At 48.6% G+C, this 113,991-nt stretch carries 111 protein-coding genes, 2 tRNA genes and 4 pseudogenes (1 of these 117 only partly in view); 66 read left to right on the top strand and 51 right to left on the bottom strand.

Annotated features, from left to right (window positions below; genetic code table 11):
• Positions 1-1,741: the 5' portion of a 5'-nucleotidase C-terminal domain-containing protein gene (locus tag AC1S5B_RS25840; RefSeq protein WP_482038532.1), read on the bottom strand. Its footprint begins 338 nt before the window's first position; the window shows 1,741 of its 2,079 coding nt (coding positions 1-1,741); it begins with the start codon at positions 1,739-1,741; the stop codon falls past the left edge of the window.
• Between the two features lie 405 nt (positions 1,742-2,146).
• Here AC1S5B_RS25840 and leuD point away from each other — a divergent pair, with 405 nt between their 5' ends.
• Positions 2,147-2,740: a 3-isopropylmalate dehydratase small subunit gene (gene leuD, locus AC1S5B_RS25835; protein ID WP_482038531.1), complete on the top strand. Its 594-nt coding sequence runs from the start codon at positions 2,147-2,149 to the stop codon at positions 2,738-2,740.
• Between the two features lie 28 nt (positions 2,741-2,768).
• Here leuD and AC1S5B_RS25830 read toward each other — a convergent pair whose 3' ends face one another.
• Positions 2,769-3,380 carry a Uma2 family endonuclease gene (locus AC1S5B_RS25830; RefSeq protein WP_482038530.1) on the bottom strand — a complete coding sequence of 204 codons (612 nt, stop codon included), beginning with the start codon at positions 3,378-3,380 and terminating at the stop codon, positions 2,769-2,771.
• Between the two features lie 172 nt (positions 3,381-3,552).
• Here AC1S5B_RS25830 and AC1S5B_RS25825 point away from each other — a divergent pair, with 172 nt between their 5' ends.
• Both AC1S5B_RS25825 and AC1S5B_RS25820 read left to right on the top strand, forming a co-directional pair.
• A complete protein-coding gene (locus AC1S5B_RS25825) occupies positions 3,553-3,954 on the top strand; it encodes a hypothetical protein (RefSeq protein WP_482038529.1) in 402 nt (133 codons plus the stop codon).
• A complete protein-coding gene (locus AC1S5B_RS25820) occupies positions 3,954-5,693 on the top strand; it encodes a caspase, EACC1-associated type (protein WP_482038528.1) in 1,740 nt (579 codons plus the stop codon). The genes AC1S5B_RS25825 and AC1S5B_RS25820 overlap by 1 nt, the downstream gene beginning before the upstream one ends.
• A gap of 59 nt (positions 5,694-5,752) precedes the next feature.
• Here AC1S5B_RS25820 and fumC read toward each other — a convergent pair whose 3' ends face one another.
• The 3 genes from fumC to AC1S5B_RS25805 are packed head-to-tail and all read right to left on the bottom strand — an operon-like array spanning position 5,753 to position 8,446.
• Positions 5,753-7,171 carry a class II fumarate hydratase gene (gene fumC, locus AC1S5B_RS25815; RefSeq protein ID WP_482038527.1) on the bottom strand — a complete coding sequence of 473 codons (1,419 nt, stop codon included), beginning with the start codon at positions 7,169-7,171 and terminating at the stop codon, positions 5,753-5,755.
• A gap of 39 nt (positions 7,172-7,210) precedes the next feature.
• Positions 7,211-7,726 (bottom strand): DUF456 domain-containing protein, encoded by a 516-nt coding sequence (locus AC1S5B_RS25810; RefSeq protein ID WP_482038526.1) that lies wholly within the window; start codon positions 7,724-7,726, stop codon positions 7,211-7,213.
• 57 nt (positions 7,727-7,783) lie between these two features.
• Positions 7,784-8,446: a cofactor assembly of complex C subunit B gene (locus tag AC1S5B_RS25805; protein WP_482038525.1), complete on the bottom strand. Its 663-nt coding sequence runs from the start codon at positions 8,444-8,446 to the stop codon at positions 7,784-7,786.
• Positions 8,447-8,543: 97 nt separating this feature from the next.
• Here AC1S5B_RS25805 and AC1S5B_RS25800 point away from each other — a divergent pair, with 97 nt between their 5' ends.
• On the top strand, positions 8,544-9,854 hold the full coding sequence (locus AC1S5B_RS25800) for a D-alanyl-D-alanine carboxypeptidase (RefSeq protein ID WP_482038524.1): 1,311 nt from the start codon (positions 8,544-8,546) through the stop codon (positions 9,852-9,854).
• Positions 9,855-9,944: 90 nt separating this feature from the next.
• Here the strand turns inward: AC1S5B_RS25800 and AC1S5B_RS25795 are convergent, their stop codons facing one another.
• A complete protein-coding gene (locus tag AC1S5B_RS25795; protein WP_482038523.1) occupies positions 9,945-16,139 on the bottom strand; it encodes a M10 family metallopeptidase C-terminal domain-containing protein in 6,195 nt (2,064 codons plus the stop codon).
• Positions 16,140-17,089: 950 nt separating this feature from the next.
• Between AC1S5B_RS25795 and AC1S5B_RS25790 the strand changes: the two genes are divergently transcribed.
• Together AC1S5B_RS25790 and AC1S5B_RS25785 are read left to right on the top strand one after the other, a co-directional pair.
• Positions 17,090-17,407, top strand: coding sequence for a hypothetical protein (locus AC1S5B_RS25790; RefSeq protein ID WP_482038522.1), 318 nt, complete (start codon positions 17,090-17,092; stop codon positions 17,405-17,407).
• Positions 17,408-17,733: 326 nt separating this feature from the next.
• Positions 17,734-23,187, top strand: coding sequence for an AAA family ATPase (locus AC1S5B_RS25785; protein WP_482038521.1), 5,454 nt, complete (start codon positions 17,734-17,736; stop codon positions 23,185-23,187).
• 5 nt (positions 23,188-23,192) lie between these two features.
• Here AC1S5B_RS25785 and AC1S5B_RS25780 read toward each other — a convergent pair whose 3' ends face one another.
• From AC1S5B_RS25780 to AC1S5B_RS25770, 3 genes are all read right to left on the bottom strand, one after another.
• A complete protein-coding gene (locus AC1S5B_RS25780; RefSeq protein WP_482038520.1) occupies positions 23,193-23,348 on the bottom strand; it encodes an HNH endonuclease in 156 nt (51 codons plus the stop codon).
• A 206-nt stretch (positions 23,349-23,554) separates the two neighbouring features.
• On the bottom strand, positions 23,555-23,950 hold the full coding sequence (locus AC1S5B_RS25775; RefSeq protein ID WP_482038519.1) for an ACP S-malonyltransferase: 396 nt from the start codon (positions 23,948-23,950) through the stop codon (positions 23,555-23,557).
• A complete protein-coding gene (locus AC1S5B_RS25770; RefSeq protein ID WP_482038518.1) occupies positions 23,947-24,321 on the bottom strand; it encodes a DUF433 domain-containing protein in 375 nt (124 codons plus the stop codon). Before AC1S5B_RS25770 ends, AC1S5B_RS25775 begins: the two co-directional genes overlap by 4 nt.
• 496 nt (positions 24,322-24,817) lie before the next feature.
• Between AC1S5B_RS25770 and AC1S5B_RS25765 the strand changes: the two genes are divergently transcribed.
• The 8 genes from AC1S5B_RS25765 to AC1S5B_RS25730 all read left to right on the top strand — a co-directional run bounded on the left by AC1S5B_RS25765 (position 24,818) and on the right by AC1S5B_RS25730 (position 34,457).
• A complete protein-coding gene (locus AC1S5B_RS25765) occupies positions 24,818-25,243 on the top strand; it encodes a hypothetical protein (RefSeq protein ID WP_482038517.1) in 426 nt (141 codons plus the stop codon).
• Positions 25,244-25,320: 77 nt separating this feature from the next.
• Entirely contained in the window at positions 25,321-25,872 is a 552-nt protein-coding gene (locus AC1S5B_RS25760; RefSeq protein WP_482038516.1) for a hypothetical protein, read from the top strand.
• A gap of 141 nt (positions 25,873-26,013) precedes the next feature.
• Positions 26,014-26,187 (top strand): hypothetical protein, encoded by a 174-nt coding sequence (locus tag AC1S5B_RS25755; RefSeq protein WP_482038515.1) that lies wholly within the window; start codon positions 26,014-26,016, stop codon positions 26,185-26,187.
• 9 nt (positions 26,188-26,196) lie between these two features.
• A complete protein-coding gene (locus AC1S5B_RS25750) occupies positions 26,197-26,841 on the top strand; it encodes a Uma2 family endonuclease (RefSeq protein WP_482038514.1) in 645 nt (214 codons plus the stop codon).
• A 138-nt stretch (positions 26,842-26,979) separates the two neighbouring features.
• Positions 26,980-29,739 (top strand): FkbM family methyltransferase, encoded by a 2,760-nt coding sequence (locus AC1S5B_RS25745; protein ID WP_482038513.1) that lies wholly within the window; start codon positions 26,980-26,982, stop codon positions 29,737-29,739.
• 204 nt (positions 29,740-29,943) lie between these two features.
• Positions 29,944-31,656: an iron uptake porin gene (locus tag AC1S5B_RS25740; RefSeq protein ID WP_482038512.1), complete on the top strand. Its 1,713-nt coding sequence runs from the start codon at positions 29,944-29,946 to the stop codon at positions 31,654-31,656.
• Positions 31,657-31,807: 151 nt separating this feature from the next.
• Positions 31,808-33,469 (top strand): hypothetical protein, encoded by a 1,662-nt coding sequence (locus tag AC1S5B_RS25735; RefSeq protein WP_482038511.1) that lies wholly within the window; start codon positions 31,808-31,810, stop codon positions 33,467-33,469.
• 163 nt (positions 33,470-33,632) lie between these two features.
• Entirely contained in the window at positions 33,633-34,457 is an 825-nt protein-coding gene (locus AC1S5B_RS25730) for a hypothetical protein (protein WP_482038510.1), read from the top strand.
• Here the strand turns inward: AC1S5B_RS25730 and AC1S5B_RS25725 are convergent.
• Together AC1S5B_RS25725 and AC1S5B_RS25720 are read right to left on the bottom strand one after the other, a co-directional pair.
• A complete protein-coding gene (locus AC1S5B_RS25725; protein WP_482038509.1) occupies positions 34,435-35,616 on the bottom strand; it encodes a cupin domain-containing protein in 1,182 nt (393 codons plus the stop codon). The two genes, AC1S5B_RS25730 and AC1S5B_RS25725, sit on opposite strands and share 23 nt — an antisense overlap.
• A gap of 389 nt (positions 35,617-36,005) precedes the next feature.
• Complete coding sequence (locus tag AC1S5B_RS25720) at positions 36,006-36,461, bottom strand: hypothetical protein (RefSeq protein WP_482038508.1); 456 nt, start codon at positions 36,459-36,461, stop codon at positions 36,006-36,008.
• Positions 36,462-36,516: 55 nt separating this feature from the next.
• Between AC1S5B_RS25720 and AC1S5B_RS25715 the strand changes: the two genes are divergently transcribed.
• On the top strand, positions 36,517-36,732 hold the full coding sequence (locus AC1S5B_RS25715; RefSeq protein WP_482038507.1) for a hypothetical protein: 216 nt from the start codon (positions 36,517-36,519) through the stop codon (positions 36,730-36,732).
• Between the two features lie 16 nt (positions 36,733-36,748).
• On the opposite strand, the gene AC1S5B_RS25710 is transcribed toward AC1S5B_RS25715, so the two are convergent.
• The 6 genes from AC1S5B_RS25710 to AC1S5B_RS25685 form a co-directional block, all read right to left on the bottom strand.
• Positions 36,749-37,270, bottom strand: coding sequence for a phosphohydrolase (locus tag AC1S5B_RS25710; RefSeq protein ID WP_482038506.1), 522 nt, complete (start codon positions 37,268-37,270; stop codon positions 36,749-36,751).
• A 6-nt stretch (positions 37,271-37,276) separates the two neighbouring features.
• Positions 37,277-38,452 carry an HhoA/HhoB/HtrA family serine endopeptidase gene (locus AC1S5B_RS25705; RefSeq protein WP_482038505.1) on the bottom strand — a complete coding sequence of 392 codons (1,176 nt, stop codon included), beginning with the start codon at positions 38,450-38,452 and terminating at the stop codon, positions 37,277-37,279.
• A gap of 228 nt (positions 38,453-38,680) precedes the next feature.
• Positions 38,681-38,830 carry a hypothetical protein gene (locus AC1S5B_RS25700; protein ID WP_482038504.1) on the bottom strand — a complete coding sequence of 50 codons (150 nt, stop codon included), beginning with the start codon at positions 38,828-38,830 and terminating at the stop codon, positions 38,681-38,683.
• Between the two features lie 166 nt (positions 38,831-38,996).
• Complete coding sequence (locus AC1S5B_RS25695) at positions 38,997-39,728, bottom strand: alpha/beta fold hydrolase (protein ID WP_482038503.1); 732 nt, start codon at positions 39,726-39,728, stop codon at positions 38,997-38,999.
• 2 nt (positions 39,729-39,730) lie between these two features.
• Positions 39,731-40,111, bottom strand: coding sequence for a hypothetical protein (locus AC1S5B_RS25690; protein ID WP_482038502.1), 381 nt, complete (start codon positions 40,109-40,111; stop codon positions 39,731-39,733).
• A 321-nt stretch (positions 40,112-40,432) separates the two neighbouring features.
• A complete protein-coding gene (locus AC1S5B_RS25685) occupies positions 40,433-40,582 on the bottom strand; it encodes a hypothetical protein (protein WP_482038501.1) in 150 nt (49 codons plus the stop codon).
• Positions 40,583-40,778: 196 nt separating this feature from the next.
• Between AC1S5B_RS25685 and msrA the strand changes: the two genes are divergently transcribed.
• Complete coding sequence (gene msrA, locus AC1S5B_RS25680; protein ID WP_482038500.1) at positions 40,779-41,441, top strand: peptide-methionine (S)-S-oxide reductase MsrA; 663 nt, start codon at positions 40,779-40,781, stop codon at positions 41,439-41,441.
• 117 nt (positions 41,442-41,558) lie between these two features.
• On the opposite strand, the gene AC1S5B_RS25675 is transcribed toward msrA, so the two are convergent.
• On the bottom strand, positions 41,559-42,266 hold the full coding sequence (locus tag AC1S5B_RS25675) for an EcsC family protein (protein ID WP_482038499.1): 708 nt from the start codon (positions 42,264-42,266) through the stop codon (positions 41,559-41,561).
• Between the two features lie 307 nt (positions 42,267-42,573).
• On the opposite strand from AC1S5B_RS25675, the gene AC1S5B_RS25670 reads away from it, so the two are divergent.
• The 6 genes from AC1S5B_RS25670 (at position 42,574) to AC1S5B_RS25645 (ending at position 46,379) form a co-directional block, all read left to right on the top strand.
• Complete coding sequence (locus AC1S5B_RS25670; RefSeq protein WP_482038498.1) at positions 42,574-42,885, top strand: RNA recognition motif domain-containing protein; 312 nt, start codon at positions 42,574-42,576, stop codon at positions 42,883-42,885.
• Between the two features lie 186 nt (positions 42,886-43,071).
• Complete coding sequence (locus tag AC1S5B_RS25665) at positions 43,072-43,716, top strand: antibiotic biosynthesis monooxygenase (protein ID WP_482038497.1); 645 nt, start codon at positions 43,072-43,074, stop codon at positions 43,714-43,716.
• A gap of 6 nt (positions 43,717-43,722) precedes the next feature.
• Positions 43,723-44,436: a deoxyribonuclease V gene (nfi, locus tag AC1S5B_RS25660; protein ID WP_482038496.1), complete on the top strand. Its 714-nt coding sequence runs from the start codon at positions 43,723-43,725 to the stop codon at positions 44,434-44,436.
• Between the two features lie 71 nt (positions 44,437-44,507).
• Complete coding sequence (locus AC1S5B_RS25655; RefSeq protein WP_482038495.1) at positions 44,508-44,945, top strand: DUF4079 domain-containing protein; 438 nt, start codon at positions 44,508-44,510, stop codon at positions 44,943-44,945.
• Positions 44,946-44,997: 52 nt separating this feature from the next.
• A complete protein-coding gene (locus AC1S5B_RS25650) occupies positions 44,998-45,588 on the top strand; it encodes a hypothetical protein (protein WP_482038494.1) in 591 nt (196 codons plus the stop codon).
• Entirely contained in the window at positions 45,552-46,379 is an 828-nt protein-coding gene (locus AC1S5B_RS25645) for an ABC transporter ATP-binding protein (RefSeq protein ID WP_482038493.1), read from the top strand. Before AC1S5B_RS25650 ends, AC1S5B_RS25645 begins: the two co-directional genes overlap by 37 nt.
• Before the next feature lie 174 nt (positions 46,380-46,553).
• Here AC1S5B_RS25645 and AC1S5B_RS25640 read toward each other — a convergent pair whose 3' ends face one another.
• Both AC1S5B_RS25640 and AC1S5B_RS25635 read right to left on the bottom strand, forming a co-directional pair.
• The gene (locus AC1S5B_RS25640; protein WP_458651150.1) at positions 46,554-46,901 is read right to left on the bottom strand and encodes a P-II family nitrogen regulator; all 348 of its coding nucleotides are present in this window, start codon (positions 46,899-46,901) and stop codon (positions 46,554-46,556) included.
• 175 nt (positions 46,902-47,076) lie between these two features.
• A complete protein-coding gene (locus AC1S5B_RS25635; protein ID WP_482038492.1) occupies positions 47,077-47,655 on the bottom strand; it encodes a hypothetical protein in 579 nt (192 codons plus the stop codon).
• Positions 47,656-47,839: 184 nt separating this feature from the next.
• Here AC1S5B_RS25635 and queF point away from each other — a divergent pair, with 184 nt between their 5' ends.
• From queF to hpxZ, 3 genes are all read left to right on the top strand, one after another.
• Positions 47,840-48,298 (top strand): preQ(1) synthase, encoded by a 459-nt coding sequence (queF, locus tag AC1S5B_RS25630; RefSeq protein ID WP_482038491.1) that lies wholly within the window; start codon positions 47,840-47,842, stop codon positions 48,296-48,298.
• A gap of 118 nt (positions 48,299-48,416) precedes the next feature.
• The gene (locus AC1S5B_RS25625) at positions 48,417-49,211 is read left to right on the top strand and encodes a cobyrinic acid a,c-diamide synthase (RefSeq protein ID WP_482038490.1); all 795 of its coding nucleotides are present in this window, start codon (positions 48,417-48,419) and stop codon (positions 49,209-49,211) included.
• Positions 49,208-49,591, top strand: a complete 384-nt coding sequence (gene hpxZ, locus AC1S5B_RS25620) for an oxalurate catabolism protein HpxZ (protein WP_482038489.1) — start codon at positions 49,208-49,210, stop codon at positions 49,589-49,591. Before AC1S5B_RS25625 ends, hpxZ begins: the two co-directional genes overlap by 4 nt.
• 31 nt (positions 49,592-49,622) lie before the next feature.
• On the opposite strand, the gene AC1S5B_RS25615 is transcribed toward hpxZ, so the two are convergent.
• A complete protein-coding gene (locus AC1S5B_RS25615) occupies positions 49,623-50,081 on the bottom strand; it encodes a GNAT family N-acetyltransferase (RefSeq protein ID WP_482038488.1) in 459 nt (152 codons plus the stop codon).
• A gap of 166 nt (positions 50,082-50,247) precedes the next feature.
• Here AC1S5B_RS25615 and AC1S5B_RS25610 point away from each other — a divergent pair, with 166 nt between their 5' ends.
• Entirely contained in the window at positions 50,248-50,955 is a 708-nt protein-coding gene (locus tag AC1S5B_RS25610) for a hypothetical protein (RefSeq protein WP_482038487.1), read from the top strand.
• A 124-nt stretch (positions 50,956-51,079) separates the two neighbouring features.
• Here the strand turns inward: AC1S5B_RS25610 and AC1S5B_RS25605 are convergent, their stop codons facing one another.
• Together AC1S5B_RS25605 and AC1S5B_RS25600 are read right to left on the bottom strand one after the other, a co-directional pair.
• Positions 51,080-51,244 carry a hypothetical protein gene (locus AC1S5B_RS25605; RefSeq protein ID WP_482038754.1) on the bottom strand — a complete coding sequence of 55 codons (165 nt, stop codon included), beginning with the start codon at positions 51,242-51,244 and terminating at the stop codon, positions 51,080-51,082.
• A 271-nt stretch (positions 51,245-51,515) separates the two neighbouring features.
• The gene (locus tag AC1S5B_RS25600; RefSeq protein ID WP_482038486.1) at positions 51,516-52,475 is read right to left on the bottom strand and encodes a 50S ribosomal protein L11 methyltransferase; all 960 of its coding nucleotides are present in this window, start codon (positions 52,473-52,475) and stop codon (positions 51,516-51,518) included.
• 176 nt (positions 52,476-52,651) lie between these two features.
• On the opposite strand from AC1S5B_RS25600, the gene AC1S5B_RS25595 reads away from it, so the two are divergent.
• From AC1S5B_RS25595 to AC1S5B_RS25580, 4 genes are all read left to right on the top strand, one after another.
• The gene (locus AC1S5B_RS25595; RefSeq protein WP_482038485.1) at positions 52,652-53,095 is read left to right on the top strand and encodes a retroviral-like aspartic protease family protein; all 444 of its coding nucleotides are present in this window, start codon (positions 52,652-52,654) and stop codon (positions 53,093-53,095) included.
• 10 nt (positions 53,096-53,105) lie between these two features.
• Complete coding sequence (locus AC1S5B_RS25590; RefSeq protein ID WP_482038484.1) at positions 53,106-53,516, top strand: single-stranded DNA-binding protein; 411 nt, start codon at positions 53,106-53,108, stop codon at positions 53,514-53,516.
• 59 nt (positions 53,517-53,575) lie between these two features.
• A complete protein-coding gene (locus AC1S5B_RS25585; protein ID WP_482038483.1) occupies positions 53,576-54,403 on the top strand; it encodes a TPM domain-containing protein in 828 nt (275 codons plus the stop codon).
• A gap of 100 nt (positions 54,404-54,503) precedes the next feature.
• Entirely contained in the window at positions 54,504-55,967 is a 1,464-nt protein-coding gene (locus AC1S5B_RS25580; RefSeq protein WP_482038482.1) for a phosphoglucomutase/phosphomannomutase family protein, read from the top strand.
• A gap of 168 nt (positions 55,968-56,135) precedes the next feature.
• On the opposite strand, the pseudogene AC1S5B_RS25575 reads toward AC1S5B_RS25580, so the two are convergent.
• The 3 pseudogenes from AC1S5B_RS25575 to AC1S5B_RS25565 all read right to left on the bottom strand — a co-directional run.
• Positions 56,136-56,476: pseudogene (locus AC1S5B_RS25575) on the bottom strand (IS1 family transposase); the annotation flags it as partial.
• Positions 56,477-56,797: 321 nt separating this feature from the next.
• Positions 56,798-56,950, bottom strand: a pseudogene (locus tag AC1S5B_RS25570) (IS5/IS1182 family transposase); the annotation flags it as partial.
• Between the two features lie 60 nt (positions 56,951-57,010).
• Positions 57,011-57,809: pseudogene (locus AC1S5B_RS25565) on the bottom strand (IS1 family transposase).
• A gap of 219 nt (positions 57,810-58,028) precedes the next feature.
• Here AC1S5B_RS25565 and AC1S5B_RS25560 point away from each other — a divergent pair.
• Positions 58,029-58,481, top strand: coding sequence for an ISAs1 family transposase (locus AC1S5B_RS25560; RefSeq protein ID WP_482038481.1), 453 nt, complete (start codon positions 58,029-58,031; stop codon positions 58,479-58,481).
• 116 nt (positions 58,482-58,597) lie between these two features.
• Here AC1S5B_RS25560 and AC1S5B_RS25555 read toward each other — a convergent pair.
• Positions 58,598-59,484 (bottom strand): annotated as a pseudogene (locus AC1S5B_RS25555) (IS982 family transposase).
• Positions 59,485-59,590: 106 nt separating this feature from the next.
• Between AC1S5B_RS25555 and AC1S5B_RS25550 the strand changes: the two are divergent.
• Positions 59,591-59,664 (top strand) — tRNA-Val (locus AC1S5B_RS25550).
• Between the two features lie 431 nt (positions 59,665-60,095).
• Here AC1S5B_RS25550 and AC1S5B_RS25545 read toward each other — a convergent pair.
• A complete protein-coding gene (locus AC1S5B_RS25545) occupies positions 60,096-60,788 on the bottom strand; it encodes a transposase (protein WP_482038480.1) in 693 nt (230 codons plus the stop codon).
• On the opposite strand from AC1S5B_RS25545, the gene AC1S5B_RS25540 reads away from it, so the two are divergent.
• Positions 60,755-61,585: a transposase gene (locus AC1S5B_RS25540; protein WP_482038479.1), complete on the top strand. Its 831-nt coding sequence runs from the start codon at positions 60,755-60,757 to the stop codon at positions 61,583-61,585. The genes AC1S5B_RS25545 and AC1S5B_RS25540 overlap by 34 nt on opposite strands.
• 318 nt (positions 61,586-61,903) lie before the next feature.
• Here AC1S5B_RS25540 and AC1S5B_RS25535 read toward each other — a convergent pair whose 3' ends face one another.
• A complete protein-coding gene (locus AC1S5B_RS25535) occupies positions 61,904-62,101 on the bottom strand; it encodes a hypothetical protein (RefSeq protein ID WP_482038478.1) in 198 nt (65 codons plus the stop codon).
• A 97-nt stretch (positions 62,102-62,198) separates the two neighbouring features.
• On the opposite strand from AC1S5B_RS25535, the gene AC1S5B_RS25530 reads away from it, so the two are divergent.
• The 3 genes from AC1S5B_RS25530 (at position 62,199) to AC1S5B_RS25520 (ending at position 62,945) form a co-directional block, all read left to right on the top strand.
• Positions 62,199-62,324, top strand: a complete 126-nt coding sequence (locus AC1S5B_RS25530; protein WP_482038477.1) for a hypothetical protein — start codon at positions 62,199-62,201, stop codon at positions 62,322-62,324.
• Positions 62,325-62,334: 10 nt separating this feature from the next.
• Positions 62,335-62,541, top strand: coding sequence for a hypothetical protein (locus AC1S5B_RS25525; RefSeq protein ID WP_482038476.1), 207 nt, complete (start codon positions 62,335-62,337; stop codon positions 62,539-62,541).
• Positions 62,542-62,618: 77 nt separating this feature from the next.
• A complete protein-coding gene (locus AC1S5B_RS25520) occupies positions 62,619-62,945 on the top strand; it encodes a hypothetical protein (RefSeq protein WP_482038475.1) in 327 nt (108 codons plus the stop codon).
• A 116-nt stretch (positions 62,946-63,061) separates the two neighbouring features.
• Here AC1S5B_RS25520 and AC1S5B_RS25515 read toward each other — a convergent pair whose 3' ends face one another.
• The 5 genes from AC1S5B_RS25515 to cas12k form a co-directional block, all read right to left on the bottom strand.
• Positions 63,062-63,862: a tyrosine-type recombinase/integrase gene (locus tag AC1S5B_RS25515; protein WP_482038474.1), complete on the bottom strand. Its 801-nt coding sequence runs from the start codon at positions 63,860-63,862 to the stop codon at positions 63,062-63,064.
• Positions 63,863-63,898: 36 nt separating this feature from the next.
• The gene (locus AC1S5B_RS25510; protein ID WP_482033698.1) at positions 63,899-64,645 is read right to left on the bottom strand and encodes a transposase; all 747 of its coding nucleotides are present in this window, start codon (positions 64,643-64,645) and stop codon (positions 63,899-63,901) included.
• 29 nt (positions 64,646-64,674) lie between these two features.
• Entirely contained in the window at positions 64,675-65,232 is a 558-nt protein-coding gene (locus AC1S5B_RS25505; protein ID WP_482033699.1) for a helix-turn-helix domain-containing protein, read from the bottom strand.
• A gap of 89 nt (positions 65,233-65,321) precedes the next feature.
• Positions 65,322-66,441 (bottom strand): IS630 family transposase gene (locus tag AC1S5B_RS25500; protein WP_482038473.1). Its coding sequence is split into 2 segments (ribosomal slippage): positions 65,322-66,027 and positions 66,026-66,441, totalling 1,122 coding nucleotides; the frame shifts between segments, so codons are not numbered across the junction.
• A 70-nt stretch (positions 66,442-66,511) separates the two neighbouring features.
• A complete protein-coding gene (gene cas12k / locus AC1S5B_RS25495) occupies positions 66,512-67,207 on the bottom strand; it encodes a type V CRISPR-associated protein Cas12k (protein WP_482038472.1) in 696 nt (231 codons plus the stop codon).
• 170 nt (positions 67,208-67,377) lie between these two features.
• On the opposite strand from cas12k, the gene AC1S5B_RS25490 reads away from it, so the two are divergent.
• Together AC1S5B_RS25490 and AC1S5B_RS25485 are read left to right on the top strand one after the other, a co-directional pair.
• Positions 67,378-67,722 carry a hypothetical protein gene (locus AC1S5B_RS25490; RefSeq protein ID WP_482038471.1) on the top strand — a complete coding sequence of 115 codons (345 nt, stop codon included), beginning with the start codon at positions 67,378-67,380 and terminating at the stop codon, positions 67,720-67,722.
• Between the two features lie 12 nt (positions 67,723-67,734).
• Positions 67,735-67,980, top strand: a complete 246-nt coding sequence (locus tag AC1S5B_RS25485) for a double zinc ribbon domain-containing protein (protein WP_482038470.1) — start codon at positions 67,735-67,737, stop codon at positions 67,978-67,980.
• Between the two features lie 118 nt (positions 67,981-68,098).
• Here AC1S5B_RS25485 and AC1S5B_RS25480 read toward each other — a convergent pair whose 3' ends face one another.
• Positions 68,099-68,338 (bottom strand): transposase family protein, encoded by a 240-nt coding sequence (locus tag AC1S5B_RS25480; RefSeq protein ID WP_482038749.1) that lies wholly within the window; start codon positions 68,336-68,338, stop codon positions 68,099-68,101.
• A 116-nt stretch (positions 68,339-68,454) separates the two neighbouring features.
• On the opposite strand from AC1S5B_RS25480, the gene AC1S5B_RS25475 reads away from it, so the two are divergent.
• The 5 genes from AC1S5B_RS25475 to AC1S5B_RS25455 all read left to right on the top strand — a co-directional run bounded on the left by AC1S5B_RS25475 (position 68,455) and on the right by AC1S5B_RS25455 (position 72,646).
• On the top strand, positions 68,455-69,255 hold the full coding sequence (locus AC1S5B_RS25475; protein WP_482038469.1) for a sensor histidine kinase: 801 nt from the start codon (positions 68,455-68,457) through the stop codon (positions 69,253-69,255).
• An 86-nt stretch (positions 69,256-69,341) separates the two neighbouring features.
• Positions 69,342-70,988 carry a mucoidy inhibitor MuiA family protein gene (locus AC1S5B_RS25470; RefSeq protein WP_482038468.1) on the top strand — a complete coding sequence of 549 codons (1,647 nt, stop codon included), beginning with the start codon at positions 69,342-69,344 and terminating at the stop codon, positions 70,986-70,988.
• A gap of 5 nt (positions 70,989-70,993) precedes the next feature.
• Positions 70,994-71,248 carry a TIGR03643 family protein gene (locus AC1S5B_RS25465; protein WP_482038467.1) on the top strand — a complete coding sequence of 85 codons (255 nt, stop codon included), beginning with the start codon at positions 70,994-70,996 and terminating at the stop codon, positions 71,246-71,248.
• A gap of 110 nt (positions 71,249-71,358) precedes the next feature.
• Positions 71,359-71,538 (top strand): 30S ribosomal protein S21, encoded by a 180-nt coding sequence (gene rpsU, locus AC1S5B_RS25460; RefSeq protein ID WP_171573204.1) that lies wholly within the window; start codon positions 71,359-71,361, stop codon positions 71,536-71,538.
• A gap of 265 nt (positions 71,539-71,803) precedes the next feature.
• Entirely contained in the window at positions 71,804-72,646 is an 843-nt protein-coding gene (locus AC1S5B_RS25455) for a M48 family metallopeptidase (RefSeq protein WP_482038466.1), read from the top strand.
• A gap of 5 nt (positions 72,647-72,651) precedes the next feature.
• Here the strand turns inward: AC1S5B_RS25455 and AC1S5B_RS25450 are convergent, their stop codons facing one another.
• A complete protein-coding gene (locus AC1S5B_RS25450; RefSeq protein ID WP_482038465.1) occupies positions 72,652-76,767 on the bottom strand; it encodes an adenylate/guanylate cyclase domain-containing protein in 4,116 nt (1,371 codons plus the stop codon).
• Positions 76,768-77,018: 251 nt separating this feature from the next.
• On the opposite strand from AC1S5B_RS25450, the gene AC1S5B_RS25445 reads away from it, so the two are divergent.
• Positions 77,019-78,062 carry a hypothetical protein gene (locus AC1S5B_RS25445; protein WP_482038464.1) on the top strand — a complete coding sequence of 348 codons (1,044 nt, stop codon included), beginning with the start codon at positions 77,019-77,021 and terminating at the stop codon, positions 78,060-78,062.
• A gap of 161 nt (positions 78,063-78,223) precedes the next feature.
• Here the strand turns inward: AC1S5B_RS25445 and AC1S5B_RS25440 are convergent, their stop codons facing one another.
• Positions 78,224-80,434 (bottom strand): phosphoketolase family protein, encoded by a 2,211-nt coding sequence (locus tag AC1S5B_RS25440; protein ID WP_482038463.1) that lies wholly within the window; start codon positions 80,432-80,434, stop codon positions 78,224-78,226.
• A 349-nt stretch (positions 80,435-80,783) separates the two neighbouring features.
• Positions 80,784-80,856: transfer RNA gene (locus tag AC1S5B_RS25435), tRNA-Thr, on the bottom strand.
• 220 nt (positions 80,857-81,076) lie between these two features.
• Between AC1S5B_RS25435 and AC1S5B_RS25430 the strand changes: the two genes are divergently transcribed.
• Together AC1S5B_RS25430 and AC1S5B_RS25425 are read left to right on the top strand one after the other, a co-directional pair.
• Entirely contained in the window at positions 81,077-82,030 is a 954-nt protein-coding gene (locus tag AC1S5B_RS25430) for a tetratricopeptide repeat protein (RefSeq protein ID WP_482038462.1), read from the top strand.
• Positions 82,031-82,051: 21 nt separating this feature from the next.
• Positions 82,052-82,675: a YdcF family protein gene (locus AC1S5B_RS25425; RefSeq protein ID WP_482038461.1), complete on the top strand. Its 624-nt coding sequence runs from the start codon at positions 82,052-82,054 to the stop codon at positions 82,673-82,675.
• 71 nt (positions 82,676-82,746) lie between these two features.
• On the opposite strand, the gene AC1S5B_RS25420 is transcribed toward AC1S5B_RS25425, so the two are convergent.
• Positions 82,747-83,037 (bottom strand): DUF2288 domain-containing protein, encoded by a 291-nt coding sequence (locus tag AC1S5B_RS25420; RefSeq protein ID WP_482038460.1) that lies wholly within the window; start codon positions 83,035-83,037, stop codon positions 82,747-82,749.
• A gap of 274 nt (positions 83,038-83,311) precedes the next feature.
• Here AC1S5B_RS25420 and AC1S5B_RS25415 point away from each other — a divergent pair, with 274 nt between their 5' ends.
• The gene (locus AC1S5B_RS25415; RefSeq protein ID WP_482038459.1) at positions 83,312-83,542 is read left to right on the top strand and encodes a hypothetical protein; all 231 of its coding nucleotides are present in this window, start codon (positions 83,312-83,314) and stop codon (positions 83,540-83,542) included.
• Between the two features lie 14 nt (positions 83,543-83,556).
• Here AC1S5B_RS25415 and AC1S5B_RS25410 read toward each other — a convergent pair whose 3' ends face one another.
• A complete protein-coding gene (locus tag AC1S5B_RS25410) occupies positions 83,557-85,443 on the bottom strand; it encodes a phospholipase D-like domain-containing protein (RefSeq protein WP_482038458.1) in 1,887 nt (628 codons plus the stop codon).
• Between the two features lie 337 nt (positions 85,444-85,780).
• On the opposite strand from AC1S5B_RS25410, the gene plsX reads away from it, so the two are divergent.
• The 5 genes from plsX (at position 85,781) to AC1S5B_RS25385 (ending at position 90,861) form a co-directional block, all read left to right on the top strand.
• Positions 85,781-86,830 carry a phosphate acyltransferase PlsX gene (plsX, locus tag AC1S5B_RS25405; RefSeq protein WP_482038457.1) on the top strand — a complete coding sequence of 350 codons (1,050 nt, stop codon included), beginning with the start codon at positions 85,781-85,783 and terminating at the stop codon, positions 86,828-86,830.
• Positions 86,831-86,845: 15 nt separating this feature from the next.
• Complete coding sequence (locus AC1S5B_RS25400) at positions 86,846-87,877, top strand: beta-ketoacyl-ACP synthase III (RefSeq protein WP_482038456.1); 1,032 nt, start codon at positions 86,846-86,848, stop codon at positions 87,875-87,877.
• Position 87,878: 1 nt separating this feature from the next.
• Complete coding sequence (gene fabD / locus AC1S5B_RS25395) at positions 87,879-88,778, top strand: ACP S-malonyltransferase (RefSeq protein WP_482038455.1); 900 nt, start codon at positions 87,879-87,881, stop codon at positions 88,776-88,778.
• Positions 88,779-88,902: 124 nt separating this feature from the next.
• On the top strand, positions 88,903-89,541 hold the full coding sequence (locus AC1S5B_RS25390; RefSeq protein WP_482038454.1) for a lysophospholipid acyltransferase family protein: 639 nt from the start codon (positions 88,903-88,905) through the stop codon (positions 89,539-89,541).
• Positions 89,542-89,658: 117 nt separating this feature from the next.
• Positions 89,659-90,861 (top strand): NAD(P)/FAD-dependent oxidoreductase, encoded by a 1,203-nt coding sequence (locus AC1S5B_RS25385; protein ID WP_482038453.1) that lies wholly within the window; start codon positions 89,659-89,661, stop codon positions 90,859-90,861.
• A 321-nt stretch (positions 90,862-91,182) separates the two neighbouring features.
• Here AC1S5B_RS25385 and AC1S5B_RS25380 read toward each other — a convergent pair whose 3' ends face one another.
• The 5 genes from AC1S5B_RS25380 to AC1S5B_RS25360 form a co-directional block, all read right to left on the bottom strand.
• Positions 91,183-92,712, bottom strand: a complete 1,530-nt coding sequence (locus tag AC1S5B_RS25380) for a NupC/NupG family nucleoside CNT transporter (RefSeq protein WP_482038452.1) — start codon at positions 92,710-92,712, stop codon at positions 91,183-91,185.
• On the bottom strand, positions 92,700-93,491 hold the full coding sequence (locus tag AC1S5B_RS25375) for a polysaccharide deacetylase family protein (RefSeq protein ID WP_482038451.1): 792 nt from the start codon (positions 93,489-93,491) through the stop codon (positions 92,700-92,702). The genes AC1S5B_RS25380 and AC1S5B_RS25375 overlap by 13 nt, the downstream gene beginning before the upstream one ends.
• On the bottom strand, positions 93,484-94,404 hold the full coding sequence (locus tag AC1S5B_RS25370) for a glycosyltransferase (RefSeq protein ID WP_482038450.1): 921 nt from the start codon (positions 94,402-94,404) through the stop codon (positions 93,484-93,486). Before AC1S5B_RS25370 ends, AC1S5B_RS25375 begins: the two co-directional genes overlap by 8 nt.
• A 125-nt stretch (positions 94,405-94,529) precedes the next feature.
• On the bottom strand, positions 94,530-96,296 hold the full coding sequence (locus tag AC1S5B_RS25365; protein WP_482038449.1) for a DUF2079 domain-containing protein: 1,767 nt from the start codon (positions 96,294-96,296) through the stop codon (positions 94,530-94,532).
• Positions 96,297-96,397: 101 nt separating this feature from the next.
• Positions 96,398-98,065, bottom strand: coding sequence for a DUF2079 domain-containing protein (locus tag AC1S5B_RS25360; protein WP_482038448.1), 1,668 nt, complete (start codon positions 98,063-98,065; stop codon positions 96,398-96,400).
• A 319-nt stretch (positions 98,066-98,384) separates the two neighbouring features.
• On the opposite strand from AC1S5B_RS25360, the gene AC1S5B_RS25355 reads away from it, so the two are divergent.
• The 7 genes from AC1S5B_RS25355 to AC1S5B_RS25325 all read left to right on the top strand — a co-directional run bounded on the left by AC1S5B_RS25355 (position 98,385) and on the right by AC1S5B_RS25325 (position 101,477).
• Positions 98,385-98,678, top strand: coding sequence for a hypothetical protein (locus AC1S5B_RS25355; protein ID WP_482038447.1), 294 nt, complete (start codon positions 98,385-98,387; stop codon positions 98,676-98,678).
• A 39-nt stretch (positions 98,679-98,717) separates the two neighbouring features.
• The gene (locus AC1S5B_RS25350; RefSeq protein WP_482038446.1) at positions 98,718-98,984 is read left to right on the top strand and encodes a type II toxin-antitoxin system RelE/ParE family toxin; all 267 of its coding nucleotides are present in this window, start codon (positions 98,718-98,720) and stop codon (positions 98,982-98,984) included.
• Complete coding sequence (locus tag AC1S5B_RS25345) at positions 98,968-99,114, top strand: hypothetical protein (protein ID WP_482038445.1); 147 nt, start codon at positions 98,968-98,970, stop codon at positions 99,112-99,114. Before AC1S5B_RS25350 ends, AC1S5B_RS25345 begins: the two co-directional genes overlap by 17 nt.
• A 98-nt stretch (positions 99,115-99,212) precedes the next feature.
• A complete protein-coding gene (locus tag AC1S5B_RS25340; RefSeq protein ID WP_482038444.1) occupies positions 99,213-99,452 on the top strand; it encodes a hypothetical protein in 240 nt (79 codons plus the stop codon).
• On the top strand, positions 99,449-99,844 hold the full coding sequence (locus AC1S5B_RS25335) for a type II toxin-antitoxin system VapC family toxin (RefSeq protein WP_482038443.1): 396 nt from the start codon (positions 99,449-99,451) through the stop codon (positions 99,842-99,844). Before AC1S5B_RS25340 ends, AC1S5B_RS25335 begins: the two co-directional genes overlap by 4 nt.
• A 214-nt stretch (positions 99,845-100,058) precedes the next feature.
• Positions 100,059-100,550: a tetratricopeptide repeat protein gene (locus AC1S5B_RS25330; protein WP_482038442.1), complete on the top strand. Its 492-nt coding sequence runs from the start codon at positions 100,059-100,061 to the stop codon at positions 100,548-100,550.
• A 114-nt stretch (positions 100,551-100,664) separates the two neighbouring features.
• Positions 100,665-101,477: a tetratricopeptide repeat protein gene (locus tag AC1S5B_RS25325; RefSeq protein WP_482038441.1), complete on the top strand. Its 813-nt coding sequence runs from the start codon at positions 100,665-100,667 to the stop codon at positions 101,475-101,477.
• A 171-nt stretch (positions 101,478-101,648) separates the two neighbouring features.
• On the opposite strand, the gene AC1S5B_RS25320 is transcribed toward AC1S5B_RS25325, so the two are convergent.
• Both AC1S5B_RS25320 and AC1S5B_RS25315 read right to left on the bottom strand, forming a co-directional pair.
• A complete protein-coding gene (locus tag AC1S5B_RS25320) occupies positions 101,649-102,095 on the bottom strand; it encodes a hypothetical protein (protein ID WP_482038440.1) in 447 nt (148 codons plus the stop codon).
• A gap of 28 nt (positions 102,096-102,123) precedes the next feature.
• Entirely contained in the window at positions 102,124-103,623 is a 1,500-nt protein-coding gene (locus tag AC1S5B_RS25315; RefSeq protein ID WP_482038439.1) for a site-2 protease family protein, read from the bottom strand.
• A gap of 256 nt (positions 103,624-103,879) precedes the next feature.
• Between AC1S5B_RS25315 and AC1S5B_RS25310 the strand changes: the two genes are divergently transcribed.
• Together AC1S5B_RS25310 and recR are read left to right on the top strand one after the other, a co-directional pair.
• Positions 103,880-104,629, top strand: a complete 750-nt coding sequence (locus tag AC1S5B_RS25310; RefSeq protein WP_482038438.1) for an MBL fold metallo-hydrolase — start codon at positions 103,880-103,882, stop codon at positions 104,627-104,629.
• A 30-nt stretch (positions 104,630-104,659) separates the two neighbouring features.
• The gene (gene recR, locus AC1S5B_RS25305) at positions 104,660-105,253 is read left to right on the top strand and encodes a recombination mediator RecR (RefSeq protein WP_482038748.1); all 594 of its coding nucleotides are present in this window, start codon (positions 104,660-104,662) and stop codon (positions 105,251-105,253) included.
• Between the two features lie 168 nt (positions 105,254-105,421).
• Here the strand turns inward: recR and AC1S5B_RS25300 are convergent, their stop codons facing one another.
• Both AC1S5B_RS25300 and AC1S5B_RS25295 read right to left on the bottom strand, forming a co-directional pair.
• Positions 105,422-105,973 carry a response regulator gene (locus AC1S5B_RS25300; protein ID WP_482038437.1) on the bottom strand — a complete coding sequence of 184 codons (552 nt, stop codon included), beginning with the start codon at positions 105,971-105,973 and terminating at the stop codon, positions 105,422-105,424.
• Positions 105,974-106,144: 171 nt separating this feature from the next.
• Entirely contained in the window at positions 106,145-106,303 is a 159-nt protein-coding gene (locus AC1S5B_RS25295; protein WP_482038436.1) for a hypothetical protein, read from the bottom strand.
• Between the two features lie 53 nt (positions 106,304-106,356).
• Here AC1S5B_RS25295 and lipA point away from each other — a divergent pair, with 53 nt between their 5' ends.
• Both lipA and xth read left to right on the top strand, forming a co-directional pair.
• Complete coding sequence (gene lipA / locus AC1S5B_RS25290) at positions 106,357-107,316, top strand: lipoyl synthase (RefSeq protein WP_482038435.1); 960 nt, start codon at positions 106,357-106,359, stop codon at positions 107,314-107,316.
• A 123-nt stretch (positions 107,317-107,439) separates the two neighbouring features.
• Positions 107,440-108,222, top strand: coding sequence for an exodeoxyribonuclease III (gene xth / locus AC1S5B_RS25285; RefSeq protein WP_482038434.1), 783 nt, complete (start codon positions 107,440-107,442; stop codon positions 108,220-108,222).
• A gap of 4 nt (positions 108,223-108,226) precedes the next feature.
• Here xth and gshA read toward each other — a convergent pair whose 3' ends face one another.
• Positions 108,227-109,363, bottom strand: a complete 1,137-nt coding sequence (gshA, locus tag AC1S5B_RS25280) for a glutamate--cysteine ligase (protein ID WP_482038433.1) — start codon at positions 109,361-109,363, stop codon at positions 108,227-108,229.
• A 113-nt stretch (positions 109,364-109,476) separates the two neighbouring features.
• On the bottom strand, positions 109,477-109,842 hold the full coding sequence (locus tag AC1S5B_RS25275; RefSeq protein WP_482038432.1) for a DUF1830 domain-containing protein: 366 nt from the start codon (positions 109,840-109,842) through the stop codon (positions 109,477-109,479).
• A gap of 305 nt (positions 109,843-110,147) precedes the next feature.
• Between AC1S5B_RS25275 and AC1S5B_RS25270 the strand changes: the two genes are divergently transcribed.
• Genes AC1S5B_RS25270 through AC1S5B_RS25260 form a run of 3 tightly spaced genes read left to right on the top strand, consistent with a single transcriptional unit; the run spans position 110,148 to position 113,812 of the window.
• Positions 110,148-111,719 carry a photosystem II high light acclimation radical SAM protein gene (locus tag AC1S5B_RS25270; protein ID WP_482038431.1) on the top strand — a complete coding sequence of 524 codons (1,572 nt, stop codon included), beginning with the start codon at positions 110,148-110,150 and terminating at the stop codon, positions 111,717-111,719.
• 15 nt (positions 111,720-111,734) lie between these two features.
• Positions 111,735-113,129, top strand: a complete 1,395-nt coding sequence (locus AC1S5B_RS25265; RefSeq protein WP_482038430.1) for a DICT sensory domain-containing protein — start codon at positions 111,735-111,737, stop codon at positions 113,127-113,129.
• Positions 113,130-113,149: 20 nt separating this feature from the next.
• Positions 113,150-113,812: a pentapeptide repeat-containing protein gene (locus AC1S5B_RS25260; RefSeq protein ID WP_482038429.1), complete on the top strand. Its 663-nt coding sequence runs from the start codon at positions 113,150-113,152 to the stop codon at positions 113,810-113,812.
• The last annotated feature ends 179 nt before the right edge of the window (positions 113,813-113,991 follow it).

Genomic DNA, 113,991 nt, shown 5'->3' with positions numbered 1-113,991 from the left:
TTGTTGCCAAATCAAATAACGCTTGATTTGGATCAACCAGGAAACCGCCCTGCGCCACGTCATACAGGAATTGCCCGGTGCGATCGTTGTTGGGGTCGAGCAAAATACTGATGATTCGAGCGCCTTGTTGAGTGATTGCACCTGCTGCGGTGACGACTTGTGCAGCTTTGGTTACGTCATAGACCACTTCTAAGCCTGAGATCTGGAGAAACTGACCACCACCGCCTACTCCCGGAGTCGTTTGCCCGGAAACTGCCCGCTCCAAAATGGGCAACAGTTCGCTACCCGTAAGGTCTTTAACCACTGAAACAAAGTTGGAAAACGGCAGTACATCGAAGGTGTCAAACTCGGAGATGGTCTCGCCCGGAGCAAAACGGCGATCGTTGCGAATCCCGCCACCGTTTTGGATGCCCACCAAAATCTTGGCAGGATCTAGCCCGATCGCCGGTGCGCCATCTTGAGCAGCATCTCGAATCGCATCAGCAATCAAGCTGCCAAACAGCGTACTTTTCGCCCGAACTTCAGTCCGCACACTATTCAACGGCACATTGGCAACCCCCACAGGAGTTTGCCTCAGGTCAGCAACAAAGTCTCGCACCGGATTTTGCACTTGGCTAACTAAATCTGAACGACCCGTCAACCCATCCAGAGTGGCGTTGCGCTTTGGACCACTAGTCGGCTCCAAAATGCTGGAAACTTTGCCGTTTGCAAAATCTAGCTGCAAATTGCCCAGGTACTTATATTCACCATCCGTAGAAACGATCAATAACGGGGCAACTCCCGCAGGCAAAGCCGCCAAACTAGTAACTTGCTGACCCGTTTCGGAGTTGTAGATCAAGGGATAAGAAGGTACGGCTGTTTCACCCGTTAAAGGCAGAAGGGGATCGTCTGGGTTGGCTAAACGAGTGTCGCTACCCGCTGCCACAATCACATCTACATCCTTCAGCTTGCCCGCCAAACTCTTTTCTTCATTGATATCTTGCAAGTGAGAAACGAGAACCACCTTATCAACGCCTTGAGCAGTCAGCTTATCCACTTCTGCCTGAACCGTGCTGACCAGTACGCTAAAACCCGGTGTTGTGGATAAATCACCGATCGTACCAATATTGCCAGGGCTAGAAATGGAGCGCAGCAAGGGAGTTGTCACACCCACAACGCCAATTCTCTCTTCTACGCCGTTTACCACTTTGGTAACAACAGTGCTGGGCTGAATCAAACCTTTTAACGGGCTGCTGTCGGGAATCAGCAAGTTAGATGAAACAAAGGGACGGAATCCAGTGCCGTTGCCGTCCGGGTCGATGAACTGGGCTAAGACATCGGGTCCGAAGTCGAATTCATGGTTGCCAATACCGCCTACGTCAATGTTGAACAGTTCCAATGCCTTGGCATCATAAAACTGCTGCCCTGTAGGGAGACGAAGACTTGCTTCAAATTGAGGACCTGCCAAAAAGTTATCTCCAGCCGTGACCAATAGGTCAAAGTCCGTATTGCTGGCGTTGCGTTGGCGGTCTATTAGATTAGCAAACAAACTCACACCGCTGTAGTCGAAGTTTGGGGTTGTTGCAGTGCTGGGAGCGGTGCGGTTCAGCAGGGAAGATTCGCCATCGCTGAAGTGCAGCAAATTGAGCGTAAACGCCTGAGCCATGCTAGGCATAAAAGCACCGGTCAGGGTGAGAGTAGACGCAAACAGCCAGCGACGCAAGCGACAGCCTTGGCTGGAGTTAGAGTTTTTGGGTTGCATGATCATGGTTGGATGACTGACTGGGACAGATAAACACTGGATGAAATGCTTGTGGAAAATTATGCGAGATCAAACATTGGAGGCTGGGCGATCGCTTAGTTCAGTACATTTACTGTCTCGATCACGCTTAATTAGGACAGTTTCCGTAGACTTACTAAGATGCTTAAGACTGTAGCGATCGCGGGTTAAGAAGACTTCAAGAACTGGTAAGCAAACCTTAGAAAAATCAGCAAATTCACGTAATCTTCATCTATCTCACCAGCATTTAGTCACAGGGAGCAGTAAACAGAAAAAGCCGCTTTTATCCATCTACACAGAGACAGATTTAGCTTTTGTACAAGATGAGAGTTCGCTTCTTGCTAGATTCAGTGCGAAAATAAGCAAACGGGTCAGATTGGATAACTTATGAGTGAAGTGAAATCGGTTACGGGGCGCGGCATTCCGCTATTGGGCAATGATATTGATACCGATCGCATCATTCCGGCGCGGTTTTTGCGGTGTGTCACCTTTGATGGATTGGGTCAGAATGTGTTTGCAGACGATCGCAGTCAGCGCAACGGACAGCATCCGTTTGACTTGCCACAGTACCAGGGAGCAGAGGTGCTAGTGGTCAACGGCAACTTTGGCTGTGGCTCTTCGCGGGAACATGCGCCTCAAGCGATCGCTAAGTGGGGCATCCAGGCGATTGTCGGCGAAAGTTTTGCTGAGATTTTCTTTGGAAACTGCTTGGCAATGGGGATTCCGTGCGTCACAGCAACAGCGGATGTAGTGAAGAAACTGCAAGATGCGATCGCGGCAGATCCCCAGGTGGCAGTCACTTTAGATTTAGAAACTGGTCAGGTCGTCTGTGGTGATTTTTCTGCACCCATCACGATGAATGAAGGCGCTCGTTCTATGCTGGTGTCGGGCACTTGGGATGCCTGTGGACAGTTGGTTGCCCAAGCGGATCAAGTTCGGGCGATCGCTGCCCAGCTACCCTACATTCAATGGAGCAGCTAAATAAAACAGAAGTTCATGCTCTTGGTGATTACCAAATTCTTGCCATTTTGAGCGCAAACATTGGCAGTTCAGGTTCGCAACTGACTGATACAGGATTGTCCAAAATCTCTGGCAGGCGATTGGGTCGATAAACATGAACTTGACCATTCTTGCGGTCGATCAGCAATCCCAACCTCACCCCATTTGTCACATATTCCTCCATCTTTTCCTGTAAGCTCACCAACGTATCGCTGCTAGACCGTAATTCCACCACAAAATCAGGGGCGATCGCTGCAAAAGATGCCTGTTGTTCCGGTGCCAGAGCATTCCAGCGATCGCACAAAATCCACGCTGCATCCGGGGAGCGAATTGCGCCATTGGGTAAGGTAAAACCGGAACTGGAATCAAAGGCTTCTCCGGTCGCATCCGCTTCAGCCCAAACAAAAAGCTGTCCAAAGATTCTACCGTTGCGGTTTCCAGTATCAGCAAATGCTGGCGGCATAACGACAATTTCTCCATTCGCACTCCGCTCGATTCGCAAGTCGGGATTCGTTCGACAAAACTCATAGAACTGTTGATCGCTCATCTTCGACATGGGTGTCAGCGAAGAAAGATCAATCGGCAGTGACATCTGTTCGGATTTGATCAACAGGCTAGTCATCAGCAACCTAACTCCATCCAGAAAAGGCTTGCCTCATTGTAACGAGTCGCCAGCAGCCACGATGAAAGGTGGGCTAGGAAAACAACACTGCCGCGATCGCTGCCCAGTTGCCCTACATTCAGTGAAGCTAGTCAAGGTTAAAATCCTAATAACTTTATGTCAGCAAAATTTTATGCCAGACACCCTCGATCTCTTCATTGACCTGAACGAAGCCGGATTGGATCTAGAGCCTGAAGACTTGGAAGCATTTTCTCAACGCCTTGCTAACGAACTAAAAGATGGGTTAGCGGAGGATGCAACCTTAGTACGGTCAGCCGATGTACCCGAAGGCAGTAAGGCGGGAGAAGCCGGATTCAACCTGGGAATCCTGAAGGCAGAGGTAAACCTGAAGAATATTCTGGCAATATTTGGTTGGCTCAAAACCCGCATTGCAGGCGCAACGCTGAAAGTTGAGTATGGCGATGTCAAGCTGGAATATCGCACTCCAGAACAACTAGAAAAGCAATTGCAGGCATTAGAGAAAATCTCGCATTTGACGGTTAGAGTAGTGAAAAGCGATACCAGCAAGGGTTAATGGCAAGAGTTGCACTGCTAATTGGCACTGGGGCATATACAGAAGGCTTGAAACCATTACCTGCGGCTCCTAAAGATGTGGAGGCGATCGCAGCCGTATTACGCAATTCAGAAATGGGTGGGTTTGATGAAGTGAAAACTTTGATTAACGAACCCTACACAATAATTGCAGAAACGATTGAAATTTGGTTTCGAGAACAGCAAAAAGAAGATCTAGCATTGCTTTATATCTCTGGGCACGGCGTAAAAGATGCTCAATTGGATCTCTACTTTGCCGCCTGTAATACTCGCAAGCAAAAAGAGGAGTTAGTGCGCTCGACCGCCGTTGCTGCCAGTTTTGTCCGCGATCGCATTCGAGATAGCAAAGCTAAACGGCAGATCATTATTCTGGATTGCTGTTTTAGCGGAGCCTTTGGCGATCTGCTGTCAAAAGATGACGACACGATCAATCTCGAAACCTTGCTGGGTGCAGAGGGGCAGGTCGTCCTTACGTCTTCCAGTTCCATTCAATACTCGTTTGAGCAACGGGATGGAGAGCTTTCTCTCTACACTCGCTATCTAGTGGAAGGTATTCGTACTGGAGCCGCTGATATTGATGGAAATGGAGCCATTTCTGTCCAAGAACTGCACGACTATGCAAAGCGCAAGGTTCAGGAAGAATCGCCTGCGATGACTCCCAAAATCATTGTGTTAAAGGGTGAAGGCTATCAGATTCGGATTGCGAAAGCCCCGTTGGGTGATCCGAAAGTGAAATATCGCAAGGAAGTAGAGGCGATCATTCAGGAAGATGGAGATGAAATTGATGAGGTGTTAAGCCGTTCGCTGCTCGAAGAGTGGCAACGTAAACTCGGCTTGACCGATGCAGACATACAAACAATTGAAGCCGAAATTTTAGAACCCATTCGCCAGCGTCAAGTGAAGATCCAGCGATATAGAGACGTATTCACCCGTGCCCTTCAACACAAAAATCCGTTGGGTGAACGGGAACGCAAACGATTAAAGCAGCTTCAGCATGTTCTCGGCTTGTTGGATGAAAATGTGCAAGCGATTGAAACTGAGGTCATCCCAGAAAGTTTAGCTATTGAGAATGAAGACTTGCTACGCAAAGTTCAGGTTTTGAATGATGAGATAGATTTCATATCCAGCAAGATTGAGCAAGCAACACGTGGCTACGACCTTAATTTAGCAGCAGAATGGACGTACAGCAGACTCGACAAGCTAAAACTAGAACTTCAACCATTAGAAGCGGAAATTGCTCGTAGAGAACAAACTTCTGATCAAGTTGATGACCTCAGTTCAGAAAAAGGAATTGACTACACTCGACTGCGGGATTTGCTCAGAAAGTGCAGTTGGAGAGAGGCAGACCATGAAACTTACTTAGTGATGCTGCGCGCAATAGACAAAAAAGATGGTGACCATATCAGCAATGAGGAGCTTTTGCACTTTCCTCTTAGGGATCTCCTTACTGTTAATAGGTTGTGGATGAATTACAGCAATCGAAACTTTGGCTTTTCTATTCAAAAAGAGATTTATTTTGCTATTGGAGGTAGCGTTGAAGAGCGCCATCGTGGAGAAATATGGGAAAAGTTCGGCGATTATGTCAAGTGGAGAGTTGAAGGAATCTGGCTTGAGGATTCAGATATAAGATTTAGCACGTATGCTCCTAAAGGACACCTACCTTGGAAAATTTGGAGATCCCGTGGTTGGGTTTTAGGGGATTTAATCTCTTATGATTTTTAAGTTTGTCGTATTGATTTCATATAGTTGTACAGCACACATGAAAGCCATCGTTTTATTATTTATCCGGGACGAGTCATTTCCGCTGGCTTCACCCATTGATCAAACTCATCGCCTGTGACAAATCCTAGTTGCAGCGCGGCTTCTCTGAGGCTGATGTTTTCACGATAGGCAAGCAGCGAGATTTTGGCGGCTTTTTCGTAGCCAATGTGGGAATTCAGCGCCGTCACCAACATGAGGGAATTGTCGAGATGATCCTGAATGCGTGGCTGGTTGGGTTCTATGCCGATCGCACAGTGGTCATTAAACGAGCGACAGCCATCCGCCAAAAGCTGAATCGATTCCAGCACATTGTGCAGCATCACAGGTTTATAGACATTGAGCTGAAAGTTGCCCTGAGACCCAGCAAACGCGACGGCGTGGTCATTGCCAAACACCTGTACCGCCACCATCGTCAGCGCTTCGCACTGAGTCGGGTTGATTTTTCCTGGCATAATCGAGGAACCCGGCTCATTTTCAGGAATGTTGATTTCGCCAATGCCTGCCCGTGGTCCAGAGGCATACCAGCGGACATCGTTAGCAATTTTTATCACGGCTCCTGCCAAGGTACGCAGAGCTGCACTGACATTGACCATGGCATCGTGGGCAGAGAGGGCGGCAAACTTGTTTGGGGCAGAAACAAAGGGTTTGCCCGTTTCGATCGCGATTTTTTGGGCAGCCAGATCACCAAACTGGGGATGGGCGTTGATGCCCGTACCCACGGCAGTGCCGCCAATCGCCAGTTCGCACACGCCCGGAATAGATCGCTGAATTGTGGCGATCGCGTCATCCAGTTGCGCCACCCAGCTTGAAATTGCCTGTCCCAACGTGATCGGCGTGGCATCTTGCAAATGGGTGCGCCCCACCATGACGATGGCTTGGTAAGCTTCAGCCTTTGCTGCTAGCGTGTCTCGCAGAGCAATGACCGCAGGCATCAATTCTGCTTCCAACTGTTCCACTGTGGCAATGTGCATCGCCGTCGGAAACGTATCATTCGACGACTGGCAGCGGTTGACATGATCATTGGGATGAACGGGCTGTTTGGAGCCAATCACCCCACCCGCAAGCTGAATCGCTCGATTAGCAATCACTTCATTGGCATTCATGTTGGATTGAGTGCCCGATCCCGTTTGAAACACGACCAAAGGAAATTCCTCGTCCCACTGTCCCGCAATCACTTCATCCGCCGCCCGGACAATGAGTTTCACGGTTTCGACTGGTAATAAGCCCAGTTCACCATTGGCGATCGCCGCCGCTTTTTTCAAGATTCCCAAGGCTCGTATGACCGATCGCCCCCACTGAAACCGCTCTACCCCAATGGCGAAATGGTGCAGCGATCGCTCCGTTTGGGCACCCCACAACCGCTCCGCTGGAACCTGCACTACCCCCAAACTATCGCTCTCCTGCCTGGTTTGATTTTGATTCACGTCACTCACACTCATTTAGCTTCCTCTTCCCTTTTCCCTCTCACCTCTTCCCTTTTATTTATAAGGCCATGTTGTGATTAGAAATACTGCCACCGTTGCGATCGCCAATACTTCTTGAACCAAATTGCCCACTAGTGAACCGACCATTAGCCCAAGGGCAGCTTTAAGAGAAAGCATCAAATCCTTGGAGTACAAATACTCTCCCACAACTGCGCCGATCGCGGAACCAAGAATGATACCGATAAACGGACCTAAAGGGCCCCCGATGGGTAAGGTTGGCAAAAATCCAAATAGTCCTAACACTAGCCCAATCATCGCCCCAATTTGCCCCCATTTACTTGCGCCTGCTTGCTTTGCACCGATGTAGCCTGCCAAAAAATCAATGCCAATTCCCAGCAGCAATACGACCACCGCCACAATCAGCGCCGTGGTGCCGCTGGTGAAATTGCTGGCAAACGCCCAAATGAACGCGGCGATCGCAATCAAACTAATGCCAGGAATCCCTGGAACAATGGCACCAATGATGCCAACAACCATGACGAGAACGAGAGTCCAATAGAGATAAAGCATGGGAACAGGAGGTTAAAGGTTAGGGAAGAGGGCGGGGAAAGTTTTGAGTTTTGAGTTTTAAGTTTTGAGGTCGTCATTCGTCACTTTGCTGATTGTGTAGGCGAGTTTGTCTGCGATCGCGCTGATCCATTGTTCGTCTTGGCGGGTATAACTGCGGGGGGCATTGGCACCCAAAATCAGTACGCTTTTTTCGTCGATTGGCTGACAGATTACGCCTTGAGTGTTTTCTGGCAAATAATCAAACTCAATTTTGCCGGGATAAACCGCTAATGCGACTAAATAAATCGGTTTCTGTTTATCTAAGACACGCTGGAGGATAACTCCCGGTTTTATAGTTGCTTGTTCCGGTAAAATGCCTCGTCGCAGAAGGACTTTGCCGCCGTGCCAGACAATCAGCGATCGCGTTACCGTATTGGTTAGCAGCAGATGGGATGCCCACGCCAGCTCGGTTTGAAGTGTTTCTGACAAAGTGGGATCAAGGTCAAATACTTCTGTGCCCACTAATTCCACACTGTCGGGCGATCGCGGTTGCACTCGTTGCCAGATTAGCCCCGTCAAGATCAGCACGGCACAGACTATAATCCCTACCACGTCCGATCTCGCTTGAGCCGGAGTCAAACTGTCAGTCAGCAATCGGTTGACCAATAACAGTGTGCCTGCCACTCCCCCGACGGCAAATGGGATCAATCTTACTATCGAATTTGAATCAGATTTTGCCATTCCACACTTTAAAAGGCGCTATATTCAGAAGCTTTAATATACTGGTCTTGCCATTTACTCTAGCAAGTTCAGTCGCGCTAGTTAAAGGAAGATAACCGTGTTTGATGGGTTCAGTTCTACTTTGGTTTCGGTGTGGCTGTCAGCGTCAGGAATGCCGCAGTCGCTTAGTTCTGCCGTGGATGTATTGCAGACTACTCCTTGGGTAGTCAATGCTGCCAGTGCGGATGGTACGACCGATGCTTTATTGCAGCAATATTTAAAGGGATTAGCAGGGCAAGGCTTGCCAATTGAGGCGCAGGGTGTGTGGTTGCAATCAGGTCCGATGCTGTTGTCTAGCAATCAAGGGGCGACACCACTTCCCGCCGCATCGCTAACCAAAATTGCCACGACTCTCGTGGCTTTGGATACTTGGGGAGCGGATCATCGCTTTGAAACGGTGATTAGCACGACGGGGAAAGTGGAGCAGGGCGTAGTGAATGGCGACTTAGTGATTCAGGGCGGCGGCGATCCGCTGTTTGTGTGGGAGCAGGCTTTTTCAGTAGGCAATGCGCTGAACAAACTGGGGATCGCTAAAGTGACAGGCGATTTGGTGATTGTGGGCAATTTTCAAATGAATTTTGAAATAATGCCAGATAAGGCGGGAGAGTTGCTCAAGCAATCGTTGAATGCAAGCGCTTGGTCGGAAGACGCGATCGCCCAATATCAAAATCTGCCGCCTGGTACGCCCCGTCCTCAACTTGAGATTGCCGGAGCCGTGCGCGTCATTCCAGCAAGTTCGATGCCGCAAACTCAAGAGGTGCTGCGCCATCAGTCTTTACCGCTGGCGCAAATTTTGAAGTTGATGAATGTCTATAGCAACAACGTGATCGCCCAAACTTTAGCAGATCTAGCGGGGGGCGCGCCGATAGTTGCCCAAAAAGCGGCGGCGCTGTCAGGCGCTCCGGCTCAAGAGGTGTTGTTGTCAAACGGGTCTGGGTTAGGCGTTGAAAACCGGATTTCGCCTCGCGCCGTTTATGCCATGCTGTCAGCGGTGCAGCGCTATGCGATCGCCCGTAATTTGACGATTGCCGATCTATTTCCCATTGCTGGCAAAGATCAGGGCACCATTCAAGAGCGCCCAATCCCTGGTGCGTCGGTCGTCAAAACCGGGACGCTAAATGATGTCAGCAGCTTAGCAGGAGTGTTGCCGACTCGCGATCGCGGCTTGATTTGGTTTGTGATCATGAACCGGGGCAGCGATTTAGATGGCTTACGCGCCCAGCAAGATCAACTCCTGCAAGGCTTAACCCGGCAGTGGGGCGCGGTGGCTTCGATACCTTTGGCGATCGCCCCTCGTCGCCCAATTGATCCGGCTAGTGCGTTGTCAAAGCTGAGCGATCGTAATGAGGTGCTGCTAGCACCGCAATAACTAAGTTTTAAGGCTCGCTAACAAACTTGAGAGAGCTAAATCATAGTTGTGATATCACTCTCTCAATGTACGCATCCTCAGCGGGTCAGCTTATACGAAAGGGGCAGGTTGAAAAATTGAGGAAGAGGGCAGAAACATCGCAGTATTCAAAGCACTAGCTTGCACATTACTTAACGACATCAGGATTGACTCATCGCCTAGTATTTTAATCGATGTACTTCCAGCGTTAACTCCTGTTCCTTGCTCAATGTTGAGTTGCTCAAAGGTGAGGCCATCAGATAATCCGATGAAGTCTTGTCCCAGTGTGAAGTCATTGATGAAGCTGGAGCCACCTAGTGATAGCACAAAGGTATCAAACCCAGCATTCCCTGTGAGGATGTTGTTGCCATTGCCGCCGATCAAGACATCATTGCCAATGCCGCCACGCAGAATGTCATTGCCACTCAAACCTAGGAGAATATCGTTGCCGCCCTGACCGTTGATCACATCATTGGAGTGGTCAAATCCCATCGTGTCGTTGTCAAGGTCATTAAGGAAGGTGACGGTGTTCGATCGCAGCACTTGATCCATTACCCAATCGGAGTTGAAGACATCAAAGCTGTCTTGGATGGTGGTGTCGCCGTCGAACTGGAACAGGATGTTACCAATAGGCATTCCGGCTGAATTTAGAGTGGACAGATTATCTAGATTTTCCATTGCAAAGTTAGTCAGTTTGACCGTGGTGTCTGTAATGCCTTCAAAGGTAATGACCAGGCTGTTGCCAGTGATTGGCTCGTAGTCGGTTTGAGTCAGAATCATGTTTTTGGCAATCAGTCCTGTGCCCAGAAATTGAATAATATCGGCTTCATTGATGATGTCTTTGTAGGGCTGAGAGCCGGGACCCACTCCATCAAAGTCGGCGATCGTATCCACGCCATCACCCCGGTAGATCACAAAGCGATCGCGTCCTCCGGCTCCAAACATTTGGTCATTGCCCAAGCCTCCCTCGATGCGATCGTTGCCAAAGCCGCCGATGAGGAAATCGTCCCCAGTGCCGCCCCGCAGATAGTCGTCTCCTAGGCCCCCTTCTAGATAATCATTGCCCCATTGCCCAGCTAGATAGTCGTTGCCAGCACCGCCGATGAGATAATCGTTGCCTTCGCCACCCCGGAGGATGTCGTTGCCGCCCAAGCCCCGCAGAGTGTCGTTGCCGCCCTGACCATTAATCACATCGTTGGAGTGGTCGAAGCCGTTAGTTTTGTTGTCTAGATCATTGAGGAAGGTGACGAAGTGGGGTCGCAGCACTTGGGTTAAATTGACCTCAGCATTGATCACATCGAAGCTATCCCGAATGGACGTGTCGCCATTAAACAAGATGTTGCCCACCGTGAGAGACGCGCCAGTGTGAGTGTGGTGGTTGTCGAGGTTTTCTAGGGCGAAGTTTTGCAAAGTGACGCTGGTATTGTCGATGTCTTCAAAGCTGATCACCAGGTTGCCGCCCGTTTGGGATAGGAGCATAGTCTTGGCGACCAGAGCGGCTCCAGAGAAGACGATCGTGTCGATTTCAGAAACCAGGTAGGGGGCAGGATTCGTGCCGCGACCGACTCCGGTGAAGTCCAGGAGGCTATCGGGACCTTCGCCTCGGTTGATGTAGAACAGATCGCGACCGCCACCACCGGAGAGGATATCGCTGCCCTCGCCCCCTTTGAGCCGATCATCACCTAGCCCACCATTTAAGGTGTCGTCTCCCGCTTGACCCAACAATTGGTCGTTGCCTGATCCACCATTGAGGGTGTCGTTGCCGATACCGCCATCCAGCAGGTCGTCACCCGCTCCTCCCTCCAGGATATCGTTGCCAACCTGTCCGAAGAGTTGGTCATTGCCGTCATTACCGGAGAGGGTATCATTGCCCAAGCCGCCATCCAGGAAGTCGTTGCCTGTGCCACCCTCCAGGGAGTCATCGCCTGCTTGTCCGAAGAGTTGGTCAGCACCATCGCCCCCGGAGAGAATATCGTTGCCTGCGCCACCCTCCAGCAGGTCATTCCCGGCTTGACCATTGAGCGTGTCGTTATCATCGCCGCCAAAGAGCCGATCGTTACCCAATCCACCCTCCAGGATGTCATCTCCCGCCTGCCCGAAGAGTTGATCCTTGCCGTCACCACCGAACAGAATATCGATGCCACTGCCGCCATCGAGCAAATCATCCCCCGCTTGACCGAACAATTGGTCGTTACCCTCATTGCCGTTGAGCGTGTCGTTGCCGGTGCCGCCATCTAGGAAGTCGTCGCCTGTGCCACCATTGAGCGCGTCGTTGCCTTGATCACCCCACAGAATATCGCTGCCGTCGCCACCATTGAGCCGATCATCGCCTGCGCCGCTATAGCCGAGATCATCGCCAGCATCGCCATTCAGCGTGTCTTTGCCCAAGTTGCCATAAAGCGTGTCGTTGCCGATGCCGCCGGAAACCTGGTCATCTCCAGATTCGCCGTAGAGGGTGTCGTCACCTGCGCCGCCAGAAACGGTGTCGTTGCCGCCGCCTGCGGTGATGATGTTGGCTTTGGCATCGCCGATGAGGGTGTCGTTGAATTTGGAGCCAACGATGTTTTCGGTGTCAAAGATGCGATCGCTGCCCCCTTGTCCATCGGTAGCGCTATTGGTTTCCAGGTTAACGGTCACACCGCCGGGACTACGACGATAGCTGATGGTATCAATGCCGTTGCCGCCGTAGAATTGGTCGTTTTCACCGCCACCCACCAGCAGATCGTCACCGCCCAAGCCGAAGATAGTGTTATCGCGGCTATTGCCAATCAGCACGTCGGCAAATTGGGAGCCGGTGATGTTTTCTAGGTTGGTGAGGGTGTCAGTGTTACCGTAGCCGTCGGCGGCACTGCCGGGGTTAATGGCGAAGTTGGCTTCGAGGTCGGTGTAGTAGGCGGCGGGGTTATCGGGATTGATGGCATTGTTAGCGTTGGCTTGGCGATCGTTGCGGTAGGGTTTGTTTTCATCTAGGTTGACGACTACGCCACTGGGGGAGGTGAGGTAGCTGACCATATCGACATCGCCGCCACCACTGATGCGATCGTTGCCTGCACCGCCAAACAGAGTATCTTTGCCATCGTCACCGTTGAGGATGTCGTCGCCCTCGTTGCCGTAGAGCGTATCAATATCGGCTCCACCGTTGAGGGTGTCGTTGCCTGCGTTGCCTTCCAGGTAGTCTTTGCCTGCACCACCGTCGATCGCATCATCGCCTGCATTGCCATACATCACGTCGTTGCCAGCTTGACCCAGGAGTTGGTCGTTGCCGTCGCCGCCGAAGAGTTGGTCGTTGCCATTGCCGCCATCCAAGAAGTCGTCGCCTGCATCGCCATTCAGGATATCGTTGTCGTTTTGCCCAAACAGGGTATCTATGCCATCGCCGCCGTTGAGGGTATCGATGCCGATGCCTGCCTCGATGTAGTCGTCGCCAATGCCGCCGTCAATCGCGTCGTTGCCGTCTTGCCCAAAAAGGAGATCGTTACCTTCGTCTCCAGAGATGCGATCGTTGCCGCCTTCACCGTAGATGCGATCGTTGTCTAGTCCACCGGAGAGGGTGTCGTTGTCTTCGCCGCCATAGATCAGGTCGTTGCCAGCATCACCGTTGATGGTGTCGTCGCCATCTTCGCCCCAGAGTTCATCGTTGTCGTCACCACCCCAAAGTTTATCATCGCCGATGCCGCCGTAGAGAGTATCTCGATTATCGCCGCCAAACAAACGATCATCCCCTACATCGCCATATAAGACATCTACACCTTCATCGCCGTAGGCAGTATCGTTACCCGATCCGCCCCAAATTGTGTCATCTCCAGAACGACCATGCAACTCATCATTTCCACCTTCACCATAGAGTTCATCGTCATCTGAGTCCACACTACCAAGAGCAGCACTAGCTATGCTGAAGCTAGATCTACTCAAGATAGATGCTCCCTGAATTGTTATGTTCCAGCCACTTCCGCCATCAATGAAATCATCACCTTCTCCACCCAAAATGATGTCATTCCCTTCATCACCATAAAGGGTATCCTTCTGATCTCCACCATTGATGTAGTCCCACCCGGTTCCACCGTATATAGTATCTTCTCCAGAACCTCCATCAATTCGATCCCAGCCTGCTTCGCCATAAAGTTGATCTTTATCAGCATTGCCTTCAATGGTGTCCCAGCCATCGCCACCATATGCAACATCATCTCCATTTCCAGCTTCAATCAAATCATCATCACCTTCACCTCTTAAATCATCATTGCCATCCCAGCCTCTTAGGGTGTCCTCACCTGAACCACCATAGAGGAAGTCTGCACCATTGTCTTCATTACCGCCATCCAAGAGGTCATGACCGTCTTGCCCAAATAGACGATCGCTCCCAGCTTGTCCATAAAGTTCGTCACTGCCGCCCCAGCCATAGAGTTCATCGTTGTTATCTCCACCGTAGAGATAATCTTTTTCGCTATCTTCGCTTCCACCATCTAAAGTGTCATCGCCTGCACCACCAAACAACGTATCCGCGCCATCCTGCCCATAGAGCGTATCATTACCATTCTGACCTTCTATTCTGTCCTTACCAGCTTGACCTTGAATATAATTTCCTACATCATTCCCAATAATTTCATCACTGTTACTTCCACCAATAGCATTTTCAATTAGTGACTGAAGATTATTGTCAAATAACAGAGCATTGAAAACATGGCCTCTAGCAAACTTACCATCCCCAAGATTTGCTCTTTGAGAATTCCCACCAACATCAAGATCACTCCAGTTTCCAGGTTCTAAATTAATACGCAATCTCGTAGTATAGTTAGAAAAGTCATAAGTATCAGTACCTTTTCCATCCCAAATAGTCCGAAAAACAACATTCTCAACAGGCTGACCTTCCCCTTTGCATACTGTATCGTCTGTTATAAACATCTCACCCGTATCAGGAGAGAATTGGTAAATTGTATTAGTCGAATTAAAACCAAAATTTGCACCGTATAAATGCTGTATCGCAGCGATATCATACATCATTAGAGATTGCGGTGCGTTACCATAGGGAGCAGTATATACACTAATAGAATCACCAATATACTGACGATAGGTCATGATCGAAAACTCATTAGAGTTACGATTATTTTCCATAATTGTTGTGAAAGAACCCGCCGCTTCATGACCATGTTTTAAGCCAACAGTATGCCCGATTTCATGCATAAAAGTAATAGTTCGAGCGTAAGTTCCTATGCCAAAATTATTGTCATAATCTGGGTTTTTTCCAATCCACATATCCCCAGCCTCAGGGCTTGCTTTAGTCATCTGATAAACAAAAGCTCCAATGCCTAGAACATCCGATTCAGCAATTCGGATGGTGGCATTACGGTCATCATCTCCAGTAAGCTCCTTAAAAATCAGCCCTGATACATTAGAAAAAAGAGGGAATAATTCATTTTTGAAAACTTGTTGCTGATTAGATGCAAATGCGCGAAAAGAGGATTCGTGAATACTTCTATCTTGATACGTTGTTTCATAGTCATCAATGCTATTAGTGAAGCTATATGTAACTGTATTTGATGCCCAACGAGTTGAACCATAAGTTATTCCCTGAATATTCTGATCGTTTGGGATGCCTTGCGTCGTAGTTGGAGTTGCCTCTCCAAATGAAGCTTCTCCTTCAACAATTGCTCCATCAACATAAATAGATAAGGAGTCAGTTTCTTGTTTTAACATTTGAATTTCGTGATCACCCAAATCTACCCCACGAACGATCGCAGAAAACAACTCACCTTCATCTCCAGGAGTATCGATCGCGTTGACACTCCGATCCACAGAATGACCAAACTCTTCAACCAAAACACTCGCGATCGCCTGAGAATTGTTGGCATTTTGGCGCAAGAAATCCTGAGAAACATAGATCGTGTTGGTTAAACCCGCATAGGCAGCATTCGCCCCCGCCAGCTCCGCCCCCGTGCGAACTTCAATCTGCGGAAACGCATCAAACATCCCCGCCTGCCACGCCGACTTCAAACCGCTGTAATCATTCCCCGCCCCAAACGCCAACGCCATCTTCGAGTCAAACCCTGGATCACTGGCAAACCGCCCCACCGTCTGCTGGATCACCTGAGCCATGCGATCGCTCGTCACTGAAAAATTCGCAGATTCATCCTGCAACACTTCCCAAGAAAACGGTGCAGTACTTCCAGCCTCGGTGGAAATGGGCAAATCAAGCCCTTCATTCAGTACACTCTCGGTCGAAATATCATCAACAGATGCGTTGATTGCTTGAGATGAGTTATTCGTAGCCATGATGGTTGGTCTCCTGGGTAGATGGAATAGCTGGTTTACAGTTAGGGCGATCGCGTCTTTCTCAAGCCCACGATCGCGGTCTCGATTTCGTCGTCATTGGCTTCTCGGTTTGCACTTTCGGAAATTACGCAAGTACAGTTGTAACTTCATGAAGCGTTACAACAGAAGTCCGAGTTTTTAAGGAGTGGTTGGAGGATGGCGGGGCGATCGCCCAGGATTACCCTATAGATAGATTGAGCAATGCCAGATTGTGAATTTCTAACGGTAGAAGCGATCAACACAGGCTCGATTTTGCATGGTGACAAAAAATAGTCATCAAGAGCAAACGTCACACTTGAAGAGCAAACGTCACACTTGCGATGCTTGAGCTTTTACCGTGTATGGGTTGTAGCAAGCTAAACACAATCATGATTGTTTGTAATTCGTCTCATCGTCTCATTCACACACTGCTATAAACGTGCAAGTAAGCAGTAGAAACCCAATAAGAAACACGATCAAAGACTGAATCTTTAGCGTCTGTTTGACCTGAGAAACTCTATTTTTTCAACACAAATTATTAGAGTGGCGGTGAAGGAAAAAACACGTCTGCTTCTCTCCTAGATGCCTACATGACGCTCTACTAATTCAAGGGTGCAGTTAAGCAGATGATGATGTGGATGTCTAAAGTTCAGTGCTGACTCCTATCTTTCGGGTTTAGTTGACTTAGTACCGCAACTCAGAGGAAACACAAGAACTACACAAAAAGCATTTATTTCTTGTAAAGATTACCGGAAATAAATAAACTTTCTATGAAGCTTAGATTACTCAGTAAATACACGTGCTGTCAAGCTAGCGATCGTTAGCAATTAACATCAAGACTTCATGCATCGCGTAGAGAATATTGCGACCAAAGTGTTATGTTTTATACGGTGAAATGCGTAAGCAGTAAATACAATCTCGTCAGGGTTGCGATGGAAAGCTTGTTTGAAGAAGTTGCCAGAAAATGGGATTTAGAGAGGCTGTATACGGATCTAGCAGAGGTTGAAGGCAGAGAACTAACTACTACGAAGAAAAAACTTCTCTGCGCTTTGTTATATGGATATAGTCCTGCTGAAATCGCCAAGCACTTGTATCAAAGTTCTAGCAGTAATTCTGTGCGAGTTACTTTAAGTCGAGATCTTTATAAGCCTCTGAGGGCGCTAATAGCTCAAAAAATACATGCTACCTCAACAATGGCTTGGGGAAAAGTTAGTAGGCTTTTGGCAGAAGCAGGATATGAAAGATTGTGAGGTTAGATATCTATAGCGTTATTGCTTATCTAGCGTTATTGCCCGTCTAGATTGATCAATTAGCATCAGAGTCCACTTCAAACTAATGAGGCTAACAATCAGTCTCGCTTCCAGCCCTTATAAATCCCCGTGGAGACTATCCACAGGCGAATCGTCAGAATCGGCAAGTTCTTCCGCTGGGGGGAGCGGCGTTAGAGGGATGGATTCTACGAGCATGATTTTTCTAAAATGCCAAGTCTGAGACTGGTATCCCGTTAAAGTTAGCCTCATTAGTCAAATGGGCACCCTAGCGACAGAGGTACTCTTTGAGCGGGTCGAATGATCTTATGAGCTTAACAAACAGCGCATCACCACAGCCTGTGCAAAGCACAATCGCACTTCCTGGCTACCAGATCACGGAGCAACTCTATGCAGGCTCCCGCACTCTAGTGTATCGAGCAGTCCGAACAGCAGACCACCAACCCGTAGTGATTAAGCTACTGAAAAATGAGCATCCCAGTTTTAGTGAACTAGTCCAGTTTCGCAATCAATACATCATTACCAATCATCTAAAGATTTCCGGCATCGTTCAACCCTACAGCCTAGAACCCCACCGCAATGGCTATGCTCTAGTGATGGAAGACTGTGGCGGTGTTTCTCTCCGTCACTTTGCAAATGGGCGATCGCTGAGCTTAGAGACCTTTTTCGCGATCGCCCTCCAACTGACAGACATCCTGCACCCGTTGCACCAACAGCGCATCATTCACAAAGATATTAAACCTGCCAACATTCTGATTCACCCAGAGACGCATCAAGTAAAGCTGATTGACTTTAGCATCGCCTCATTGTTGCCGCGCGAAACCCAAGAGATCCAAAATCCCAATATCTTAGAAGGCACCCTCGCCTATTTGTCGCCAGAGCAAACCGGACGGATGAACCGGGGCATCGACTATCGCAACGATTTTTACTCTCTCGGTGTCACATTTTTTGAACTCTTGACTGGGCAGCTACCGTTTAGCTCAGACGATCCCATGGAACTGGTGCATTGTCATCTAGCGAAACAACCGCCCAACCTCTGTGATGTCAACCCAGAACTGCCCTTGATGTTGGGCGAGATCATTCGCAAGCTGATGGCAAAGACGGCTGAAAATCGTTATCAAACTGCCCTGGGCTTAAAACATGACCTGATGAAATGCCAAGAAGAGTGGTCTGTCACAGGCAACCACATATGGTTTGAACTAGGGCAACGGGATGTGAGCGATCGCTTTCTGATTCCTGAAAAACTGTATGGGCGGGAGGCAGAAGTAGAGACGTTACTAGAAGCCTTTGGACGAGTTGCCAACGGAGCCTCGGAACTAATGCTGGTGGCGGGCTTTTCGGGGATTGGCAAAACCGCCGTGGTGAATGAAGTCCACAAGCCGATCGCCCGGTGGAATGGCTACTTCATCAAAGGCAAGTATGACCAGTTCAATCGCAATATTCCCTTTAGTGCCTTTGTGCAGGCATTCCGCGACTTACTGGGGCAATTGCTCTCAGAATCGGATCGGCAACTGCAAACCTGGAAAACCAAAATTCTCGCAGCCGTGGGAGACAGCGGACAGGTAATGATTGAGGTGATTCCAGAACTAGAGCGCATCATTGGCAAACAACCTGCCGCGCCAGAGCTTTCTGGCAGCGCCGCTCAGAACCGCTTCAATTTGCTGTTCCAAAAGTTTATTCAAGTCTTTGCCACCGTAGCGCATCCATTAGTGATGTTTCTAGATGATTTGCAATGGGCGGATTCTGCCTCGCTGAACCTGATGCAGGTGTTGCTCGGTCATCACAAAACGGGACATTTGCTGTTGATTGGGGCGTACCGAGATAATGAAGTTTTCCCAGCCCATCCGCTTTTATTGACGGTGGATGCCATTGTCAAAGCGGAAGCCATTGTGAATACGCTGACGCTGAATCCGTTGAGTCCATCCGATGTGAATCAATGGGTGGCGGAGACGCTCAGTTGTTCGCTTGATCGATCGCAATTGCTGACCGAATTGGTGTATCAAAAAACCAAGGGCAACCCCTTTTTTGCGACTCAGTTTCTCAAAGCATTGCATAAGGAAGGCTACATTGCATTTGAGTCTGAAACTGGCTACTGGCAGTGCGATATGGCTCAGGTGCGATCGCTGGCGCTTACCGATGATGTGGTCGAATTCATGGCAATTCAGCTACAAAAGCTGCCAGAGTCTACTCAAAATATCCTCAAACTGGCTGCGTGTATTGGCAATCAGTTTGATCTGGAAACGCTGGCGATCGTTAGTCAGCGATCGACGGCTCAGGGGGCACTGGATTTGTGGAAGGCGCTGCAAGAGGGGCTAATTTTGCCGATTAGTGAGGTCTACAAGTTTTATCAGCCTTCCACACTTGAGGATCAAACCCTAAACCAAGAACCGTTCAACTGTACCTACAAGTTTCTGCACGATCGCGTTCAGCAAGCGGCTTATTTGCTCATTCCCGACGAGCAAAAACAGCAGACCCATCTCAGGTTTGGGCGACGGCTCCTCAAATATACTGGCACCGCAGAGTTAGAAGAAAAGATTTTTGATATTGTGAACCAACTCAATTATGGGGTTCAACTGATTGAGCAGCCAACCGAACGAGAAGCACTGGCTCGGTTAAATTTGAGGGCAGGCAAACGCGCTCAACTTGCGACTGCCTATGCCTCTGCCTATGCTTATTTTGATCAGGGCATCCAGTTGCTCACTTCAAACTGTTGGCAGAATCAATATCCGATCGCCCTAGATTTGTACGTCAGTGCGGCAGAGTCAGCGTGTCTCAACACTGATTTTGAGACGATGAAACAGTTGTGTGACTACATCTTGACGGTGGTGACTGCGATCGAGGATCAAGTCAAGATCTACGAACTGTTGATTTTCTACTATCACACCCAATCTCAGTTCCGTCAGGCGGTCGCATTAGCATTAAAAATCTTGAACCATTTGGGTGAAACTTTTCCACCTAGCCCCAATGCTCAAGATTTCCTGGATGCGCTCCACACCACCACTCAAGGGGTTCAGCAGGTTGGCTTTGAGAACTTGGCTCAATTGCCGCCCTTGCAAGATAGTCAGAAACTCGCAGCGTTGAAAATTTTGAGATCGGCTTGCTTTCCTGCCTATTTTGCTGCGCCGGAAATCCTGGGACTCCTCATCTGCCGACTGGTGGATGTGACGTTGAACTATGGACAGTCGGCTTTAACTCCTTTTGCCTTTGGGATTTTTAGTGTGTTGCTGAATGGCGGCGTAGGAGATGTTCAGACTGGCAGGCAGTTTGGAGAATTGGCGATCGCCCTAGAGCAACAGCAGCCCAATCTCCACTATCGGGCGGTCACCTACAATGCGATCTACGGTTTATCACGCCATTTCTACAAACCCGTGCGGGAGTGCCAGGAACCCTTAATTGCAGGCTATCAAAGCTTCGCCCAAAATGGAGATGCTGAAAGCTGTGCTTACTGCTTAATCAATGCGTACTTTTGTGCGATTCTGTCCGGGCAAAACCTCAAAGACATCCAAACTCAATTTGAGAAATACATTCAGCAAGTCGTTGGCTTTAAGCAAGAACAAGTCATTTATCAACTGCATATTTGGATGCAAGTGGTTCATAACTTAACTGAATCGAGCGAGAACTCTGCGCTCCTCAAAGGACAGTATTTTGATATTGAAGTTAAGCTACCCCAGCTTTATCAGGCAAGCAACTTCAACACGATCAACTACGCTCATACTGCCCAAACAATGCTTGCCTATTTGATGGGTGAGTATGAGCGATCGCTGGCAAATGCGGCAGCAACAGAACCCCACCTCGGAGCTAGCACCGGAAAGTTTTTTGTGTCTGCCCACAATTTCTATTATTCGCTTTGTCTCACCGCTTTATATCCCCACGCTTCTGAATCGGTGCAGATTCAATCTCTAGAAAAGCTACAGAGCAACCAGCAAAAAATGGAAACTTGGGCAAACCACTGTCCAGAAAACTTTTTGCATCGATATTTGTTAGTGGAAGCTGAGATTTGCCGAATTAAACAGGACTCTTTCGCTGCGATCGCTCACTACGATCGCGCCATTTTAACCGCCAAAGCCAGCGAATACATTCATGAAGCCGCATTGGCAAATGAACTCGCCGCTAAATTCTATCTCGACTGGGGCAAAGAGCGGATTGCTCAAGATTACATCACAGAAGCATACTACGGCTATGCCCATTGGGGTGCCAAAGCTAAGGTCGCAGATTTAGAGACTCGATATCCTCAACTGCTTGCCCCCATTCTTCAACAAGCGCCCTCTGCCCTCTCGATCAACGAAACTATCTTCGCATCGGGCACCACTACATCCACCAGTTCCTCTAACATCTCAGATGCCCTCGATTTGTCGGTGATTCTCAAAGCGTCCCAAACGTTGTCCAGCGAAATCGAATTCAATAAACTGCTTGCGACCTTGCTGCGACTCGTGATTGAGAATGCCGGAGCTGATAAGTGTGTGCTGCTGCTGCAAGATAATTCGCACTGTAGAGTGGGAGACGCTTGCCTGTTTGTCAATGGACTGGCGACTATCGGAGCAGAACCCGTCGTACTACAGAGAATTGCAGTTGAAGAAAGCCAGGACATTCCTCTCAAGCTGATTTATCGGGTCAAAAATTGCCTAGAACCCGTCGTGTTGATGAATGTCACTGCTCATCCTGAATTTGCCAATGATCCTTACTTCCTACGGCAACAACCCAAGAGTATTTTGTGCAGTCCAATTTTGCATCAAGGAAAGTTGCTGGGCATTGTGTATCTGGAAAACAATTTGATCAGCGGTGCATTTACGGGCGATCGCGTTCATATTCTCAATCTGCTCTGCGCCCAAGCCACCATTTCTCTCGAAAATGCTCGCCTTTATCAACAAGCTCAACAGGCTTTACAGGACTTGCAACAGGCTCAAATTCAAATTGTCCAAAGCGAAAAAATGTCTGCATTGGGTAATTTAGTCGCTGGGGTTGCTCACGAAATTAACAATCCTGTTGGTTTTATTGCTGGCAATTTGCAACCTGCCCTTGATTATGTCAAGGATATGTTTACGTTGGTTGATTTATATCAGCAGGAATGTCCTCGTCCCACTGCCGCACTTCAAGCGAAGATTGAGGCGATCGACTTAGAGTATATGCGCGAGGATTTACCCAAATTAGTTGGCTCGATGAAACTGGGAGTTGATCGAATTCGCGATATCAGCACCAGCCTCCGCACCTTTTCGAGAGCCGATAAAGACTATAAAGTTCCCTTCAATATTCATGATGGGATTAACAGTACAATTTTGATTCTTAAACATCGCCTCAAAGCCAATGAATCTCGCCCTGAAATCAAAGTTGTCACCAGTTATGGCAATATTCCCCTCATTCAATGTTTTCCTGGACAACTCAATCAAGTGTTTATGAATATTTTGGCAAATGCGATCGATGCCATTGAAGAAACTACTCATAAACTTAGTTTTGAGCAGATCGTAGCCAATCCGAAGCAAATTGAAGTGCAAACAAGCTTGGATGAATTAAAAAATCAGGTTTGCATTCAAATCCGAGATAACGGGATTAGTATGTCAGAAGAAGTAAAGCAACAGGTATTTAATCACTTATTCACTACTAAAGCAGTGGGTCAAGGCACTGGATTAGGATTGGCGATCGCTCGTCAAATTGTGGTAGAAAAACATAGTGGTGCGATCGTGGTCAACTCCACCTTGGGCGTAGGCACTGAATTTATAATTACACTCCCTCTGAACACCGTAGAACTAGCCATCCAGAGCCATTAATGTTGCTAGGGCGTACTGCTTTTAGCATTGCGATGAATCATAGCATGGCAGTTTGGGCAGACAGGGCGTAAATCTTCCACAGGGTCAACTTCGTACTCTTCTGCAATTTCTGAAATCGGGCGCAGATGATGCACATGAATAAAGCGATCGCCCCGACTCAACCCCCTCTTCGCTAACCAACACTCTGCCGCTCATCAACTATATGCATCTAACCCTAGTGAACTGGAAGGAGGAAATTTAACGGCTCAAATCAGCGGCGGCAAATAACCTTGAACTCAGCATCAGTGGATTTCAAGCGTCCACTGCGTTTTAATTGTTATGTCGCGCTTTCCATCGGTACTACTGCAATCGTCTAGGTTTAAGCACACTACGGGATGAAGATTCGCCTTGCACCTCGATAGCTATCAATATCAAGCACAATTTCAACTAGACTTTCAACACACCGACCTCGATATTCTGAGTCGTTTAGTAGGCGATCGGCATTACCAATTGTGACTACAGGTAATGATTTTGAGGTATTTTCTTCACGCATGACTTGTTCTAGAGAATCTTTTCCTTTCATGCTGCGATTGGCTGTAAGCAAAATCATCTGATTCTCCTGAGCCAAGCGCCAAACGACCCCATCATCACTGTCGATCGATAGATCCATTTCTGTAAACATAACAAATCGGATCGGGACAATATCAAGCCAGCCTTGACTGGCGATCGCACCAAAGAACACCAGGGCATGACCTTTGAGATTGTGATCAATCAGAAAAATCATACGTTGGAATTACGTTTCGCTTTGATTGCTCGAAGCTTCTCCCAAGCGGCTTCGGTTCCGGGCTTGGGAGGTTGTGCTGCAATTCGGGCAATTAACTCACGATTTTGCTCTTCATAGTACTGCCGGAGTTCTTCAGCTTCCCTAAGAACTTGCTGATACTCAGCTTCTACCTCGGTACGATTTGCCTCAATGTACGATAGAGCAGCATTAATTTGTTTCTCTGTAAGATCAAATAGTCCCCGGATAAACTTAGGTGGATACTGGGCAGTCACATAATCCATCACATCGTAGAGGGTGATGCGTGTGCCTGCGATCGCCAAACCACGCTCAGTGCGAATAATATCTGTCTCTTCAATTGATGCCTGCGACATAACTTTCGTCTTCTAATGACTAAAATCTATCATATGCCATACAAAAAACAGGGTAGACAATAATCAACCCCGCCGCCCCGACTCACCCCATCTCCGCTAAGCTACACTCCGCCGCTCATCAACCATCTGAAATCTACCCTAAACTGGACTGGAAGGAGGAGATTTAACGGTTGCGGTCAGCGGCTGTTCAAGACTTAAACTCAATGCAGCAAATTCCTTCAGTCCACTGCACCGCAATTGTTGTTATGTGGCAACATTTGTTGGTTACTTCTGAATACACAGCACATTACTTTAATACTTGCTTCTAGTTGCTAGAAAATAGCTGTATTTTATCTAATCTTTTTATCTAATCTAATTAGTGTAGAGAAGCACATCATAAATTAAATTAATGCTATTGTAGTCGATCTCGACCTATAATAGTAAGGCTATGGCTCTAAAGTGAGTATCCTTTTGGAGCCTGTGAGGCAGAATACCTCAACGGTATGGGAAAAGCGACATGAACAAGGAATATCTCTCTAATCAGTTCTTTAGTACTAGAGAATCGAATGGTGATGTGGAAGCTTCTATGTCTTCTGAGGATCGAAGAAATTTATTGTTGGAAAAAGTGTCTCGCGAAGCTAAGTCAAGACTCGCGTATCATGACTTGCTTAAGCAAGGTGCAATTTTCCGTAAATATTTAGAGTCTTCATCTGAGAAAGAGCATATCAAGGTTGAGGATATAGACAAACATTTCTTGAAGGGCTTCTTGTCGTATGCAAATCGCTTATATGCTACAGGTGAAATCAGTGAGTCAGCCTATATATCTTTAGTCACTCAAGCTGCTGAATCTTATGCTGAGCGATTAGTAGAGTTGAAACTGGCAAAAGCTTTGGAAAAATATGAGCTTTATCTTGAGAAAGCTGGTCTTCGCTGGTTTTTATAAGAGATTTGTGGAAGATCTTTAACTTGCTAAATTCTTAGCTTAGTAGCAGTTCGTTTAGCTATTAATTGATTGAAAGTATGGCATCTGAACAATCGCAAGAAGGACAGGAGACAGAGTCCATTTCCGGAAATAATGAAGAGGGCAAAGGAAGTGTATCTTCTCCTATCGAAGGCAGTAAACAGCAAAGTAAAAGTTCGGGTATTTCAAGCCAGGAACAAGATGATGATGATGACGAATCGTTATCACCGTCAATAGCGGATATACTACCTCCGGAGATGCTTGAAGGATTACCCTCTAAAGAGAAAAAACAAATAGTAAGTAGTTTGTCAATTATGGCAATGCAAGGTAGCGCTCGGCAGAGTTCTCCTTTAGCAAAACAACTCAAGCCTGAGCATATTACCCAAATTATTGAAAACTCAGAGAAAGAAAGTCAAAGAGAGTTTGAGAAAAGCAAAATTGGCGAGAACACCAAGAGATGGGGCATGGGCGCAATTTTATCTCTTGTGGTTGTCGTTTTTGTTTATGCAGGTGTAACTAAGGACAAAGACTTATCTGAGAAGGTTGTTCTGGCGGGTATTTCTGTCATAGGCGGGTTTGGAGCAGGCTACGCCGTTGCTAAGGACAAGTAGTTGCTTACGCCATATAACTATATAATTCATCGGACTGTTTCCGCATAATAACCATCAGATCGGAGATTGTCAGGATTTTTTCTGTGTATTTTCAAGAGTCAGGGATTATCAGGACTCTTTCCGCATAGCACGCGATTTTGGGTGGATAGTTGGAATCTTGCCGACTATTTTCAGATTTCAAATGGGTGTGGCGGTCAGCGATCGCATTACCCTAGAGATGCGATCGCTGTAAAATGTGTGGAAATCAGTTTGTGGGATTCAGGCGATCGCCTACTGCGTGAACTAGGCAGATTCCTAGCAATGACTCTTAATTGAAGAGGCTCTATGACAGTCATAACACCGATTAAGACTATTGCGCTCTCTCCTGGCAGTCACCTGTTAATTCCTAATGTGACTTGGGAGCAGTACGAAGACTTGCTGGCAGAATTGGGGGAAGAACGCCGTATTCCCCGAATCAACTATTGCAATGGAACGTTAGAACTGATGTCGCCGTTACCCGCCCATGAGCGCCCTCACCGAATTATTTCCGACATTATTAAACTGCTGTTAGATTCGCAGGGGCGGGAGTGGGAAGATTTTGGCTCCACCACATTTAAGAAACTGAAGCGAGCAGGATTAGAGCCGGATACTTGTTTCTACATTCAAAATGCGGAACGGGTGCGCGATCTCCAGCGGATGGATATGACCCAAGACCCGCCGCCCGATTTGGCAATCGAAGCGGATGTCACCTCTAAAACAACCCTGGAAGCTTATGCAGTGCTGCAAGTGCCGGAAATCTGGATTTATGACAACGGCAAGCTGAAGATTCATCTGTTGCAAAACGGCGAGTATCAGGAATCTGCCATTAGCCCGACCTTTCCCGATATGGCGATCGCCGAAATCATTCCTCAATTAGTACAGCAGGCATTTCAGCAGGGAACCAGCACAATGCTGCGAAACCTGAGAAAACAAATGGCAGAGGAGGCGTGAATCAGGGAGTTCAATCTTCTGTTCATGGTTCCAGAGCAAAAGGCAGGGCAAACAGACAGCAGAATTACCAAAGGCTTTTTAGCGTTGTGATGATTTCAACTCTAAAATTCAAGGATGGTTATTGGCTTGGGGTAAGAGATGGCATCAACGGCATCAGATACGATCGCAGCGCAACTAGCACAGGCACAGCAGCACTATCAATCAGGACAACTGGCAGAGGCAGAAGCGACTTATCGCCAAATTGTCCAGCAAGATTCGCGGCAGGTGGAGGCGCTGTTTTGGTTAGCATTGCTGGCAGATCAGGCGGGTAGAACTCAGGACAGCGTCAATTACTACGAGCAAGTGCTGGCGATTCAGCCTGGTTCTGCTGAGGCGCACGGCAACTTGGGATCGGTGCTGTTGAAGCTGGGCAAGGTGGAGGCGGCGATCTCCAATCATCGGCGCGCGCTAGCACTCATGCCAGATAACGCCAAGGCTCACTATAATTTGGCGATCGCCCTCTACGAACTGAAGCAAGATCAAGAGGCAATTGCGCTCTATCAACAGGCGATCGCCTTGCAGCCGGACTATGCCAATGCTCACCATAACTTGGGCATGGCACTTTATCGGCAGAGCAAACCAGAGGAGGCGATCGCCTGCTATCGCCAAGCGGTGCAGCTAGAGCCGAATCACGCCAGCGCGCATAATAGTTTGGCTGTGGCGCTCTATCAGCAAAATAAACTGGATGAGGCGATTGAGCATTATCAGCAGGCGATCGCAATCTATCCCGGTTATGTCAACGCTCACGACAATTTAGGGATTGCGCTGAAACAACAGGGCAAGTTAGAGGACGCGGCGATTCACTTTCAGCAGGCGATCGCTGGCAATCCTAGTTATGCCAACGCCTACATCAACTTGGGCAACACTATGCGCGAGTTGGGCAGATTCAACGAAGCGATCGCTTATTGCCAGGAATCGATTCGCCTTCAGCCCACCAACGCCGATGCTCACAACACCTATGGCTGTGTGCTGGTGGATCTAGCGCGGTTTGAAGACGCGATCGCTTGTTTTGAAGATGCTGTGCGGTTGCGCCCCGACTTTGCCGATGCTCACCTCAACATGGGGATTATCCTGCTGCAAATTGGCGAATTTCGGCGTGGCTTTGAAGAATATCACTGGCGCTGGAAAACCAAGCAGTGTCCCGATCTACGATACACGCAAGCGCTTTGGACGGGGGAAAGCTTGCACGGCAAAGTAATTTTGCTGACGGCGGAACAGGGGTTTGGTGACACTATCCAGTTTGCTCGCTATGCGCCCATGGTGGCAGCCCGTGGCGGCGAAGTGATCATTGCCTGTCAAAAACCGCTGCTGCGCTTGCTGTCAACTGTTCCTGGTGTGAGCCGTTGCGTCGATCGCGATAAAGACAACATCGACATCCACACCCACGCGCCCTTGCTGGAACTGCCCTACATTCTTGGCACCACCACCGACACCATTCCTGCCAACGTGCCCTACCTTTCACCGCCCAGTCACTCAGCCATCCAGCTAGACGTGCCGCCCGATACCCGACTCAAAATTGGCATCGTCTGGGCAACGAACCCCAGCAATTCTACCTCTGGCAAGCGTTCCTGCTCCCTCAGCCATTTTCTCTCATTGCTAGAAGTCCCTGGAATTGCGCTCTACAGCTTGCAAAAAGAACAGCCCGCCACCGATCGCGCCCTGCTACAAAACACCCCACGACTCCAAGATCTTCAAGACCAACTCACCGATTTTGCCGATACTGCCTGCGCGATCGCCCAGCTAGACCTGATCATCACCGTCGATACCGCCGTTGCCCATCTTGCCGGAGCCTTGGGCAAACCCACCTGGACTCTTCTACCCCATGTTGCCGACTGGCGCTGGATGCGCGATCGCGATGACAACCCCTGGTATCCCACCATGCGCCTCTTCCGCCAAAACCAACCCGGAGCCTGGGAAGAACTCTTCACCCAAGTCGCCGCCGCCCTCCAGCAAGAACTAACCCAACTAAAGTTTTTAGAGCAACCGGTAGTTAGAAATCAAAATTTAGAAGTCAAAAATCAACCCCATTCTCCAATCATCACTTCTCACTCCTCAAACCCTGAAACCCGAGGCCCGAAACCCGAAACCCAAATCTCCTCTTCCCCTCTCCTTTCCCTCTCCGGATTCAACCGCATCAAGCAATGTCGCCACGGCATGATGTTGTTTAATGTCAGTGACTTGGGCATCGGGCGATCGCTCGATTTATATGGTGAATGGATTGAAGGGGCAGTCAGCTTGTTTCAATCCTTGGTGCATCTGGGCGACACCGTTGTGGAAGTGGGCACCGACATTGGAGCGCACACGATATTTTTTGCTAAAACAGTTGGGTTGCAGGGAAAGGTGATTGCGATCGAGCCGCAGCGAATTCCGTTTCAGATGCTCTGTGCCAATTTAGCGCTCAACAGCATTACCAATACCCACAGCTACCCAATCGCGTTGGCAGAAACCGCTGGCTTTTTGCCCGTGAGCGCGATCGCTCCCTCCACCCAGACAATGCTGGTAGCCAACAGCCCCCCAGAACAGGTGCAAATTGCCACCCTCGACAGCTTTGGCATTGCCCAATGCCGCTTACTCAAGCTAGATGTGGCAGGCATGACCCTATCAGTACTCAAAGGAGCCAGCCAAACGCTCCAACGGTGTCAGCCAGCCCTCTATTTAATCGGCGCTCCATTAGACCCCGCGATCGTGGATTATCTGGATACCCTTGGCTACGACCTCTATTGGCACCGTCCCCCACTCTACAACGCCAATAACTTCAGCCAAAATTCCCGCAACGTTTTTGATAGAAAAGCACAAAGTAATAGGCTGGGTTTCCATCGCACCCAAAATATTACGGTTAACGGACTAGAGCGGGTTTGATATTCAACATTTTTCTCGGCTCAACTGTCACAACGATCAAGACTGTTTCAACATTTTTCTACAAGATTCTGACTAACTGTCACAACGGTTAAGATTGTTTCAAGATTTTCCTACAAAATTTGGATGTGATTCGATGATGTGATTCGATCGATGTTCAGGGGCATAATTCATTACAACCATGAACAAGGCGTAGGAGTGAGACACATGAAGAAATCTTTGGCTAAGAAAATAGGAACCCCAGCGCTGGCTTTTGCCGTACTGGGGTTTTTAATGGCTGGTGCTGCCACGGCTCAGACTAACCCAACCCAAAACGACCCTCGCAATAACCTGAATAGTGGCTTATCTGACTTAGAGCCGACCGATGCCTTAGAAGCCGATACTGCTGGACTAGATCAGGTTACCTCCGTTTCCCAGCTTACTGATGTCAGACCGACTGATTGGGCATTTCAAGCATTGCAATCCTTGGTAGAGCGCTATGGGTGTATTGTCGGCTACCCGGATAGAACCTTTCGAGGCAATCGCGCCTTGAGCCGCTATGAATTTGCAGCGGGATTAAATGCTTGCCTCGATAAAATCCAAGAACTGATCGCGGCTGGAACCGCAAATTTGGCAACCAGGGAAGACCTGGAAAAGCTCAAAAAAATGATGGAAGACTTTTCCGTGGAGCTAGCAGCCCTGCGGGGACGAACTGAATCTTTGGAAGTGCGAACTGCAACTTTAGAGAAACAGCAGTTTTCAACCACAACTAAGCTATCGGGGCAGGTTATTTTTGGAGTCCAGGGAAAAAATAGCCCAGATATTGAACTGGCAGGATTTAACTTTAATGACAATTCTGACCAGATCAACGTGATTAGCAACGTCCAACTCAGCCTGTATACGGCTTTCAGTGAACGCAGCTTGCTATTTACAGGGTTGCAAGCAGGCAGCGGCAGAAGTTTTTCTCAACTGCTGACTAATAATACGCTTCTAGGCTATGAGGGGGATTCGGCAAGTGCCGTTCAAATCAGCGACCTCACCTTCCGGCAACTGATTGGCAACAACTTTGCCGTCATTGTGGGGGCAGATGGACTCAACATGATCAACGTGTTTCGGGGCGCAAACCGAATTGAAAGCGCTGGACAAGGACCGATTTCCTTCCTAGCTCAACGCAATCCCATTTTGAATCTTGGCTCCAGTGGCGGGAATGGCGATAACGCAGGTGCTGGCTTTGACTGGCAAATTGGCAGTCGCTTTTCATTGCAAGGGGTTTACTTTTCAAACCGATCCAGCGATCCAGCGAATGGTGGATTGTTTGGGGGGCAAAATGGTGGCTCAACGGTGGGTGCTCAATTGACGATCGCCCCGACTGACACCATCGACATTGCCCTGCACTACGCCAATTCCTACTCACCTTCTGGCTTTTTGGGCACGGGTGCTGGAGATGATCAGGTGGCATTGCCCACAGCGATCAACCCCTTTACGCGCGCCCCCATTCAAACCAACGCTCTTGGAGCAACCGCTTCATGGCGCGTGGCACCCTGGTTTACCCTAGGTGGCTGGGTTGGCTACACCAACTCCGAGCTAAAAGGCTTTTCTAGAAATGTCGAAACCTTCAACTGGATGGCATTCCTCAACTTCCCCGATCTGCTGGCTCCAGGAAACCTAGGCGGCATCTACGTCGGGCAACCCCCTGCCATTACCAGTAGCGATTTGCCCATTGGCAGAAACGTGCCAGATTTCGTGAATCGGGGGAACGTGTTTGCCGCAGGACCGGGCGACCAACCGGGAAGAACCACTCACGTAGAAGCTTTTTACCGGTATCGGGTGAATGATAACATCAGCGTCACACCGGGCGTACTGATCATTTTTAACCCGAACAATAATCCCAACAACGACACAATTACTGTCGGGGTTTTACGAACCACATTTACATTTTAAGTTGGGGAACTTTTTCCGGAACGGATAGTTCTAAAACAACTACGGGTACTCTTAACTACCTGTACTTCATGATCCAGTTTGTTCCTGTTGCGATGGGTGCCGGTTTAATTACTATTCATTCGCCAATTGATTTAAAAGGAAATTTGTCGTGATGATTCAATTCACTCGATTCGCCACCTGTGTGGGCATCGTGGCTGGAAGTCTTGCAGTTGCAGCATCTGCCCATGCTGATATTCCGATTACGGGCGGACAGGTCAGTGGGGATGCCGCCTTTTTCACCCAATTGAATTCCGGAAATGCAAACACCCTGAATCGTACAGGTTCGCCCGTGCTATTTGATACAGTGGTTCAAACCTTGCAAATTGTCACCCCAAATGGCACCACGACAACTTCTCGCTTCATCCCAAACGCTAGCCGATTTACTGATACCAACGGCAATAGTCGTCCTGATAGCGGTGATCAGGGTCGTCTAGAAGGGGCGTTATCAGGCGTTGCCTTTTCCAGAGTGGGTAGCCCAGTTTTCTTCCAAAATATTCCTACGGCACTCAATTTTACCCTGACTGCTTTTACGCCCAATTCCTTTGGAACGGGTTCTTTGATTAGTCCGAATCAAACGGGCACGGCTCCGCTCGTTTTCATTCCTGGAGTCAGCGTTCAGTTAGCGGATGCTTCCAGCGGGACTTATAATTCCAAGACTGGATTGTTGGAAGTCGGTCCCTTTGCCGCTAATTTAACGGGTGATTTTATTGGGCTACCTTCCGATCTGCAATTGCGTCCTGCAGCGACGGAAGTGACTCTGGTGCCTGTGTTTCTAGGACGACGGATTAAGTTTGACTTTGAAGGGAAAAATGCCCTGGTGGAAGATGCGGCTTATGGAACTGATCCTGCAACGGGTCGCAGGGTTTTAGATTTTACTGGGGCGGTGACGGATTTCAAAATTCAAAGTGCGGGTACTCCGGGTAGTTCAGAGTTTAAGATTGAGGGATCTGGAACCTTAGATATCTCCTTGACTGGACCGTTTGATATCAAGAAAGATAGTTTGAACTTGAATACGGTGACGGGTCAGGTCGATTACCGAATAAAAGGAGAAGGACCGGGGTTTGTCGCGTTTACAGGTGGAAATTCGATTACTTACGCAGGCACTTCTCGGCGAGATACGGATTTCAAATTTGAGCAGGGAAACCGCAGTTTTGAGGGTAAGAGTGGTGGGGATACGTTCTTTACGGTGAGCGATCGCCGCGACAATATCAACTTCACTCGCTTTGTAGTCATTCCAGTCGTTGGCGTGACCACAACCGCAGGGGCAGCGGTGATTACGCCTTCCAGCAGCAGTACAACGTCTACCTCTACGTCTACGTCTACAAGCTCTAGTACCACTGTTTTTTCGACAACGGTCTTCAATAGCTCATCGATCACGATTTTCCCTGGCTATCGCAACTTATTGACAGTGACGAGGGGCGAGAATGACGACGATGAGGGTGATGCTCGGAACTATGGTCGCAATACGTCTTACTATATCTACCAGCAAAAAGGAACGACTGAGGTGGTAGTGGAGCGGCGGGGCGATCGCATTCTTCTAGTTGATCGCACCGAAGTTCGGGGGCGCAAGCTGAAGAAAAAAGGCAAGGTCGTTGCAGCGTATCAAGTGGTCGGATTGCCCAGCCGTGTCTTTCCGGGCATGACCGGACTACGGGAAATTCCTGCGGATACGGTGGAGTCGTCCTCTGCTGAGCTAGAGCCTACAGCACTAGAGGCAGCAGTTACCAGTAGTGACTCAAGTAGTGCGACAAATCCCGCGATCGCGCCTGAGTAACTCTCCAGAAAAACTGGATTAAACAAGGACAGGTAGATCGTAACTGCCTGTCCTTTTGTTTATCTTCCATACCCAGATCCCTTAGGGACTTGAATCTCTAGTGATTATGATTCAGACAATTCAACTCTCTCAGCCGCAAACAATTTGTATGGAATGAACGGCGATGAATCCAATTCGCAAACTGGGTCGCTGGATGGCTACCGATGCCGAGGGCTATCTGATCAATGAATGCAGTTGGGAACAGATTCAACCACCCTGGCTCAATTTAGTCTGTGATCTGCGCGATGCCTATGTGCAACAATTCGGCGATCGCCTTCACAGCCTTTATCTGCGTGGCTCCGTGCCGCGAGGACTAGCGATTCCAGCGGTATCAGACCTGGATAGTATCGCCCTGCTTCTGGGTGAGTTTGAACCCGATCATCTGGAGGCTTCACTCAAACCGCTGCGAACGTCCCTGACGCAACGTTATCCCTTTTGTCTCAAGGTTGAAACAGCCCTCGTTTCGGCGTTAGAAATCCAAGCACCCACATCGCAGTGGCAAGCGACCCTCCAGACCCAAGGATTGTGTATTTATGGGGAAGATGTGCGATCGCACTTACCCCGATTTAAGCCTGGAGCGGCACTGATCAGTCATGCCTTTGATTTGGCTGATGATCTGGCTGACACGCAGACTTTTTTGCGCCAGGTATCTGCCAATTATCCTCACGATGACGCGCACATCAAAGCCCAGTGCGGTTGGATTGCCCGACGGATGGTACGGACTGGGTTTGAACTGGTAATGGCAACTGAAGGCACCTTTACCCGCGATCTTTACCCCTGCTACGAAAGCTTTGCCCGCTATTTTCCAGCCCAAGAACCGCTGATGCGAAAAGCATTAGAGTTAGCCGTTCAACCCTCTGATAACCGCGAGGGGCTTTTGATGTTTCTCAGTCACTTCGGCGCATGGTTGGTCGAGACGGTTGATGCTACTCTGGAACGCCCGGATTAAGCGACACTGCTGCCTCGTCTACTAACAACACCCCTTCTGTTACTAAGCGCGTCAAGAGTGGCACCACATCTGCCTCTAGGTCTAGATCCGGTGCCCAATCTGCCATTTCCAAAATGCTGAAGCCATCTGGCTCAAACAACTTGGGCAGCAACGCATCCGGCAACCCTTTGAGGGTAATTTGCTTAGTGCCGATCGCAATTTGATGGCGTTGATTGCCCAATTGGGTCAACTGCATCTGTAAAAATGGTGGGCGGACAAAACGTGTTTCTAGCCCTTGATGGAAAATATCAACCCCCAATTGGGCAGGCAGCGAGAAAGGCGCGATCGGTTGCACCTGGTGTGCCAAATGTGCCTGATAGCGTTGCCTCAAATCAGGTTTTTGCAGGCAGTCCTGTAGATGGTGACTGAGGGTTGCTAAAGCTTGCTCCAGGCTCTGGGGTTGACCATTGCTCACAAAGGGCAAATTTTGTCGCCATGCAGGTTGGTTTTGCAGTTCACCCACAACCCAGAGCAGCCAGTCAATACCCGTCTGGCAATGGATGCCCAGGGTGAGATGTAAGGAGGGTCGATCGCCCGCGATCGCATAGTGCCAGTGTCCGCGTGGAACATACAGCACATCTCCTGGTTTGAGGGTGCATTGCAGATAGGGTGGGGCTTCGGGCGGCAATTGATCCGGTGGAAAGGTGAGGGGAGAGGGCACCGTTTCTTGGAAAACAAACCAATCCTTTTCGCCATCAATTTGCAAAACCAACACGTCATGGGTGTCGTAATGATTGTCAAACCCCTGTTGCTGGGCGGGAGAACAGTATAAATTGACCTGTGCCTGATGCCCTGTTTCGAGACGGAGGGCAGTAGTCATAGCAGAGACTGCTGGCACCAACTCATCAATCCCGTTAATAGTCAGCGTGGCACCTTCCTGGATGCGATCGTGCAAAGTCGTGCGATCGCATCCAAGAAGGGATTTTCCATCCAGGGAAAAGTGCACGGTGGAATCTTCAAGCCGATGAAAGTTCAGCAGATGATTTAAATCATTCCAGGTAAACATCGACTGAAATTTTTGCCCCCTTTCATCTGGGATGTAAACAGCCTGCTGCGTCCAATCCTGGCTCAAAAACTGATCAACCGGATAAGGGGCAAGAATCTCTTTGAGCGCTTTCATAAGTACCTGGGCATAAAAAAGTACCTGGGCATAAAAAATTACTCCATACCAACCCCCGGCTGTCGCCGTCCCCCTTGCCAAGGGGGACTACAGGGGGTGTATCTAATTGTGTCCAACTACTTCATAACAATTGTGAAAAACCATCAAGCTTTGCCCGATTGGGGAGTTGGAGGAGTGGAAGAGGGGAGAGTGGGGAGTCAATAGGGTGGATTTTCAAATTTGACTCTGAGTAGGTCTTTCACTGAAGTGGAAGAGGGGAGAGTGGGGGAGTCAATAGGGTGGATTATCTATGCACCCATCCACCTATCCACCCCACCCATTCACCCACTACCTATGCACCCATTACTTCTTATGCACCCATCACCCATCAAGAATGCCGCTGAGATGCACTAGAAGCCAATCCGAACACGGACTCCACCTGCATCATTATTGCGGTTTGGGTAGCGCACTGGAATTTGTGGGACTCCATAGATAGGGCGAACTACAGGGAAAGGTTGTTGCACCCGAATCGGAGTCCGATAGCGGATGGGTTGCTGCACCCGAATCGGAGTCCGATAGCGGATGGGTTGCTGCACCCGAATCGGAACTACGCGCCGTCCATTGTCGTTATTTCGCCCGTTGTCGTTGTTCCGCCTATTGTCATTGTTCCGTCTGTTGTCATTTCTGTCTGCGATCAGCACCGGCTGTGAGGCGCTTTGGCTCAGATTGACTACATCCATCTCGATCGCTGATTGACGATTGGGTTGGTTAGAAGGTGATGCACTGACTGCCGCTTGAGAAACCATCGGGAACAAGAATGCGGACTTGATCCCTAAAAAGAGGCACATGAGGAGTTTCGGATTCACAATCTTCCTCCAATTGAGTAATTTGATCAACTAGTTGGACTGCGGCGGTGTCTCTATGGTTCAACTAGAAAGGAGAAATACATCAAAAGAAGCAACTGCACCAATCTTTGAGATGAAAGCTGGCAATTGCGAGATGCTTGGCAACTGTGAGTTAGGATTGAGCAATTTCATCCAGCGCCATGGTTCTCAAGAGTTTTATCCATCGGAATTTGTAGCGTCGTTGTTCCGTCAGAATTATCCGCTGGTGTCGTCTCGGTTGTTTTTATCTTGAAGATGGATGATTCTGCCTAATACCCTGTCTCTTGCCATTTTTGGATCTGGTGGATGACCTGCTGATGTGCTTTGTGGTAGCGCTGGAGCCGTTGCAGGTCTTTATCAGATACATTTTTTAACCGGGTCAGCGTCATATTGTCTTCTAGGTCATAGCGTTTGACGCGGGTGGCGAGGGGATTGGTCAAAACGCGATCAAGGAATTGGTCATAGGTTTCTGCGGGGCGACGGGTCAGGCAATCCAGCGCCATGATAATGTCGGGTGGAAAGCCCTCAGCGGCAAGCTGATCAAGCGTCCAATCAGAGTCTTCCACCACGTCATGGAGGACCGCAACAATTTGTTCCTCAATGGTTTGTCCCCGCATCATCAACCGAATGGGATGCAAGATATAAGGGGCGTGTGCCTTATCTAGCTGATTTTGATGAGCGATCGCCGCGATCGCCACTGCCTTTGCCAACAGTTGATTCAGCGAAATTTCCACGCGATCGCCCCTGTGAAGTTCATTGTTAGGCGGTGCATTCAGTGCAGTCGAACGCACCGACAATTAGCCATTTTGCTTAGGCATAGGAGCAGGTTTTACGGTCAAGTTAACCGATTGCCCATTCCGCTTCACTGTCATTTGGAGCGGGTTACCAATTTGGGCTGATTCAACTTGCTGCTGCACTTGCTTAGATGCTTGGACAGCAGTGCCATTAAGCGTTTCAATCACATCACCCGCTTTTAAGCCACCCTCTGCCGCTGGCGAATTAGGCTGCACCGCCAACACAATCACGCCTTGGTCTTGGTCAACCTGCACCGCCCCCTCACGGCGATTAATTTGCTCCCGCAGTTCGGGACTCAGTTCTGCCATTTGAATCCCTAGGTAGGGATGATCCACTTTGCCCGTTGCAACCAGTTGGTCTGCAACCCGTTGAGCAGTCGCAATAGGAACCGCAAAGCCGATCCCCGATGCGCCTTGAATGATTGCCGTATTCATCCCTACCACTTCACCGCTGGAGTTAATCAACGGTCCGCCAGAGTTGCCAGGATTGATGGCGGTGTCAGTTTGAATAAAGTTAACGCGGGAAGACCCACCGAAGTCTGCGCCCGATCGCCCAGTGGCGCTAATGATGCCTTGAGTAACGGTGTTGTCAAGCCCAAGAGGATTACCGATCGCAATGGCGGCTTGCCCTGGCAGTAGGCGATCAGAGTTGCCTAATTTTACAGTGGGCAACCCAGAAGCATCGATTTTAATCACCGCTACATCAGTCGTTTCATCTGAGCCAACCACTTCGCCTTTAAACCGTCGCCCATCTTTCAAAACAACGCTGACCGTGTCTGCACCCGCCACCACATGGGCATTCGTGAAAATGCGTCCATCTGCTGACGTGATAAAGCCCGACCCTGTGCCCCGTTGCACTCGTTGGGGTTGCTCCTGTCGCCCTTGACCAAACAGTGAGCCAAAATCTGGGTTATTCAGGGGTTGTTCAACTGCACGACTGGAATCGATCCGAACGACAGCAGGACCCACTTGCGCCACAATATCGGCTACGTAGTCGAGTTCATTGGAATTGATCGGATTAATGGAGCGGGGTGCTTCAGTTTGCACAACCTGCTTAGGTTCGGCGGAGGCAGATTGTTCAATCCCGCTATTCCCAACCAGAGAGTTGGTACATCCAGTGCTAGCCGCGATCGCGGCGAATGCGACTAACGACAACGGCAGCTTTAAAGAGGAGTTCATGGGGTTTTAGTCCTAGACCATATTCAAGGTGACTTTTTTAATTTAGCGCCCTCATATGAAGTTGGGATGTAATTCATATCAACGCAGCATCGCGCTTATTGCAGCCCAATTAATCTGTATCCTTTATAGAAGCATTGACTCAGATTGAGCAAGCATTAACTCAAACTGATTGGGTCTTCCGAATAAGTTTGAGACTTTAAAAAAGCTTGCCCAATTTTTTGCAGCACTCTAGTCCGATGGGTGTGATTTTTTGTTGGACTCTCCATCAAATGGCTGAACGCCTGTTTCTGGATAGGAATTGTCGTCAGGACCAAAAATGCGAGAGATTGCAGCAGAGAAATATTGGATAATGTTATCAAGTAATTTTGGCATACTCATGATCGCCTCCAGTGAAGTTAGGTGAAGTGGATGATCTAGCCTGCTATAGTTAGCGATCGCGCTTTCTGTGTTGTACGATCGCCTTGCTTCTTTATTATGATGACTTCCTAAGAAGATATACTTTTTCGCATTAATTGTTTAGGTTAATGTTGCAATTTCTAATCTTTCAAAGAGGGGTATGAATTTTGCAAGAATTGCTAAATGCCCGAATGACTTCTGCGAATTGTTGATTGCGCTCCATTAATACCATGTGTCCTCCTGGCGCTAAGATTTTCAGTTCTGCTTGGGGGATTTCTGCACTCATGCGCTCGCTGGCAAACGGGCGGGTGGCAATATCAGACTTGCCGACCACCACCAGCGTGGGAACGGAGATTTGAGGTAGGGTTGCTGTTTCATCAAACTTAAACATTGCCAGCACTCCTCGCGCCAGTATGCCTGGAGATGCTTTAATTCCAACGAGAGCAGAGAAATTGAGTTGTCCCCGCGTTTCTTTGCCCGTGAATCCAGAAATTTCAGTTGTTAATAGTACTGAACCGTTTAAATAATTCAACCAACTGGTAAGCCGTAGCACGGGAGAAAACGCAATCGCTAAGTGAAGCAATGGTTCTAGTAAAGGTTTTTGCAATGCCAGCAACAGTTTATTGAAAATAGAGGTTTTAAGCGGATTTGTATAAGTTCCATCAACCAAGACTAAGCCAGCCACTCGTTGTCCCAAATGTTCTGGAAACAATCGACAGAAGGTCAGCAGGATCATTGCTCCGATGCTGTGCCCGACTAGAATGACAGGCTGATCGCCTGCCAACATCAATACAGCTTCTAGATCGCGAGCAAATTTCTCTAGAGAGTAATCTCTATTCTCTGGCTTTTTGGATTTGCCTAAACCTGGCAGATCCCACACGATCACGCGAAACTGATCCGTGAGTTGCTTTTTGGCATAATACCAAGTGGTGCTATCGGGTCTCCCCAGCCGTGGGTCAATATCAAGGTTGGAGCGTGATCGCGTCCGTAGAATTCGACCTGGATCTCGCTGCCATCGGGTCGGAGCAACCGTTGAACGCGATCACTATGGGTTGGTTTAGGTTCATCCTCCCCTGGGCGATGAAACAACAAGATAGGTATAAAGCCCAAAAATGACCAAACCAATATGGCGGCACTGAAAATCAACCAACGGGTATCAATCAGGTTGCCTTCATACCATTGATAGAGAATGTAACCGCCGCCACCCAACAAAGCGATCGCTAGTAGGCTTAAGAGCAAGCGCGACAGAAAATCCAGAGGCATGAACATAGCCATTTCACTCTAAACGAATGCACTGAGAATAAAGCAGAGATCGCCACGAGAGTAACTCTCTGAGGTTAGAATAATCTCCTTTAGAATAAACAGTGTTTTAGGATAAATTTTGCCGCAGTCGTTCCGCTAGAGTTTGAACATGGGGTTGCTTCAGTAGGGATAAATGATTCCCTGGGACTTGATGAAGCTGAAGATCTTGAGCCAGTGCATCCCAACCCAAGTAGGATCGTGTTTACCTGAATCAGGTTGTTCAGCCGCTTTAAACAGCGTGATCCGGTTGGGGTAAGGCTGCGGCACATATCGATACGTTGCCTAAATATGAGCATAGACAATTCGCAGCATGGATGCGATCGCAGACTCATCCAGTAGTCGCAGCCGCGACTCTTCAGGAACAAGACTGGCGATTGTAGACCATTGCCAGCGAGACAGCCAAGCGTTCCAAGATTGAAGTCGATGGGGCACGATCTCGCCATAGTCTAGCAGAAACGGCAGTGAGGTTGTGTTATGCAGAGTCTCAAGGATAAGAGCAAGCTGGGCGATCGTTTATAAACTCAAAAGTATCGTTATAAACTCAAAACTTTTGCCCCATCTGCTCAGCAGCTTCTCAGGATTGTAAACTAGAGTAAAGATAGAATTCCGAAGTTGAGAGTTAAAACCAATGGGACTTTTTGGATTTGGCAAGAAGCTGAGCCTGCCGACTGCGACAGAAGCATTATCGGGTCGCACTGAGGAAATGCCCCTCAAGAATCGTCATTTTGTCAACGGCAATCCGCTCAAGCCGCCTTTTCCTGATGGGCTGGAGACTGCCGTATTTGGCATGGGTTGTTTTTGGGGAGCCGAGCGCAAATTTTGGCAGCAGCCCGGTGTTTTTAGCACGTCAGTGGGTTATGCCGCTGGAATTACGCCCAATCCCACCTACAATGAAGTGTGTAGTGGGATGACGGGGCATAACGAAGTGGTTCTGGTGGTTTACGACCCCAAAGTTATTTCCTATGAGCAACTGTTAAAGGTGTTTTGGGAGAGCCACAACCCCACTCAAGGGATGCGCCAGGGAAATGATGCTGGAACACAATACCGCTCTGGTATCTACACCTATTCAGATGAGCAGCGCCAGCTAGCAGAAACAACCCGAAAAGCCTACCAACCGATGTTAAGTCAGGCAGGTTACGGGGACATTACAACCGAAATCTTGGATGCGCCTCCGTTTTACTATGCAGAAGAGTATCACCAGCAGTATCTTGCCAAAAATCCCGGTGGATATTGCGGGCTAGGCGGCACGAAAGTTTCTTGCCCGATTGGGGTGGCAGAAGTAGCGGGTTGATTTCTGAAGATTTAGGAGCGATCGCTCGATTGACTTTATCGATTAGTCTTTGAGCGATCGCAAGTACTATCTGATTCATCATCCATCGCTTTTTAGCAGTCAACACAGATAGAAAATCTAATTGAGTTGTTGATCATTTCCAAGGTGTGGAAACTCATGCATTGACGCTTGCTTTTTTTCGTAGAACTGAATCGCAACATAGCCGAGTGATTGGAGCAGTGCGGCATTGCTGGCGATCCCGACTGCTGCTCCTAATAGAGGAATCACTTCAACCACACTGAGTCCTGCTTTGAGCACGCTTGAACCGCCCATAGAAAGCCCCCACAACGCTAAAACTTCTCCCCGGCGGGCAGGGTCACTGAGCGAAAAACCATAAATGGCTGCAATCCGATATACCATTTTTGCTTGAAGAGCAGTCACAGCCGCAATATCGAGCGCGAGAAGCATTATGGCAAACGGCGGCAGAATATTGGTGATCAATCCAATTCTGGCGGCTCTAAATGCACTATCCGCAACAACCCGCTGCGCCAACTGCTCAGGCGTGTCTAGAGGATATTTCTGTTGCAGATCCATCACGTCTTGTGCGACCATTTCTGCGTTTACCTGACCTAAAGCTGCCATCAGCCAACTAACCCCTGGCAATTTAGTCGCATACTTTACGAGAGGGTTTTCTGCGATCGGGGTGACGATGTTCCCAATAGTTTCCGTTCCCTGCTCAACCATATCGTGTAGAGGAGAGGCGATCGCGTTTTCTATGTTGCTGGCGGCTGACGCGATCGTCTCTTGAAGCTGTTTCCAATTATCGGTTTCGGTTTGATTAGTCATTACGCTAGCAGGATTCCAAAAATGTCATCAAATCGGAAGATATTCCATCTTATGAGAAACCCAAACAAATGCCGTCTACCCTAAGACGGCATCTAGAGAAGCGCTGAAACCATCAACCTTGTCATATATCTTTACGATGCTCTAGCAACTTTTCAGTAGAACGATTATAATCAAGGTGTTAAAGTATGGATGAGAATAAGATCGGCTGTAGTGTTTGTGTCTAATATTGACGAGTTTTTCCGTTTTGTATTGACAGGCTTCTCTCCGAAATCTCACTCTCTGCAACCTTTTCGATTTTGGAGACAATATGTCAATTTACGTAGGCAATTTATCTTACGACGTTTCTGAGGCTGACTTGACTGCTGTATTTGCAGAATACGGTTCAGTTAAGCGCGTTCAGCTACCTACTGATCGGGAAACTGGTCGGATGCGTGGCTTCGGTTTCGTTGAAATGGGTACTGATGCTGAAGAGCAAGCCGCCATTGATGCACTAGACGGTGCAGAATGGATGGGTCGGGACCTGAAAGTTAACAAAGCAAAACCCCGTGAAGATAGAGGCGGCTCTTTCGGCGGCGGTGGCGGCGGTCGTCGCAGCAACAGCTTCTCTCGTAGCTACTAGTTCTTATAGACTAGAACGGCAATGAGGCTATCAAGTTAAAGAGGTTACTAGATTTTCTCTTTTTCTCGAAGGCGAAGTTAATTAATGGAAAAGCTCAGGAATAAACACCCTGAGCTTTTTCTATGAGCAGTACTCTGGTATAAACAGTTGTCCACATGCCAGCGCTCTACATTCTGCAAATACAGCATGGTTAAGAAACAGCTTTACAAACACGATACTGCTAGCTACGTCATTGAACATGAAGTGTCTCAACAGAAAGAAGAAAAGTTCAAGCAATGGCAACATAGAATTACTCAGGCGGCTAGTCAGTTTGATGGCTATTTAGGAACAACGGTTTGTCCTCCGGTAGAGCAGGGCGGGAAGTGGTACATCATTGTTCACTTCGACTCGTCTGATAGCCTGACTAGCTGGCTCGAATCAGATATACGCTACAATCTCGTTGAAATTGGTAAGCAAGTTTTTCTAAGCTCTAAGATTACTCACTTCCAAACAGGGCTAGAACGGTGGTTTGTCAAGCAAGAGACAAACCCTTCTGCCTGGAAGCAAATTTTGGCAACCCTGCTAGGACTTTATCCCACGGTTATGCTGTTGAATCTGTTGCAATCTTCCTTGCAGTGGACAAATTCCTGGGCATTTGCGGATGTCATGTTGTTGAGCAATTTTCTTTCTTGCTGCTTGTTGACCTGGCTGGTGATGCCTTTTGTAGCATGGTTGCTCAAAGCTTGGTTACAACCTAAAAATCGAAATTTGGCTAAAATTAACTGGATTGGTGCAGCGCTTGTTCTAGCAGCGTTGGCACTGATGCGCTCGATTTTTGTTCACTCAGCTTAGAAGTGGATGAATATCACTTTACTAGATTGGTCATTCTCCCCAGAGCAAGCGATCGCGCTTCAGCAAAAACTTCGTAGCCAAGTGATTGTGACCGATCAACTCGGTGAAGTGCGCTATGTGGCAGGGGTAGATGTGGGCTTTGAAGCGGAGGGAACCATTACCCGTGCCGCTGTTGCCGTATTGAATCTAGATGATTTGCAGGTGTGCGATCGCGCGATCGCCCGTCGCCCCACAACTTTTCCGTATATTCCAGGTTTGCTTTCTTTTCGCGAAATTCCGGCGGTGGTAGATGCGCTGGCAAAGCTAACGACTCTACCCGACCTGATTCTGTGTGATGGTCAGGGGACGGCTCATCCGCGTCGTTTGGGGATTGCATGCCATTTAGGATTAATCATCAATTTGCCCACAATTGGCGTTGCCAAATCTTTATTAGTGGGCAAACATGCAGATTTAGCAGATGAAAAAGGCAGCTATCAACCGCTGCTCCACAAAGGTGAAACAATTGGCGTTGCCTTACGAACACGGGTTGGCACTAAGCCTGTTTATATATCTCCGGGGCATCGGATTAGCTTGGACACTGCGATCGCCTACGTCATGCGTTGCACCACTAAATATCGCTTACCCGAAACAACCCGCCATGCTCATAAACTGGCATCGGGACCTGCAATCGACGCGATCGCGGCTTCACCTGATCTACCCGATCAGCTTTCTCTTTTTTGAGCTATCGATTGAAGCAAGCAGCGATTCGTTAAAGTGAACTCATCGGTAAATCTTCTAATCCTAATCAACTCGTGAATCTACCTTCTTTTATCTGGCTTTGGCGAATTGCAGCATGGTCCATGGGTTTGTCTTGGCTTGCTTATTTCCTGCTGGGAGTTTCTGGGCTGTGGATGCGATCGCTGAGACAAAATGAGCAGATCCGCCCAGACTGGTTACGTCCAGTACATTTTTTGCTGGGGTTAACTTTAGCCCTTTTAGTACTGGTGCTACTGGCGATCGGCATTGTTGGCACTTTAGGCGAATATGGCAGCCTAGGGCATTCCGTGCATCTCATATCGGGGTTAGCCGTCGTCTATCTCGTGTTTCTATCTGCCTGGAGTGCCGTGCAAATTAGCACCGAGCGCTTATGGGCGAGGCAATTGCACGTTGGCATTAATGCAGTCTTGTTAGCAGGGTTTATCGGCGTGTCAGTCACAGGCTGGACAGTGGTGCAGAAGTATCTGCCCTGAAGCATAGATTTGGGTGTAGGTTGTAAGGAATTGGAATGGAGTAAGCAGGATAGTGAAATCGGCTCAGACATCACAAGAGACTCAATCTAGTTCATTGCCAGACACTTTTCCGGCAACGTTTTGGCTCTCGCCGTTAATTCGCATAACGTTACTGGGGTTATATGTGGCTTTGACAGCGCCTTTACCTTTATTGCCGCAGACAGACGGAGTTGCCGTTTCCCCTACATGGCTGTGGTTGGGCATTGGCTTAGGCTTTATCGCGCTGTATGGAGCGTTGTCAGAGCGGGTTGTGGTAGCTGAAACTGAGATTCAGGTGACCTATCCAGCCTGGATGCCGCGATTTGTGCGGAAAGGGTGGGTGCTGCCGTGGGCGGAGGTAAAAGCCCTAAAACCTCGGTCTACCGGGCAAGGGGGAATTGTATATTACTTCTTGAGTCAAACTGGGCAGGCATACCTGCTGCCCATGCGAGTTGCAGGCTTCTCGCGTCTAGTGCGCGTGGTGCAGGAAAAAACGGGCATTGACACGAGTGATGTGCGCCCATTGTCGCAACCATGGATGTATTTGACGTTGTTAGGGTTGACGGTGCTATTGCTGCTGGTCGATAGTTGGACAATTTGGACCGCTTTGTCGCTCACGGCATGATTTCCTCTGCTCAACCTGCCCAAATTCGCGTAGACCGGGTGAGTTTCGCCCCGCAACTGTTCAAATCTGCCAAATTAGGGCGCAGGGATCAATCCAATCTGCCTGCTTACTACTCGCTGCGGGATGTGTCGTTTGAGGTGGCTCAAGGCGATCACATTGCCATTGTGGGTGCCGCTGGAGCAGGCAAAACAACTCTATTGCGACTGCTGAACCGCCTGATTTCTCCGACTCAGGGATCGCTTTATTTCAACGATCGCCCTTACACTCAAATTTCACCCGTTTCCCTGCGACAACAAATTCTCTTGCTACCCCAAGAATCTAAACTGCTGGGGATGACCGTGCAAGAGGCATTAGCCTACCCATTGCAACTGCGGGGCGTTTCGCCGCTCGCGATCACAGCCCAAGTCAGCGAATGGCGCGATCGCCTCCAAATTCCATCTGAGTGGCTGTCTCGCACTGAACAGCAGCTATCTCTTGGGCAACGGCAATGGGTGGCGATCGCCCGTGCATTGATTGCTCAACCTAAAATTCTTTTGCTGGATGAACCGACTGCCTCCTTGGATATTACTCAGCGTCAGCAATTTTTATCCGTTTTGGAGCAATCCGGCTATGCAACCACTGTTGTAATGGTGACCCATCAATTTGATCTCGCTCAAGCTTGGTGTACCCGTGTTTTACATTTTCAGCAAGGGCAGTTAATCACTAATCAATCCGCGAATCAGATCAACTGGCAGATGATTGAAGAGACTTTGCAGCAAGCTGCGATCGCTCAGGAAGAAGAATGGGCTTAAACAATCAAAAGTTTAGGCAATGAAAAAGGCTCTCCTATTTGGATTTGGAGAGCCATCGCTCGATCAAAAAATTAGAACAGAACATTACCGTTTTAGGAAGTTAGCGCGACTTTATCCAACTCTTAACAACAGAGCCTCTGACCGAACGCATGAAAGAAACTTCAGTGAAACCGCTCAGACGGCTTCTTGGTTCTTTTCGCTCGTGCGGATGCGAATAATTTGATCAACTGGAGTCACAAAGATCTTGCCATCGCCGATCTCACCCGTCCGAGCCGCCACAATAATCTTATCGATTACCATGTCAACCTGCTCATCTTCAACCACAATTTCAACCTTGAGCTTTTGCAAAAACTCAACCGTATACTCTGATCCGCGATAGCGCTCAGTTTGTCCCTTTTGGCGACCAAAGCCTCTCACTTCAGAAACCGTCATGCCGACGATGCCTGCATTGACAAGCGCAATTTTTACTTCATCAAGCTTAAACGGGCGAATAATAGCCTCGACTTTTTTCAACTCCTTCACTCCTTATTTTTATGGGATGCTTTGTTATTTAGCATGTCACTTTCTATCACCGTCTAGAGCGAGTATTTTGTAACAAAAACTACAGTCTGCCGTCTGGCGATCGCACACTTTACCAAATACCTGCCTAATCGCTAGATACTAAAGATATTTCAAGCATTCATGGAAATGAAAATCTCTAACGGGAAGGCAATAACGGGCGCACAATCAAAAATCCGGTGCCAAACGCCGTCACAATAATCATGCAAATCACCAAAACCAGCCACCAAGCACCGATTTCTTTTGCTTCCGCTTGAGTAGTCGAAGGAGATTGACTAGGCTGTCCCGTAAACAACTTTCCAGGAATTCCGGTAAGCTGTTTCAGGGCATTTTTGGCAGGGGTTACAGCAGATGGCTGATTCAACTGAACGGGTTGTGCCAGGGTTTCTGTCGTTAATGAAGTCTCGGCAACTAGACTTGAAAAATTGTCTGTGTTTGAAGGGGCTACCTGCAAATTAGTATCTGCAAGCTGACGAAGATACAGGGCTGACTGAACCACTCGCTCAATTTCCAGCCGCAACTGCTGATTTCTTTGAACCAGATCCTCGTTTTGACCTTTCAGAGAATTGAGAGAAGTTTGAGTAGACTGCAACTCACTGGCGACTTCTCGATAGACCGAGATCGGGACGGATGGACTACGTGCCGCCCCTAGTTTTGAGACAGGCGCAGATGTTTTAGCAAGTTGCATCATCGGTTTAGTATTAACGTTAGAAGTCATAGGAAAGCAGTGTTTGTGGATACAGTAAAAAATGATTGCCCACACGATAAACGCAAACTCAAAAAGTGACCGTTTTTCTTGTAAGGGAAGAGGAGAGGGCAGAGTTCTAAGTTTTGAGTTCTAACTTTCTCCTTTTCCTCTTTCCTTAAAATCTGATTCCTAGTCCTATTTCTGAATTACAATCATGAGTCAATTTTCTACCGAGTCGATGATCCCATCTGAGTCTGAATTATCCAGTCAATCTTTCAGCCAAGCTCCCGAACCAAAGTATGGAGAGCGGTTGATTGAGTCCGGACAGTTAATTACCTTTCCAAATCCACGCATTGGCAGACGCTATGAAATTCAGCTTGTGTTGCCTGAATTCACCTGCAAATGTCCTTTTTCGGGCTATCCCGATTTTGCGACGATTTACCTGACCTATGTTCCGAATCAAAAGGTGGTGGAGCTAAAGGCGATTAAGCTGTATATCAACAGCTACCGCGATCGCTATATTTCCCACGAAGAATCGATTAACCAAATCTTGGATGATTTTGTGGCTGCCTGTGATCCGCTGGAAGTGAAAATTAAAGGCGATTATAATCCACGGGGCAATGTGCATACGGTGATTGAGGTGGAGCATCGTCACCCATCGATCCAGGCATAATTTGACTCCGCGTAAATTTGATCGAACAAAATAAGACTGGTGTTGTTGATAAATGTAAAGGTTGGGCACACTGAATAGTAAGGAGATGCAATACCGCGATCGCTCCCTTCCAGTATCCATGAATGAATCATTTAAATCGCCGGTCGCCCTTTCTAATCCTGCTTCTGCCGAAGATTTGTTGCTGAAGCTTCCCCCAGAAGCGCGGCGATGGGCTGAGAGCTTGCCTTGGGCACAGCGCCGCTATGTGTTGTCGTTGTGCCATCTGATGGGTGCTGCTGCGCCAGAAACACGAGCAAAATTTTTAGATGACTATACCGCCGATGGCTTAGTGTCTAAAGTTCTGGAAGACCGGGATACCAAGCAAAAAGTCAAAGAATACTTAAAGGAATTTAAGGTTAAAACTGACCTGGATACCAACTCGTTACGGCATTATATTCGTCAATTCTATATTCACTCGGCGCAAGATATGCGGACTCAGCCGCAGCTTTATCTAGAGTCGGCGTTGCGGTTGGTGATGAGTACGGAGGAACGCAACAATGTGTTCTCGTATATTTTGGGGTTTGAGTTGATTAAGATGATGTTTCGGATGAGTTGGTATCAGCAGGAAAAGCTATATCGCTTGCAGCGGAACCAGGAAGAGTTTTTGCAGACTTACATTAAGCCGATTCAACACGCTCATCGGATTAATCAAATTGTGGTGCCTAAAGATGAAAATCTATTTTTCGCGCGGCGCGATTATTATGTGAAGAAGCCGATTATGTCTGAGAAAAAGTTGGTGGAGTTGGCGATCGCCACTTTCCCAACGGATGTCACCACGAACATGGGCTTTTCGATCATTCGCCATTCTCAGTCCCTCATATTCGACTATCACTATATTTTTGAACTAGATCAAGACGCAATTTATCTGCAATGACCCATCTTTCTACCGACTTGATTGCTGAACTGACCCAACTCTACCAAACCTACGAAACCGCCCTTTGCACCAATGACTTAGCAACCTTGGACGCGCTGTTTTGGGAATCACCGGATGTGGTGCGATTTGGTGCTACTGAAAACCTGTATGGAATTGACGAAATCCGACAGTTTCGCCAAAATCGCCCCACTCAAGATCTAGCGCGAGAAATTTCCCATTTGACAGTGGTGCCCTTTGGCGACGACACGGCAGCGATTACCTTAGAATTTCGGCGCACTATCAAGGGCGTGGCGAGATCGGGCAGGCAAAGCCAGTTTTGGCGGAAGTTCCCCCAGGGATGGCGGATTGTGTCGGCTCATGTGTCGCTGTTGCCCCTTTAGTGGAATGGGATCGCGGTATCGAAAGGCGACCTTAAAGTTCACGCTGCATCATCAGTGCTTCATCATCTTCTTTCTCACCTGTATATGCGAAGCCCTGCTTCTGATAAAACGTCCCAGGATTTTCCTCTCCAGGGTAACAGCTTGTCAATAAAACCTTTGCGCCGGGGCGCGTTTTGACGTGTTCGATCAACAATTCCAAAGCGCGTCGCCCAAATCCGCACTTTTGAAAACGAGCATCAATCATAAACCGCCAAAGATAATAGGATGCCTTGACCGGATCATCTTCCAGCATCACAAAGCCGACTGGTGTTTCGTCGGCATAAATTGCTCGAAACCAAGCAACCTCTGGATAAAAATGGGCTTCAGCAAGAGACTCGGCATTGGAGGCAACGAATTTTTCTTGTTCGTCAGTTACTTTCAAATCGAGGATATCTTCAAGATTTTCTTGAGTAATTTCCTGTAGCGTAATAATTGCGCTTGGCAATACCATTCGATTTCTTCCAGTAAAAGTCGTTCACTACTTTAACTGATGGATTCAGTACACCTAAGTATTTAAACACGATTTTCATTGATAGGCTAAGCCAGACATAAACTCCCTTAACCTGCTTTGCACTTGCATAATAGAAAGCGGTGGAGATGCTTAGGAGAGGGTTTGTATGAGTCAGCGCGATCGCCCATTAATTCAACGGTCAAAGCGACAACTCAGTCAAGGATTTGGATGGATGGTCGTAGTAGGGGCGATCGCGTTGACGGGATGCAATGCCCAGCAGCCTAACCCTGCGCCCACAGAATCACCAGTCGTCCAATCTCCCGATCCCACTTCCACGGGATTGGTGCCTAATCCCAGCCCTACTGAGACGCTACCGAGTGTTAGCCCAACGCCCTCTTTAACTCCGTCTCCAACAGTAGAAAAGCCGGAATCCGTTAAGGCTGTGGAAACTAACTTATCGGGGTTAGTTAGCAAAGCTGGCAACTTAACCATTCAATCCGTAGACTGTCCCGCTAATTTGGCAGCACCCACTCAACCTGGAACTATTGCTGTCCCAGTGCCAAAAACGTTTGACTGTCAAATTAATTCGGATGCGGGTGTTTTTACCGTCCAAGTAGAGCCAACCAGTGATCCCAGTAAATTTCGGTGGGGTACTAAGGGAATGCTGCTACTCTCTAAATTGAATGACTTTATTCAAAAAAGCGCTGAGAGCAAAGCGATTGGCAAGGTGACTGTAGATTGTGGCGGCAAAATTCGACCTGCGAAGACTGGAGAAACCTTTGATTGTAAGGTTATCGATACGAAAGGGACGCTTCGCATGGTGAAAGTGACGGTGCGCGATGAAGTAGGGAATGTGTTTATTACCCCGCTTTAATCTACTGATCGAAAACTCTGCGTTACTAAGTGTCAGCAGGAGTAAGCGCGATCGCCCTTCTCGGTGTAAAAGCGCGATTGCGGTTTTGATTGAGGCGATCGTGTTTTAAACTTGTAGACCGACCTTAGATGTCTGAGCCAAATTCATAGCGGTTGATGAACAGACCAATGACAGCATCATGCAACCAAATGGACTTAGAGGCGTAATGCCTCCGGCAGGTTACGCCAATATAGGCTCCCCAAGCAGGAGCCCCTGCGTCAGCGTCGTAGGCGATGGCAAACCGATTCAAAGCAGGCTTCCATCTTTAATCGGCATCGTCCATTTTTGAGAGCTATTGCTTTTGGTACGCTCTCCTGGGATATTCGCTCAACACTCGCACCCCTTTTGCCAATCGCTTTGAGTGCCGCAAGTCTTGAAAATCCTACGGATTCGCTTCTTCACTGACCCAGTCGCTCATGAGTTTGTCCGTTTCAGCTAAACTGAGCGGCATAATCCCACAGCTACCGTCTAAAACTTAAACCCAGTCATACTTCCACAGGCTTCTATCTGACAGATCGCTTTTAAGCGGGGGAGGGTGACAAAGAATGCTGGCAACCAGCCATACTAAGTTGATGGGCGATCGCGACCCAGTCTCCTAATCGCTCATACTCCAGCACCTCAAATCCCACGGATTGCAGGGCTGCAACCACTTCAGGCTCTTGATCGGCGGTGAAGCCAGCGGTAATCAGAAGTCCGTTTGGGCGCAGTGCATGGCGATACTCGGCGGCAAGGGTGATGTGGATGCGTCCGAGAATATTTGCCACGATTAGATCCAGGTCAGAGGCTTGAACCGTGGAAACTTCCTGAGTGAGTGTGCCATTCATCCAGTGTCCTAAATGACTACCGTCGCCCAAACTGGCGCACTCTACCATCACTTGAGCCTCCACTTGATTATCCTGAATGGTTGCTTGGGTCACCTGCACCGCGATCGCGTCATTATCCAGCGCCAACACTTGCGCCCCTAGCTTCGCGATCGCCACGCTCAAAATGCCTGACCCACAGCCCAAATCCAGCGCGTTCATGCCAGCCATCACGTATCGCTCTAGCAAACGTACACTCAAAATCGTCGCGGGATGCAAGCCACTCCCAAAGGCGAGACTTGGCTTCAGCCGCAACAGAATTTCATTGGGACTGGATTGATAAACAGCATTATTTGCCAGCACCACAAATCGCTGCCCAATTCGGTGAATCGGGGAATTTTGAGAGGCTGGCGATTTAGTTTCTACCAGCGCGGTTTCTAATTCTGTGGTTAACCCAGTGCGATGAAGCGGCGAGAGGAGTTGGGCGATCGCCTCCACCCGAGATCGAGCTTGGCGATCGTGTGGCAGATAAAACCGCAGCGTAAAGCTCCAATCAGCATCGTCCTTAGCGTCATAGTTAGCAATATCAAGACCTTCGGTACCCTGAGCTTCCGCCAGCAATGTGCAAACCCAATCCACGGCTTCAGCGGTGGTATCTAGACTCAACTCGATCCATGCCATTCTGGGTTTTCCACACAATCAACCCTTCCCATCCTACCGGAGACCATCCATAGACAGAAAAATTCGGCAACCGTGCTTTTGCTAAACCACCGATTGCCCAAAACTCCCATCAGACGGGCGATCGCTCCAGTGCAGCTATAATGAAAGCAATTGTCCCCTCATAATTAGGAGACCCTATGCCCACCCGTATGGCTCAAGACATGGGAAGAATTCTGACGACCTTAACGATTACCAACCGTGCTGACCAAGTTTTAGCAAAGAATGGCGCAATTTCCCCAGAACAAATTCGCTCCGTTACCCTCGACGACGTTTTGATTGACACCGGAGCGACAACCTTGTGCTTGCCAAAAGATGTGGTGGCGCAACTGGGGCTGGAATTGCAAAAAGAAGTGGATGTGGCAACCGCAATGGGGATTGGCAAGGCACGGATTTTTCAGGATGCCAAAATTTCGTTGTGTGATCGCGAAGGCACCTTTGAATGCTTGGAACTCCCTGGCGGCAGAAATGCGCTGTTAGGTGTGATTCCCCTAGAAGCCTTAGGAATTGAACTGGATTTGCAGAACCAAAAGCTCAAAGTACTACCCATTAGTCCCACCGATACTTATTTGACAATCATGTGATGGGATGTGAATGAATACAGGTATGAATCCAGAACAATGGCAACAGTGGTTAGAAGTTCAACAGCGTCAAACTGTCGCGTTGGAGCGCATCGCCGCATCGCTGGAACGGTTAGCCCCAACGAACCAGTCAGCGCCCAACTATCAAAAAACGCTAGAAGAGTTTCGCGGTTTTGACTGGGCGGTGATTGGGGCCAGCGTGGTGCAGTCTGACCCGTCTGGAGCCGCGATCGTGGAATGGAATGGGCAGCAGTTCACCCGGCGATCGCCCACAAACAAATTTGGGGAAGCAATCTGGTTTAGCCGCAGTGTGGGCAAAGATGACGATGGCCACACGCGCTATGAACGCCTAATCACCTTCAAAAAGGCAGGCGAAGTCGAACCGATTCCCGATCGCGTCAATCGAGCAATTTCCCATCCGTAAAAGGACATCGATTGCTTGAAGGCGGCAGTAGTTCTACAAACCTGAGAGCGTAACCGCAGATGCTTAAACCAAACATTGGAGTAGGGATTGTTAGTCTGATTGTTCTCAGTCAATCTGCCTCAGCTATTGCAGTCACGGTTCAAGACATACCCAATCCCAGACGGATGAACAGTTGGGTGGCGGATACCGCAAATTTGTTAACGCCGCAAACAGAAGCCCAAATCAATCGCATCATTACGGAACTGGAAGCAGAGAACAGTAGTGAAATTGCTGTGGTGACTGTGCCCACTACTCAGCCTTCTGCCTCTTCAAAAGCATTTGCCACACAACTATTTAACACCTGGAAGATTGGTAAGCAGGGTAAAAACAATGGCGTGTTGTTTTTGATCTCTAAGGGCGATCGCCGCACCGAAATTGAAACGGGCACGGGTCTAACAACGTTGCTACCCAGTTCCCAAGTAGAAATAATTTTGACGCAAACAGTTACCCCTCAATATAAACAGGGCAAGTTTGATGAGGGTACGGTTGCAGGGACGAGAGCGATCGCGACGGCTCTTGGCGGCAATCCACCACCCACGTCAGCCCTATCCGCTTGGACGCAAGCCTGGAATCTATTGCCGTTGATTGCGGGAGGTCTATCTGTGAGTATTGGCATTTTCTCGGTCTTTTCCATTATTTACAAGATTATTCAAGAGATTAGAAATTCCACCCCAGAAACCAGCCCCAGAGAAGACAATGACCACAGTTCGTGGGATTTGGATGACACCTCCCACAGTTCCAGTCGCTACAGTTCTAGCAGCTATAGTGCATCTGACTCGGATACCAGTAGCAGCAGTGACTTTGGTGGAGGCAGCAGCGACGGTGGCGGATCAGGCGATAGCTGGTAAGGATTTGATGAGTTCATCGTTTAGGGGTGGATGATTCCCTCTAGTTGCGAATACACTCGTGAGGGAATCCTAGTGAAAAAAGCATGAGGCAACCTAGTTTATGACTCAATCCACTCCGACTGCGGCATTAATCGACGGCATTAAGTTTGGGACAGATGGTTGGCGGGGTGTGATTGCGGCAGAGTTTACGTTTGAACGGGTGTGTTATGTGGCAGCGATCGCGGCACAAGTCCTAGCCGAAAACTATAGCGGCGAAACCAACAACAGCCGCACGATTGTGGTGGGCTACGATCGCCGTTTTTTGTCAGAAGAATTTGCAGCAGCGGTCGCAGAGTCCGTCCAACAGGCTGGATTTGACGTGCTGCTATCCGATGGCTATGCGCCCACTCCTGCCTTTAGCTGGGCGGCAAAACAGCAGAATGCTCTCGGAGCCTTGGTAATCACCGCCAGCCACAATCCTGGAAAATATTCTGGATTGAAAGTCAAAGGAGCGTTTGGCGGATCGGTTTCACCCGCAGTCACCCAGCAAATTGAAACACGGTTGCCCGACGGCTTCACACCCGCTGCCACTCCTGGTAGCCTGACCACTTTTAATCCTTGGACAAGCTACTGCGAAGGGCTGCGAACGAAGGTAGATATTGCCATGATTCGCGAGGCGATTGAAACCGGTGAACTGACGGTGTTTGCGGATGTCATGCACGGTGCCGCAGCGGGTGGCTTGGAACAACTGTTGGGCACTGCCATTCGAGAAGTGAACAGCGATCGCGATCCATTATTTGGCGGAGGCGCACCGGAACCACTGCCCAAGTACATGGCGGAACTGTTTCACCAAGTTCACGCCTATCGGCAACAGCATCCAACTGGGCTAGCAGTGGCTCTAGTATTTGATGGCGACAGCGATCGGATTGCGGCAGTCGATGGACAAGGAAACTTTCTCAGTTCCCAAATTCTCATTCCTATCTTGATGGAGCATCTCGTGGTTCATCGCGGCTTTACGGGTGAATTCATCAAAACCATCAGCGGTTCAGACCTAATGCCCAAAGTGGCGGCATTACATAACTTATCCGTCTACGAAACACCGATTGGCTACAAATATATTGCCGATCGCATGTTAGAAACCCCCGTGCTGATTGGCGGCGAGGAGTCTGGGGGCATCGGCTATGGCAACCACATTCCTGAACGAGATGCCCTGCTGTCGGCGCTGTATGTCCTAGAAGCGATCGTCAAGTTTAACGCCGACCTCAGCGATATTTATCGTGATCTACAAACCCGCGCCGATTTCTTTGCCAGCTACGATCGCATCGATCTGCCTTTGTCTGGTATGGAAGCACGGGCACGATTGCTGAACCAACTCGAAAGCCAACCCCTCACCGAAATCGCTGGACAAAAAGTAGTGGATGTCCTGGCGATCGATGGCTACAAATTCCGATTGGAAGACGGACGCTGGCTATTAATTCGCTTCAGCGGCACAGAACCCGTTTTGCGGTTGTATTCCGAAGCAAAAACCCTGGAACAAGTCCACGAAACCCTTGATTGGGCGAGAGAATGGGCAAATAAAGCATAGATAAGGGATAGGAAATGGCGATCGCAACAAGTTAGTTAATGGATAGTCAGACTGTTGATACGCTCGAGATTCTGCTGTCAGGAGAATTTGCTAATTACGAGATCAATTTAAAGAATAAATATGAAGCAAATAGACGTAGAGGAGGGTGCAAAACGCTAGGGTAATGCATCAGATTATTGTTGGAAAGGTGGCGAGATCATGCCAACCCCAAGGACGCTCAGTCAGCCCTGCTCGTTGAGCGGCAGTTGTCTTGAATCGACGTGCCGCCAAATCCAATTGAAATAACTCACCACTAACCTTATCGTCACCTTGGTTTGCTCCCAGACCTTGCCGAACTTGTTCTGTCTACGGTGCCACCGCCCCGTCTGCTGCCTGACGATGCCATTGGTGCGCTCAAGTCGTTGCGTCCTATCCTTGCCAATGTAGTGCACTATTTCAGGCGGCAGCACTCGCTCATACCCTCCCCAATCATCGCTATTCCAAAATTTGCAAGCGGTTTTGCCTTCTGTGATAACTAGTCGTCCCTGAAAAACCTAATGAACCCTTTCAGGGCAAGAATTTTAGCCTAAAAAGAGTGGTTTGAAATCGCAAGAAACTGTGCAAAGCCTTGCAAATTCTGGGAAAATCACTAAATTTGAGGCTCCCTCAAATCCCTATTTTCTGGAACTACTCAAATTCGAGTCCACCGAAATTGACCGCTGGAACTCTTCTGATATGCCAGTTGATGGTTGGGTACCCCAAAATCAAGGGAGTTCTTCAGGTTTGACTAACTAGTCGTCCCTGAAGAACTGGGATTAAGTGATCGCCTGAGAGGGAATCAGGGGATGAGTCAAAAAGAAGCGAAATAGTTTACGCAAATTGAAGCCGCAGCCAACGAGCAAGGCATTGATCCGGTCGCCGATTGTGCCCTGCAAAAAGTTGCGCCCTAAAGCATGGTCTTGTTTGCTATGCCCAATCACAGGTTCAATCGCACTGCGGCGTTTAAGCGCGCGTTTGAGTGCGCCCGTCAATTTTAGGGTAGTGGACTAGACCAGTGGATCTAGTCAGACTTCTAAACCAAACTCGTAGCGGTTGATGAACAAACCAATGACTACATCATGCAACCAGATCGACTTAGAAAAACAAATCGTTTTGCGAGCTAAGCGTTTAATCCTTGTGCGCAAAGTTAAATGCTTGCGCTCATACGCCTTCGGCGGAGCGAAGCTCTACGTCTGAGTATGACGTTTACCAACCGTGTGAAAAGCCGGATCGACATGTCGTAATGCCTCCGGCAGGCTACGCCAACATAAGCTCCCCAACTGTCGGTGTAGAACTGCATGATGCCAAAGGGTTCTAACAACGCTTTGAGTCGGAGAAATGCACTATCTTGGTGGTTAGAAAGTACATACGCTAACACTTCTCCCGTGTCATGGTCTATCGCGTGCCACAACCACCGTTGTTGTTGGTTTTGAACCTACAAAACTCCACATTTCGTCTGCCTCAACCTCTAAATCCTGCCACTGGCACAGGCAAACGATCGCTTGAGTCGGTTCAAGTTGGGCTAAGCGTTTCTCATTGACTGCTTTGAGATGACGATCTTTTTTTTAACGTTTCAGTCACGGTGGTGCGACTAATTTTGAGGACTCGCGCTGTGTCACGAGTGCCGCTGCCGTTCATTGCCATGTCCACAATCTGTTGCTTTACTTGGGGCAGATACCCTCGATAGGCATACGCTCGAATAAAGGTGCAACGGGAACACTCGGAGTTACGACATTTATAGCGTTGCTTTCCCTCACCCGATTGCCCATGCTTGACGACATCACTACTTCCACAACTGGGGCAAAGAACGGGTTCAAGTACCATGTCAGAAACTTTTAGGCAAACGACCTTTTTAGTTTCTCTCATTTCCCCAGGTCTAGTCCACTACCGGGCGGCAGCTGGTGTCTCGCATTGACTGCCTTTCTCTTCACCTTTAGTCCAGACTAAAATTATCGAGCGTGATGCGAACTATGTTCTGGCACTCAAAGACAATCAAGGCAATTTGTTTGCCGATGTGCAGCAAATTTTTGCGCATGCCCAGTCATGCAACCATGCAACTTTGCTGACATTGAGCATACATTTGACCAAACTATCGCTAAAGGACATGGACGGGTTGAGATTCGGCGCTGTTGGACGATGGGACAGGGGGAGTATTTGGTCGATGCCGATAAATGGGAGAAGTTCACCAGCATTGGCATGATTCAGGCAGAGCGTCGTCTTCCAGGAAAAGTTGAACGTGAAACACGCTACTACATCACTAGCCTGACCAGGGATGCCGCACGATTATCTCAAGCTGTTCGCAGTCATTGGTTGGTGGAAAATGCCCTGCATTGGGTATTAGACCTTGCTTTTGTGGAAGATACTTGTCGTGTTCGTAAAGACTTTGCACCCGAGAATTTGGCAGTTGTTCGGCATATTGCCCTCAACTTGCTCGCTCAAGAAACCTCACTTAAGTTAGGGGTCAGGAATAAACGATTGCAAGCAGGCTGGGATTAAGACTACTTACTCAAGATTTTGCTTGAATTAAGATGCGTTCGCCCTGGGGATAAGGTAATTCTGACTTCGGGTAAAATCTTGCTGAGTTACTATGATGCGCGATGGGCGACTAAAAATTAGGCTGAGACAAGCTGCTCGAAGTGCAATGGGTTGGGACTGTGACGATTAAGCCATCGACAGACGGTGTGAGCTAACAGCTTTTGAGCCGACTGGTCAAGTGCCACACATCCCGCGCCCAAACTTTTTCAATTGAGAATCGTTCAACAAGCTGCCCAATCACCGTTTCAATGAGTCGTCGCACCCGCATCAGTAACTTCACCCAAGCAGGGTTTCGCTCATCGTACATATTTGAGCGCAACGCCGTTTCTAGCTGGATACCGACTGCTTGGAGTTGATGCTGGAGGGAGTGCGAGAGATACCCTTTGTCCCCAATCAGGAGACCACGAACCGTGCACACGATGTCCCAGAGCGCCTCTCGTTCACTGCCATTAGCCGGAGTGGGGCTAAACCCAGTAATCACCCCGGTGGAACTGATGAGTAAATGACCATGAAACCCATAGTAGGTCTGCTTCTTTGCCGCACAGTAGCCATAAGCGGCTTCCCCTTGGAAACTTTGACATCGCGGGGCACGGCTGAAGCCGCACAAAGGGATGGGAATGCCATCGATCCGGTGAACGGCATCGGCAAATGCACCCAGTTGTGCGGCTAAACGTTGCTGAAGCCGTTCTTTGTATTGCCACAAGTTCGCGGCTTGCCGCACAAAGGCAGACCGACTGCCCAACTTGGGAAACAGACCCAGCCAGTGCCGCCGAAAGTATTGCCAAATCGCTTGGTCTGCATCCATCCCTTGGTACTCTGCCACAATTTCCATCGTCAGTACTTCGCTGTCTGCTAAAGCAGGAGCAAATCCTTTTTCTCGAATCGGCTGCCCTTGGGTGACCTCCTTGAGCAAGTCATCTACACAGCAAAAAACAGCGATGATAAACTCTTCAGTAGTAAACATAGTCCCACTCCAGCTAGATAAGTTGTACTTCTAGCATTATCCAGTGGGACTTTCCTTGCAAGAACTTAGTTGCACATCGCGTTATGATAGAATCATGTACCGTAACGGACGCATAGCTCAGTTGGTTAGAGCACCACGTTGACATCGTGGGGGTCACTGGTTCGAGTCCAGTTGTGTCCATACTTGTTGTTGTACAGTGACTAATTAAATGTCATCGGTGCCATATTAGTGTCGTCGGTGCCAAATTCTAGTCATCATGACAGATTAATGTCGTAGAAATACTAGTGACAAATTAATGTCGCCAAGATGTCAACGTGGTGCTCTCTTTCAACCCGCTTTAAAGTTTTTTAACCGTAGTTTGAGTTGCAGGATTTCTAATCGTTGCAACCGCCTTTCAACCTGCCCTAATTGGGACAGGTGATTGCGACCGGACATAGTGGTTAAAGGCTACTCGCTCAACAACTTTCAGCCTGCCTCAGAACAAACAGGTGATTGCGACGGCCGGCTCGTATTCAATGTCAAAGGTGTAGCCTTCTTTCAGCCTGCCTCAGAACAAACAGGTGATTGCGACTGAAGGTTTGACTCGTGATCCTCACGAGGTGACAACAAGGCTAGAAGGAAGACTGGAGCAAGTTCATAGCCCTTAATCCTCGCAAGAAAAAGACCCGCTTTTGGGGCTTAAGCTGCATCAGTTGTTGTGCCCAAGTTGACCAACAATTGAACGAATCAATCCATAACTGACCATACAAACCAATCCAGAAATCACTGTGTCGTTTTTGAGTGCGTCCGGGTTCAGAGACTCGACCCACATAATGCTGGACTTGCTTACGACGAATCCGCTGACCGTTATCCGTCGCCAGAGTGTAAGCAATGGCAATCAACAGCACGATCGCCAAGAAGCGCTGACCTGTCAGTTGAGTGTCTTCGAGGTGGTAACCGCCAGACTTAAAATCTCGAAACATGGGTTCAATTGAGAACCTTTTTGGGTAACACTCCAAAGCCACTTCAAGACTCTCAAGGTTGGTGAGTAGATCCCAAACTTCGTTGGCTTGATGACCCCGATAGGCTCGTTTCCATCGAGTCACCAAATTGAAGCGACCAAACCCCTGTTGCTGAGTGACTTGCACTTGCACCTCATACACGGCGATGCCCGGAAACTGAGCTAACTCATCAAGCCGGGTATACCCAGCCTTGGGAAATGGCTCAACCGTTGTACTCTTGGGCAGTCTCAGGACAAAGTGGACGCGTTGTTGGCGCAACCAATCAGCCAGTGCCACACTATGAAACTCTCGGTCACCAAGCACTGTCTGAGTGGAAATCGGAGCGATTGTATCTGAGTCTGGACACAACAGTGGTGTGGAATTGTTTCTGTATCGTCTGGGTTGGGGTGGTGTATCGGGGAAGAACCATCCCGGTTGCTTGGCGCGTCGTGGCACAATCGAGCAGCACGGTACGATTATGGACTATTCAACGGGTGCTGCGGCAAGCGGCACGACTGATGCCTGATGGAGTCGCCATTGTGTTGCTAGCAGACCGAGGTTTTGCCGATGGCAAGTTGATGAAGTACTTACGGGAGACTTTGAACTGGCATTTTCGCATCCGCATCAAACGCTCGTTCCAGTTTCAACTTCAGGGTCAATGGCACAAGGTTTCATCGGTGCAACTGCAAACAGGACAAGCCTACTTCACCCCCCGTGTGTCGATTGGTAAAACCAACCCCTACCCCAACGTTTACTTGGCGTTTGCTCATGACAAGTTGAGTGATGAAGATTGGGTGATTGTCAGTGACGAACCGACCACGCTGCAAACTTTTGCCCAATACCGATTGCGGTTTCAAGTGGAAGAATCTTTTTTGGACCTAAAATCGAATGGCTTCCACCTGGAAGCCTCCCGGTTGCGAGACAAGTTTGCCCTGACTCAACTGTGTGGTGTGATTGCCTTGACGATGCTGTTTTTGGTTTTACAGGGGACTCAGGTGGTGGCATCGGGCAAGCGTCGTTTAGTGGACACTCACTGGAATCGTGGAATGAGTTATCTCAAGTTAGGCTGGAATTGGATTCGTTTAGCCATCACCAAGCAATGGACAATTCATCTTACTTGAATCATCTGAAATTCCTGCGCGGTCGTGCTGGTTGACTCAGGAATACGATTCAAGGAAGCTGGGTGTCATTAGTTCACCTTTACTAAATCCAGCCCATGCCACAGCGTCCCACACCAGAACCCATCTTAATTCCCCTAAAATCCAACTCAGCTAGCTCTTCTCAAACAGTTGAAATCGCGGAACCCCAATGAACCTCAGGCTGTTACGGGTTGAGGAGTTTCTGCAAGCGCGATCGCAGAATGAATTCGGGAAGTGGTCATCACCAGTACTGCCAATAACAAAGTTTGCCATAAGTGTAATGGCAACGCTAGCCACCACTTAGTCAGGCTCTTCAATCTCGTCTAAATTGTGTCTCTCTATCAACGTCTGCTGCTCAGGCTGTGACAACCACAGATCTAGAGCCTCATTAAATAACTCAGAAATACTCATATTTTTTAAGGCTGCCAGGGTTTTAACCAGAGTAGCCACATCTTCGTCAGTGAAGACCCTAAACTCTGGTTTTCGCTTGGCACTCATCCTGAATCCTATTAAATCGCAACTTTCACATTGTCTTATACGAAACTCCTCTAATGTGGCATTGTGGCATTATGGCAAATTTCAAAAGAGCTTAGACATGATTACCCTTACCCCCGATGAGGTCGCCCTCATCAAATCCATCCTGACTGCCCTTAGAGGAATTAAGGTTCGCGACATTGATAAAGCCTTGGTCATCCTCAGTAAAAATAACCCACTGCAATAGGAGAACACCCATGCTCGTTTTGAATGAGGCTCAAGCGCTAGTGATTGAAAGCCTGCTCAACAAAATGCTGGTCAATGACACCTACTCGGTTGCTCAACTTGAAGAAGCGATCGGTTGGTTTCAGCGAGAAGGTGATCGGGTTTCTTGTCCCTTTGAACAAGTGTGGAGCAAAAACCTGGCGCAAGAAATTGTCCGAGAGTTACGCAATCAACCTTGATCATTCCCTGCCAAATTCCGTTTTTCATCTTTGGTATCTGGCACCAACATCATTTACACCCGAGGTTACACGATCGCATGTCTGATCCATCCCTCTCACAGATTGGCTCTCTGATTGATCCACATCTAAAAACGCCTGTGCCAGACCTGCCTGCCCATTTTCCTGATGTGGAAATGCCCCGCTTCCTCTATGGCGATCGCCTGCAATGGATCGCCAATGGGGAATCCACAGATTGGGGCATTGCGATCGGCAGATTCTACGCCTTCGCTCCTCACTCCTGCCGTTGGGACTGGTGCTACCTCCTCTGGCTCGATTCAGCCTCTCCCAGTTCTGTCTGGAAACAAGCTATCGTCGCCTGGGAGAACGCCCTTGAGCCTATGGAAGAATCCACCCCAGGACTATGAATGGTTGTCCCCTCAACTCAGGTGAAGCCTCACTCTACTGACGCAGAGTACAATTTGTACTCTGCGTCAGTAAGCGTAGTCAGACAAAAAGTATTACCTTGTCTACTTTCTGATCACTATATTTTAGATAGCAATTCAAAAGCTTTTTGAGCTATCATTTCTGCCCGTTGCGATGTTACTTTTTGGTAGCGCAAAGTTGTCTGAATATTTTGATGCCCCATTAATGCTCTCAATTCTTCAATGCCCATCAGCCCCACTCGTTCTGTCGCAAAAGTGTGGCGTAAGTCATGAATCCGAACCCCTTTAAGCAAAGGTTCCTGGGAAATGAGGTCAGCCCAACATTGATGTACCATCCGATAGCTCAAACGGCTAACTTCCAAGGTAAAAGGCTGTTGAGCCGTAAAAAGGGCAGAACAACCAGGATGCCTCTGATAACGGAAGTAGCGTTCTAAAGCCTGTGCGGCATCCTCGCTAAAGAAACACCAACGCTGCTTATTGCCTTTGCCAATCACTTGAAACTTCCGCTGTTCCAAATTTAAGTCTTGTCGGTCAAGAGCCAAAATTTCAGCAATTCTTGCGCCTGTTCGATGCAGCAGATGTACCAGCGCATTCATCCGAAAATCGCAGGCCACAACACGGTACAACGTGGCGAGTTGTTCAGGAATTAGGTAACGAATGACCGCATCGGTATGATGCTCACCTTTTGTTTGGTCTAGTTTTCGGCGTTTCAGTTGGGCGATCGGGTTGGATTTCAGATAGCCCTGCTCAACCGCAAAATTGAACAATGCCTGAATAATCGCCTGATGTCGATGATGGATCGTGTAGGAAATTTCAGTCAGGCTGTTGAGATACTCCTGTAACGTTTGCCGAGTCAAGATTTCAATCGGCGATCGCCCATATTCCTGGAGCAAGGGCATCAAGGTTGATTCATAGGAACGTCGGGTACTAGTGGGTCATTTGGCATGAGTATTGCCATATTTAGAGGGACGATTTCTAGAAATTGGGGAAGCCGTACAAGCACCTGAACCACCCAACTGATGCTGCCGTCGGATTCGTGCTCTCTGTCGTCGCGCAGACCGTTTGCCACTCCACTCAAAGGGAGTTGGATGCTGATTCCAAGCTTGAGCAACTGCTTCAAACCAATCCATAATTTGCTGAGGGGTTTGGGGATGTTGCCCAGATAAGGCTCGTCGTTTCAAAATCCGTTGGATGGATTCTGCCATATTGAGCCAACTTCCGCCCAAAGGAGTGTAAAGGGGTAAGATGCCATGAGCGCATAGCCAGAGGACAAACTCAGGTGTTTTATGTCCTGCCAGATTGTCGCAAATTAACAGCATTCTTAAGGGCGGCAGTGGTTGGGGCAATGTAAATTTGATGCTCAGATTTTCGCGCCATCGTTGCCATAATAAACGCGTATCCGTTGCACTCGTTGCAGCAATCGGGGCAGGTAGAGATTGGACAATCTCTGCTAATTCTTGTTTCAACCAAGGATGTAATACCTGATTGGTACAGCTTTGTACCCCTTTGACTCGGACTTTCCCGTCCCTGGGATGAAAGAGTGTTAACAGCTTGGCAGTCCCATCTTTGACATACTCATGCGAATAAGTTGCTGGATGTTCCTGGGGTTGCCAACTCTCGCCTGGGTAAGGAACCGTGGTAAACGGACCTGCTTCATCTTCACACCAAACGGCTAATCCCATTGCCTCTGCGACGGTATAGGCTTGCTCAATTAATGCTTTTTTGCTTCACCATCCGGGTCTACCACTGTCACCACTCCCGATTTTCGTTTTCGCACCACTTTCCCGGTTTCACACCAACTCCGGTTCTTCTGCCAACTCCATCCTGACTCTTTCAACACCTTGTGTAAGGTGTAGGTACTCACCCGCGATAACTCTGGTTCCTGCTCTCGAATGCTCCGCTGTAGAGTACTCAAGCTCCAGGTTGCCGTTCCATCGGTTAGTCGTTCCGGTTTGCGTTGCACTGCCTGAAGGATTTTGGAGCGTTGTTCACTCCCATACACAACTTCAGGGCCTCCTCCATGTCGGAAGTTCAGTGCTGTAATCCCTTCTTGGTTGAACCGTGCCACTAATTGGGCAACTGCATCTCCAGAGCGTCGTCCGACTCTTCGAGCTGCATCCGTGTAATCGCAACCCTCTGCTACCGCCAGTAATAGTTTGGCGCGGGTAACTCGACTGGCGCTTTCACTTTGCGACCGACTCACTTTTTCTAAATATTGCTGCTCTTCTGGAGTGAGACTCCGAAGGGGATGTTTTTGATGACGAGTCATAGCCTCACCTCACGCTAGAATGTCATCATTTTCGAGCCTTTAGAGAATGGCAGCAACCGTAGCAAATGACCCACTAGTACTCAACCACATTAAGTTTGGTGGGGCAAGACAGGGTAAGAGTGTTGCAATTTCACCCGTGCATCTGCGGCTGAGAAGCGCCAATCGATTGTGGTTTTTTGAGCATTGCGTTGTTCCTCCCATAGGGCGATCTCATGAATCAACGTTTCTTGGTCTGGAATGCGGCGATCCAAACACTGACGTGATAACACGGATATTTCAATTTCGACCTGGTTTAACCAGCTAACGTGCTTAGGCGTGTAATGAAACTCCAACTTGGACAAGATACGTCGCGCTTCTGTGGCAGGAAACACTTCATATAAGGCTGCCGGATTGTGAATGTTGAGATTATCCACGACTAATCGGATTAACTCAGCCTCTTGATGATGAGTATCTACTAGCCTTTGCATCTGATGAGCAAAATCTGATTTGGTGCGTCGCTCAGTCACCTCCACATGCCGCCAACCGGCTAAAGGGTCGAGGCAAACAAACAAATTGACCACTCCATTACGTTCGTACTCGTAGTCTACCCGTTTGGGTTGACCTGGCTTAGCTGCAATCGGTTGACGAGTTTCACCGACCAATGGGTAAGGACGCTCATCAAAGCAGACAACTGGGCGTTTTGGGTCATAAGGTTGGGCATATAGTTCGAGTAAATCTTCCATACGATAGACATAGGCGGCATCAATTTTAGGAATGCACCATTGTTGATTCAGCCAGAGCTTAATTTTGTTTTTTTAGAGTACGGCGCACAGTTTCATCTGAAATCTCATTGACGAACTCCAAGCGAACTAACTCATCTGCTAGGAGTTTCATTGTCCACTTGGCTCGACCATTGGGAGCATCGCTACAGGCGGTTGCAACCAGATAGACTTCTGCGTTGCTATCCAATTTGCGTCTTGCTCCTGGAATTGGACGGTTACGCAGGGCAAACTCAACTCCTTGTTCAACGAACTTGGCTCGGATGCGTTCAACCGTATTGACGTGGACGTGTAATGCTTGAGCAATGGTTTGGTCTGATTGATTTTCATCACTGAGCAATAGAATATGTGCTCGTGTTAGGGTTCTTGCTGATTGTTTTCCTTGGCGAATCAAGCTCTTTAGCTCTTCCCGTTCTGTTTCGCTCAAGCTGACAATGTACTTCTTTGTCATACTTACTACCTGTTTTAGCAGTAGTTTATCCTGTCAAGAAGCTACCCACCATAGTTACTGTGGTGGACTACTAGGCACGAGCTAGGTAAGCAGCGATCGCCACATCTCTGGCTTTTTCCTCCAATTTCCCAGTCAGAGGTTGCTTGGCTGATTCAATCGCGATATCCAGCTTGGTTGCCTGACTCCGAATACTGTCAACGAGCCTGCCGTAGCTCCAGCGGTGAACACTAGCGCGGTACTGCTTGGCATGTTTCTTCTGTCCCTCTAGATAGCCTGGACATTTCCGCTCTGCTTTGGTTTTAATTTCTGTTTCTACAATTTCTCGGATATCTCTCAGTTTTGGGACTGTAATGCTTCCAGCCTTGTAGGTTATAGCGATCGCCACGATGGCTTTTGCCAGTAATCGGTCCACGTATTGCCCTAACTCAAATTCTCCAAATTGATTCGGTGCTGATCGTTTTTGAGATTTATGATATTGATGCGCGGTTTTCTGTTGTTCAGAACGTCTTCGATTCAGGAGGCTGTAGTTCTCACCCAGCAATTGTCGAATGCCATACTTAGCCACGACTTGATTCGAGTTAGCATCCCAAACAGCGATTGTCGCAGGGTTTTCTAGACCGAGGCATAGCCCTATAAGAATATGAGATTGCCCTTGATAGAGGGGGTTGCTAGGGCGATCGAAAGGTGTGTTAATCCGAGATAGCGTGGAACTTAGGCGCTTCACGTAAGCTTCCTGGGTTTTTAGAAGGTCGCTCTTACTCTCCATCTGAGTCAGGACTTACGCAAAGAGAGGGTAAGGCAAAATAAGAGATCGGCGCGTGGCTGATAGTGGCGGCACTGCACCCTATCAGCGCGTGGATGAACTGGTCTGGAGTCGCCAAGAGTTAGAGCAAGGTTAAACTGGTCAAAATTCGAGGGTTTCCCAAAGACAAAAAAGTGAAGCTATTCCGAGTCACTGTTTCCACCAACAGGACGGAGCTTGTTGTCACGAACGACTTATCTCAAGCCTCCACCGATGCCGTACAAGATGCGTGTGGCATCCGTTGGAAGATTGAGGAGTTTCACAGAGAACTCAAGCAGTTGACTGGCGTAGAAGCCTGTCGATGCCGCAAAGCGCGAATTCAACGTAATCCTATCGCCTGTGCCTTGCTTGTTTGGTGTCGTCTGAAGACGATCGCCTACCAGTCAGGCAGAATGGTTTATCAGATCAAGTATGGAATGCTCTCAGATTACTTGGTTGCCCAACTCAAGCATCCCTCTGTTCAAATGACTCTTGCGTAAGTCCTGCTCAAAATGGGTCAGTCTATGCCTGGTATTCCAGCAGATTATCTAGATGCGATTCGTAAGGGCGAGCAGCAGGGGCAATCCACCCTTAAGTTTTGCCCCCACTGTTGGATGCCGGGAACACCACCCGATTCAATGTGGACATATCCGCTTGCCAAGTACTGTTTTGTCTGTGCAAGCCAGTTGCGTGATCGCTGCGAGAATTGCGATGAGGCGATCTCTTCACTTAAATTTCGCTTTTGCCCTTACTGTTAAACATATTTGAATTAAAGCTAAATGGGGCTGATCTCTAAGTGAGCAGTCATAAGACATTATTGGAAATAATGAAGAACTCTAAAACAATGTCAAGAGAACCCTTCTAGCAATATCAATCTCAAACCGCTTTAAGTTGACGATGGGTCAGACGCAAGTTGTGCAGTCCGCAGGCAGTTTCCATCCCATCATCGGCATAGTAGTCGGTTCGATTGCGAAACTGATGCACCACAATATTGCAGCGTTTGATGCCCCCAATCTGATGTTCGATTTCGACTCGTTCGCTAGAAATCTCCCGGTTTTGTTGTTTCTCTTCGTCGCTTAACTTTTGGTTTCGAGGCTTTTTCTTGGGTTGTTTAATTTTGGTATGACATAGTCTCTATCGCTTCGTAAAAAAATGGATCATTTGTTAATATATGTAAACAAGATAAGGTTCTCTCTTCATGTTTTCTTCCGCAAATGTAAGGTTCTCTCTTCATGTTTTCTTCCGCAAATGATCGTTCTATCTCTGTCTTGCTTCCTGCGGTTGAGTCCGAATGGGTTACCGCTGACCAAGAGTTAGGGCAAGCATTTCAAGAGAATCGAATTCTGCGAGAGCAAATTTTGCAACACGCCCAACTGATGCAGTTGTTGACCCATCAGCTTGCGACACCTTTAACGGCGTTAAACGGCGCGGTTCATATACTAGGTGAGCCATCGCTAACCCTAGACCAGCGTCAGGAGTTCTTGGAATTTACTCAGCAAAAGCTGCATGCCTTGACCACTTTGTTACGTGACTTAATGGCACTACGGAGTGTGGAGACTGGCAAGATCGCTATTCAGCCGATGAGTTTTTGTCTTCAAACCCTGGTTAAGGAGGTAATAGCAGGATTTTCACCTCATCCAGTTAGGGAGCAATGTGCCGCTGAGCTGCCTCAGGTTTGGGGCGATCGCTGGCAGGTGTCTCAAGTCTTAGTCAATTTTTTATCCAACGCGATCAAATACTCACCCAATGGTCACAGGATCGATCTGGGTGCAACAGTCAAGCAATCCGGTTGGGTCGAAATTTGGGTGCAAGATTACGGGTTAGGTGTTCCCGAAGCGGATCAGCCGCACCTATTTAATCGGTTTTATCGGGTCAAGCATGGCGATCGCCAAAATATCGAGGGCACCGGATTAGGGCTGTCTTTGTGTAAGCTTTTAGTTGAAAACCAGGGTGGGCAGATTGGCTTTGAATCGGTACATGGCGAAGGCAGCCGCTTTTACTTCACTTTGCCAATTGCCCCACCTTCTACTTAATCCCCACCTTTGCTTGATAAGGGGGAATCCTCACCATTTTTGATCACTGGTGTTAGGCTGGCGTTGACAATTCGGAGATTACAGCCATGGACAGTGGTCAGTTTCCAGCAAACCAAACCGTGGATACCGCGATCTCAGCCGTCACTGTATATACCGATCAGGCATTGGTCACCCGACGAGGCACCGTCTCCCTGACTGGGCAAGAGCGATCGCTGACCCTGACCAACTTACCCATCCTTTTGAAACCGGAGTCGGTGCGGGTAAAAGGAACGGGAACGGTTTCGGTGCGTCTATTGGGGGTACAAACTGAACGAATTTATGCCACAGAGCCGGTTGGCGATCGCGTGGCTCAATTAACCAGCCAAATCCAGCAGCTAGAAGACCAGCGACGCACCTTACAAGATGGGCTGGCAGCGTTAGAATTACGGCGCAATTTTATTCAAAGCTTGAGTGAAAAATCCGTTGATCGCTTTTCTCGTGGCTTAGCTGAGCAGCGAGTCAACTTAGCCCAAACCGCCGAACTTTTGGAATTTGTAGGACAGCAGCACAGCGATTTGGCAAGGGCGATCGCCCAGCAAAATCAAGCACTGCGAGAACTCGACAAACAGTTAAAGGCTCTACAACAGCAGCTTCAGCAGATCAAAACGCCTCGCCCCAAAGAGAGCTACAGCATTATTGTCAGCATTTTACCCAACGGGGAAGGCGAATTTCACTTAGAGGTTTCTTACACCGTCGATCGCGCTAGTTGGCAACCCCTCTATGATTTGCGCGTAGACACCCAAACCAAACTGCTGCAACTCGATTACCTGGCAGAGGTGACGCAAAACACCGGCGAAGACTGGACAGATGTCGCCCTGATTTTGTCCACTGCCAAACCAGGTTTGGGCACCCTACCACCTAAACTCGATCCCTGGTATGTAGACGTTCCCCTGCCGCCACCCATGCCTGCCGCTGCGCCCATGATGATGCAACGAGCGAAGGTAGGTCGTGCAGAATCGAATGGCATTGAATTCATGGATGAGTTTGACGGCTCTAACTTTTCAGACTTTGGGGATGCTGGTTTCGGTGGTGCCTTTGCAGCAACCGTCGTGGCAGCGACCACTGGCAGTGATGGCGGTATCGTCACCTTTCAGATTGATGGAAATAATAATATTCCGGGCGATCGCTCCCCTCACAAAATCACCATTTTCAGCCACAGCTATCCTTGCAAAATGGAATATATTGCCATTCCGAAACTGGTTAGCTTTGCTTACCTGCAAGCCGTGGTCACTAATCCTGGAACGGGTGCAACTCTGCTTCCTGGTCAGGCAAACATCTTTCGCGATGAGATGTTTGTGGGCACAACCCCACTCGCTAATGTGTCACCCGGCCAAGAATTCAAGCTGAATCTTAGTATTGATGAAGGGTTGAAACTAGAGCGGGAGTTAGTCGATCGCAAAGTAGACAAACGCTTTATGCAAGACAAGCGCCTAATCACTTACGCCTATCGATTGCTAGTGACCAATCTGCGCGACCAAGAAGCCACCCTACAACTCACCGAGCAACTGCCCGTTAGCCGCAATGAACGCATCAAAATTCGCTTAACCCGTAGCAGTCCCCCAATCGAACTGGGTGAATTGGGAAAGTTAGCATGGGTGATACTGCTGAAGCCAAAAGCCACGCAAGAAATCACTTATCAATTCACCGTGGAGCATTCTCGCGAGATTACAGAAGTTGTTGGACTGGATGTATAGCACCTATGAAATTACCAAATCTAGATTCTGAAACCATTGATCGCGTTCTGGAAATGGCATGGGAAGACCGCACCACTTTTGAGGCGATCGCCCTTCAGTTTGGCTTACAGGAAAAGCAGGTGATTGCTCTAATGCGGCGTGAGATGAAGCCTTCCAGCTTTAGGATGTGGCGCAGACGAGTAACGGGGCGCAAAACCAAGCATCTAAAAGAGCGCGATTTTTTAGCCGGACGATTTAAATCAGCAAACCAGAATAGCTAATTGGATAATTGGCGAGGGGCAAATCATTCTGCAAAATTGCCAAACATCTCTTTTATTGAGATGATAAATTAGTTAAAATGACGTTCGTTTAACTGGAGATTTTATCGCGAATGACCCAAGTAGTTCTTGGCGAGAATGAAGGAATTGATTCTGCCCTGCGGAGATTTAAGCGCCAGGTTTCTAAGGCAGGAATTTTGGCAGATTTGAGATCCCATCGGCATTTTGAAACCCCCATTGAAAAGCAGAAGCGTAAGGCAATTATGGCTCGGCGTAAAAGACGTTATAACTAGCCATCGATTTACATTGCGGCACCCATAAAAATATTTGCTTGAGACAGTTGCCATTTACCTGACAAGAACTTGTCAAAACTGGTAGCTGTCTTTGATCACGTTAATTTTCCTTTAGATTTTCAGAGCAGTAAAGGAGTTAGGGAACTCTTAGGTAATTCGATGCGTCCTTAGCGACAGTGCCAGTGTCTATTTTTAGCGCATTTTTTTCCAGGCTCTTCGGACAAAGTGGTGCAGTTGCTAATTTATTCTTTACCGAGTTCACCCCATGCTTAGGTATTATGCTCAGCTTTCTCGACAATTGCGACGCTGGGGATACTTTGGCATTTCAATCGCGATCGCGATCGTGCTAACGGTGGGTCAACCGATGGTCGCGCAAGCCCTTTCTTGGGGCGATTTGATTTTGCGAGGCATTCAGGTGATTCAACTGTCTAGCTTGTCCGATCGACAAGAAGTTGAAATTGGTCAGCAAATCAATCAACAGCTAACGCGAGGACAAGTCCGCATTCTGCAAAATCCCCAAGTGAATGAATATGTGAATCAGATTGGGCAACGGCTGGCGGCATCTAGCACTCGCCCCAATATTCCGTATCGCTTTCAGGTGGTGGACGATCGCGGGGTGAATGCATTTGCCACCATGGGCGGTTTTGTCTATCTCAACCGGGGGCTATTAACACTAGCAAGCAATGAGGCAGAGCTTGCTAGTGTGATAGCGCACGAAATTGGTCATATTGCTGGGCGGCATTCTGTAGCTCAAATGAGGAAAATGGCAGTTGCGAATGGATTGGTTGGCGCAGCAGGTTTGAATCGGAATACGGCTGTCAATATTGGAGTTGAACTAGCATTTCGCCGCCCCAATAGCCGCCAAGATGAGTATGCAGCAGATACGATGGGCTTGCAGACTTTAGCAAAAACTGGCTATGCCCAATCTGCCATGGTCGATTTTATGTCTAAGCTACTTCAGTCGCGATCGGTGCCCACGTTTTTAAGTACTCACCCTGCAACGGGTGAACGCATCAGTCGATTACAGCAATCAATTAACCCTGCAAGCCGGTATGGAGAGGGGCTGGATGGTGTGACCTATCGCAGTCGATTGAGATCGCTAGGCTAAACGCATTACAACCCCTCACTATTTTTTCGGAGTAGCCAATAGGTCGGCATTTCACCTTTGCCTTTTACGTCAACAATGCCGCGAGGTTCAAATTGATACTGGTCTTTTAAGCGTTGATAGGTTGCTTCGGTGACTTGAATTTTGCCGGGGATGCCGTGAGATTCCATGCGGTTCGCAATGTTCACGGTGTCACCCCAGAGGTCGTAGGTAAATTTCTTTTTGCCAATGACTCCAGCAATCACGGAGCCTGTGTTAATCCCTATCCGGACGGCGATCGCGTGTCCTTCATAGGTACGAAACTGGTTGATTTCTTGCTGAATATCCAGTGCCATATTAGCGATCGCTTCAGCATGATCTGCGCGGGGACTGGGTAGCCCTCCTACTGCCAGATAAGCATCCCCAATCGTTTTAATTTTCTCAATCCCGTGCTTCTCGCATAGGTCATCAAATACTAGAAAAATCCGATTGAGCAATCCCACTAAATCTGCGGCAGAAATATTTGCAGACAAATTGGTAAAGCTGACAATATCGGCAAACAGGACAGTCACTTCGTCGTAGCTTTCGGCAATCAAAGCTTTGCTATTCCGTTCTTGAAACAGATTAAGCCGCTGCTTAAGTTGATCGGCGATCGCTTGAGGCAACACATTCAGCAGCAGTTTCTCTGAGCGTTCTTGTTCAATTGCCAAGGCTTCTTCGGATTGCTTGCGGAGGGTAATATCTTCAACCACACCTAAAATGCCGATCACGTTGTAGTAAGAATCATGAATCGGAATTTTGCTGATGTCGAGCCAGGATTTCTTGCCATCTAGTGATTGCACTTTGGGGGCAATAAAGTGGAGTTGGGGCGTATCAGTTTCAATGATGTGGCGATCCTGGGCACGAAATTGTTCGGCGATCGCAGCATCGGGCAATAGGTCAAAATCCGTTTTGCCGACAATTTCATCAGGGTCATCCAGTTGAGCCGCTTCTGCCCAATTTTGATTACAGCCCAAAAACACCAGATTGGTATCTTTCCAAAATACCTGCTGAGGAATGTTATCTAAAATCAAGCGAAGATACTGCTCTTTTTCCTGAAGGGCAGCTTCGGCACGTTTGCGATCGCTGATATCGAACCCGACCGACAAAATTTCGTTAATCTCACCTTGATCATCCAAAATCGCCTTAATCGACCACTTAACCCAAACGTTTTCTCCGGTGCTGCGAGAGTTTTCAGATTCTGCATCCTGGTAATGTTCTGGGGTCTGGCACAGTTGCTCAATCCAAAGTTGCAGATTTTCCCAAGAGTCTGCTTGGGCAGGAACTAGAGTTCCAATAATATTTTGTCCTAGAATTTCTGCTTCTGTATAGCCAAAAAATTCTTGCCCATAACGGTTTAGGAAAGTAATATACCCGTCTGTGTTCCAGCGCAAAATAATGGTGTTAGCCGACTCTACTAAATCGCGATATTTCTTTTGGCTTTCGGCGATCGCGGCTTCTGCCCGTTTGCGATCAGTAATGTCCTTCGTCACCGCTAGGAGGCAAGGTTCCCCTTCTAGCTCAATGATTTCGGCAGAAAGCAGAGCCGTCATCACGTCGCCATTTTTTTTGCGGAGTTGAATTTCTAAGTCTTTGATCGCGGCTTGCTCGGCAATCAGACGGTGCAGTTCTATGCGATCGTTATGGCTTGCCCAAGCCCCCAGATCAAACACCGTTTGACCCAGCACTTCAGCATGGGTATATCCAGAGGCTTCTAAAAAACTTTCGTTAACATCAATAAAGTGTCCGGTTCTGAGGGAACTGATAGTAATGAAATCGGGAGAGGCACGAAAGGCTTTGGCGAATTTTTCTTGAGAAATATTGAGGGCGTTTTCGGTGTGGCGACGGGCTTGGGCAACAATTCCTAACGCAATCAAATCGGCGATCGAACGGGCAAAACTTTGTTCTTCTACAGTCCAATGGTGACTTTTGCCGACCTGTTCTAAGCAAATGACTCCAATGGTTTGCCCCCCAGAGCGAATGGGCGTGTCTAACAAAGACGTGACTCCGGTTGTTTTTAGATAGTCTCCAACAAATTCTTGAGTGCGAGGATCGGTGTAAACGTCATCAGCAGTGAGAGTGACTTCTTCTTCTAATGCGCTGAAATAGATTGGAAAGTCAGCCGCCGCAAATTGGATGCCCGCAGTGTGTTGGTTGGGCGATCGCTGATACAAATCCAGACATTGCAGCATCGTATGAGTATCATCAAACCGCCACACACTGGCGCGTTCTACGTCTAAGGTGCGTGTGGTAGCTTCGGTGATTTGTTGGAGGGCAGCCTCAAGATTGCCCTCGTTCAACACCGTACTTTTTGCCAGTTCGAGTAAAACACGGTTTTGTTTACGCAGTTGGCGATCGCTGTGGCGGAGTGCCTCTTCAGCTTGCAGCCGTTCTGCTTCCCGCTGTTTCTGTTCACTGATATCCCTCGCTACCCAAATAACCGTTTCTTGAGATAGAGAAGACACATTTGCAGAAAACCAAACCTCCTGGGTTCCTGCAACTAAGCAGTATTCTACATTGACCACTTGCCCAGTCTGCAAGGCTTGCCGAATTGCTTGCATTACCTTATCGGCTTGCTCTTCTGGCATTAACTCATCAGCCGTCTTACCAATTTGCTCTGGGATGGGGCTAATCAGTTGTGTTGGATGAGTGGAGACAATTTTTAGAAACCGCCCATCCTGGTCATAAACAATAACAAGGTCATTCATGGCGGCAAACAAGGCTCTGAGTTCGGCTTCTGCTGCTGCTAACGAAGCAGTGCGCTCTTGCACGCGCTGCTCTAAACTTGCATTGGTTTGCTCTAGGGTGGCAAATGATTCTTGCAATTGTTGTGCCATGCGATTAAAGGAGTTTGCCAGAGTTTCGAGTTCGGCAATCCCTTTGGTCTGCACATTTTGATGAAGCTGTCCGTTGGCGAGGGCTTCCGAGGCGCGGCTAAGCTGCAAAATTTGGTGAGCAATCCAGCGAGAAGTGGGAATGCCAAATAAAGTTGCTACCGCTAGGGCGATCGCGCAGCCTAGTAGGGTGTTGCGCGTATTTGCATGAATCTGTCCCATAAAGTCGGTTTCGGGCACCACTACCACGATCAGAAAATCCAAGCCATAAGCATCTTTCCAGGGCATCACTAATAAAAATTGGCGCTGATCTTGCAAACGAAATTCCAGCTTTTCAGTTTGGTTGATTTTTTCCAGACTACCAAAGGTGTCGATTAAGAAATCGGTGCTGTCGCGAATCAGCGGATCAGCGCTATCAATAGCCCTAAGACGAACTGCTTTGCCGTTAACGATACGAAATGGTTTCTCAGTTTTGGATGAGGTAGCAACCAGTTTTCCAGATCGCTCTAAAATAAAGGTTTCTCCAGTTTTGCTGACTTGAATGCTTGCCAAGAAGTCGCTAATCTGGGTCAAAATTTGGTCTACGCCTATTACCCCCAGCAATTTTCCATCTTTGCCATAGAGGGGATGGTTAGCGCTAATAGACATCACCTCTGGTTTATCATCCCAGTTGTAGATGGAACTCCAGGCGGGTTTGGCAATTTTTACACCATCCGCATACCATCCTTCATTCAAGGGATTATAGTCTGGAGTAATTTTGATCATTTTGGCGCGATCGCCCTGGGGTGTGGTGGTAAACGTATATTGCTGGTTCTTCGTCCGAGCAGATTTCTCGTTAATCACCAGTTCTCCGCTATCGAGCCGCTCAACCCCAATAAAATCGCCTTTAGGATTGGCATAGCTGATGTAGCCCACATTAAATATTTTCATCTGTCGCCAAAAATATTTTCCGGCAACCTCAAAATTTTGTAGATTCAACAGCCCCAGTTCAATCGCATCCGTATTGGTGCGGTTCAGTTGAATCGGGGTCGCCAAATAATTATTTAAGTGCTGATGAATCCGGCTACCCGATTCAGTGCGAACCTGGGTCGCTACTTCATTCACTGCTTTCTGCCCATTTTGGTGAGACAGAAAGCCAACTGCGACAACGGCTCCGACCACCTGAATCACCAAGGGCACAGCCATGACCAAACCGAGCGGAACCTTTTTCACAGCATTCGATTGAGAATTCGCCGAAGAATGGGACACCGCAGGCAGCTTATTTAAGACCATTGTAGAGGTATCCACCATGCTAAGGGCGAAGAGAGCTAAACCAGCAGTAGCGCGATCGCTTTCAATAATTCTTCATAAAGGGCTTCCTTGCATCATAGAGTTAAAGCGATCTCTCTTCCACTAAGCTCAACCCGGATCGCCCTAATTTATGCAACACCGCTCTTTCGTGATGTAAACAGTGTTTCTTTTTAGCGTAAAAAAATGTATTATGCTGACGAATAAATATTAGATCAATGAGCATTTTATAACTCATGCTGACACATAATCTGTGTTCTCTTGCCTCTGGATTCAGCATATTGGCAGTATTGGCAGGCACTTTCGAGGGGCTTCCTGCGATCGCCGTTATGCCAACAGAAGCGGACAGGATCATGACAGATGAATTGCGCTTGAAAATTATTGGATGTGGAATTCCTCAGGTCACTCGAATTCAAATCGGGGCTGAGGAGCGATGCACATTAGACCTCCCTGGTGAAAAGCGGTATCTCTACGATGCTGGGACAAAAAAACTGATTGACGTTTCGACGGGCACTCCCACACCTCCAGCTAGCACCAGTGGCACTGAGTCTACGGATTTCTCCAGTGAGATCAGAAAGCGTCCCCAATTTTCTCTAGTCTATGGCGATGTTGTGGATGGAACCATTACTGCCAATTCCCCAATGCAGCAAGTTTCAACCGGAGCGTTTGGACAGGTTGCCGTCCAAGGTCGATCCAATACGTTCACTTTTGCCGCTCAACAAGGGGATCAAGTGGTTGTTAAAACAACTACTCAAGGTAGTCTCAAACCTTTTTTGGCGCTGATTGCTCCCAATGGAACACAAGTTGCCAGTGATTCAGATGGAAATTTGAGATATACGACGACAACAGTAGGCACGCACAAGATTGTGGTTTTAGGCGATCGGGATACCCTCGGTGCTTATACCTTGAGTTTGGCAGGAACTCCATCTAGCACAGGCTCCTCGCAAACCGGGGTGAGTGCTGCCAATAGTCGTACCTTCGCCGTTCGTGCGCCCTTCAATGACCTGGAGCGATCGCGCATAATCGATGCGGTCTACCGAAATTGGAGCTCCAGAGCCAGAGTGCAACGAGTAAACAACATCACTGTCTCGAACCCGAACTACCGATACAAGAATGGTACTTATGGCGTTCTCCTCAACGTTGCTTGGATCAATTCCCAGACAGGTCGGACAACCAGCAATTCTGTGATAGCAACGATTGATACCATTAACGAAATTGGATACACATACTCGGCCAATAACCAGTGGCAAAAATGGACTTGGACGGGACAAAAACTATAAGCAAGTCTGATCGCAAGTTTGAAGAGAAGGGGCGAGCGGATTTCTTAGGCATGAAGGGGGGCGATCGCGTTTCTGTAGTTTTAGCCGCGATCGCTACACTCCCAATCAAAGCGGCTGATAGATGTGTTTGGAGTACTGTCTCCACCCAAAACTCAAGCAGTCTAAGAAACTAACTCAACGGCTCGTTTTGCGATCGCTTCTGGCGTAATGCCGTTGAGCGCCATCAGTTCGGTAGCACTAGCAGTAGTTTCGCCCCGTTTCCAGGCAAAGGTGTCGCGGGTAGCAGTGCTGCGGAGCATGACGGGTTCTAGCATGGCGCTGGCTCCACCAGTCACGCCGATGAGGGCATCCCCGCCAAATAGGCGATCGAATCTGGCATCATCCAAAAAGCCACCGTCGGGTTCAGAACACATGTCCCACGCCACATCTGAAGGGCGATAGAGCCGACGCGGACTGACGATCGCCACGATTCGCACACCCAAGCCTTGGGCTTCTAGCTGTTTAGCCGCTTCAAATACTGGGTTCAGAATCATGTCGCCAATCACCGCAAACACGATGGTTTTGCTCCCTTGGCTTTCGTGCAAGGCGATCGCGCCGTCTTTGAGTGCCTGCCGTGTTTGCTCGAAGGTGGTGCGAATCGGCAAGGGCGATTTACTTGCGGTGATCACAATCCCTTTATTTTGCGTCGTCAATCCCCAGTCATAGCAGACCTGAACACTGTTGGCATCGGGCGGAAACACGGGAAACACATTCCCATTTCGCATCATGGCAGCGAGGTACGCTTCGATTTCGGGGCGTTGATGCGTCCAGCCGTTGCGCCCTTGCTCCAAAGCTCCAGCGGTAAACAAGGTTATGGTGGATGGCGTAGGGCGGCGCAATTCTGCCATTGCCTGGATCACCGTTTGCCAAATGGGTAAGCCATTGATTGCAAAAGATTCGTAGGAACACCAGAGCGTCCGGCACCCAAACAAGGCTAACCCGGCTGCCAATCCGGCACAAGCATCTTCGCTCAGCGGTTCATACACTTGCCCGATTGGATTCTGGTTATACAGCGGATCTGCCGTGGGGTGAATGATTTTGAGCGCTTGGTTAATATTGGCAATGCCAGAAGCCTCGTTGCCGTCGGCATTGGTCACCAAGTAGCTTGGATCGGTTTGCCCCACGTAGCCCACCAGTTTACCCATGGCGGTAGTGGAAATCTTGGATTCTCCGCCCACTGCAAATTCTTCTAGGGGAAGTTGACCTAGATCGGGCAGCGATCGCTCAAATTCAGTCACCACGGTTTTGCTAGCGGGTCCGCCCCCGGCTCTCTCGCAGTTGGTTCGCACCAAATCCCAGGCTTCCGTAGTCAGGGCACGGGTTTGGAGCGCACTGATAATGTCAGGATTCTCTAACGTGTGGTGGGCATACAGGTTGTGAGATTTGGCACCCCGCGCATGAACTCCGGCACCCTTCAGTTGCTTAATAATGAAAACCGTGAGGGTGCCGTTCAGCGCCGACTCTGCCGCTTTTGCCACGCCCTCCAGAACCGCTTGAGTAAACGCCAATCGCTGTTTGAAGGAAAAAATTGTGCTGTCTACAAAATCGCCCGGTTGATTTTGGTCATCAAACTGTTTGGCATCCACCAGCACCACTTTCTCAAAGCCATTGCCGCCCCAATAGTCCATCATGCGATCGCTCGACAGCGTAGACACCATGCTGTGATGCTCTTGAGAGAAGCCATTCCACACCAGCACAGGCAAAAAGTTCGTGGCATGGGGAAAAGCAGTATGGAAATGCGCCATGGAACTGACGATGTAGGGTTCGCCCAACCCACCATCGCCCACGGTGAAAGGAAACAGCTTGTCAGGATGGAGCAATGCACCCGCCATGGCAAAATGCTGCCCTTGACCCAACGGTCCCGCTGGAGCCAGCAATCCTGGGATTTGCCCCGATAGGTGACCCAGCAATCCATGCCGCTCTCGGTAGCGATCTCGCAATTGCTGCACCGTTTCAATCCCCATATCTTCCAAGGAGCGATCTAGAAACATGGCGCTGTAGAAACCGGGCGCGTGATGCCCCACTTCTGTGACAAAGTTTTTGTGCCCCAACATCACCAAGGCAGCGTAAGCTTCTGCTTGGCTAGCAAACCCGCCGGGATGCCCCGATGCTTTGCTGGCAGTCACTTGCAGCGTCAGGTAGCGCAGCGCATCCGCATACAGCAAAGTCTGATAAACCGCACAGGGATCATTCGGCGCAGTGATGGCAGTTTTGCCGTCTAGAATCGCGGGCATGATGCCATAGCGAGCGAATTCAGGATAGGAATCGGCAAAATATTGAATTCCCTCACAAAAGGCTGGAGCGGACTTGGGATTTGAAGTAACTGCCGTCATGCTTGAGATACCTGGTGCAACGATGAAAGGGCGAAATCGCTCAATACTTTATCCTACACAGCCATCTGCACAAAAAATTGACAGGCTTGATACTGATCGTTGCAGGCTAGCGATTGAGTTTTGGCAATGGAGATTTAGGTTTCAGGTTTCAGGTTTCGGGTTTCACGGTTCGATATCCCGCACGTCCTCCGCACTTAAAACTCAAAATCAGCTTTCTCTCCAGCCAAGACGCTATTGGCATTTTAACCTCGCGAACTGACAAGTCAGCGCAAGCGATCGCCCACTTACCCATTACTGACGACTCTCTCGAAAGCCTTACTGCGAGCTAAGAGTATTGCTATTTCTAAAAAGCTGGTGACAAGACTCGAACTTGCGACCGGCGGTTTACAAAACCGCTGCTCTACCAACTGAGCTACACCAGCATTTCCCCCGATAAATACAATAGCAAATTCTGTATCCATTCAGATAAAGTATCTACATTATTGTGTTGAGATAGGTATTGATTTCGATCGTTAGTCAACGCATTTTCTGCCAGTATGTTTTGAAAACGCTTTGGGATTGCATCTGATTGAAGCGTTTATCTAGCTTTCTTCGCAAATTTGTGACTTCTATTTTTTTAGAATCGCTTAAAATTATGCCATCATGATGCTCAAATCGATTAAGCCATCGCTCAGTTCATTGCATTTTTCTAAAGGCTATGCCGTGCCGAAACGAATATCTTTTCTTTTGCTATTAGTCACTCTGGGGCTGTGGGGATCTGCTCAACCTGGGTCTGCCCAAGCATTAGTTCCTCACACATTGCGCTTAGATAACGCCAAATTGGAGCAACAAGGCGTTGGGCTAGCACAAGAAGCCTCTCAGCTAGCGCAGTTTCAACAATATGAGCTTGCTCTACAGCGGGCAAAGTTAGCGACGCAGTTGGCTCCTAAAAGCCCGGAAGTCTGGTCTTTGTTAGGGGGGCTTTATCTCCAAACAAATGCGTTAGATCAGGGTATTACTTCGCTCAAAAAATCTCAATCGTTGAATGGAACCGGTAAAAATTCAGCGATTTTGTTTGCGTTGGGGTCTGCTTATTTTCAAAAGGGAAATTATTTGACTGCGGTAGATTACTTAAAACAGGGACTCAAGATCAAGCCGAATGTGCCTGGTGCATTGTTTGATTTGGGTAATGCCTATTTAATGTTGCGGCAGTTTCCTGAGGCGATCGCTCAATATAATCAAGCAGTTGCCCAAGATAAACGCTTTTGGCCCGCCATCAACAATATTGGTTTAATTAAGTATGAAGTAGGCGATCGAGAAGCCGCGTTACAACAGTGGCAAAAAGCCGTAGATTTGGATCCAAAAGCCGCAGAACCTCGACTGGCGATCGCGGCGGCTCTTTATGCTCAGGGAAAGCGTGACCAAGGCTTATCTACAGGAGACGCAGCCCTTCGGTTAGATAGTCGCTATGCTGATCTGAAATTTTTAAAAGAAAATTTATGGGGCGATCGGTTGCTGACAGACACTCGCAAGCTGCTAGAAACGCCCCAAATTCGAGCAACCTTGGCGCAACTTGAGGAAAAAAATCCTAGAAGTCAGCGTCCGTCTCCTCGATAGTTCCTATTCCCTGTTCCTTCTATGCGATTGAAACCCCGTCAAAGAGTGCAGGGTGCATTCCCTTTAGCCAAGCGATCGCCCAAAAAAGCGCGCCACCTATTTAAAAAGCAATTGTTTTGGTTGCTAATTGTTCTCCTAGTGTTGTGGGTTAGTTATCGAGAGATCAATAACTATTTTGTGGAACCCCAAGCCATTTTTGTTCTAGGAGGTGCCACTGGGCGCGAAAACTTTGCCGCAGAATTTGCACGGCAGCATCCAGAATTGCCCGTTTGGGTTTCGGGCGGCAGCAATCCTGAGTATACCTATGGCGTTTTTTCAGATGCCGGAATGAATCTTAAGAAACTACATATCGACCGAGAAGCCGTTGATACGGTAACCAACTTTACAACGCTCGTGGATGAGCTTAAAGCTAAAGGTATTCACAGCGTTTATCTCATCACTTCCGACTATCACATGCGTCGGGCTAGAACCATTGGCGAAATTGTTTTTGGAAGTCGAGGAATTTATATTAGACCGATCGCCGTCCGGTCTAACCAAGCGGCTGAACCCTGGCAGAAAGCAGTTCGAGATGGCGGTAGAGCAGTGCTTTGGCTCACCACTGGCTATAGCGGCGCAACCCTGAAACAACGGTTTAGCCCCAATTAAAGGTGCAAAAAATATAGCTTGGTCAGGCAAAAGCCCCAGACATTAAGTAAGATCCCAACTGATTGGTTCTGTCAGGCAGTTTCTTGAACCAATACATAAGGTTGCACAATTAAAGCCTGAAATCGTTTGGATTGATTTTGATTCCAAATACTGAGTTGTGATGGGGAAGGCTTCTGAATCAGTGCCTCATCAATCCAGCGCTGGATACGGGGAGTATCATCGGTCGCGATCGCCATGCCTACCTCAACCAAGTCCAGTCCTAAAGCAACCAAAATCACTAAATCGCGACGAGCATGAGGAGCCAGCCAATCCCATTCTGCCTCATCAAGCATTTCAGTTAGTTCTGCTCGAATATCACTCATGTTTTAACCCACACCCTTTCGGCTCAAAGTTTTATCGATTGATAGGACTCAAAGAGTCTTGTATTCATAATCACAACTTAAGCTAACTTCATAATTTTCTGCAACTGTAAAGTATTTGGTACTTTTACGGGTTCAACTTGGACGCTTCTAGTGTGCTGTTAAGATTTGTAAAATTTGAGTTCGGTGATTTAACGCTTGCACGGACCCTAAGATTATTGACATTCTAGACATATCAGATCATCAATCCTGCATCTACTAAGCATCTACTAAATCTATGCGTCATCTTACTATTGGGCTGTCCTTAGTCGTCATGCTCTTTTCAGCCGCTGAGCCTTCTTTTGCGGGAGGGGATGGAGTACCCAAGCGGCGGGTTGGAGGTGGCACCCGCTGGACTCAGCCAAAGCTCAAGCAGTCTCCTTCGGCTCATTCTAAACTGAGCGCGATGACATTTGCCTCTAGAAACAATTTACCGATCGCGTTGAGGTTAAAAGCAATCTATAGCTAGAAAACTCAGGTAAGCTACCAGATAATTTTGTCTTTTAGTTTCTGAAGCAGCTTCGGACCTACGCCAGAAATCTGATCAACGTCTGCCAAGGAGGAAAATCGCTTCTGCTGACGAGCGGCAATCATTCGCTTTGCTAAGCCCGGTCCTACTCCTGGCAAGGTTTCAAGTTCTGCTTGAGAAGCGCTGTTTAAGTTAATTCGGTGGTTTGCCTGCCCAAGAGCCGCACTGGTTTGTTTTACTTTTTGAGTCGATTTAGGCTTAACCCCTAATGATGCTTGCGGTTGAACAGATTTCACTGCGGGTGATGCACCAGAAGACGGTAACTTTCTGGGCTGTGGGCTGGGCGCAATTCGTGAAATATTCGCAACGCTTTCTACACGATTCCCTCCAGCGATCGCAGTCGTGACTGGACACTTTTTCGATTGGGCATCGGCTTTATTTTGGATTGCCGGGGGAATTCCCATAATGGCATTTGTGTAAAGGCGCTCAAATTCTCGCTGATAGTGGGCTGCGACAACGGGATTATGAATGACCAGCACCGTCTCATCATTGCCACCGTTCGCGGCATTCGTCCAGTTATGAGATCCTGTCACGACAGTTTGCTGATCTACAATGCCAAATTTGTGATGCAGTAGATCACCCGGCGGCATCCTTGGCGCTCCTACCGTTGCGATCGCGGGCTTCCACGGGCGATTATTCGCTTCATACTTACAATCCTCTGCCAATGTGATCCCCATCATGTCCAACGCTTCGCTATAGGATCGGTAAGCAAACCCAGGATCAATCAACGCTTTAATTTCTATCTGTCGCTGATGGGTTGTTTCTAGTAAATCAACCAACTGCTGATCAGAAAAGACAAACAGCGCCATAGACACTGATTTATTAGCACTGCTTACTGTTTGACCAATCAGCCCATTGCTAGTTTGCTGCCAAGGCACGGAACGAGCGCTGGGAGAAAAATGCACCTCAATTTTCGTGTTGCCCACCATCACTGAGCGTGCCGGACGGAACGGCTTTTTTACTCCAAACAGGCTATTCGTCTGCCCCCCTGGACCGTCTCCCCACATGAGGTTGAATTCTTCCATAAACGCTGCCGCCAGCGTAGGACTCTGAATTTTCAGCAGATTATTCGCATTACCGCGACTGTGGGGCGATTTGAAATCTCCATGAACATCACTAATGGTGAAGTTGGCAGAGGTGACAATTATCGTTTGACCATCCACCACCATAAATTTATGGTGCATCAAGTTACTGCCCTTGGAGCCATCCGCTGTATCGTCGATGCGAGGCACGTTCGCCTGATCTATCACAATCAAGGCATCTCGGCTTTTGATTTCATCTGGGCTAAGCTGTCCATCACCATTTTGGTCAATCATGCGACGGTTTTCTTCAACGCGATCGCGATCGCGTTTCTCCATTCCATTCAGTTCTTCAGCCGTAAAAGAACTCAGCGGGCGCGCATAGGTATTTTCCAAAATCAGCCGCACTTGCACCCCAGCTTTTTGCCGTTCTGCCAACGCCTGAGCAATTCCTGGCAGTCGAAATTCTTGAACTGCCACATCCACCGTTGACCGCGCCGAAGAAATAGCATCAATTATAAGCTGCTCTAAATTGTCTCCATCCCGTGAGATCGGACGATAAGGCTCGGTATAACTAGAAGCGGGTTCGTGATTGGTATAAACCTGAATTTGCGGATCTTGCGGTAAAGGACTAGGGCGGAGAATCTGCGCCTCTTCCGACTGGCAAGCCGAGAGACTCATGCCCAAAAAAGCAACCCAACAGATAGAGAAGTGCCGAATGGAACGAAGATGCACGGCTATAAAAGTATGAAGAACAGATGAAGCAATCATCATTTTTAGGATGCCCAGTCGTCCAAAAAGATTACCAATTGTTTGCAGCATCTCATTGAAAATGGCTGACTGAAATAATGGGTCACAAGCCTCATCCTTCTAGAAAGGCTTTACCAAAGATTCTGGTACAATCAAGGCAAGTCGCCATAGGGCATTGGGAAGCTGTAAACAAACATGGAGAGAAGGTAAGACTACTTCGGTAGCCCATCTCAGTGAAGTGTTAAGCACTCCTCGCTTCTTTAGGATGAGGAAGTATGTCAAATAAATCCCCTTATACGCAAGAATGATTGAAGCGACGCGATTCCTGTAAGGCATCCTGCGAAACGCTTCGCGGACGTTTTACGAATTGCAGCTATCCTTGTTAAGCCTTTTACTTACTTTTTGACTGATGGGATCAACGCGAGCACGGATTGCAATTGACGCGATGGGCGGGGATCATGCCCCCAGTGAAATCGTTGCTGGAGCCTTAAGAGCGCAGGCTGAACTCGGTGTTGAAGTACTTTTGGTCGGTGACCCAAAGCAGATTGCAGCCTCAACGCCGAATGCTTCCAATCTGTCTTCCTTGGAAATTGTTCCAGCCGAAGGCACGATTGAAATGGGGGAGGAACCCCTAGGTGCCCTCCGGCGAAAGCCAAAAGCTTCGATTAACGTAGCGATGGAGTTAGTGAAACAGAAACGAGCCGATGCTGTTGTTTCAGCAGGGCACTCTGGTGCTGCCATGGCTGCCGCGCTCCTTCGGTTAGGGCGCTTGAAAGGAATCGATCGCCCTGCGATCGGGGCAGTCTTTCCCACTATGATTCAGGGAAAGCCTGTGATCATTTTGGATGTAGGGGCTAATGTAGACTGCCGCCCCAAGTTTTTGGAGCAGTTTGCCACCATGGGTTCTGTCTATTCTCAGTACGTGCTGGGCGTGTCAGATCCCCAAGTTGGATTGCTGAATATCGGTGAAGAGTCGTCGAAAGGAAACGACCTAGCCCTGCGAACCCATCAGCTTTTGCAGGAAAATCGGGCAATTTCCTTTATTGGTAATGCCGAGGGGCGCGATGTTCTGTCGGGTCATTTTGATGTGATTGTTTGCGATGGATTTGTGGGAAATGTGCTGCTGAAATTTGCAGAAGCAGTCGGCGAAGTGGCGCTGCAAATTTTGCGAGAAGAACTGCCCCAAGGGCTGCATGGTAAGTTGGGTACTTCTTTGTTAAAGCCAAACCTGAAGCGGATTAAACAGCGCATGGATCATGCCGAACACGGCGGTGGTCTACTATTGGGAGTCGCTGGGGTCTGTATTATCAGTCATGGTAGTTCTCAAGCTCCATCGATTTTTAACGCGGTGCGGTTGGCGCGAGAAGCGTTTGAAAACCAGGTTTTGGAGCGAATTCAAGCAAACTATGTCGAGGCTGATCCATTGCCAACGGTGAGCAGTTCGCCAGTGGACAGCTAGTTTTATAGGGGTTAAGTGGCTTATTCCCGTGATGAGTGGAGCAAAGATTTGAAACAACTAGGGGTCGGAATTGCGCTGACGGGTAGCGGCTCGGCGGTTCCAGCAGTTTCGCTGAATAATGACCAACTGAGTCAAATTGTGGAAACGTCAGATGAATGGATTGCGAGCCGCACTGGCATTCGGAATCGGCGATTAGCTTCCACCACAGAGTCTTTGGCAGGCTTGGCAGCTCAGGCAGGAGAACGGGCGATCGCAATGGCAGGGTTGTCTGCCACCGATATCGATCTAATCGTGTTAGCAACTTCGACCCCCGATGATTTGTTTGGGACTGCCTGTTTAGTTCAAGCAGAACTAGGGGCAACCCGTGCCGTGGCGTTTGATATTACGGCTGCCTGTTCTGGCTTCGTGTTTGGGTTGGTGACAGCGGCTCAGTTCATTCGGGCGGGCGCTTACCAAAATGTGCTGTTGATTGGAGCCGATGTTCTCTCTCGCTGGGTCGATTGGAGCGATCGCCGGACTTGTGTACTGTTTGGCGACGGAGCCGGAGCGGTGGTGATTCAAGCCAATGAGTGCGATCGCCTGTTGGGGTTTGAACTGCGTAGCGACGGCACCCAAAATAAATATCTCAATCTGGCGTATCAGCCGCAAGCCAAAGAATTGACGGATCAAGTGGCGATCGGTCAGGGCACCTTTCACCCGATTACCATGAATGGGCAAGAAGTCTATCGTTTTGCCGTGCGCCGTGTACCCGAAGTCATTGAAAAAGCCTTGTTTCGGGCTGAAATGACGGCTCAAGATGTGGATTGGTTATTGCTTCATCAGGCAAACCAACGAATTTTAGATGCGGTGGCAAATCGGCTCAATATTCCGCCTGAAAAAGTCATTAGCAACTTGGCTGAGTATGGCAACACCTCGGCTGCTTCCATTCCCCTCGTCTTGGATGAAGCCGTGCGGCAAGGCAAAGTCAAACCGGGCGATACCCTAGTCACCTCTGGCTTTGGAGCCGGATTGACTTGGGGAGCCGCCGTTTTTCAGTGGGGTCGATAAAATGACAAAAAACGCATGGGTGTTTCCTGGGCAAGGATCTCAAGTCGTTGGCATGGGTAAAGATCTGCTGGAGTTGCCGGAAGTAAAGCTCACTTTGCAACAAGCTGATGACATTTTGGGCTGGTCAGTCGCGGAAATTTGCCAAAGCGCTGAAGATAAACTGTCCCGCACGCTATATACTCAGCCCTGCCTTTATGTCGTGGAATGTCTTTTGGCAGACCAAATGAGAGCCAAAGGACATCATCCCGCTTTAGTGGCAGGACACAGCTTGGGTGAATATGTGGCGCTCTATGTGGCGGACGTATTTAGTTTTTCAGCAGGGTTGCAACTGGTCAAACGTCGAGCCGAACTGATGGATAGCGCCTCGGATGGCATGATGGCGGCGTTAATTGGATTCGATCGCGATCAGCTACTCCAACAAATTCAGCACACTCCCAATGTGGTATTGGCAAACGACAATAGTGCGGCGCAAGTAGTGATTTCGGGAACTGTTGCAGCCGTTGAAACTGTATTAAACACAGTCAAATCAAAACGCGCCGTTAAGCTCAACGTCAGCGGTGCCTTTCACTCACCTTTGATGGCAGACGCAGCAGCAGAATTTCAAACGGTGCTGGAGCAATCTAGCTTCAACGACGCGAAAGTGCCGATTTTGTCGAATGTTGATCCCACTCCTGCCACAGATGCCGCTTCATTAAAACAACGATTGATTCAACAAATGACTGGCTCAGTTCGCTGGCGAGAAATTTCCCTCCAGTTACCCGAATTAGGAATTGAAACGGTGATAGAGATTGGTCCCGGAAAAGTGTTGACTGGCTTGATTAAACGCACCTGCCCCGATTTAACGTTAAACAACGTGAGCAGTCTTACCGAAATTCCCATAGCAGTAGACAGCACACTCTGAATGAAGCATAGTAAACAGGTTTCAGGTTTCGGGTGTCAGGTTTTAGAACATCCTTCATGCAAGAAAGAAAGGTTTCAAATCGTCAACGATCGCCTCACCTCTACTTTTTATTTGTTGGTTTCCTATGGGTAAAGATCGCGAACCCTTGATCAGTCTGGCGCTCTATCGTTTGTTTAAGTGGGCTATCGTCAGCCCGACGCTGCATACTTATTTCCGGGGGCGAATTTATGGGGCTGAAAATGTGCCTCAGACGGGCAAGCTGATCGTGGTGAGCAACCATGCCAGCGACTTTGACCCCATGTTCTTGTCGAATGCTGTGCAGCGTCCTGTTGCTTATATGGCAAAGGAAGAACTATTTCAGATTCCCATCCTAAAGCAGGCGATCGCGCTCTATGGTGCCTATCCGGTTAAACGGGGTTCTGCTGATCGCAGCGCCATTCGAGCCGCGATCGCGTCGTTAGACCAGGGCTGGGCAGCCGGAGTGTTCATCACAGGCACCCGCACCCCTGATGGACGTGTCACCGATCCCAAACTGGGAGCCGCCCTCATTGCCGCCAAAGCCAACGCGCCCCTGCTTCCTGTGGGCTTGTGGGGAACTCACGCGATCGCCTCAAAAGGGTCTTCCATTCCCCGCTCTGTTCCCATCACCATTCGCATCGGCGAAGTCATCCCACCACCCATCTCCAGCGATCGCGAAGAACTCGAAGCCGTGACCCAACAGTGTGCAACGGTGATTAATGGCATGTTGGATTTGGGTCGATAGGAAAGTTCAGAGCTAGGAAAGTCCAGAGTTCAGAGCTTGCCATTCGTCCCCCGCCATTCGTGTTAATTTCGTTATCCTAAAAGGGTCACTTGCCAAGAGTTAGAAGTTTTTCTTGTTATGACTGATCAACGTACCCGTATCTGTATTTTGGGTGGAGGCTTTGGAGGTCTTTATACGGCTCTACGCTTGAGTCAATTACCCTGGACAAAGCAAGAAAGACCGGAAATTATGCTGGTTGATCGCAGCGATCGCTTTTTGTTTTCACCGCTGCTGTATGAATTGATGACGGGTGAACTGCAAACCTGGGAAATTGCGCCCCCCTTTGCGGAATTGCTGGCAGGAACGGGAGTGCGGTTTCATCAGGCAACCGTTACCAACATTGATCTGGAGGCACAGCAAGTTCAGCTTCAAGATGGCGTGGATCTGACCTACGATCGCCTTGTGTTGGCGCTGGGGGGAGAGACGCCGTTAAATCAAGTATCTGGTGCCGCTGAGTATGCGTTGCCCTTCCGCACGGTAGCAGATGCCCATCGCCTAGAAGAACGGCTGCGGGTGTTGGAAGAATCGGATGCAGAAAAAATTCGAGTGGCGATCGTCGGGGGCGGCTACTCTGGCGTGGAATTGGCGTGTAAATTGGCGGATCGACTCGGAGATCGCGGTCGGCTGCGTCTGGTAGAGCTATCCGATCAACTGCTGCGAACCTCGCCTGAATTTAATCGCACCAGTGCCTCTAAAGCCTTGCAAGACCGATCTGTTTGGCTCGATTTGGAAACCGCGATCGAGGAAATTACTGCCGACACCATTTCGCTCAACTACAAAGATGTCGTAGATACCATTCCTGTAGATGCTGTCTTATGGACAGTGGGCACCCGCGTAGCGGAAGTGATTAATGCGTTGCCCCTAAAGAAAAGCGATCGCGGCAAAATAGTTTTAACGACCACCCTGCAAGTCATTGATCACCCCAATGTTTTTGCCTTAGGCGATTTAGCAGACTGCAAAGATGCCGAGGGGCAACAGGTGCCGCCAACCGCGCAAGCCGCCTTTCAGCAGGCTGACTATTTGGGCTGGAATCTATGGGCATCCCTGACCGGGCGACCACTCCTACCTTTCCGCTATCAATACTTGGGCGAAATGATGACCTTGGGCACCGACAATGCCACGCTCACAGGCATGGGAATTAAGCTCGATGGTTCGCTCGCTGTCGTTGCTCGACGCTTAGCCTATCTCTACCGAATGCCCACCTTGGATCATCAACTTCGAGTTGGGCTGAATTGGATGACTCAGCCGCTCGTTTCTGCGATCGCACGGTTTACCCATTGACATCCTCTATGCCCAACCCTTCAGTGATAGAAGCAGCAACCCAAGCCTCACGACTTAGGTTGACTGCTTCCTAAGCACATTCGACGAAACAGTGCTGCCCCGTCAGTGCGCGTTCACAGACCGCTTGATCTCGCTATACTCAACGGCTTCTTAGCCCGTAAACACGATGGAGAACTAGGACTAAAAACGCTCTGGCGCGGGCTGGGAAAGCTCCACCCATTGATCGAAGGCGCACAACCCTCGACTCAGCCCTAAGCCCTGTAACTATTCTAACGACCGCTGCCTAATGGATAGCTCTACAGGGTGAGGTCGTTTATAGGGCTATGTTCCTAGAATAGTAGGATTTCCAGTGTCATACAATCCGGCGATACAGCCAATCATCAGCGTTGCCAAAGTCGCAGCCCAGAGAGCCTTCCAGCCAAGTTCAGTAATATCGCGACGGCGCGACGGCACTAAACTAACCAAGCCGCCGACAAAAATACCCAGGGAGGGCAAATGGGCAAATCCACACAGAGCATAGCTGACAACCAACAACGCACGAGGACTCAGAACTCCCTGACTTGCCAACGCTGCAAGCTGCTGATAGGAAGGCACTTCTGTTAGAAGGAGCCGCTGCCCAATCAAAACGGAGGACTGCCATAGTTCTTGCCATTGCAAAGAAACTCCCGTTAGAAAGGTGAGCGGTAGAAACAATGCGCCTAAGATATTTTGCAGGGTGACAATTTGAAAGACCCGACCGATTCCTCGAATAAACGGTTGAGAACTGGTTGCCAAAGATGCCAGGTTTGCAAAAAATAGGTTGACTAATGCCACCAATCCCAACACGGCGATTAGGAGCGCTGCGATCGCTGCTGCTAATTTCACCCCATCCATTGCACCCAGAACCACACTTTCCATCAGATTCAGTGGCGCAGGCGGGTTGTAGTCTTGCGACTTCACATTTTGTTGATCAGTCTCCTCACCATCCTCAAACTCCATCGCTTCTGGGAAATCTGCTTCCGTTTCAGGGGGGTGAGAGCGTTCTTGTAGCGATTTTCCCATCGTGTCTGGCACCTCCGTTTCCGGCACCACAATTTTGGAAATGACGAAACAGGCAGGAATTGCCATAATCGAGGCTGAAATTAGATGCCCTGTGATATTTGGGAAAACGGGCTGCAAGAAGCCCGCATATAGCGCCAAAACCGTGGAAGCGATGCTGCCAAAACAGGAGGTCAAAATGGCACAGAGTTCGCTGCGGGTCATCCGCGCTAGATAGGGACGCACCAAAATAGTTGCTTCAATGCCCACGAAGATATTGCTGGCACCGCTGAGGGCTTCGGCACCGCTGAGGTTCATGGTGCGGCGAAACATTCGGGCAAATCCATTTACCAACGGCTGAATCAAGCCCAGGGTATAAAGCAGCGCCATTAATGCTGAAAAGAAAATGACGCTGGGCAATGCCCGAAACGCGAAGATATAGCCCAGACTGATGAAATCGCCGCTGGAGCCGTTGGACAGGAGGCGATCGCCCGGAACCGGCACATAGGGCGGCGTAACGGCACGGGCAATCCACCGACCTGCCAACAAAGGACTAGCCGGAACGCTGGTTGGGTCAGGCACCAATAACGACCCAAAGATAAAGCGGGAGCCTGCTTCTGTTGCTTGCAGAATAGAATTTACGCCATCGCTTAATAATTCCATGAGGCTGCGCGTAGCAGGAATGAGAAAGACTAGCAACCCTAGAATAAGCTGTAGTCCAATTCCCCAAAAAATGGTTCGCCAAGGAATAATGCGGCGGTTCTCTGAGGTGAGCCATGCAATGCCACAGAGCGCGAAAATTCCAGTAAATGATAAAAAATTTAGCCCAGACATGAGGATTTTGGGTGAACAAACTGCCTGAAATCAGCGTAGGTGATAAAGTCTGCCTGGGAATGTAGCCAAGTAAGATAGTGCTCTAACCGCACAAGCATCGGTTTTCCAGAGCGGCGTTTCACATAGCTGGGTAACCCATAGGCAGAGAGGTCGGTAAACTCCCACGGGTGAAAGTATAAGCTCAAATAGCGATCGCAGTTTAGCGTTAACAAGCTGGCAAGTTGATAAAACGGCAGCGGAAAGTTTTTGAAGCTCAACCAAAATAGGGGAAACCGAATCAGTGGCGTGACCGATACGGGAACATGCAAAAGCCGCCGCGAGTAGTAAGCAGTGCGCGGCGTAAAAAAATTATTGTATCGCCCTGGAAGATAAGTCGGATTCATGGATGAATTATAGGCATATCCGGCGCTTTCAATCGCCTGATCATTCACTTTTTGCAAGCGCGCCATCCGAAACCCGGTGATCGGCGCTTGAATAATCTGTTCTAGCGCCTGTTTGGATGCTGTCAAGTCTGCAACTTCAAAGGACGAATGATAGAAGCCGTGAGACGCGATTTCGTGGGTTTGGGCGATCTCTCGAATCAACGGTTGATGGTGCAGGGCAAAGTGGGCAGTCGTGAAAAAGGTCGCTCGGATGTTCAGCCGCTCCAATAGGCGCAAAACTGGCTCTAAGCCTTGGAGCGACACCCGAAATTTTTCTGGTTCATCCAAGGTTTGACCATATTCTTCAGGAATATCAAACTCTTCCACATCAAAACTGAGCAGCACCACTTTATTCATAGCGACCTGTCAGATCATTCCAGCGAATTTTGAACAGGTCGCGCAGCATCTTAAGGGAATCTGCCAGCAAATTCACTTTGGATAGTTTGGTGGCGTGGTTGCTGGAGACATATGCCGGAATTTCTGCGATCGCATAATCCAGTTTTTTCGCCAAATAGATTAGCTCCACATCAAAGGAAAAGCCGATCAATTCCTGTCGAGCAAATATTTCCTGGGCAGCCTTGACTCTAAAGCCCTTTAAACCAGCTTGCATATCCACATAAGGCAAGTTCAAAATTTGTTTAGATAGGCTATTAAACACTTTTCCGGCAATTTTTCGAGAGAGCTTGAGTCCCTGGTTGCCTTCAGGCATCAGACTGCGGCAGCCAATCACCACATCGTGTTGCGCCAATTTCGCCATGAGTCTATCCAGATGATCCAAGGAATAGGCAAGATCGCCATCTAAAAAGCAAACGTATTCGGCATCGGCTAGATAAATTCCCATTTTGACGGCGTGTCCTTTGCCACCGCGATCGCCATAGGACAACAGTTGAATTTGCTCAGTCTGCGAATCTGCAATCCGTTGTTCTAAAATCTTTTGGGTGAGATCGCTGGAGCCGTCATTTACAAAAATAAAATAGTAATCAGCGTGACTTTTGCAATACTCCCGCACGGCATCAAATGTTGCGCCAATTCCAGCTTGCTCATTGTATACAGGCATAATGATCGCCGCCTGATGAAGCTGCCGAACGGGGGCGATCGCAATACCAGAGGAAACGCTTTCAGCCAATTCCGCTGTTGCGGCTGAAGTCGTGGCTGCCTCACCGATCAACGCCAATTCTACCTTTCGCTGTGGGGTCGGCACCTCGCGATCGCGGCTAACCTGCCCCCACCTCCACCTAGAGCTTAACGACTTCCTAGGCAACCGACTCATGCTTATTCTCCTCAACACCACACACCTAGCAAACACAATCTCTACCATACAAGACAGTCGAAAATCGACCCATCCCTTGAAAAGATTTAGACTTCCGTTCAAAAAGCTTGTCTAGCCTAATGAAGTCAAATTCCCTGCTGTTTTGCTTTCCGCTTGAAGGTTGTTTTTTCTAAAGATGCGAGTAACTCCTGCCGTAAAGATGCCCAAGCTACAAGAGCCTCTGGTGGTGAAGCTGCGCCCTTTTGCAACAGCACTACTCCATCCTCCAGTTGCAGCAATCCATAGGTTTTCTGAGTCAGCATTTCATCCATCCGGGCAATGATCATGCCTAGACGTTGGTGTTCTACCTTAAAAAAGGGCTGGTACTGATTCAAGCGCCACAGATCCGCCACAGCATATTCCATCAGTTGGATTTGCCCTTGCTCATCTTTTAGCTGGAGGTTGGGAAATCGAGTCACTTCACGCCGGGTGGATAGGGGTGGAATCAGATAAGTCGTAGCGGCGACACTGGCATCTGCCGGAATTATCCGGCTCACATCGCGCAGCACTTGACTATGTTCCCACTGGCGCGGCAGGGTGATATGCAGCCAAGGGTTAAAGGATTCGGGCAGCAAAAAATAGAATGCTTGATTCGGGTTAGAAAGCGTCACTGAGATGATGGACAGGATGATGCACACCACCCAAAATCGGCGAAAGGTGGGGGTTAACTGGCGAGTGCGATAGGTGAAGCCGAGAGTTTGCCAGAGCGATCGCGTCCCCGACAGGTCAGGCAGGGGACGTTTTGAAGGAGATGCCCACCATAAAATTGCGCCATAAAACATACCCGGCACAACTGCAACTGAATATCGCAGAGTAATCATTAAGGCAGACAAGCCCGATTGCATGAGTAACGTTAACAAAGGCACTCCAGCAATCACCCAGCTTGCCGGAGACAGGGCAGGCACAAATGCCAAAGGCAACCAATGACCGAGGAGATAAAGCAGTCTGCGATCGAAGGGAATGAGTAAACTTTTCAGCACTTCTACCGGATGAGTCAACATTCCCCACAGCACTTGCAGCGTCGTGGGCGACTCGACCCCTGGCACATACTGACCAAAGCGACCTCCCATGTAGGGGGGTGGGGTATCGCCGGAAAAGTGAAGGGAAACTACGCTGGTAATCAGTGCCACGTAGACAAAGCTAACGCCACAAAGCGCCACTCCAACCCAGGGATGGCGACGACTCAGCAGCAAATACAACCCAATCCCAAATAAAATAAATCCGGTATCTTCCCGAATGCCTAAAGTGAGCGCGACCATTAGCCAAAAGAGCCACCAGCGCTGCTTTTCCATTGCCAGCAATGCGCTAAACACAAACAGCGGAATCTGGCAGTGTTCATAAAAATTGGCAAAAGTCGGACCAATTACGGCATGTGCGCCAAAATAACTGGCTGTAATCAGCAACGATAAAGTCGGTTCCAAATAATGCCGCGCTAAAGCATACAGCACCATGCCACCTGCTGCCATCAAGCCGACCTGTAAAAAAATTAGGGTGACTGGAGATGGAAACAGGGCATAGATCGGTAGCCACAGCAGAAAATTGGGGACAAAATGTTGTCCTAGATGGTTGAAGTTAACGGGCGGAATCTCATTGTTAAACACGCCTGCCGCTGAATGTTCGCCGGTGAGAGAGCTTTGAAACCAGCGTCCATGCAGGTTGTTCCAAAAAATTTGGTTAAATAGCCCGTGATCATAGGACGCATAAAAGGTGTAGTACCGATGGAGGGAAAAAATCAGCAGGAAACTGCAAAAAGCAGCGGTTAAAATCAGCAGTCCCTTGATCTCTTTGTGATGGGTGTATCTTGAGTGTTTCCAGTCGGAGAGCTTTTCTTTGAGTGGGGTTAGATGCGCCATATTGAGTGACTATTTTATCTTCAGAGGGAAGTGTGTTTAATAGGTTGGGCGATTCCCGTAGGGAGTCCTGCGGAAAGCTTCGCTAACGTTTCACGCATCGCTCAATCATTGGGTTTCAGCATTGGCACATAGGTAGGGCGAAGTGCTTTCCACTGGGCTAAGGCTTCGGGTTGGGATGGTTTTTGGTGCTGCATCAACACAATGCCATCCTGAAAAGCTTGAATGCCATACTGATTTTGCTCCAATAAATCGTCAATTTTAGCGGGCAAAATTTCCATGTAGCCACGCTCTTGCCCAAAAGCAGGCTGATACTGCTGCAACTGCCAAAAATCCGCCACAATATATTCCACGTTTTCCACTTGATTTTGGTCATTGCGAAATTGCAAAAAGGGCATTCTCAGGGCGGCTCGACGACCCGATAGCGGCGGTACTAGATAGGTTGTTGCCGAAATGCTGGCATCAGGAGGCACTTTCGCCAGGAGCGATCGCGCCTCTGCTACATGGCTCCACTGCCGAGTCAGGGGCACATGCACCCAAGGTTGAAATGAATCTGGGATGAGAAAATAAAACACGCGGTGAGGGCTTTTCAACAGCACGACCAAGAGCGACAGCATGATAAACCCTAACCAAATCTTTTTGAATCGGGGTCTAAAAACTTGAGGATGGACTGACCACCACAAAATCGCCCCATAAAACAATCCGGGCACTAGGGTGATTGCGTAGCGAATGTATACCGAGAACCGGGAATCTCCCCCTTGCAAAAGCAACTGTGCCAAAGGAGCGCTCACCATTGTCCAAGCGCTGGACGAAATCAGCGGCACAAACGCAAGAGAAAGGGTTTGTGCCAACATATAGGACACTTTCAGATCAAACGACGAGAGAACATGAGTAATCAGCCGCAATGGATTGCTGAGAATGCCGCCCAAAATCTCAAACGTGGACGCTTCGTTCCCGCTAGCAAAATGCCCAAATCGTTCTATCATGAAGCGCTGGGAAATATCCCTGGAAAACAGCGGCATAAAAATATTGGTGGCTGCCATCACATAAGCAAAGCCTAGAGTACAAAGAGCGACTCCAGCGATCGGAAACCGCCGACTCAACACCAAATACAACCCAATCCCAAACAATAAAATGCCAGTATCTTCTCGCACCAATAGTGTTAAACCTGCCATCAGCCAAAAGAGCCACCACCAGCGCTTTTCTAAGGCTAAGAACAGGGTGAACAGCAGCAGCGGAATCTGGCTTAAATCGTGAAAATTAGAGAAAGTCGGTCCAATGACAGCAACCGAGGTGTAGTAGCTGGCGGTAATCCACTGGGCGAGTGTAGGCTGCAAATACTGTCGCGCCAGGGCATATAGCACCAATCCCGCGATCGCCACCTGCGCGACTTGAATGACAACCAGGGTTGCTGCGTGGGGAAACAGGGCATAAATTGGTAGCCACAGCAGCAAGATCGGGTCGAAATGTTGCCCTAATCGGTGATAAAACACGGTAGGGATTTGTTGATCGATCACCACGGCTCCCGACAGGACTGAAGACAGGGAACTTTGAAAAAAATTTCCGTGAATCCCATTCCAGAAAAGCTGGTTAAAAATTCCCTGGTCGTAGGATGCATATAAGGTCAGGTGGCGATGCATTGCCAACAGCAGCATTACCACAAAGAAAAATGCTGCTAGCCCCAGCACGGGTCTTAGTTCTAGCCACATTTCTAAACGGCGCTTTGCCCACATTTCTTTGAATCGCTGTAACTGAAGCATGGATGCAGGCAATGATGAAATCAATTAGAACGACAGGATACCACGCGTTTATAACTCGGCGATCGCTCACTCAGGATTTACCGCTAACGCAGTAGCCACAATAGGCTTAGCTGGCGCTTTGCACTCGAACGATCGCTCTTGTCGATGAGTGTGTCTATGCAACTGAGATCGGGCTTGGGAGAGAAGACGGGCGATTTCTAAGGGATGGCAAGCCAAACGCGCTTTCTGCGGATGGAAAACTAGATTAGCAAGACCGAAACTATCGCTATATTGAAGGAAATTATTCAGCGTTCCCTGAAAGTACAAATTCCATTTTCTCAACTGCTTAAAAATGATGCAAATTACTTTGAGTGCCCAGCAAAGCAAAATTCTTGAGTCTCTCTCTCAGCAGGGTGGATACAGATCCCTCGAAAATGCCATTGATATAGCGTTAGTACTCCTCGCCGATGAGGTCGCCCAGCAACATCCTGAGGAAACCCCAGATTATCTTGCTTGGGTCGAACAAACTCGCCGCAAAATTGATGCAGGGATACAAGCTGCAGAGCAAGGTGAAGTCTTAGACGCAGATGATGTACTTGCTCAACTCCGGCAGAAGGTCAATACAGCCAGAGTTACTTCTGCATGAAGAACCTGCGGATTACGATCGCAGCTAGCCAAGATCTGGATGAGATTTCCGACTGTTTTCTGGCACAGAGCTTTTCTGGCACAGAGCATTGATGCTGGCGATCGCTTCGTTACAGTTTTCAACCAAAAATGCACTCACTTAGCGCGTTATCCCTACATCGGTAAGTCTTATGCCCATATCAGGACAGGGTTACGCGGATTATTGCTGATGAATTACATCATCTTCTATCGTGTGCTTGGCGATGATGTCGAAATCCTCCGAGTCGTTAACGGTTATCGCAACTTGCAGGATGTCTTCCCGGAGTAAGGCGATCGCTCACCCAGTTTATCGCAGGGGTCAGGGGACACCTGTAAGGGCGGGTTTCACCAGCAACCCTACGAGTCACCTGCGATCGCTGCACAAACCCCGCCTCTATGTGGAAAAAATTATCTCTTAAAAATTTCTAACTCTGTTGCACAAGATGAAGAGGCGACTGCAAGCATCATCAGCCCATTACACTGAAATGAGTCCCCGTTCGTTGGAAAGTACACAACTATGACGATTCGTGAGGAACTAATCCGCGAAATTGAGCAGGCACCCGATGATGTGCTGCAAGCGTTGTTGACTCTATTAAGGCTGACCCAGATGCCTCAATCCAAGCCTTCAGTGCTGGTTCAGTCGTCTGAGAGCCGTGCAGGGTCGCCAAAGCATTATCCGCTGCGGGGCTTACCCTTAGTGGTTGCGGAAGACTTTGATGCCCCAATGACAGATTTGTGGGACGCATTAGGGTCATGATTTTGTTGGATACGCATATTTGGCTGTGGCTACTGCATGACCCTAGCCGTCTATCGGATGCGGCGAATCAACGGATTGCGATGCAAGAATCGCCAGATGGTTTGTTGATTTCGGCGATTTCAGTTTGGGAAGTGGCAGTGAAGGTGGGTATCGGAAAGTTGACGCTACCATTGCCGATCGCAGACTGGTATGAACAAGCGAGAACCCATTCAAACACAGTGATTGAGCCGTTGAATCCGCTGGATGCGATCGCCAGTACGCAACTACCCGAAGAGTTTCATAAAGATCCGGCGGATCGCATTTTGATCGCGATCGCACAACGCTACAGCATTCCACTGGTGACTTGTGATAGCAAGATTTTGAGCTACCCCCATGTGAAAACAGTTTGGTAAAAGGGGCAGGGTTTGTCCATTGATTGCGATCGAGATTGCATTTTAATTGGCTAGCGAAACCTGCCTCGATTAGCCTCCCAGGCTCAATCAGGCATATTCAGTGAAGTGAACGGTTGAGCAATCACCGCTCTGTTAGCAGCTTATTGATCCAGGGAATTCTAGCTATAGCAATACCGTGCAAAGTTAGTTTTTGACATAATTAGGTGCTACCAAAATGATGCCTTTGTTTTTTCAAGCGCCAGATTTAAATTCTATTAATTTTTTCTCGTCAGAGCTTATTGGCGATCTATCACAGGTAATACTTATAGATCTGGCTAAAGTTTTGCGTGAAATTGCAAAGCAAGACTTTCTAAACTGGATCATTAATATTAAAAAAGTAAATGAAGGAAAAGCTCTTCTTGATATGGAGGAGTACCAAGAAGCAATTAGGCTTTTTAAGGAAGTTATTAGAAAAGAACCAAAGCATCATGAAGCTTGGTTTATGAGGAGTCTGTGCCTTTTACTATTGGGTGAGTTAGAGCAGTCGATTCGCTCTTTTGACCAGACGATAAAAAGAAGAGAGTCTCATCAGGCTTATCACTATAAAGCGATCGCTCAGATTTTACTTCAAGACTATGAGTCTGCTTTGCAAAGCCTAGAGAAAGCAATTCAGCTAAACCCTAGGATTTCCGAAATATGGTTTGATAAAGCCAGAATCCTTGAGTAACTCGCCAAATATTCTGAAGCAATAGATATTTATAATCAAGCACTTGCTATTAAGCCTGATAATCATTCGGCAGCTATCCGTGCTGATCTTCTAAAAGGCTGCTTTGAGGAAACTTTGGATATCTTGATTGGAAAAAGCTCTGCTCTGATACAGAAATCAAGGTATGAAGCTGCTGCTGCATATATTAGTAGAGCAATTGAAATAGATGCTGAAAATGCTGAGGTCTGGAATCTAAGAGGAGACGTTTTAAGATGGAATTCTGATCATCAAGATGCTATTTATTCATACCAGACAGCAATCGACATTAACTCACAGCTAAGTCAATCGCATTACGGAAAAGGGATGTCATTTTATCACTTGGGGCGTTATGGACTTGCTTATAAAGCATTAAAGCAATCTGTGAATTTAAACGAAAATTTTAGCGATGCATACTTCCATCTAGGAATGACTTCATACCAACTGAAATATTGGGATAAAGCAAATGAGGCGTTTACTAGATTTTGTGAACTGAACCCAGATGCTGTTAGAGGATTGCTGCATAAAGGGCACACGTATCGAAAACGTGGGGACTTTTCTAATACTTTAAAGGCATTAAATACTTACCAAGAAGTTTTAAGAAAAGATCCTGCAAATCTCCAAGCCTTGACCTGTATAGGCAATGTTCATCTTACTCTAAACGAAGAGAATTCTGCTTTAGAGGCGTTCTCTAAAGTGGCAACTCTAAATCCTAATGACCAATTTGCAACATCAATGGTTTGGAGACTATATCAAAGATGTGAAGAAAGAAGGCTTAAACATGAGGGAGAACTTGAGTATAAAAGAGAAAGACGACAAAAGAAGTTGGAAGAAAGGAGGCGAGAAAAGGAATTAAAAGAGATGTTTGAGGATAGGGAACGCTCAAAACGTAAGTGGTTTGGATTATTTTAGCTTTAAGAATTGAAATATATGGCAATGTGGGATTGCCAAGTTGCTTCAAAAGTAGCCAGCAGAGATACATGCGAGGTTTAGTAAACTCGTTGACAAACGCTAGGAGAAGCGCGATCGCAAAGCTATTGAGTCTGGCAGTATAAAGCAATGTCCAGCTAAGCGGCTTTCCGTTTATCCCTCGTCCTTTCCTTTGGCTAAGGTTGCGATCGCGTCTCCTAAAGCGGTAGTTAAACTTTTACGAGTTTGAATGTGGTTTGCTTGTTCGGTTTGGAGTGCTTGCGTCAGGCGATCGCACTCGATCAAGGATTGCGTCAAGCGCGATCGTAACGCTGCTTCAGTTTTCAAGTCACTGACCGCTGCTTGAATTTCGGGAGTCCTGCCGGTGCCGCTTTCATCTGGCTGCATTCGGGCTTTAAGCTGCTGAATTTCTTGCTGGAGCGTGCCGATGGCTTGCTGGGTGAGCTTTGCTTCAACCCGTCGCTGTTGGGCTTCTGTTTCATAGCGCTGCTGCCAATTGATCGCGCTAGCATAAGCCTCTTCTCGCTCTTGGCGCATCTCTATTAACTGCTGCTTTAGCGCTTTAATTTCGTCTAGCCATTGCGTTACATTTTCGGTCATCGGCTTAGCACCATTCTATTTAGCACCATTACATATTTAAGAGCGTAGTCAAAAACTTGGGAGCAGGCAAAATAATCAGCAATAGCAATGCCAGAGAAACAATCCCCCACAAATCGCGGCGATTATCCAACTCAGTCACATCGTTGAGGGCAGGTTCATCCACAGCAGGGATTAGAAACAAGAGAACTGCCCAAAGTAATAGATGTCGATGCCAAAAGGACAAAATCAGTAAAAATAAACGGGCAATTTGACCGACTATTGCGCCCATTCGTTGCCCCAACATCGCATGGACAACGTGTCCGCCGTCGAGTTGCCCCACAGGCATCAGGTTAAATGCAGTCACGATTAACCCTAAACTGCTGGCAACCCCAACCGGATGCATTTTCAGGGCAGTATTCGCCGTCAAAGCGCCACCCAAAATCAGCTTGCTCAATAGGGTTAACAACAGCGAAAATCTCGGATCAAATGCCTGAAAGTTGAACAGTTCGGGCGTTGAGGGTAAGGCGATGACGGTAGAGTGTGCCAATCCCCACATCAGCAAAGGCAGGGCGATCGCAAAACCAACTAAAGGACCTGAAATGCCTACATCAAACAGCGCTCTACGGTTTGGAATGGGCGAACGAATTTGAATAAATGCCCCAAAAGTGCCAAACGGAAACCAGGGCAGCGGCAGGACGGGAATAAAGTAAGGAAGCGTGGTGCGAATTTGATGGCGACGAGCCGCGAGATAATGGGCGAGTTCGTGGATTCCCAAAATAGTTAAGAGGGCGATCGCATAGGGAACCCCTTGGGCGATCGCGGTTAGAAATCCTTGCCCAGACTTGCTGAATACATCCGAATTTCCGCTAATTTGTGACCAAGCAAGACAAGCCGTAAAAAAAGTTGCTGCCAGCAAACTTAAGGCGAGGACTGGACGGTTGATTGTACTTTGCCCACTTTGGGCGCTTTTAGCATAGGGATTGGTCACCAAGGCAAAAAATGGCTTACCGTTGCTCCCTTCTTGAAAGACGACTAGAAAGCGATCGCCAAATTTCTCCTCCACATTGCCCCGAACCGTTTGATATGCCACTTCGGGCTGGCTTTTTAAATGTCCCCGACAAATTACAGCTTGAGGACGATACTCTAAATTTTGTAGATAATAGATTGACCAAGGAAAACAGGCTTGTAAATGTCGCTCCTCTGATTGGTCAATCGGACGAAGAGCAGAGGATTCTTTCGGCAAGTCGCTCTTCTCCGACAGAGAAGTATCCAACTCGCGGCTTGCGGGAGAACTGGTTTCAGAAGTGGGGATTCGTCCCCATTGAATCAAAAAGAAATAAAGTGTTAGACACACGACTAAAGGAATGAATATTAAGTAAAAGGGCGGCGTTTTTTTGTCATTCGCGAGCGTCCAGCCAATCCAAATGGAGGCAGGCATCATGGCAACTAGCCACAATAACCAGGTTGGGGTTCGAGATACGCTAGAAACCCCTCGCACGATAAAGTAAGTCGTTAGCCCTAGCAAAAAGAGCAAAAATAGAGGGTTCATGAGTCTAAAATGTATGCGGCTGAGAAGCCTACACTCCTAGCCAAGGTGAGACAAAAACAATGACCCGCGCGATCGCAGTCTTAAAAAATCGCAGAATTCAATTAGTTTAGAGTTGGATCGCTCAAAGATAAAATATTTATTCGACCCGCGCAGACATTGAATTATAACAATTTACTCAGAATCAACGGATACTCAACCCATCCTCTCTAGTGATCCCAGTTGACTGTTCAACATCGCCCTTTGTCAAACTGAAACCGTGTCTTTAACCTTTCCACCCATCCCAGAACCATCTATCTCAGAACCCCTCGTTCCAGAACTGGCTCAACGCCAACAATCCGATAAGTTACCTAAACTTCTTTTCGATGGCAAGAACGATGCCGTCTCGTCCAGTGTTTTTTCTTTCTCCCCCAACCGAGACACTTTAGGAGGCACCGCTTATTTCATTGCAGAAGAGTTCAACACTTTAATCGATTGTCCCGCTTGGAACGACATAAACCAACACTTTTTGCAACAGCAAGGCGGAGTGCAATGGCTCGTTTTGACCCATCGGGGCGCGATCGGTAAAGCCAAAGAAATTCAGCAAACCTTTGGCTGTAACATTCTTATCCAAGAGCAAGAAGCTTACCTATTGCCAGGATTAACCGTCACAGCTTTTCATCAAGGCTTTCAGCTAACCCCCCAAAGTCGCGCGATTTGGACGGCGGGACACTCTCCCGGCTCCTCCTGTTTATACTACGGCGGATTTGACGGCATCTTGTTTACTGGCAGGCATCTATTACCTACGCCCCAAGCGTCTATCATGCCAATCAAAACTGCCAAAACATTTCACTGGCGCAGGCAACTCCAAAACATCGAGAAACTGGTAGCAGAGTTCACCCCGGAAACCTTGCACTACCTTTGCCCTGGAGCCAACATTGGATTTTTGCGGGGTAAAACTTATATTGACCAAGCCTATCGGCACTTGAGCGAAATCAATACCGCGATCGCAAATCCCTCGTTAAAATAGAATACCCAGACTTTTAGAGGAAGGTTCCAGATTTATACTCGTCCCCTTGCTCGCTTGATTGAGCAGCTTCAACATTTACCAGGCATCGGTCCTAAAAGTGCCCAGCGGTTAGCGCTTTATATTCTCAAGCGTCCTGAGGAAGAAGTGAAAGCACTCGCGATCGCCCTAATGGAAGCCAAAACTCAGGTCGGTTTTTGCTCAGTTTGCTTTCACCTATCCGCCGATCCCGTCTGTGAAATTTGTAGATCGCCGAACCGAGATAGCAACGTGCTTTGCGTTGTATCAGATTCTAAAGATGTCATTGCCCTAGAAAAAACCCGCGAATATCGAGGGAAGTATCACGTGTTGGGTGGAACCATTTCACCCATGGATGGCATTGGACCCGATCAGCTTCACATTCAACCCTTAGTGCGCCGAGTCAGTCAGCAAAAAATCGACGAAGTAATCATCGCCATCAGTCCCAGCGTGGAAGGAGAAACCACGACCCTGTATGTAGGGCAACTGCTGAAACCGTTCACCAAAGTAACCCGCATTGCCTTTGGCTTGCCTATGGGTGGAGATCTAGAATATGCCGACGAAGTCACCCTAGCACGGGCACTAGAAGGGCGGCGAGAACTCGATTAAACTCCATTAAATGGGCAGCGATCGCCCCTCAAACGTCCGCATAGATTGCCCTTACCCTAGCCCACAGAAGAGAGAATCAGAAATACCTCAAAGTCTTTCTCCTTAGGGAGTAGACCAAAGGGCGTGCGAAGCAGGGTTGGAATGAGGGAAAAATTAGTTCCCATTAAGCTACTTCATTCTTTGCTTGATAAAGTTGAGAATTTGACCCATCTGCTTCTTCATGCCGTCGATTTCTGCCTGCATAGTAGCGATCTTTGCATTTAAAGCTTGAATATCGGCACTAGAACTTGAGGCGGTTGCAGCGGGCGCTGTTGGCGCAACGGGTGCCACTCCTGCGGGGGGACGGCGCTTTGCCTTTGCCATTGCGGTTTTAATCGCCGTAATTAGCTGCGGCTGATCAAACGGTTTTTGGACAAATTCAAAATATTCAAACGGTTCTTGCAGCTTTTCAGTGACTTCTTCCTTGCGCCCTGACATTAGCACCAACGGAATGGCTTGTAGTGCCGGTTGGGTTTGAATATTTTGGAACACTTCCCAGCCGCTCATTTTGGGCAGCAGAAAATCCAACATAATCAGGTTGGGGCGCTCTTGTTGAATCAAATTCAGTCCCTGAACGCCATCCTTGGCTTCAAGTACTTCAAAGTTACCTTTGGGTAACATGTCGCGAACCATCGTGCGGATAACGTTGCTGTCGTCGATAACCAGGATTTTGTGAGCCACAGCTTAACTCCTTGGTGGTCTGGGGAATGGTAAAAAGAGGAAAAATTTCTAATGTCTTATGAGAATAATGTATTTGAATAACCCAATTAAGCAGGCTGCTATTAAAAGGGCGATCGCATCAATCTAACTCTCAGTATTGTACTCATGCTGCACAATTACGCCATAGCTGAATCAATAGCTTAGCCTTTGGGCGACTGAATAATCTTTCCAATTGGAAGGATTATAGACGGCAATAACGACAGCCGCATGGCGAATAGAAATAATCTGGCGATCGCCCATCCACTTTTCCCTTACCTGCTTTTGAATAGAACGCCTTAAAATCGTTATCATATCGGTCTTGATGGATTATTTATTCGCGAGTCACTGTTAGTATTCCCGCCTTTATGCCTGTTGAAACGAACTCATCCGAAATTTTCTCGAACCAGGACGATCTCGCAAACGCTGACTTGTCGGGTCGCGCTCAACTAGTGAACCTCCCAGATTGGTTGCGTCGCCCAGTAGGAAAAGCCAGCGAACTCTCTACGGTGCAACGCATTATTAAGCAGCGGCAGATTCATACCATTTGTGAAGAGGGTCGGTGTCCGAATCGAGCAGAATGCTATGCCCAAGGCACTGCCACCTTTTTGTTGATGGGACCCACCTGCACGCGATCGTGTGCTTTTTGTCAGGTAGACAAGGGTCACGCTCCCATGCCGCTTGATTTAGAAGAACCAGGGAAAGTTGCGGAGGCAGTGAGCTTACTCGGACTCAAGTATGTGGTGTTAACCTCTGTTGCGCGAGATGATTTACCGGATCAGGGCGCAGATTGGTTTGTGCAGACGATGGATGCAATTCGTCAAAAGAATCCTGATGCCCAAATCGAGGTGCTGACTCCAGATTTTTGGGGCGGCAAGGAAGAAAAGTTTTCCTCGGAGACTCTTCAGCAGCAGCGAGTGGAAACCGTGGTTAAGGCTAAGCCTGCTTGCTATAACCACAATATTGAAACCGTGGAACGACTCCAGGGAAAGGTGCGGCGCGGTGCCAAATATCAGCGATCGCTGCGAGTATTGCAACTCGTTAAAGCAGTGAATCCCTCCATTCCCACCAAATCAGGCTTGATGCTTGGACATGGCGAAACTGAAGATGAAATTTTGGCAACCCTCCAAGATTTGCGCGCGATTGGCTGCGATCGCCTGACTCTTGGTCAATATATGCGCCCCTCCCTAGAACACCTACCCGTTCAAAAATATTGGACACCCGATGAATTTACCCAGCTTGGCGCGATCTCTCGTGAAATGGGCTTTTCCCATGTGCGATCGGCTCCCTTAGTCCGCAGTTCCTATCATGCAGGAGACAAAAGTTAGGAGTTAAGGGGGATACGGGGGATTCTGTCAATTCAACTTCAATCACTGCTATTCTCAAAAAGCCGACCACGATTTCTGTGGAAAGCTTCGCAAACGTCTCATGAATTGCCTTATTCTTGCCTGATGAAAATTGCAACTTGGAATGTCAACTCCATCCGTACCCGGCTGCCCCACACAACCGACTGGCTAAAAAATACTTCAGTAGACGTACTGTGTTTGCAAGAAACGAAGGTGGTGGATGAGAAATTTCCCCGCGATGCTTTTACCGAAATTGGCTATCACGCCGAATTTTTTGGGCAGCCCAGCTATAACGGTGTTGCGATATTAAGCCGGGAACCATTGAGCGATGTTAGCCGAGGGTTTGCGCCCATTTTGGGCGACCGCGTTGCCGAGTTTGACGAACAGAAGCGGGTGATCACCGGGATTATTGGCGATTTGCGCGTGGTGAATTTGTACGTGCCCAATGGTTCAGCCGTGGGTAGCGAAAAGTATATTTACAAGCTGCGCTGGCTGGAAGTGCTGCACGATTATTTGAAAACGTTGATGCTGGAGCCTAATCACCTTCTAGTGTGTGGCGATTTCAATATTGCCTTAGAAGACATCGATATTCATGATCCAACCGGGCGGGTGAATCAGGTGATGGCAACAGATCTAGAACGAGTGGCGCTGCAAGTGATTTTGCGGTTGGGCTTGGCGGATGTGTTTCGCAAGTTTGTCAAAGACGGGGGACACTTTAGCTGGTGGGATTATCGCTCGGCGGCGTTTCGGCGTGACTTGGGCTGGCGGATTGATCACATTTACCTATCGCCTGACCTCTATGAAAAAGCGATCGCCTGCACGATCGACAAAGCTCCCCGCAAATTAGAACAACCCAGCGACCACACACCAGTCATCGTTGAAATCTAGCCTTTTACGCAACCAACGAACCACACAACTGTTCTTCCAGTGCCAGTTCCATGGCGGCAGTGTCTCGAATCGCTTGCTGCATAACTTGACGAACAGGCATTCCCTGTTCATGCGCCTTCAACCAGCGCTGAGCTTCGTTGCCGTCTCGCAAAATCTTTTTTAGGGGCGGTAAAAAGCAGCTAAAGCCTTGTTTTTTGGCGGTATCCCACACTTCTTGGTAAAGCTGTTCGATCCAATCTTTGGCGATGATTGGGCGACCATCCTGCCAGTGGCGTAGTTCAGCCTCTAAGCTAAGTTTGCCCGCAGCGAGTTCATTGGCATCGGTGATGGTGATCAGGTCTTCGCTAGAAAGCTGGCTCATTTGCAACGGATCAAGACCGGGATTGGCGATCGCCTGCAATAGTCGGGCTTCCAGGAGTGCTGTAATTGCCAGTAGGGAAAGCGGATCTACTACTAGATCACAGATTCGTAGTTCTACCCGATTCAGGTTGTAGGGGCGGCGATCGCCATTGGGTCGCACCGAACTCCACAAATGACGCACGTTTTGCATGGTGCCTGCCGCGAGTTGCTGTTCCGTCCAGCGGACAAAGTGAGCATGGCTTTCAAACAGCGGCACATGGGCAGGCGTTTTAGGAAACAGGCTCCAGCGGGTGGAGTGATAGCCTGTTGCGGCTCCATTCAGAAACGGCGATGAGGCAGTCAGAGCCAAAACTAGGGGTGCTTCCACTCGCACCAATCGACAGGCACGCATCAGCATTTCCAGATCGGAAATACCGATATTAATATGAATGCTGGCAGTGACAACCTTGGTGCCGTAGGTCTGCTCAATGTAGGTATGGTAGGGATTGCCAGGATCGGAGCGCATGAAGCCATCGCTGCCGCCCAACGACAAAGTGCTACCCGGCAGTAGCGTGTAGTCGCCCAACTGTTTTAAATAGTTACGAAGCTTAAATCGGGGCTGCAATAGGTCACACAACAGCCGCTCATAGCGATGACAGGGCGGCGTGGTATATTCCACATTGCGGCTATCGGGTTCACGTACAAACCCATCTAATGCCGCCACGATTTTATCTGAAAGCCCAACGGCATCGCCCTCAGGGGTGCTGGTGTAAATCTCAACTTCAAAGCCTTTAGATAGCACAGTGATTCCTCCCTGAACGCGATCGCTTCCACTCTAGTATCAGGGAAAAGGTGAATCAGTGATTCAACCAAAAGCATGAAACTAGACAAGCAGAAGTGCGAAGCGTCGATGCTTCAAGTGGTAAGGGGAGTGGAGCTAGTGATCAGAGAAGTGGGTGAGCCTAAGCCATCGTTGAGTTCTTCTAGACGTTGCTCATGGTCTGGGGTAGAGGATGGCATGATTTCATCTTCAATTTGCAGGCGATCGCAGGGAATGGTATCTGCTAAAATCGCGCTTGCCATCATGCCACAGTGAATTTCTAGCAGCGAATCTGGCAGAGTCTCAAAAATCAAGCGCTGCCCTGGAAACACAACCCGCTCAAAATACCAGTTTGGAATATTAGTAATCCGAGCAATTTGCATACGGCTCGTGGCATTAACATAGCAGCAAGTAATTGCACCGCGCTGATCAGAAGGTAAGGGATCAAAAATCTGAGCCATATTGGGTAGATTGCGCTAAAGGGTTTTTAAAATATGCTCCACCTTAACATCAGCGATCGCGACTAGTTGTAAATCCAATCACCAACCATCAACAGAATTATGTTTTTTAAGGAATTCGTCCTTGGCTCTCTAAGTTCCTTTCTAGAGATTCAGTTCTTGACCAAATGTAAAGCTAGCTGAATGAAAAAACAGTTCAACAATTCCCGCTAATCTGTCCAGGTCACTAAAGTCAGTGGTATCGTAAAGTTGTGTGACATAAACTCAGAAATTATTCTTTTCAAAAATCTCATCGCAAAGTGACCGCTATGGAAAGTCGGATTCTCTACGTTCGTCTCCCCTGCAATCCAATTTTCCCCATTGGCGTTGTTTACCTGGCAGATCATGTCCACAAGCAGTTTCCTGCGGTACAGCAGCGCATCTTTGACTTGGGCACGGTGCCTCCGCTCGATTACGCCAGTGCTTTAGATGATTGTATCGACGGATTTCGACCCACGCTGATCGTGTTTTCTTGGCGAGATATTCAGATCTATGCGCCTGTAGGGGGGCGCGGCGGCAATCCGCTGCAATATACCTTTGAATTCTTTTACTCGCTTAATCCCTTCGTCAAATTGCGAGGCGCGTTTGGGCTAACTCGGATCGCTACGGGATACTATGGCGAGCTGTGGCGCAACCTAGGCTTGATTAAGCGCGGCACCAAACGGGCAAAGAAATATCAACCCAACGCCCAAGTAGTCGTAGGCGGCGGTGCAGTCAGCGTGTTTTATGAGCAGCTTGGGAAAAGCCTACCCAAAGGTTCGATTGTTTCTGTCGGTGAAGGCGAAGCGCTACTCGAACGGATTGTACGCGGCGAAAGTTTGGCTCAAGAGCGCTGCTACATTGTGGGAGAGGCTGCTCCTCGCGATCGCCTGATTCATGAAGTTCCAGCGGCGATCGAGAAAACAGCTTGCAACTATAGCTACATCGAAACGATTTGGACAGAGTTTAATTACTACTTAGAAGCGGAAGATTTTTATGTAGGGGTGCAAACCAAGCGCGGCTGTCCTCATAACTGCTGCTACTGCATCTACACGGTAATCGAAGGCAAGCAAGTCCGGATCAATCCATCGGATGAAGTGGTCGCCGAAATGCGTCAGTTGTATGATCGCGGCATTCGCAACTTCTGGTTCACCGATGCCCAACTGATCCCTGCTCGTAAATATATTGATGACGTGGTGGAATTGCTGCAAAAGGTATTGGATGCAGGCATGAAAGATATTCACTGGGCGGCTTACATTCGTGCCGATAACCTCACGCCCCATCTTTGCGATCTGATGGTGAAAACGGGCATGAACTACTTTGAAATCGGTATCACCAGCGGCTCTCAGGAACTCGTTCGTAAAATGAGAATGGGCTATAACCTCCGCACTGTCCTGCAAAACTGCCGCGATTTGAAAGCTGCCGGGTTCAATGATCTGGTGTCAGTCAACTATTCGTTTAATGTGATCGATGAAACCTTTGATACGATTCGTCAAACGATCGCCTATCATCGCGAACTCGAAAGTATTTTGGGTGCAGATAAGGTAGAGCCTGCCATTTTCTTCATTGGTTTACAGCCGCATACCCATCTCGAAGAATATGCCTTCAAAAATGATATTCTGCGTCCCGGCTATGACCCAATGAACGTCAAGCCTTGGACGGTGCATAAGCTCCTCTGGAACCCTCAACCTCTTGGCTCCTTTTTTGGCAACGTCTGCTTGGAAGCATGGAGACGCAACCCCAATGATTTTGGGCGCGAGGTGATGAATATTTTGGAAGAGCGTTTGGGACGGGCGGATTTGGAAGAGGCGCTATCGGCTCCGATTGAGCAAAAAACCAAGGAATTATTACTGTCAGTTTAGGAAACTCTTTTTACCATGCTTGAAGGTTCAATCCTCTATCAGTTGCGGGCAGCGCACCTATCGGGACAAGGAAGCCAGCGATCGCTGAATTTTGGTGTGTATTACAAAAATACCTTGGTGGCGCTCTGCCATGCGTTAGAGGATTGCATTCTCACCTGTAGCAGTGAACCGCTGGTGATTACGGCGTTTCAGCGGGGCAAGTGGTACTTGGAAGAAGCCGATCGCTATGCTGAACTGGCTGCGAGATCGCGGCAAGTGGTGATCATGGCAGCACCCGACAGCGGCTTTGCCGAGCATTCTACTAGCCAGCGTCAGAATGTGGAGTTGGTCAGCCTGAATGCCGATGATCCGGTGGCAGAGGAGTGGCATTTGATGATCCTGGCTCCCACCTACTCGGCAATGGTGCTGTGTCAGGAGCTATCCGCAGCCGACTACGGCAAGCAAGGCGTTCCCACGGTGGATCTAGAGCGCAAGTTTTACGGCTTCTGGACGTTTGAAGCCAACTTGGTGCAGGAGTCAATGGAACTGGCGATCGCTCACCTTCGCACTTACAATCCGACGCTGGCTGACACGCTAACTGACCACATTCAAGCGATCGTCGCTACGTCAGTCGAACAGCGCGATCCGCTGGAAGCGATTGTCTCTCGTGTGGTGGATTATTTGCAGGAAAGCCATACCAGCACGCCTACCCATCACAGGGTTGAGCAACCCCAAATTTTGGACAGTAACCTGCTATCCAACGAGGTGCAGGCTTTCTTGCGAATGGCTCAACTGACAGATCAAGCGGATACCCTAAATCCAAATGCTGCTGCTGAAGTGGCTACCCTGGTTGAAGCGATGGGGCAATTTCTAGATCTCCCAGTATGGCAGTTAAATCGCCTGAAACTGGCGAGTCTACTTCACCGTTTAGCTCCGTTGCAATCGTCTACATCCATGCTCACGAGTAGCAGCTTTGGACGCTACCCTGAGGAGCAATCTATCGATGCGCCCTGTTGCCCCCTTGTGCCCGGTGCCCAAGTACTTCGCACTATGCCGCAGCTACGGGCGATCGCCACCATCATTACCCACCTGAGCGAACAGTGGGATGGCTCCGGGCAACCCGGCGGTTTGGCTGGCGATGAAATCCCTTTAGAATCTCGCATCTTGGGTTTAGTAGCTGCTTTTCAACAGCAGGTCGCCGATCAACGCGCTCAGTCAGATGAGAGCAGTTTGTCGGAGTGTCTGGCGATCGCCTTGGCTCAATGCCACAAAGAACAAAGCCAGCGTTGGGACCCGAAACTGGTTGATACTCTAACCCTGCTGGTGTCTGGGCTGCAACAGGGACTCAGCCTACCCGTGAGTCTACCCAAAATCTCCGCCGGACTCTGGTTGTTAGATTCCCACGACGAAGCCCTGATTTCTCGCTCTTAGTTCATTTCACTGATGTTCTTATGTCTCTCAATCTTCAATCTTCCGCAACTCAATCTTCAGACGTAAAATACCTTCCGGGTACCGACTTAGAAGAAGCTGACCTGTCGGGGAAAGATCTCCAAGGCGTGAATTTAACTGGCGCGCGACTCATGGGTGCCAATCTGAAGCACACCAAGCTGACCGGAGCCTCTCTAGAAGGTGCAAACTTGTTGGGTTGCCAACTGATCAAAGCGGATTTGCGGGCAACGCTGATGGGTGCAAACTTGATGCAGGCTGACTTGACTGAAGCCGACTTACGCGGGGCAAATCTGCGGGGCGCAAACCTGATGCGATCTCGTCTCACCAAAGCCACCCTCGCCGGATCATTCCTCAGCGGCGCAAACCTAATGGGCTGTAATTTGCAAGGAGCCGACCTGCGCGGCGCTGACCTACGCGGTGCCAATCTCAGCAGTGCCAACCTGCACGGTGCGAACATGATGGAGGCTGACCTTCAAGGCGCGATCGTCAGTGAGGCGAATCTGGAAGAAGCGAACTTGACAGGCGCAAATCTAGCAGGCGCGAATCTGGCAGGCGCGAATCTTCTCTGTGCTGATGTGGAGAATGCCAACTTAGCAGGCACAAGTCTGGCAGGCGCGTGTTTAACCGGAACTGGCTTGGAACCCAAAATGTCCAAAGGTAAATAGGCGGGAAAACCGCGATCGCTGAAGGCCATAACACTAAAAGATATCACCGAAACTATGCGCTTCAACGATACCAATCACCCACCGCAGATAAACCCCGACTCCAACCGATAACCTCTCGGTAGTTGGCGTACATCAGGGTTGTTAAACAGCATTTCTATCGACATCATCTAATGCCAATT

The organism is Leptolyngbya sp. CALU 1928, from assembly GCF_056784215.1.
Note: the sequence above shows the minus strand (reverse complement) of the source record. Positions and strands in the feature narration are given on the sequence as shown.

Bases quoted from the DNA above. Each gene is read 5' to 3' on its own strand.
- leuD (WP_482038531.1), top strand. From the start codon at position 2,147: ATGAGTGAAGTGAAATCGGTTACGGGGCGCGGCATTCCGCTATTGGGC.
- AC1S5B_RS25830 (WP_482038530.1), bottom strand. From the start codon at position 3,380: ATGACTAGCCTGTTGATCAAATCCGAACAGATGTCACTGCCGATTGAT.
- AC1S5B_RS25825 (WP_482038529.1), top strand. From the start codon at position 3,553: ATGCCAGACACCCTCGATCTCTTCATTGACCTGAACGAAGCCGGATTG.
- AC1S5B_RS25820 (WP_482038528.1), top strand. From the start codon at position 3,954: ATGGCAAGAGTTGCACTGCTAATTGGCACTGGGGCATATACAGAAGGC.
- fumC (WP_482038527.1), bottom strand. From the start codon at position 7,171: ATGAGTGTGAGTGACGTGAATCAAAATCAAACCAGGCAGGAGAGCGAT.
- AC1S5B_RS25810 (WP_482038526.1), bottom strand. From the start codon at position 7,726: ATGCTTTATCTCTATTGGACTCTCGTTCTCGTCATGGTTGTTGGCATC.
- AC1S5B_RS25805 (WP_482038525.1), bottom strand. From the start codon at position 8,446: ATGGCAAAATCTGATTCAAATTCGATAGTAAGATTGATCCCATTTGCC.
- AC1S5B_RS25795 (WP_482038523.1), bottom strand. From the start codon at position 16,139: ATGGCTACGAATAACTCATCTCAAGCAATCAACGCATCTGTTGATGAT.
- AC1S5B_RS25790 (WP_482038522.1), top strand. From the start codon at position 17,090: ATGGAAAGCTTGTTTGAAGAAGTTGCCAGAAAATGGGATTTAGAGAGG.
- AC1S5B_RS25785 (WP_482038521.1), top strand. From the start codon at position 17,734: ATGAGCTTAACAAACAGCGCATCACCACAGCCTGTGCAAAGCACAATC.
- AC1S5B_RS25775 (WP_482038519.1), bottom strand. From the start codon at position 23,950: ATGATTTTTCTGATTGATCACAATCTCAAAGGTCATGCCCTGGTGTTC.
- AC1S5B_RS25770 (WP_482038518.1), bottom strand. From the start codon at position 24,321: ATGTCGCAGGCATCAATTGAAGAGACAGATATTATTCGCACTGAGCGT.
- AC1S5B_RS25765 (WP_482038517.1), top strand. From the start codon at position 24,818: ATGAACAAGGAATATCTCTCTAATCAGTTCTTTAGTACTAGAGAATCG.
- AC1S5B_RS25760 (WP_482038516.1), top strand. From the start codon at position 25,321: ATGGCATCTGAACAATCGCAAGAAGGACAGGAGACAGAGTCCATTTCC.
- AC1S5B_RS25750 (WP_482038514.1), top strand. From the start codon at position 26,197: ATGACAGTCATAACACCGATTAAGACTATTGCGCTCTCTCCTGGCAGT.
- AC1S5B_RS25745 (WP_482038513.1), top strand. From the start codon at position 26,980: ATGGCATCAACGGCATCAGATACGATCGCAGCGCAACTAGCACAGGCA.
- AC1S5B_RS25740 (WP_482038512.1), top strand. From the start codon at position 29,944: ATGAAGAAATCTTTGGCTAAGAAAATAGGAACCCCAGCGCTGGCTTTT.
- AC1S5B_RS25735 (WP_482038511.1), top strand. From the start codon at position 31,808: ATGATTCAATTCACTCGATTCGCCACCTGTGTGGGCATCGTGGCTGGA.
- AC1S5B_RS25730 (WP_482038510.1), top strand. From the start codon at position 33,633: ATGAATCCAATTCGCAAACTGGGTCGCTGGATGGCTACCGATGCCGAG.
- AC1S5B_RS25725 (WP_482038509.1), bottom strand. From the start codon at position 35,616: ATGAAAGCGCTCAAAGAGATTCTTGCCCCTTATCCGGTTGATCAGTTT.
- AC1S5B_RS25715 (WP_482038507.1), top strand. From the start codon at position 36,517: ATGGTTCAACTAGAAAGGAGAAATACATCAAAAGAAGCAACTGCACCA.
- AC1S5B_RS25705 (WP_482038505.1), bottom strand. From the start codon at position 38,452: ATGAACTCCTCTTTAAAGCTGCCGTTGTCGTTAGTCGCATTCGCCGCG.
- AC1S5B_RS25700 (WP_482038504.1), bottom strand. From the start codon at position 38,830: ATGAGTATGCCAAAATTACTTGATAACATTATCCAATATTTCTCTGCT.
- AC1S5B_RS25690 (WP_482038502.1), bottom strand. From the start codon at position 40,111: ATGCCTCTGGATTTTCTGTCGCGCTTGCTCTTAAGCCTACTAGCGATC.
- msrA (WP_482038500.1), top strand. From the start codon at position 40,779: ATGGGACTTTTTGGATTTGGCAAGAAGCTGAGCCTGCCGACTGCGACA.
- AC1S5B_RS25675 (WP_482038499.1), bottom strand. From the start codon at position 42,266: ATGACTAATCAAACCGAAACCGATAATTGGAAACAGCTTCAAGAGACG.
- AC1S5B_RS25670 (WP_482038498.1), top strand. From the start codon at position 42,574: ATGTCAATTTACGTAGGCAATTTATCTTACGACGTTTCTGAGGCTGAC.
- AC1S5B_RS25665 (WP_482038497.1), top strand. From the start codon at position 43,072: ATGGTTAAGAAACAGCTTTACAAACACGATACTGCTAGCTACGTCATT.
- nfi (WP_482038496.1), top strand. From the start codon at position 43,723: ATGAATATCACTTTACTAGATTGGTCATTCTCCCCAGAGCAAGCGATC.
- AC1S5B_RS25635 (WP_482038492.1), bottom strand. From the start codon at position 47,655: ATGACTTCTAACGTTAATACTAAACCGATGATGCAACTTGCTAAAACA.
- queF (WP_482038491.1), top strand. From the start codon at position 47,840: ATGAGTCAATTTTCTACCGAGTCGATGATCCCATCTGAGTCTGAATTA.
- AC1S5B_RS25625 (WP_482038490.1), top strand. From the start codon at position 48,417: ATGAATGAATCATTTAAATCGCCGGTCGCCCTTTCTAATCCTGCTTCT.
- hpxZ (WP_482038489.1), top strand. From the start codon at position 49,208: ATGACCCATCTTTCTACCGACTTGATTGCTGAACTGACCCAACTCTAC.
- AC1S5B_RS25615 (WP_482038488.1), bottom strand. From the start codon at position 50,081: ATGGTATTGCCAAGCGCAATTATTACGCTACAGGAAATTACTCAAGAA.
- AC1S5B_RS25610 (WP_482038487.1), top strand. From the start codon at position 50,248: ATGAGTCAGCGCGATCGCCCATTAATTCAACGGTCAAAGCGACAACTC.
- AC1S5B_RS25600 (WP_482038486.1), bottom strand. From the start codon at position 52,475: ATGGCATGGATCGAGTTGAGTCTAGATACCACCGCTGAAGCCGTGGAT.
- AC1S5B_RS25595 (WP_482038485.1), top strand. From the start codon at position 52,652: ATGCCCACCCGTATGGCTCAAGACATGGGAAGAATTCTGACGACCTTA.
- AC1S5B_RS25590 (WP_482038484.1), top strand. From the start codon at position 53,106: ATGAATACAGGTATGAATCCAGAACAATGGCAACAGTGGTTAGAAGTT.
- AC1S5B_RS25585 (WP_482038483.1), top strand. From the start codon at position 53,576: ATGCTTAAACCAAACATTGGAGTAGGGATTGTTAGTCTGATTGTTCTC.
- AC1S5B_RS25580 (WP_482038482.1), top strand. From the start codon at position 54,504: ATGACTCAATCCACTCCGACTGCGGCATTAATCGACGGCATTAAGTTT.
- AC1S5B_RS25560 (WP_482038481.1), top strand. From the start codon at position 58,029: ATGCAACCATGCAACTTTGCTGACATTGAGCATACATTTGACCAAACT.
- AC1S5B_RS25535 (WP_482038478.1), bottom strand. From the start codon at position 62,101: ATGAGTGCCAAGCGAAAACCAGAGTTTAGGGTCTTCACTGACGAAGAT.
- AC1S5B_RS25530 (WP_482038477.1), top strand. From the start codon at position 62,199: ATGATTACCCTTACCCCCGATGAGGTCGCCCTCATCAAATCCATCCTG.
- AC1S5B_RS25525 (WP_482038476.1), top strand. From the start codon at position 62,335: ATGCTCGTTTTGAATGAGGCTCAAGCGCTAGTGATTGAAAGCCTGCTC.
- AC1S5B_RS25520 (WP_482038475.1), top strand. From the start codon at position 62,619: ATGTCTGATCCATCCCTCTCACAGATTGGCTCTCTGATTGATCCACAT.
- AC1S5B_RS25515 (WP_482038474.1), bottom strand. From the start codon at position 63,862: ATGCCCTTGCTCCAGGAATATGGGCGATCGCCGATTGAAATCTTGACT.
- AC1S5B_RS25510 (WP_482033698.1), bottom strand. From the start codon at position 64,645: ATGGGATTAGCCGTTTGGTGTGAAGATGAAGCAGGTCCGTTTACCACG.
- AC1S5B_RS25505 (WP_482033699.1), bottom strand. From the start codon at position 65,232: ATGACTCGTCATCAAAAACATCCCCTTCGGAGTCTCACTCCAGAAGAG.
- cas12k (WP_482038472.1), bottom strand. From the start codon at position 67,207: ATGGAGAGTAAGAGCGACCTTCTAAAAACCCAGGAAGCTTACGTGAAG.
- AC1S5B_RS25485 (WP_482038470.1), top strand. From the start codon at position 67,735: ATGGGTCAGTCTATGCCTGGTATTCCAGCAGATTATCTAGATGCGATT.
- AC1S5B_RS25475 (WP_482038469.1), top strand. From the start codon at position 68,455: ATGTTTTCTTCCGCAAATGATCGTTCTATCTCTGTCTTGCTTCCTGCG.
- AC1S5B_RS25470 (WP_482038468.1), top strand. From the start codon at position 69,342: ATGGACAGTGGTCAGTTTCCAGCAAACCAAACCGTGGATACCGCGATC.
- AC1S5B_RS25465 (WP_482038467.1), top strand. From the start codon at position 70,994: ATGAAATTACCAAATCTAGATTCTGAAACCATTGATCGCGTTCTGGAA.
- rpsU (WP_171573204.1), top strand. From the start codon at position 71,359: ATGACCCAAGTAGTTCTTGGCGAGAATGAAGGAATTGATTCTGCCCTG.
- AC1S5B_RS25455 (WP_482038466.1), top strand. From the start codon at position 71,804: ATGCTTAGGTATTATGCTCAGCTTTCTCGACAATTGCGACGCTGGGGA.
- AC1S5B_RS25450 (WP_482038465.1), bottom strand. From the start codon at position 76,767: ATGGTCTTAAATAAGCTGCCTGCGGTGTCCCATTCTTCGGCGAATTCT.
- AC1S5B_RS25445 (WP_482038464.1), top strand. From the start codon at position 77,019: ATGCTGACACATAATCTGTGTTCTCTTGCCTCTGGATTCAGCATATTG.
- AC1S5B_RS25440 (WP_482038463.1), bottom strand. From the start codon at position 80,434: ATGACGGCAGTTACTTCAAATCCCAAGTCCGCTCCAGCCTTTTGTGAG.
- AC1S5B_RS25430 (WP_482038462.1), top strand. From the start codon at position 81,077: ATGATGCTCAAATCGATTAAGCCATCGCTCAGTTCATTGCATTTTTCT.
- AC1S5B_RS25425 (WP_482038461.1), top strand. From the start codon at position 82,052: ATGCGATTGAAACCCCGTCAAAGAGTGCAGGGTGCATTCCCTTTAGCC.
- AC1S5B_RS25420 (WP_482038460.1), bottom strand. From the start codon at position 83,037: ATGAGTGATATTCGAGCAGAACTAACTGAAATGCTTGATGAGGCAGAA.
- AC1S5B_RS25415 (WP_482038459.1), top strand. From the start codon at position 83,312: ATGCGTCATCTTACTATTGGGCTGTCCTTAGTCGTCATGCTCTTTTCA.
- AC1S5B_RS25410 (WP_482038458.1), bottom strand. From the start codon at position 85,443: ATGCTGCAAACAATTGGTAATCTTTTTGGACGACTGGGCATCCTAAAA.
- plsX (WP_482038457.1), top strand. From the start codon at position 85,781: ATGGGATCAACGCGAGCACGGATTGCAATTGACGCGATGGGCGGGGAT.
- fabD (WP_482038455.1), top strand. From the start codon at position 87,879: ATGACAAAAAACGCATGGGTGTTTCCTGGGCAAGGATCTCAAGTCGTT.
- AC1S5B_RS25390 (WP_482038454.1), top strand. From the start codon at position 88,903: ATGGGTAAAGATCGCGAACCCTTGATCAGTCTGGCGCTCTATCGTTTG.
- AC1S5B_RS25385 (WP_482038453.1), top strand. From the start codon at position 89,659: ATGACTGATCAACGTACCCGTATCTGTATTTTGGGTGGAGGCTTTGGA.
- AC1S5B_RS25380 (WP_482038452.1), bottom strand. From the start codon at position 92,712: ATGTCTGGGCTAAATTTTTTATCATTTACTGGAATTTTCGCGCTCTGT.
- AC1S5B_RS25375 (WP_482038451.1), bottom strand. From the start codon at position 93,491: ATGAATAAAGTGGTGCTGCTCAGTTTTGATGTGGAAGAGTTTGATATT.
- AC1S5B_RS25370 (WP_482038450.1), bottom strand. From the start codon at position 94,404: ATGAGTCGGTTGCCTAGGAAGTCGTTAAGCTCTAGGTGGAGGTGGGGG.
- AC1S5B_RS25365 (WP_482038449.1), bottom strand. From the start codon at position 96,296: ATGGCGCATCTAACCCCACTCAAAGAAAAGCTCTCCGACTGGAAACAC.
- AC1S5B_RS25355 (WP_482038447.1), top strand. From the start codon at position 98,385: ATGATGCAAATTACTTTGAGTGCCCAGCAAAGCAAAATTCTTGAGTCT.
- AC1S5B_RS25350 (WP_482038446.1), top strand. From the start codon at position 98,718: ATGAGATTTCCGACTGTTTTCTGGCACAGAGCTTTTCTGGCACAGAGC.
- AC1S5B_RS25345 (WP_482038445.1), top strand. From the start codon at position 98,968: ATGTCTTCCCGGAGTAAGGCGATCGCTCACCCAGTTTATCGCAGGGGT.
- AC1S5B_RS25340 (WP_482038444.1), top strand. From the start codon at position 99,213: ATGACGATTCGTGAGGAACTAATCCGCGAAATTGAGCAGGCACCCGAT.
- AC1S5B_RS25335 (WP_482038443.1), top strand. From the start codon at position 99,449: ATGATTTTGTTGGATACGCATATTTGGCTGTGGCTACTGCATGACCCT.
- AC1S5B_RS25330 (WP_482038442.1), top strand. From the start codon at position 100,059: ATGATGCCTTTGTTTTTTCAAGCGCCAGATTTAAATTCTATTAATTTT.
- AC1S5B_RS25320 (WP_482038440.1), bottom strand. From the start codon at position 102,095: ATGACCGAAAATGTAACGCAATGGCTAGACGAAATTAAAGCGCTAAAG.
- AC1S5B_RS25315 (WP_482038439.1), bottom strand. From the start codon at position 103,623: ATGAACCCTCTATTTTTGCTCTTTTTGCTAGGGCTAACGACTTACTTT.
- AC1S5B_RS25295 (WP_482038436.1), bottom strand. From the start codon at position 106,303: ATGATAACGATTTTAAGGCGTTCTATTCAAAAGCAGGTAAGGGAAAAG.
- lipA (WP_482038435.1), top strand. From the start codon at position 106,357: ATGCCTGTTGAAACGAACTCATCCGAAATTTTCTCGAACCAGGACGAT.
- xth (WP_482038434.1), top strand. From the start codon at position 107,440: ATGAAAATTGCAACTTGGAATGTCAACTCCATCCGTACCCGGCTGCCC.
- AC1S5B_RS25275 (WP_482038432.1), bottom strand. From the start codon at position 109,842: ATGGCTCAGATTTTTGATCCCTTACCTTCTGATCAGCGCGGTGCAATT.
- AC1S5B_RS25270 (WP_482038431.1), top strand. From the start codon at position 110,148: ATGGAAAGTCGGATTCTCTACGTTCGTCTCCCCTGCAATCCAATTTTC.
- AC1S5B_RS25265 (WP_482038430.1), top strand. From the start codon at position 111,735: ATGCTTGAAGGTTCAATCCTCTATCAGTTGCGGGCAGCGCACCTATCG.
- AC1S5B_RS25260 (WP_482038429.1), top strand. From the start codon at position 113,150: ATGTCTCTCAATCTTCAATCTTCCGCAACTCAATCTTCAGACGTAAAA.